The organism is Paenibacillus hemerocallicola (assembly GCF_006265175.1).
Taxonomy (GTDB): Bacteria; Bacillota; Bacilli; order Paenibacillales; family NBRC-103111; genus Paenibacillus_AB; species Paenibacillus_AB hemerocallicola.
This window is the reverse complement of record NZ_VDCQ01000017.1, coordinates 1-115,343: the sequence shown is the minus strand read 5'-3', so window position 1 is coordinate 115,343 and position 115,343 is coordinate 1. Positions and strand designations below refer to the sequence as shown.

Annotated in this window: 91 protein-coding genes and 2 pseudogenes (1 of these 93 running past the window's edge); 72 read left to right on the top strand and 21 right to left on the bottom strand. The window is 57.1% G+C overall.

Annotated features, from left to right (window positions below; genetic code table 11):
* The 16 genes from FE784_RS14535 to FE784_RS14460 form a co-directional block, all read left to right on the top strand.
* Positions 1-619, top strand: partial view of a DUF5696 domain-containing protein gene (locus FE784_RS14535; protein WP_139602928.1) — the end only. The gene continues 1,670 nt to the left of window position 1, outside the view; the window shows 619 of its 2,289 coding nt (coding positions 1,671-2,289); the start codon falls outside the window, past its left edge; it ends in the stop codon at positions 617-619.
* Entirely contained in the window at positions 616-1,494 is an 879-nt protein-coding gene (locus FE784_RS14530) for a carbohydrate ABC transporter permease (protein ID WP_139602927.1), read from the top strand. Before FE784_RS14535 ends, FE784_RS14530 begins: the two co-directional genes overlap by 4 nt.
* A gap of 6 nt (positions 1,495-1,500) precedes the next feature.
* A complete protein-coding gene (locus FE784_RS14525; RefSeq protein WP_139602926.1) occupies positions 1,501-2,487 on the top strand; it encodes a carbohydrate ABC transporter permease in 987 nt (328 codons plus the stop codon).
* Positions 2,488-2,686: 199 nt separating this feature from the next.
* Positions 2,687-4,030 (top strand): ABC transporter substrate-binding protein, encoded by a 1,344-nt coding sequence (locus FE784_RS14520; protein WP_176706219.1) that lies wholly within the window; start codon positions 2,687-2,689, stop codon positions 4,028-4,030.
* Positions 4,031-4,060: 30 nt separating this feature from the next.
* Positions 4,061-5,395: an ABC transporter substrate-binding protein gene (locus FE784_RS14515; RefSeq protein WP_139602924.1), complete on the top strand. Its 1,335-nt coding sequence runs from the start codon at positions 4,061-4,063 to the stop codon at positions 5,393-5,395.
* A 52-nt stretch (positions 5,396-5,447) separates the two neighbouring features.
* The gene (locus FE784_RS14510; protein WP_246132024.1) at positions 5,448-6,485 is read left to right on the top strand and encodes a Gfo/Idh/MocA family protein; all 1,038 of its coding nucleotides are present in this window, start codon (positions 5,448-5,450) and stop codon (positions 6,483-6,485) included.
* Positions 6,485-7,090: a histidine phosphatase family protein gene (locus tag FE784_RS14505; protein WP_139602922.1), complete on the top strand. Its 606-nt coding sequence runs from the start codon at positions 6,485-6,487 to the stop codon at positions 7,088-7,090. The genes FE784_RS14510 and FE784_RS14505 overlap by 1 nt, the downstream gene beginning before the upstream one ends.
* Before the next feature lie 29 nt (positions 7,091-7,119).
* Entirely contained in the window at positions 7,120-7,725 is a 606-nt protein-coding gene (locus FE784_RS14500; protein WP_139602921.1) for a histidine phosphatase family protein, read from the top strand.
* 67 nt (positions 7,726-7,792) lie between these two features.
* A complete protein-coding gene (locus tag FE784_RS14495; protein WP_139602920.1) occupies positions 7,793-9,982 on the top strand; it encodes a ligand-binding sensor domain-containing protein in 2,190 nt (729 codons plus the stop codon).
* A 76-nt stretch (positions 9,983-10,058) separates the two neighbouring features.
* On the top strand, positions 10,059-10,919 hold the full coding sequence (locus tag FE784_RS14490; RefSeq protein WP_139602919.1) for a phytanoyl-CoA dioxygenase family protein: 861 nt from the start codon (positions 10,059-10,061) through the stop codon (positions 10,917-10,919).
* A gap of 271 nt (positions 10,920-11,190) precedes the next feature.
* The gene (locus FE784_RS14485) at positions 11,191-12,192 is read left to right on the top strand and encodes a metallophosphoesterase family protein (protein ID WP_139602918.1); all 1,002 of its coding nucleotides are present in this window, start codon (positions 11,191-11,193) and stop codon (positions 12,190-12,192) included.
* A gap of 132 nt (positions 12,193-12,324) precedes the next feature.
* Positions 12,325-13,323, top strand: a complete 999-nt coding sequence (locus FE784_RS14480; RefSeq protein WP_139602917.1) for a metallophosphoesterase family protein — start codon at positions 12,325-12,327, stop codon at positions 13,321-13,323.
* Between the two features lie 36 nt (positions 13,324-13,359).
* Entirely contained in the window at positions 13,360-14,217 is an 858-nt protein-coding gene (locus tag FE784_RS14475) for an endonuclease/exonuclease/phosphatase family protein (RefSeq protein WP_139602916.1), read from the top strand.
* Entirely contained in the window at positions 14,214-15,086 is an 873-nt protein-coding gene (locus FE784_RS14470) for a sugar phosphate isomerase/epimerase family protein (RefSeq protein ID WP_342779104.1), read from the top strand. The genes FE784_RS14475 and FE784_RS14470 overlap by 4 nt, the downstream gene beginning before the upstream one ends.
* Positions 15,087-15,156: 70 nt before the next feature.
* Positions 15,157-16,527 carry a polysaccharide deacetylase family protein gene (locus tag FE784_RS14465; protein WP_139602915.1) on the top strand — a complete coding sequence of 457 codons (1,371 nt, stop codon included), beginning with the start codon at positions 15,157-15,159 and terminating at the stop codon, positions 16,525-16,527.
* Positions 16,528-16,554: 27 nt separating this feature from the next.
* Complete coding sequence (locus FE784_RS14460) at positions 16,555-17,178, top strand: histidine phosphatase family protein (RefSeq protein WP_139602914.1); 624 nt, start codon at positions 16,555-16,557, stop codon at positions 17,176-17,178.
* Between the two features lie 94 nt (positions 17,179-17,272).
* Here the strand turns inward: FE784_RS14460 and FE784_RS14455 are convergent, their stop codons facing one another.
* The 4 genes from FE784_RS14455 to FE784_RS14440 all read right to left on the bottom strand — a co-directional run bounded on the left by FE784_RS14455 (position 17,273) and on the right by FE784_RS14440 (position 22,112).
* Positions 17,273-17,680 carry an ArsR/SmtB family transcription factor gene (locus FE784_RS14455; RefSeq protein ID WP_139602913.1) on the bottom strand — a complete coding sequence of 136 codons (408 nt, stop codon included), beginning with the start codon at positions 17,678-17,680 and terminating at the stop codon, positions 17,273-17,275.
* The gene (locus tag FE784_RS14450; RefSeq protein WP_139602912.1) at positions 17,667-18,092 is read right to left on the bottom strand and encodes an SRPBCC family protein; all 426 of its coding nucleotides are present in this window, start codon (positions 18,090-18,092) and stop codon (positions 17,667-17,669) included. Before FE784_RS14450 ends, FE784_RS14455 begins: the two co-directional genes overlap by 14 nt.
* A 46-nt stretch (positions 18,093-18,138) precedes the next feature.
* Entirely contained in the window at positions 18,139-18,534 is a 396-nt protein-coding gene (locus FE784_RS14445; RefSeq protein WP_139602911.1) for a hypothetical protein, read from the bottom strand.
* A gap of 923 nt (positions 18,535-19,457) precedes the next feature.
* On the bottom strand, positions 19,458-22,112 hold the full coding sequence (locus FE784_RS14440) for a CehA/McbA family metallohydrolase (RefSeq protein ID WP_139602910.1): 2,655 nt from the start codon (positions 22,110-22,112) through the stop codon (positions 19,458-19,460).
* A 478-nt stretch (positions 22,113-22,590) separates the two neighbouring features.
* Here FE784_RS14440 and FE784_RS14435 point away from each other — a divergent pair, with 478 nt between their 5' ends.
* The 19 genes from FE784_RS14435 (at position 22,591) to FE784_RS14345 (ending at position 44,684) form a co-directional block, all read left to right on the top strand.
* Complete coding sequence (locus FE784_RS14435) at positions 22,591-23,754, top strand: alcohol dehydrogenase catalytic domain-containing protein (RefSeq protein ID WP_139602909.1); 1,164 nt, start codon at positions 22,591-22,593, stop codon at positions 23,752-23,754.
* A gap of 47 nt (positions 23,755-23,801) precedes the next feature.
* The gene (locus tag FE784_RS14430) at positions 23,802-24,446 is read left to right on the top strand and encodes a D-sedoheptulose-7-phosphate isomerase (RefSeq protein WP_139602908.1); all 645 of its coding nucleotides are present in this window, start codon (positions 23,802-23,804) and stop codon (positions 24,444-24,446) included.
* 286 nt (positions 24,447-24,732) lie between these two features.
* On the top strand, positions 24,733-25,872 hold the full coding sequence (locus FE784_RS14425; protein WP_139602907.1) for an ROK family transcriptional regulator: 1,140 nt from the start codon (positions 24,733-24,735) through the stop codon (positions 25,870-25,872).
* Between the two features lie 204 nt (positions 25,873-26,076).
* Positions 26,077-27,063, top strand: a complete 987-nt coding sequence (locus FE784_RS14420) for a DUF4432 family protein (protein ID WP_176706218.1) — start codon at positions 26,077-26,079, stop codon at positions 27,061-27,063.
* A 49-nt stretch (positions 27,064-27,112) separates the two neighbouring features.
* On the top strand, positions 27,113-29,200 hold the full coding sequence (locus FE784_RS40865; RefSeq protein ID WP_176706217.1) for a GSU2086 family protein: 2,088 nt from the start codon (positions 27,113-27,115) through the stop codon (positions 29,198-29,200).
* Positions 29,201-29,215: 15 nt separating this feature from the next.
* Positions 29,216-30,031, top strand: coding sequence for an HAD family hydrolase (locus FE784_RS14410; protein WP_139602905.1), 816 nt, complete (start codon positions 29,216-29,218; stop codon positions 30,029-30,031).
* Positions 30,028-32,433: an alpha-glucuronidase family glycosyl hydrolase gene (locus FE784_RS14405; protein WP_176706216.1), complete on the top strand. Its 2,406-nt coding sequence runs from the start codon at positions 30,028-30,030 to the stop codon at positions 32,431-32,433. The genes FE784_RS14410 and FE784_RS14405 overlap by 4 nt, the downstream gene beginning before the upstream one ends.
* Positions 32,434-32,435: 2 nt before the next feature.
* A complete protein-coding gene (locus tag FE784_RS14400) occupies positions 32,436-33,452 on the top strand; it encodes a sialidase family protein (protein ID WP_139602903.1) in 1,017 nt (338 codons plus the stop codon).
* 120 nt (positions 33,453-33,572) lie between these two features.
* On the top strand, positions 33,573-34,313 hold the full coding sequence (locus tag FE784_RS14395; RefSeq protein ID WP_139602902.1) for a ThuA domain-containing protein: 741 nt from the start codon (positions 33,573-33,575) through the stop codon (positions 34,311-34,313).
* A gap of 34 nt (positions 34,314-34,347) precedes the next feature.
* Positions 34,348-35,409 carry a Gfo/Idh/MocA family protein gene (locus FE784_RS14390; protein ID WP_139602901.1) on the top strand — a complete coding sequence of 354 codons (1,062 nt, stop codon included), beginning with the start codon at positions 34,348-34,350 and terminating at the stop codon, positions 35,407-35,409.
* 42 nt (positions 35,410-35,451) lie between these two features.
* A complete protein-coding gene (locus FE784_RS14385) occupies positions 35,452-35,973 on the top strand; it encodes a NanQ anomerase/TabA/YiaL family protein (protein ID WP_176706215.1) in 522 nt (173 codons plus the stop codon).
* 90 nt (positions 35,974-36,063) lie between these two features.
* Positions 36,064-37,047 carry a Gfo/Idh/MocA family protein gene (locus FE784_RS14380; RefSeq protein ID WP_139602899.1) on the top strand — a complete coding sequence of 328 codons (984 nt, stop codon included), beginning with the start codon at positions 36,064-36,066 and terminating at the stop codon, positions 37,045-37,047.
* A 201-nt stretch (positions 37,048-37,248) separates the two neighbouring features.
* Positions 37,249-37,800, top strand: coding sequence for a class IV adenylate cyclase (locus FE784_RS14375; protein WP_176706214.1), 552 nt, complete (start codon positions 37,249-37,251; stop codon positions 37,798-37,800).
* The gene (locus FE784_RS14370; RefSeq protein ID WP_139602897.1) at positions 37,775-38,380 is read left to right on the top strand and encodes a nucleotidyltransferase family protein; all 606 of its coding nucleotides are present in this window, start codon (positions 37,775-37,777) and stop codon (positions 38,378-38,380) included. The genes FE784_RS14375 and FE784_RS14370 overlap by 26 nt, the downstream gene beginning before the upstream one ends.
* A gap of 73 nt (positions 38,381-38,453) precedes the next feature.
* Positions 38,454-38,735, top strand: coding sequence for a hypothetical protein (locus tag FE784_RS14365; RefSeq protein WP_139602896.1), 282 nt, complete (start codon positions 38,454-38,456; stop codon positions 38,733-38,735).
* A gap of 758 nt (positions 38,736-39,493) precedes the next feature.
* Positions 39,494-40,699: an MFS transporter gene (locus FE784_RS14360; RefSeq protein ID WP_139602895.1), complete on the top strand. Its 1,206-nt coding sequence runs from the start codon at positions 39,494-39,496 to the stop codon at positions 40,697-40,699.
* A gap of 281 nt (positions 40,700-40,980) precedes the next feature.
* On the top strand, positions 40,981-42,696 hold the full coding sequence (locus tag FE784_RS14355; RefSeq protein WP_139602894.1) for an ABC transporter ATP-binding protein: 1,716 nt from the start codon (positions 40,981-40,983) through the stop codon (positions 42,694-42,696).
* Positions 42,697-43,316: 620 nt separating this feature from the next.
* Positions 43,317-43,751, top strand: coding sequence for an NfeD family protein (locus FE784_RS14350; protein ID WP_139602893.1), 435 nt, complete (start codon positions 43,317-43,319; stop codon positions 43,749-43,751).
* A complete protein-coding gene (locus FE784_RS14345) occupies positions 43,752-44,684 on the top strand; it encodes an SPFH domain-containing protein (protein WP_139602892.1) in 933 nt (310 codons plus the stop codon).
* 94 nt (positions 44,685-44,778) lie between these two features.
* Here the strand turns inward: FE784_RS14345 and FE784_RS14340 are convergent, their stop codons facing one another.
* Complete coding sequence (locus tag FE784_RS14340; protein WP_139602891.1) at positions 44,779-46,761, bottom strand: beta-galactosidase trimerization domain-containing protein; 1,983 nt, start codon at positions 46,759-46,761, stop codon at positions 44,779-44,781.
* Between the two features lie 192 nt (positions 46,762-46,953).
* On the opposite strand from FE784_RS14340, the gene FE784_RS14335 reads away from it, so the two are divergent.
* The 3 genes from FE784_RS14335 to FE784_RS14325 all read left to right on the top strand — a co-directional run bounded on the left by FE784_RS14335 (position 46,954) and on the right by FE784_RS14325 (position 50,842).
* Positions 46,954-47,829 (top strand): AraC family transcriptional regulator, encoded by an 876-nt coding sequence (locus FE784_RS14335; RefSeq protein WP_139602890.1) that lies wholly within the window; start codon positions 46,954-46,956, stop codon positions 47,827-47,829.
* Positions 47,830-47,901: 72 nt separating this feature from the next.
* A complete protein-coding gene (locus FE784_RS14330; RefSeq protein ID WP_139602889.1) occupies positions 47,902-48,738 on the top strand; it encodes an SDR family oxidoreductase in 837 nt (278 codons plus the stop codon).
* Between the two features lie 286 nt (positions 48,739-49,024).
* Positions 49,025-50,842 (top strand): MHYT domain-containing protein, encoded by a 1,818-nt coding sequence (locus tag FE784_RS14325; protein ID WP_176706213.1) that lies wholly within the window; start codon positions 49,025-49,027, stop codon positions 50,840-50,842.
* A 114-nt stretch (positions 50,843-50,956) separates the two neighbouring features.
* Here the strand turns inward: FE784_RS14325 and FE784_RS14320 are convergent, their stop codons facing one another.
* Positions 50,957-52,093 (bottom strand): Gfo/Idh/MocA family protein, encoded by a 1,137-nt coding sequence (locus FE784_RS14320; RefSeq protein ID WP_139602887.1) that lies wholly within the window; start codon positions 52,091-52,093, stop codon positions 50,957-50,959.
* 239 nt (positions 52,094-52,332) lie between these two features.
* Between FE784_RS14320 and FE784_RS14315 the strand changes: the two genes are divergently transcribed.
* The 8 genes from FE784_RS14315 to FE784_RS14280 all read left to right on the top strand — a co-directional run bounded on the left by FE784_RS14315 (position 52,333) and on the right by FE784_RS14280 (position 61,049).
* Complete coding sequence (locus FE784_RS14315; protein WP_139602886.1) at positions 52,333-53,313, top strand: AraC family transcriptional regulator; 981 nt, start codon at positions 52,333-52,335, stop codon at positions 53,311-53,313.
* A gap of 25 nt (positions 53,314-53,338) precedes the next feature.
* Entirely contained in the window at positions 53,339-54,091 is a 753-nt protein-coding gene (locus FE784_RS14310; RefSeq protein ID WP_139602885.1) for an SDR family NAD(P)-dependent oxidoreductase, read from the top strand.
* Between the two features lie 38 nt (positions 54,092-54,129).
* On the top strand, positions 54,130-55,227 hold the full coding sequence (locus FE784_RS14305; RefSeq protein ID WP_139602884.1) for an alanine racemase: 1,098 nt from the start codon (positions 54,130-54,132) through the stop codon (positions 55,225-55,227).
* A 24-nt stretch (positions 55,228-55,251) separates the two neighbouring features.
* Positions 55,252-56,835 (top strand): N-acyl-D-amino-acid deacylase family protein, encoded by a 1,584-nt coding sequence (locus tag FE784_RS14300; protein ID WP_139602883.1) that lies wholly within the window; start codon positions 55,252-55,254, stop codon positions 56,833-56,835.
* A 26-nt stretch (positions 56,836-56,861) separates the two neighbouring features.
* Positions 56,862-57,335, top strand: a complete 474-nt coding sequence (locus FE784_RS14295; protein WP_139602882.1) for a RidA family protein — start codon at positions 56,862-56,864, stop codon at positions 57,333-57,335.
* 1 nt (position 57,336) lies between these two features.
* A complete protein-coding gene (locus tag FE784_RS14290) occupies positions 57,337-57,606 on the top strand; it encodes a DUF1294 domain-containing protein (RefSeq protein WP_139602881.1) in 270 nt (89 codons plus the stop codon).
* A 452-nt stretch (positions 57,607-58,058) separates the two neighbouring features.
* Positions 58,059-60,071, top strand: coding sequence for a methyl-accepting chemotaxis protein (locus FE784_RS14285; RefSeq protein WP_139602880.1), 2,013 nt, complete (start codon positions 58,059-58,061; stop codon positions 60,069-60,071).
* Between the two features lie 156 nt (positions 60,072-60,227).
* The gene (locus FE784_RS14280; RefSeq protein WP_139602879.1) at positions 60,228-61,049 is read left to right on the top strand and encodes an AraC family transcriptional regulator; all 822 of its coding nucleotides are present in this window, start codon (positions 60,228-60,230) and stop codon (positions 61,047-61,049) included.
* A gap of 114 nt (positions 61,050-61,163) precedes the next feature.
* On the opposite strand, the gene FE784_RS14275 is transcribed toward FE784_RS14280, so the two are convergent.
* The gene (locus FE784_RS14275) at positions 61,164-62,351 is read right to left on the bottom strand and encodes an AraC family transcriptional regulator (protein ID WP_139602878.1); all 1,188 of its coding nucleotides are present in this window, start codon (positions 62,349-62,351) and stop codon (positions 61,164-61,166) included.
* Positions 62,352-62,507: 156 nt separating this feature from the next.
* Here FE784_RS14275 and FE784_RS14270 point away from each other — a divergent pair, with 156 nt between their 5' ends.
* From FE784_RS14270 to FE784_RS14230, 9 genes are all read left to right on the top strand, one after another.
* Positions 62,508-63,650 (top strand): Gfo/Idh/MocA family protein, encoded by a 1,143-nt coding sequence (locus FE784_RS14270; RefSeq protein WP_139602877.1) that lies wholly within the window; start codon positions 62,508-62,510, stop codon positions 63,648-63,650.
* On the top strand, positions 63,635-64,474 hold the full coding sequence (locus FE784_RS14265) for a DUF6807 domain-containing protein (RefSeq protein ID WP_176706212.1): 840 nt from the start codon (positions 63,635-63,637) through the stop codon (positions 64,472-64,474). Before FE784_RS14270 ends, FE784_RS14265 begins: the two co-directional genes overlap by 16 nt.
* A gap of 1 nt (position 64,475) precedes the next feature.
* A complete protein-coding gene (locus FE784_RS14260) occupies positions 64,476-65,465 on the top strand; it encodes an NAD(P)-dependent oxidoreductase (protein ID WP_218103775.1) in 990 nt (329 codons plus the stop codon).
* Positions 65,466-66,344: 879 nt separating this feature from the next.
* The gene (locus tag FE784_RS14255; RefSeq protein WP_139602875.1) at positions 66,345-67,634 is read left to right on the top strand and encodes an ABC transporter substrate-binding protein; all 1,290 of its coding nucleotides are present in this window, start codon (positions 66,345-66,347) and stop codon (positions 67,632-67,634) included.
* A 91-nt stretch (positions 67,635-67,725) separates the two neighbouring features.
* On the top strand, positions 67,726-69,483 hold the full coding sequence (locus FE784_RS14250) for a hypothetical protein (RefSeq protein ID WP_139602874.1): 1,758 nt from the start codon (positions 67,726-67,728) through the stop codon (positions 69,481-69,483).
* 151 nt (positions 69,484-69,634) lie between these two features.
* Positions 69,635-70,468, top strand: a complete 834-nt coding sequence (locus FE784_RS14245; RefSeq protein WP_139602873.1) for a helix-turn-helix transcriptional regulator — start codon at positions 69,635-69,637, stop codon at positions 70,466-70,468.
* 549 nt (positions 70,469-71,017) lie between these two features.
* The gene (locus tag FE784_RS14240) at positions 71,018-72,346 is read left to right on the top strand and encodes an ABC transporter substrate-binding protein (RefSeq protein WP_176706211.1); all 1,329 of its coding nucleotides are present in this window, start codon (positions 71,018-71,020) and stop codon (positions 72,344-72,346) included.
* A 108-nt stretch (positions 72,347-72,454) separates the two neighbouring features.
* Positions 72,455-74,941 carry a tail fiber domain-containing protein gene (locus FE784_RS14235; protein ID WP_139602871.1) on the top strand — a complete coding sequence of 829 codons (2,487 nt, stop codon included), beginning with the start codon at positions 72,455-72,457 and terminating at the stop codon, positions 74,939-74,941.
* Positions 74,942-75,113: 172 nt separating this feature from the next.
* Complete coding sequence (locus FE784_RS14230) at positions 75,114-77,171, top strand: hypothetical protein (RefSeq protein ID WP_139602870.1); 2,058 nt, start codon at positions 75,114-75,116, stop codon at positions 77,169-77,171.
* Positions 77,172-77,234: 63 nt separating this feature from the next.
* Here FE784_RS14230 and FE784_RS14225 read toward each other — a convergent pair whose 3' ends face one another.
* The 4 genes from FE784_RS14225 to FE784_RS14210 form a co-directional block, all read right to left on the bottom strand.
* Positions 77,235-77,960, bottom strand: a complete 726-nt coding sequence (locus tag FE784_RS14225; RefSeq protein ID WP_139602869.1) for an SGNH/GDSL hydrolase family protein — start codon at positions 77,958-77,960, stop codon at positions 77,235-77,237.
* Positions 77,961-78,063: 103 nt separating this feature from the next.
* Complete coding sequence (locus FE784_RS14220) at positions 78,064-79,401, bottom strand: ABC transporter substrate-binding protein (RefSeq protein WP_139602868.1); 1,338 nt, start codon at positions 79,399-79,401, stop codon at positions 78,064-78,066.
* Between the two features lie 27 nt (positions 79,402-79,428).
* Positions 79,429-81,090: a hypothetical protein gene (locus FE784_RS14215; protein WP_139602867.1), complete on the bottom strand. Its 1,662-nt coding sequence runs from the start codon at positions 81,088-81,090 to the stop codon at positions 79,429-79,431.
* 236 nt (positions 81,091-81,326) lie between these two features.
* Positions 81,327-82,214 (bottom strand): AraC family transcriptional regulator, encoded by an 888-nt coding sequence (locus FE784_RS14210; protein ID WP_139602866.1) that lies wholly within the window; start codon positions 82,212-82,214, stop codon positions 81,327-81,329.
* A 223-nt stretch (positions 82,215-82,437) separates the two neighbouring features.
* On the opposite strand from FE784_RS14210, the gene FE784_RS14205 reads away from it, so the two are divergent.
* A complete protein-coding gene (locus FE784_RS14205; RefSeq protein WP_246132026.1) occupies positions 82,438-83,403 on the top strand; it encodes a zinc-dependent alcohol dehydrogenase in 966 nt (321 codons plus the stop codon).
* A gap of 40 nt (positions 83,404-83,443) precedes the next feature.
* On the top strand, positions 83,444-84,430 hold the full coding sequence (locus FE784_RS14200) for an alcohol dehydrogenase catalytic domain-containing protein (RefSeq protein ID WP_139602864.1): 987 nt from the start codon (positions 83,444-83,446) through the stop codon (positions 84,428-84,430).
* A gap of 25 nt (positions 84,431-84,455) precedes the next feature.
* Here the strand turns inward: FE784_RS14200 and FE784_RS14195 are convergent, their stop codons facing one another.
* Complete coding sequence (locus tag FE784_RS14195; RefSeq protein ID WP_139602863.1) at positions 84,456-85,736, bottom strand: sialidase family protein; 1,281 nt, start codon at positions 85,734-85,736, stop codon at positions 84,456-84,458.
* Positions 85,737-86,175: 439 nt separating this feature from the next.
* On the opposite strand from FE784_RS14195, the pseudogene FE784_RS14190 reads away from it, so the two are divergent.
* The 3 genes and pseudogenes from FE784_RS14190 to FE784_RS14180 all read left to right on the top strand — a co-directional run.
* Positions 86,176-86,440: pseudogene (locus tag FE784_RS14190) on the top strand (ABC transporter substrate-binding protein); the annotation flags it as partial.
* 169 nt (positions 86,441-86,609) lie between these two features.
* On the top strand, positions 86,610-88,358 hold the full coding sequence (locus tag FE784_RS14185) for an ABC transporter ATP-binding protein (RefSeq protein WP_139602862.1): 1,749 nt from the start codon (positions 86,610-86,612) through the stop codon (positions 88,356-88,358).
* A gap of 43 nt (positions 88,359-88,401) precedes the next feature.
* Entirely contained in the window at positions 88,402-90,240 is a 1,839-nt protein-coding gene (locus FE784_RS14180) for an ABC transporter ATP-binding protein (RefSeq protein WP_246132025.1), read from the top strand.
* Here FE784_RS14180 and FE784_RS14175 read toward each other — a convergent pair.
* Together FE784_RS14175 and FE784_RS14170 are read right to left on the bottom strand one after the other, a co-directional pair.
* Entirely contained in the window at positions 90,230-91,102 is an 873-nt protein-coding gene (locus FE784_RS14175; RefSeq protein WP_246132023.1) for a tetratricopeptide repeat protein, read from the bottom strand. The two genes, FE784_RS14180 and FE784_RS14175, sit on opposite strands and share 11 nt — an antisense overlap.
* 4 nt (positions 91,103-91,106) lie before the next feature.
* Positions 91,107-92,066 (bottom strand): ATP-binding protein, encoded by a 960-nt coding sequence (locus tag FE784_RS14170; protein ID WP_139602947.1) that lies wholly within the window; start codon positions 92,064-92,066, stop codon positions 91,107-91,109.
* A 181-nt stretch (positions 92,067-92,247) separates the two neighbouring features.
* Here FE784_RS14170 and FE784_RS14165 point away from each other — a divergent pair, with 181 nt between their 5' ends.
* Together FE784_RS14165 and FE784_RS14160 are read left to right on the top strand one after the other, a co-directional pair.
* Entirely contained in the window at positions 92,248-93,768 is a 1,521-nt protein-coding gene (locus FE784_RS14165; RefSeq protein WP_139602860.1) for a sensor histidine kinase, read from the top strand.
* Positions 93,769-93,784: 16 nt separating this feature from the next.
* Positions 93,785-94,480, top strand: coding sequence for a response regulator transcription factor (locus FE784_RS14160; protein WP_139602859.1), 696 nt, complete (start codon positions 93,785-93,787; stop codon positions 94,478-94,480).
* A gap of 244 nt (positions 94,481-94,724) precedes the next feature.
* Here FE784_RS14160 and FE784_RS14155 read toward each other — a convergent pair whose 3' ends face one another.
* The 4 genes from FE784_RS14155 to FE784_RS14140 are packed head-to-tail and all read right to left on the bottom strand — an operon-like array spanning position 94,725 to position 98,892.
* Positions 94,725-95,798, bottom strand: coding sequence for an ABC transporter substrate-binding protein (locus FE784_RS14155; protein ID WP_139602858.1), 1,074 nt, complete (start codon positions 95,796-95,798; stop codon positions 94,725-94,727).
* A 36-nt stretch (positions 95,799-95,834) separates the two neighbouring features.
* Positions 95,835-96,668: an ABC transporter ATP-binding protein gene (locus FE784_RS14150; RefSeq protein WP_139602857.1), complete on the bottom strand. Its 834-nt coding sequence runs from the start codon at positions 96,666-96,668 to the stop codon at positions 95,835-95,837.
* Positions 96,644-97,405 carry an ABC transporter permease gene (locus FE784_RS14145; protein WP_139602856.1) on the bottom strand — a complete coding sequence of 254 codons (762 nt, stop codon included), beginning with the start codon at positions 97,403-97,405 and terminating at the stop codon, positions 96,644-96,646. Before FE784_RS14145 ends, FE784_RS14150 begins: the two co-directional genes overlap by 25 nt.
* 32 nt (positions 97,406-97,437) lie before the next feature.
* Entirely contained in the window at positions 97,438-98,892 is a 1,455-nt protein-coding gene (locus tag FE784_RS14140; RefSeq protein ID WP_139602855.1) for a sulfatase family protein, read from the bottom strand.
* Between the two features lie 241 nt (positions 98,893-99,133).
* On the opposite strand from FE784_RS14140, the gene FE784_RS14135 reads away from it, so the two are divergent.
* The 5 genes from FE784_RS14135 to FE784_RS14115 all read left to right on the top strand — a co-directional run bounded on the left by FE784_RS14135 (position 99,134) and on the right by FE784_RS14115 (position 105,297).
* Positions 99,134-99,859, top strand: coding sequence for an ABC transporter ATP-binding protein (locus FE784_RS14135; protein ID WP_139602854.1), 726 nt, complete (start codon positions 99,134-99,136; stop codon positions 99,857-99,859).
* A complete protein-coding gene (locus FE784_RS14130; RefSeq protein WP_139602853.1) occupies positions 99,852-101,513 on the top strand; it encodes a putative ABC transporter permease subunit in 1,662 nt (553 codons plus the stop codon). The genes FE784_RS14135 and FE784_RS14130 overlap by 8 nt, the downstream gene beginning before the upstream one ends.
* Positions 101,514-101,963: 450 nt before the next feature.
* Positions 101,964-102,344 (top strand): hypothetical protein, encoded by a 381-nt coding sequence (locus FE784_RS14125; RefSeq protein ID WP_139602852.1) that lies wholly within the window; start codon positions 101,964-101,966, stop codon positions 102,342-102,344.
* Positions 102,345-102,611: 267 nt separating this feature from the next.
* Positions 102,612-103,475 (top strand): sugar phosphate isomerase/epimerase family protein, encoded by an 864-nt coding sequence (locus FE784_RS14120; RefSeq protein ID WP_139602851.1) that lies wholly within the window; start codon positions 102,612-102,614, stop codon positions 103,473-103,475.
* Between the two features lie 73 nt (positions 103,476-103,548).
* Positions 103,549-105,297, top strand: coding sequence for an amylo-alpha-1,6-glucosidase (locus FE784_RS14115; protein ID WP_176706209.1), 1,749 nt, complete (start codon positions 103,549-103,551; stop codon positions 105,295-105,297).
* Here FE784_RS14115 and FE784_RS14110 read toward each other — a convergent pair.
* A complete protein-coding gene (locus FE784_RS14110) occupies positions 105,254-106,138 on the bottom strand; it encodes an AraC family transcriptional regulator (protein WP_139602849.1) in 885 nt (294 codons plus the stop codon). The genes FE784_RS14115 and FE784_RS14110 overlap by 44 nt on opposite strands.
* Before the next feature lie 215 nt (positions 106,139-106,353).
* Here FE784_RS14110 and FE784_RS14105 point away from each other — a divergent pair, with 215 nt between their 5' ends.
* The 4 genes and pseudogenes from FE784_RS14105 to FE784_RS14090 all read left to right on the top strand — a co-directional run.
* Positions 106,354-107,673, top strand: a complete 1,320-nt coding sequence (locus FE784_RS14105) for an ABC transporter substrate-binding protein (RefSeq protein WP_176706208.1) — start codon at positions 106,354-106,356, stop codon at positions 107,671-107,673.
* A gap of 125 nt (positions 107,674-107,798) precedes the next feature.
* Positions 107,799-110,006, top strand: coding sequence for a right-handed parallel beta-helix repeat-containing protein (locus tag FE784_RS14100; protein ID WP_139602847.1), 2,208 nt, complete (start codon positions 107,799-107,801; stop codon positions 110,004-110,006).
* Between the two features lie 633 nt (positions 110,007-110,639).
* Complete coding sequence (locus tag FE784_RS14095) at positions 110,640-111,974, top strand: FAD-dependent oxidoreductase (protein WP_139602846.1); 1,335 nt, start codon at positions 110,640-110,642, stop codon at positions 111,972-111,974.
* A 222-nt stretch (positions 111,975-112,196) separates the two neighbouring features.
* A pseudogene (locus tag FE784_RS14090) lies at positions 112,197-112,532 on the top strand (helix-turn-helix transcriptional regulator); the annotation flags it as partial.
* A gap of 106 nt (positions 112,533-112,638) precedes the next feature.
* On the opposite strand, the gene FE784_RS14085 reads toward FE784_RS14090, so the two are convergent.
* Positions 112,639-113,052: a VOC family protein gene (locus FE784_RS14085; RefSeq protein WP_139602845.1), complete on the bottom strand. Its 414-nt coding sequence runs from the start codon at positions 113,050-113,052 to the stop codon at positions 112,639-112,641.
* Between the two features lie 170 nt (positions 113,053-113,222).
* Positions 113,223-113,675, bottom strand: coding sequence for an SRPBCC family protein (locus FE784_RS14080; protein ID WP_139602946.1), 453 nt, complete (start codon positions 113,673-113,675; stop codon positions 113,223-113,225).
* Positions 113,676-113,920: 245 nt separating this feature from the next.
* Between FE784_RS14080 and FE784_RS14075 the strand changes: the two genes are divergently transcribed.
* A complete protein-coding gene (locus tag FE784_RS14075) occupies positions 113,921-114,733 on the top strand; it encodes a helix-turn-helix domain-containing protein (RefSeq protein ID WP_139602844.1) in 813 nt (270 codons plus the stop codon).
* The last annotated feature ends 610 nt before the right edge of the window (positions 114,734-115,343 follow it).

Below are 115,343 nucleotides of genomic sequence, written 5' to 3'. Positions count from 1 at the left end.
TTCCGATCAGGATGTATCCGCCCCATACAGCCGCGGTCAGACGATCGGAAGCTGGACTGCCGCGCTCGATGCGGTGCGCAAGCAGGTCGGGGGCACGGCCGTCCAATACGGCTTCGCCTATACGCTCGGCCATACGAACCGGATTGACAACGCGCCGCTCGATTCGAGCCATTTCATCTTCGAGGACGAGACGGTGCCGTTCTATCAGGCGGTCGTGCGCGGTCTGCTGCCGTATACCGGCAATCCGGGCAATCTGCGCGACGACGGGAGCAAATCGTTTCTGCGCATGATCGAATACGGCGCGATGCCGAGCTACCGGCTCTCCTACGCCAATTCGTCGGAGCTGGCGCGTACGCCGCTCGACAACGTGGTCAGCTCCGATTACCGCGACTGGCTCGCCCCGGCGGCCGAGGAGTACCGCAAAGCGGCGGAAGCGCTCGGCCAGGTGGCGAACCAGCCGATCGTGGAGCATGAGCGGATCGACAGCGACCTGTACCGGACGAAGTACGGCAACGGCGTCGACATTTACGTCAATTACGGAACGGGCGCCAAGCAGGCCGGCGGCGTCCGGATCGAGGCGGGCGGCTTCGCCGTCCGGAAGGGAGGGGCCGGGAAATGAAAGGAAAGCTCCGCTTGACGCTGCGAGGCAGGCATATGTTGGAGGGCTACTCGTTCGTGGCGCTTTGGACGATCGGATTTTGCGTCTTCATGGCGATCCCGCTCCTCCGCTCGCTCGTCTATTCGTTCCAGGATTTGAAAGTGAGCTCGGGCCGGCTGCAGGCGACCTGGATCGGCTTGCAAAACTACCGGCAGGCTCTTACGGTAGACGTCGAATTCATGCCGATTCTTACCGGTACGATGCTGCAGACGGTGTTTACCGTACCGCTGATCCTCATCTTCGCGATGTTCAGCGCACTGCTGCTGAACCGGCCGATGAAGGGGCGCGTCTTCTTCCGCGGCGTTTTCTTCCTGCCGGTCATTATCGCAGCCGGGGAAACGCTGCAGAAGCTGACGGCGCAAGGGGCGGCCACGCTGCCGATTTTCCAGCAGTACGATTTGAAGAGCGTGCTGCAGGATTACATTCCGCTGGAGCTGCTCGCTCCGCTGCTCGCGATGATGGATTCGCTGACGCTCGTCATGTGGGGAGCCGGCGTACCGATTCTTATTCTGCTGGCCGGCCTGCAGACGATCTCGCCGTCCTTGTACGAAGCGGCCAAGTGCGACGGCGCGACGCCGTGGGAAAATTTTTGGAAAATCACGTTTCCGATGATCATGCCGATGCTGCTCGTAAGCACCTTGTTCTGCATCGTCGATTCGTTCACCTCGGTCATGAACAAAATGATGAAATTCATTTATACGCTCGTGTTCAACAAATTCAGCTACGGGTACGCTTCGGCAATCGGATGGATTTATTTCATCTTTATTTTCCTCGTCATCGGCGTCGTGTTCTTCTTGTTCCGGAATACGACCGCCATGGCCCGGGACAGGAGGTAACGCCACATGAAAGAAAGCCGGTATATGCTCCATTACCGACGCAATCCGTCCGGCTGGCCGGGCTCCGCTTCCGGGTTCGTCCGCTCGTCGGGGGCGAGAAAGCTGCAGCATGCGGCCGGAGCGGCGATCCATTACGTGACGATCTCCAGCCTGTCGTTTGTATTCCTTTATCCGATGCTCTACATGGTCAGCCAATCGTTCATGACCGGTCAGGACGTTGCCGACGCGCTGGTGCAGTGGATACCGAAGTCGCTCAATTTCGAGAACTTCGCCTTCGCGTTCAAAACGTTGAATTACATGAGGCATTTCGCGAATAGCGCGATCGTCTCGCTCGGCGGCGCGGTGTTTCAGCTGATCGGCTGCGCGATCGCCGGCTACGGCTTTGCCCGCTACCGGTTTCCGGGCTATACGCTGCTGATGATCATGCTGCTGTTCACGTTTCTGGTACCGCCGCAATCGATCGTCGTGCCGTTGTTTCTGCTGTTCAGCGATCTGAAAATGACCAACACGTACTTGCCGATGCTTGTGCCGAATTTGTTCGGACACGGCTTGCGGGGCGCTTTGTTCGTGCTCGTCTACATGCAGTTTTTCCGCGGGCTGCCCCATCAGATGGAGGAAGCCGCCAAGATCGACGGCGCGGGGCCGCTGCGGACGTTCGTCTCGATCATGATGCCGATGGCCAAACCGGCCGTTCTCGTCGTATTCCTGTTCTCGATCGTCTGGCATTGGAACGATTCCTTCTTCCCGAATCTGTACTTGAACAAAGGCGACAGCTACACGCTGAACCAGAAGCTCGGGACGATGGTCGTGACGAAGGAGAAGGACGATACCGGCATCAGCGATCCGGGCGATGCGATCGGCCAGCTTCCCACGAACCACGAGAAGCTGATGGCAGGCTCGTTCCTGGCGATACTGCCGATTTTGCTGCTGTATTTGTTTACCCAACGATACTTCGTCGAGAGCGTCGAGCGAACGGGGATTGCCGGAGAGTAACCGGCCCCGTGAAAGGGGGGATGCCCGCAAATCAGGCGTTGCGTCGAGCGTTTGCATTGGCGCAATGGCCGCATGGGAAGGCGATCGCACGATCGCGCAACGAACGGCAGGTCCAAGCGGGTCAAGAAGTTCAAGTCGTTCCGGCCGCATCTCGGGCGGGACGGGAAGCGAAACCATTTTGCGGGGAGAGAAGAACGCGATGAGAAAAATGTCACTCTCGTTAATAGCCATCATCATGATGCTCGCCTTCGTGCTGAGCGCTTGCGGAACCGACAAGCCGGAGGACGGCGGCAAGTCCGCCGCGACGGGCACGGATGCCGGAGGCACGAAGAAGCCGGAAGACTTTAGAGGCGAAATTACGGTTTGGAAAGGCTACAACGACGTTTCCGAGCTGTTTATGAAAAAATACCCGAACGTCAAAGTAAAGATGGATACGCCGGAGAAGCCGGAAGACAAATTTACGACCGCGCTCGCTACCGGAACCGGAGCCCCGGACGTCATCGACTTGTCGCAAGCCCACTTCTTCAAATACAAGGCGATGGACGGACTCGAAAATTTGCTGGATGCGCCTTATAATGCGGGCTTTATGAAGAAGGATTTCCTCGATTTGGCCTGGAATATGTCGACCTCGCTGGACGGCAAGAGGCTGTTCGGCATCCCGTGGCGCATTACGCCGTACGTCATGTTCTACCGTGCGGACATTTTCGAGGAGAACGGCTATCCGTCCGATCCGGACGCGGTAGGCAAGCTCGTGGCCGATCCGAACAAATTTTTCGAAATGGCCCAGAAGCTGCGTGCCAAAGGCCACTACTTCTTCCGCAAAGCCGAAGAGGTGACGGACGTCGCTTCCCCGGGAGTAGGCTACTATGACGGCAACCTGACTTACTTGCGCAACACGGACTCGTACGCCAGCGCGATCGATTATGCGAAGCGGGCCGCCCAGCTCGACCTCATCTTCCCGGGAGAGAAGGAAGAGCAGGACCGGGCGCTCAACAGCGGCAAGCTCGTCACGTACTTCGGCGGCGTATACCGGTTAAGCACGTTCCAAATCGACGAGAAGGGCAACAAGGGCTCGCTCTCGGAAAACCAAGGAAAATGGCGGATGACCTCGCTGCCGTTCGGTCAAACTCCGGGCCTCGGCTTCGGCACCTACGTCATCCCGTCGCAGAGCAAGAACAAGGAAATCGCCTGGGAGTATATCAAGTTCGCGGTTACCGATCCGGAGGCGCAGGCGATCTTCATGAAGACGGCCGACCTGAGCCCGTACAGACCGGCGCGCAGCCTGCCGATGGTCGCGAATACGGCGGAGAAGGCGATGGGCGGACAAAAAGTGTTGCAGTACGGCTTCCAGCTCATGGACAAAATGGTGTACACGAGCGGCAATCCGCTCGACGAAAAAGCGTCCTCCGTCTGGACCAAACTGCTCAATGAAGGTCTTACGAAAAATCAGGATTCCCGCGCCGTGCTGAAGACGATTATGGACGAGACGGAAAAATCGGTGTCGGTCGAGAAAGAGGCTTTGAAGAAAAAACTCGGCAAATAGGCGAAGTGAGACTGGGGAGGTTATGAGACCATGAAACGTTCTCGAATGACCCTGGCCGTTGTATACACCATGTCGCTTTTGCTTGCCGCATGCACCGGTCAAACCGATGGCAATAAGGCGGCGCCCGCCGCGAACGGCACGGCCGTCCCGACGAAGACGCAGGAGAAGAAGCCGGAAGAATTCAAGGGCGAAATTACGGTATGGAGAGCTTATAAAGATGTCGATGAGCTGTTCATGAAAAAATATCCGAATGTAAAGGTCGTTAACACTACGCCTTCGGATGCCGAAGACAAGTTCGTCACCGCTCTTGCGTCGGGTACGGGGGCGCCTGACGTCATGCACCTGCATGAAGCCCACTATTGGAAAGTAAAAGCGACCGACGGCTTGGAAAACTTCCTGGACGCTCCCTATAGCGCGTTGCAATACAGGAACGATTTCGTGAAGGCGGCATGGGAGATGTCCATGTCGCTCGACGGGAAGCGGCTTTACGGAATCCCGTTTCAGCTTACGCCTTACGTCATGTTTTACCGGGCGGATATTTTCGAGGAAAACGGCTTTCCGAGCGATCCCGCGGAGGTAGGCAAACTGGTCGCCGATCCGGAGAAGTTTTTCGATATGGCCCAAAAGCTGCGCAGCCGCGGACACTATTTCTTCCGTCGGACGTCGGAAGTGACCGACATCGCATCGCCGCATCTCGGCTACTTCGACAAGGAGATGAATTTTGCGCGGAATACGGACGCGTTCGCCAAGGCGATCGATTACGCGAAGCGGGCCGCCCAGCTCGATCTGATCTATGAGAAGACGAAGGAAGAGACGGACCGCGCGGTCAACAACGGCGGACTCGTCACCTACTTCGGCGGCACCTCGCGGATCAGCAGCTTCCTGCCCGGCGGCACGCTGTCGCAAAATCAGGGCAAATGGCGGGTGACGACATTGCCGTTCGGGCAAACTCCCGGGCTCGTGTACGGGACGTTCCTCATTCCGTCGCAAAGCAAGAACAAGGAGCTTGCCTGGGAATATATCAAGTTTGCCGCGATGTCCGAGGAAGCCCAGAAGGTGTATATGAATTTCGCGGAAATATCGCCTTATTTGCCTCACCGCAATTTGCCGACGGCAAAAGAGTACGGCGAACCGGCAATAGGCGGGCAAAAGCTGCTTCAGCTGGGCTTCTCCATCCAGGACCGCATTCCGTACCAGTCGAACGTTCCGCTCGACGCGAAGGCGAAAGAAATTTGGAGCAAAAGCTTGGCCGAAGCGCTGACGAAAAACCAGGATTCGCGAGCGGTGCTGAAGGCGATCATGGACGAGACGGAAAAAGCGGTTGCGGTCGACAAGGCGAAGCTTAAGCAGGCGGCGGGCAAATAAAAGCCCGACGCATGGCATGCATGACAGGCAATCGGACGGGGGGCGATCAAGTTTGGCCAAATTGAAAATCGGCGTCGTCGGAGGCGGAGGCATCGCCCAGGCGGCCCATATTAACAACTATAAGAAGCACGCGGACCGGGTGGAGCTTGTGGCGATCGCCGACGTGAACGAAGCGACGGTGCGCCGGAATATCGAGGAGCACGGCTTTGCGTATGGCTTCGCCGATTTCAACGAGATGTTCGAGAATGCGGAGCTTGACGCGGTGAGCGTATGTACGCCCAACAAGTTCCACGCTCCCGCGACGCTGGCCGCGCTGAAGGCGGGCTGTCACGTGCTTTGCGAGAAGCCGCCGGCGATGACTTCGGCGGAAGCGATGGAGATGGAAGCGGCGGCAGCCGCTTCCGGCACGATCCTCGCCTACGGCTTCTGCAACCGGTACAGGGCGCGGGCGCAATATTTGAAGCGGGCGATCGAAGCGGGCGAGCTCGGGCACATCTATGCCGGACGGATTGCGGCGATGCGCCGCAACGGAATTCCCGGCGGCGTGTTCGTGAACAAGGAGCTGCAGGGAGGCGGCCCGCTGATCGATATCGGCGTGCACATGCTGGACCTCGCCCTATGGTTCATGGATTTTCCGAAGCCTGTGCAAGTAATGGGCGCGGCTTACCGCGAGCTCGGCACGAAGCCGTACGATTCGGTGCCGACGCCTTGGGATTACGCCAACTACACGGTGGAGGACTTGGCGATGGGGATGATCCGCTTCGAGAACGGAGCGACGCTGCTGCTGGAAACGAGCTTTATCGTCCACGCGCCGGAAGGCAACAACAACACGGTCCGGCTGCACGGCACGAAGGGCGGTCTCGACTACAAGACGGCCGGCATTCATCAGCTTCGACAAGGCATTCCGGTCGATATCGTCGCTCCGAAAATTCCCGATCCGGATATGCATCAGGTGCAGCTGGAGGCGTTCATCGACGCGCTGGAAGGAAAGGGCCGGATGCTGTCCACGCCGGGACAGGGCGTCGTCGTCCAGCAAATTATCGAGGCGCTCTACCGTTCGGCGGAGACCGGGGAAGCGGTGGTGCCGTAATGGAGCTGTTCATCATCCGTCACGGCCAGTCGGTCGGCAATACGGTCAAGGAGGATATGCCGGACTGCGAGCTTACCGAGCTTGGCCGCAGCCAGGCGGAGACGGTCGCGATATGCATGGAAGGCGCCGGACTGACGCATATCGTGTCGAGTCCGCTGATCCGGGCGATCGAGACGGCTCAGCCGCTGTCTCGGGCGACCGGCTTGCCGGTCCGCGTCTGGCTCGACGCTTACGAAATCCGCAATCGGGGTCCTTACCGGGGACCGACCGGGCAGGCGCTGGCGCAGAAGTACGGCGGGATCGTAGTAGAGGACGATTTCGGGGACGACGGCTGGTTTTGCGCCGGCGACGAATCCGATGAGATGGGTCATGAAAGGGCGACGCGGGTGCTCGAACGGCTGCGTCGGGAGTTTCCCGGCGACGAGAGGGTAGCGCTGTTCGCACATGGCGGCTTTAACCGGTTTTTGCTGCGCGCGGCGATCGGACTCGGTCCCGGCAGCGGCGTGAAGTTTTCGGAAGCGAACGGCAGCATCTACTGGATCCGATTCGAGGAGCGGGGCGTCGTCGTGGAATACGCCGGAGCCCCGCGCCCGTTGTTCGCATAACGGCGTAAAAGACTCAAGGAGGCAAGCGCATGGATTTATTTCTGATTCGTCATGGACAATCGATCGGCAATACGGTGACTTACGATATGGCGGACGGAGAGCTGACCGAGCTCGGCCGCAGCCAGGCCGGTAAAGTACTGGCCGGGATGAAGGATGCGGGAGTGACGCATATCGTGTCGAGTCCGCTTCAGCGGGCGATCGAGACGGCTCAGCCGCTGGCTCGGGCGACGGGCTTGCCGATCCGCGTCTGGACCGAGACGTTCGAGGTGCGCAGCAAGGGAGCGTACCGCGGTCCGACCGGGCCGGAGATGCGCAAGGCGTACCCGGAGATCGGCTTCGAGGACGAGATCGAGCCGGAGGGCTGGTATTGCTCCGGCGACGAGGACGAGGAGAAGGCTCACGGGCGCGCGCTGCGGGTGCTCGAACGGCTGCGCCGCGAATTTCCCGGCGACGAGCGGGTGGCGCTGTTCTCGCACAGCGGCTTCAACCGTCGTCTGCTGCTGGCCGCTCTCGGCCTGGATCATCGCAGCGGAGTCCGTTTTTTGCAAAGCAACGGAACGATGTTCTGGCTTCATATCGGCGGCGAAGGAGTCGACCTGCGATACATAGGCGATTTCGGCCCGCTGTTCGGATGAATGGAACAGGAGCATGCGAGGACATTAGCGAAATGATCCGTATAGCTTCGGGAGGAGGCGTAACCTATTGAAAATGCCCGGATCTACGCTTGTGCTGGGACGGTTCCCGCAGCTTGAACGGACTTTCTATACGACGCGGGATGGGCTCCCATCCGATGATGTGACTGCATTGGCGATCGCGGGCGGCACGGTATGGGTCGGCACGCGGTCGGGCTTGGCCCGGCGGGTCGGAGAGCGATTCGAGCTTGTCGCGGGCTGCGGGGAGTCCTGTCCCGCTGCGGAGTCGATCACGATGCTGCACGCGGACCGGCTGGGTCGGTTATGGGTATCGGCGGGCGGCGGTATGTACCGGCTGCAGGAGGGCGAGTGGAGCAAGGACCCGTTCGGCCAGCCGGCCTTGGCGATGGCCGAGGATGATGACGGCACGCTGTGGGCCGCGTCCCCGGAGGCGCTGTACCGTCATGCGCGCGATCGGTGGGAACGGGTGGCCGTATTCGGGCGGGCAAGCGTCCGCTCCTTGGCCGCCATCGGATCGGCGGAAGTATACGCCGCTACGGACGCGGGTTTGCTCGCGCTGTCGGGCAAGCGGCCGCATTGGTTCAAAATTACCGCCCGCGACAGCGGCTTGGCGAGCGATGACCTGCGGGGCATGGCGTCGGACCGCTGGGCTCATATATGGATCGCCGCCGATAAAGGGGTGTACATCCATGACGGCACCGATCAATTTTATTTGCTCGACGGTACGAAAGGAATCGCTTGCGAAGATGTCCGGACGGTAACGATTGGTGTCGACGGGACACGCTGGTTCGGAACGGCGCGAGGGGCGATTCGGCTGCGCGACGGTCAGACCCGGTATTTCGCCTCCAAGCGGTGGCTGCCCCATGACGAGGTGCGGGCGCTGGCGGCGGAGCCGGACGGCACGGCGTGGATCGGCACCGCCGCAGGAATCGGCAGGCTTGCCGAACGGCCGATGACGCTGGAGGAGAAGGCCGACCATTTCGACCGGATGGTCGAGAAGTATGAGACGCGTTACGGCTACGTGACACGCCGGGGGCTGACGGAAGAAGGGAGTATCGACAGCGGCAGCGTCCGAATCTCCGACAACGACGGTTTATGGACGTCCGATTATATCGCCGCCCAATGCTACCGCTTCGCGGTCACCGGTGACGAGCGGGCCAAAGAGAAGGCGAAGCGTTCGATGCATGCGGTCATGCGTCTGCTCGAGGTGACCGGCCGGCCGGGCTTTTTCGCGCGTTCGGTGTGCCACCGTACCGAGCCGCTGTTCGGCCGCAGCGGGCGCAATCCGGAATGGCGCGTTTCCGGCGACGGCGAATGGGAGTGGAAGGGCGACACGTCAAGCGACGAGCTGACCGGCCATTTTTACGCTTATTCGATTTATTACGATCTAGTTGCGGACGAAGAAGACAAGGAAAGCGTGCGGTCGTGCGTGCGTTCCATCATGGATCACGTCATCGGCCACGATTACTGCCTGACGGATACGGACGGCTTGCCGACGACATGGGGGGTATGGACTCCCCGGAAGCTGAACGCCGACGCGAAATGGTCCGAACAGCGCGGGATCAACTCTTTGCAAATGCTGTCATTTCTGAAGACGGCCGGCCATATTACCGGAGACGACAAGTACGGGCGGGAATACCGGGAGCTGGTCACCCGGTTCCATTACGGACTGAACACGCTGGAGCAGAAGCGGACGTTCCTCGGCGAAGCGAGCGGCATCGACGACAATCTCGGCTTTCATGCTTACGTTCCGCTACTGCTGTACGAGACCGATCCGGATTTGCGCGCGCTGTATATGATGAGCCTCGAGCACCATTGGCAGTTCGAGAGACGCGAGCGCTCGCCGTTATGGAACGCGATCTATGGGGCTTTGACGGGGCGGTTGTGCGACGTGGAGGCGGCCGTCCGGACGCTTGCCGAGATGCCCCTCGACTTTATCCATTGGAAAATCGTCAACGGCGATCGGGCGGATGTGAGCTTCCATCCCGAGCTGGTCCGGCACGGCTACCGGCTGCTCGAAGAGCCGCTGCCCTATGAAGAGAGGCCGATGCACCGGTGGGATAAAACGCCCTATATTTGCGACGGCGGGGACGGGCTGCTGCTGGAGGACGGCACGGTGTACCTGCACCCGTACTGGCTCGCCCGGTACTGGAAATTGATCGACGAGGCCGATGCCCGGATGATAAACCAACCGGCGGCAGAGCGGGCGGGCGGACGGCAGTCGCCGATCCGGGCGTGACGATGGCTCCCGCGCGATTCGGAATACCGGGAGCGCGGGCAGACGCTTGTCCATACGTTGAAAGGATGTGGGGAGAATGGGAGAGGTTGTTACTTCGGAGATGCGCGATTTTTTCCATACGAACGGATATGTTCTCGTAAAGGGAGTCGTGCCGAAGTCCAATTGCGATCCTGTCATCGACGCGATTTGGGCGTTTACCGGGCAGAGCCCGGACGATCCGGAGAGCTGGTACCGTCCGGCCGCCGGCATGGACGATATGTGGAAGCATCAGAGCGAGGGCATGATTCCGCTGTTCCATCATCAGACGATGTGGGATAACCGGCAGCATCCGCGGCTGTATCAAGCGTTCGCCGAGCTTCTCGGGGAGGAGAAGCTGTGGGTAAGCATCGACCGGGTCAATATGAAGCCCCCTCGCCGCGACGATATGACGAAATTCAATACCGGCTTCATTCATTGGGACACGAATACGTCCAATTTGACGTTTCCGCTGCCGAGGCCGCCGCGCGTGCAGGGCGTGCTGTATTTGGCCGATACGTCGGCGGATCAGGGCGGCTTTCAAGGCGTACCGAGCCTGTACCGCGACTTCGAGCGATGGATCGGGACGCAGCCGGCCGATCGGCATCCGACGATACCGGACGTTTCCGGCCACGACATCGTGCCGATCCCCGGGGAAGCCGGCGATTTGCTGATCTGGGACGTCCTGCTCGCCCACGGCAACGGGCAAAATTACACGAAGCTGCCGCGCTTCGCGCAATATATTACGATGTTCCCGGCTGCGCCCGGAGTGCGTCGGGAAGAAGCCGTCGCAAGCTGGCGCGACCGGGTCGGACCCGCGTACGCCACCGAGGATCCGCGGGGGCTGGAGCGTCTTCCGGGTACGGAACCGGCGCGTCTGACGGAGCTGGGGCGGAAGCTGCTTGGCGACGTTCCGTGGTAGCCAGCCGCGGTGAGGCAGGCTCAAGTCAATACTGAACCTGAAGGATACTGCTAAGGTTGATTTACTACCCTGGAAATAGCTTGAACCGAGCGGTTGCGAAGCTTTCCATCATCATTCAGCGGGGCCTCGTCAGAGGCATGAGTGTCTATTGCTGAACATAAGGTCACCAATAGTAAAATCGGGTTCACCAATTTGCCGGCGGGCGGGGCGAGTTCGTCGAATAGGCTTCGAACCGAAACGAACCTTTCTCATCGGGACGGAGGCTGAGACTATGAAGCTTCGCGTGGAGACAGCGTCGGAGCGGGCTGATGAAGCCGGCTTGTCCGTCCAAAAACGCAGCTTGCGTTTTCGGTCCGACGGGACGTTTACGATCGCGCAGTTTGCCGACGTGCATAACGGGGGAGACGCGCCGGAGGACCGTCTTTCCTTGGCTTTGATCGAACGGGTGCTGGAGCTCGAACGGCCGGATTTGGCCGTCTTTACCGGCGATCTCATACGCCGGGGGCCGGATGCGAGGGCCCAGTTCGCCGAGGTGACGGCTTGCGCCGCAGATGCCGGCATTCCGTATGCGTTCGTATTCGGCAACCACGATTCGCGCAAGGATGCGACTCGGGCCGAGCTGATGGAGCAGGAGAGGCGGCAGCCGTATTGCGTGGCCGAAGCGGGACCGGAGTCGCTCGGCGGGGTAGGCAACTATACGATCCCGATCGAGGGCTCGCGGCCTGCGGATGCGCCTGCGGCAGCGCTATATTTTTTCGACAGCGAGTGCAACGCTCCGGACTGGGCGTGCATCGACGGGCGAGGGGAATGGATCGGGAGCGACAAGGCGGACTGGTATGCGGCCGAATCCGCACGGCTGACGGAGCGGAGCGGCGGACCGCTGCCGGCGCTCGCTTTTTTCCATATTCCATTGCCGGAATACGAGGAAGTGTGGCAGTCGCGCGTATGTTACGGCTCCAAGTACGCCGAAGTACGCTGTCCTGCGCTGAATGTCGGTCTGTTTGCGGCTATGGTCGAGGGAGGGGACGTAATGGGAACGTTCGTCGGCCACGATCATTCCAACGATTACTGGGGCGAGCTCGCCGGCATCCGTCTGTGCTACGGGCGCGCCAGCGGCTTCAATGGAACGGTCGTGGGAGGCTTGCAAAGAGGGTCGCGCCTCATCCGGCTGCGCGAAGGGGAACGCGGCTTTCAAACTTGGATCAGGCTGGCGGACGGAACGGCGGAGCCGAGCCAGCCGGAGCATTTGCCGGAACAGTCGTCGCATTCGTAAGCGGAGACGGCAAATATCGCGGCCATGCTGGAGGGCTTCGAAGCATGGCGTGCGACTCCCTGCAACCCCGCTGCGCCGGACGACGGTTAGTCCCGCCGCATGCGGCGAACGGAGACAGGAGGCATATTCCCGATGGTAAAGCAAAGCAATCTTAGATTTCGCGGAGACGGCACGTTCACGATCGTGCAGATTGCCGATCTGCACTATGCGGGCGGAACGGCGGAGGACGAGGCAACGATGGCCGTCATGGAATCGATACTGAAGCGGGAACGGCCGGATCTCGTCGTTTTTACGGGGGATGCGGTCAAAGGAAACAGCTGTCCCCACCAGCTGGAGCAGCTGCTGGAAGTATTGGCCGTGCCGGAACGGCTGGAACTGCCGTATGCGTTCGTGTTCGGCAACCATGACTCCGAGCATGACATATGCACCCGTGAGGAAATGATGGAGGCGATCGAGGGCCGCAAGCTATGCTTGGCCGAAGCGGGTCCCGACCATGTGTCGGGAGTAGGGAATTATGCGCTGACTGTTGCAGGGGCGGATACGGATAATGACTCCGCGAAGGCGGCGTTCTACTTTTTCGACACCGGCTGCAGCGCTCCGAGGTCTGTTCTCAAAAGCTATGCTTGGCTCGAACGCGATCAGATCGATTGGTATGTCGGGCAGTCGGAGGCGTTCCGCGCGGGCAATGGCGGCGAACCGCTGCCGGCATTGGCTTTTTTCCACATTCCGTTCCCCGAATATAACGATGTGTGGGATATGCATACGTGTTATGGCGTCAAGCATGAGAATGTTGGCTGTCCCCGCTTGAACACCGGCATGTTCGCGGCGATGAAGCAGATGGGCGACGTGATGGGGACGTTCGTCGGCCACGATCATACGAACGACTTCTGGGGCGATTTATACGGCATCCGTCTGTGCTACGGTCGTGCGGGCGGTTGCAACACCATTGGCGATGAACCGTTCCGGCGCGGTGCGCGGATTATCCGGCTTCGCGAAGGGGAGAGCGGCTTCGATACCTGGATCCGGCTTGCCGACGACTCGCTCGTCGCGGAGCAGCCCGAGCACGAGCCTATCGGACGGGTGCCGCCGCCGCCGAAGCTGGTCGCCGCCGAGCCGGCCCAGTCTTCGTAGGCGACAGGCCCAAACAATGATGGAGGGAACAAAACGATGAACGTATCGGTAATGACATTCAATCTCCGCTTCAACAACCCGGGGGACGGTGGGAACAGCTGGGAGCATCGCAAGGGGGCGGCCGCGGAAATGTTCTCCCTCTACCGGCCGGCGATCGTCGGAACACAGGAAGGATTGTACGGCATGCTGACCGATCTGGAGCTTGCCTTGCCCGAATACGGCTGGGTCGGAGAAGGAAGAAACGGCGGCCGCGAGAATGAATTCAATGCGATCTTTTACCGGAAGGACGAGGTCGAGCCGCTCGACCGGGGGCAGTTTTGGCTGTCCGAGCAGCCGGACGGACCGAAGGAAAAAAGCTGGGGCGCGTCGCACTTCCGAATATGCACATGGGTATTGTTCCGGTCCAGAACAGAGTCGGGGAAATCGTTTCTGCACTATAACACCCATCTGGACCACAGCAGCCAGCATGCCAGGGAAAAAGGAAGCCGCCTGCTGTGGACGAGACTGGCCGAGCATCGGGAGCGCACCGGCTTGCCGGCGTTTTTGACCGGGGATATGAATGCCGAGCCGGACAATCCGGCTATCGCTTTTTTGCGCGGAAAGCTCGAAGTGGACGGCGCACTCAGTTCGCTTTGCGATGCCTATGAGTCCGCGGGCAAAGATCCGGGGCTTTCGTTCCACGGCTTCGCGGGCGGGGATGAGGGGAGGCCGATCGATTACGTCTTCGCCTCGCCGGAAATCCGCTTTCTGGGTGTCGGCATTATACGCGACCGGATCGGCGGCTTGTACCCATCCGACCATTACCCGGTACTGGCCCGTGCAATCGTACAAGAGCCGGACGGATCCGGACGCTCGACGCGATCCAATAAAACCGAAGGAAGCGTGCGGATATGATGAAACTGGGAATAAGCAGCTACAGCTTGCACGCCCTGATCGACTCGGGCGATATGGATATTTTCCGGGCGATTCGCTGGATTGCCGAGCAGGGAGCGGCGCATGTGGAAATCGTGCCTTTGTCGGGCATGAGGGAGCAGATCAAGGAGGAGCGGTTCGTGGAGCGGATTCGGCAAACGGCCGAGGAAAACGGGCTTGCGATATCGAATTATGCCGTAGGCGGAAATTTCGTGAACAAGGACGAGGCCGCGCTTGCCGCCGAGATTGCCAGAATCAAAGGCCAGGTCGATATCGCACACGCGCTCGGCGCGAAGCTGATGCGCCATGACGTAGCGAAGAGGCCGATCGGCGAATGCTCCATCGACCGGTTCGAAGCCGACTTGCCGTCCATCGTTCAAGCGTGCCGGGAAATTGCCGACTATGCCGCGGGCTTGGGCATTGCGACCAGCTTGGAAAACCACGGCTATTACGTCCAGTCGAGCGACCGCGTCCTGCGCGTGCTGCAAAGCGTCGGCCGGTCCAACTACAAGACAACGGTCGACGTGGGCAATTTCATGGTCGCCGACGAAGATCCGCATATCGCCGTTGCGAAGCTGATTCCGTACGCTTCGATGGTGCACGTCAAAGATTTCTACAGCCGCAAGCGGTGCAGTCATCCCGGAGAGGGCTGGTTCGCCACGGTCGGCGGCAATTATTTGCGCGGAGCGATCGCCGGATGCGGCTCGCTCGATATGCATCATTTGTTGTCCACGATCAAGGCGTCCGGCTACGACGGGTATTTGTCGATCGAATTCGAAGGAATGGAGCCTGCGCTGACCGGGGCCCGAATTGCCTTCGACAATGTGCGGCGGATTTGGGAGGAAGTGTAGCTGCCGGTACAGATGCCGGAATTATACGTCGATATAATACGGTAAAATGCGACCGAAAGGAGTCGGACATATGGCAAACATCAAAGTGCTGCTTTGGTTCGATGTGGAGGATTACATTACCCCGGAGGCGCAGGATGCATGGTCGGGAGCGCTGCAAGTGCTGAAGGAGAAGGGGATTCCCGGCATTTTCAAAATCGTCGGCGAGAAGGCGCGTCTGACGAGCGCCCAGCAGCGGCAAGATATTCTGAACGGGCTGTCCGGCCACGAAATCGGCTATCATAGCGACTTGCACAGCCAGCATCCGGTGAGCACCGAATATTTGGAGCACCTCGGCTTCCGCGAAGGCGCCATGGAGTTTGAGACGCGGGAGCGCGCAGGGCTCGAAGACGTTCAACGCATAACACGCTCGCCCGTTGTCTGTTACGGGCAGGCCGGCTATTCCTGGGCGCCGCAAACGTTCGCCGCGCTGCGCAAATGGGGTGTTCCCGTCTATTTGGACGATCACGATCAAATCATGCTGGAAGGTCGGCCGTTCTGGTACGGCGGCCTGTTGAATTTTACGAGCTTGACGGCGACGATCAAGCTATCTTTCAAGGAGGGCGGCATGGAGCGGGCGATTGCCGAGTTCGACCGGTACTGCGAGCAGTCGGCCCACGAATCGGTCGGCTTCATCAGCATCTACTGCCACGAATGCGATTTCGTCTGCGAAGGCTTCTGGGATGCGGTCAACTTCGCGCGCGGACGGCAAACTCCCCGCGAGGAGTGGCGTCCGGCCCCGCTCAAGCCGGACGGGGAGATGGAGCACTGGCTCGCCAAGCTCGGCGAATTTATCGACTATACGCTGTCCAAAGGGCAGATCGAATATATAACGGCAGAGCGGGCGCTGAGTCTGGAACGTTCGCAGCCCGGAACGTTGACGGAGTCCGAGGTGCGCGAGCTTGCCGCAACGGTAGACCGCGAATTGGGCTTCCGCGAGCTCGGCGGCAAAAGCTATTCGGCATCCGAATTGCATTCGCTGTTTGCCGGCCTGCTACTCGGCCGCGAGCTTACGCCGCAGCTCGCCTACGGTCCGGAACATGAAGCCGTTAGCGAGGCAAGAGGGGAGGCGCTGCGTGTCGCGGACATCAAGAAAGCGCTGGAGGCGGCCGAAGAGCCGCACGTTCTCGGCTTCAGGCAGCTGCCGGACTGCTACGAGGCGGCCGGGCGGAAGGTGAGCGTGCTCGATCTGACCTGTACGATGGCCCGGATCATTCGATTGGGATTGCGGGATGACGATACGGTTGCGCTTGTCGAAGGGATATTGGAGACGGAGCGGTACGCTGCGGACAACGACCTGTGGGGACCGAAATGGCGTATTTTTCCCGAAAATTTCCGAGCGCCGAACACGGTGCGGATGTCCAAGCTGCAGACGTGGACGCTGAAGCCCGCTTTGTTCGCATAATTCCATTTCAACAGGAGGTACATACGGATGGAACTATTCATTATCCGCCACGGCGAATCCGTTACGAATACGTCCGAGACGCTGCTCGCGGACGGAGGTCTGACCGAGCGCGGCCGCGGGCAAGCGGCGGTCATGGCGGCCTGCATGGCGGAGGCGAAGCTTGACCGCATCTTTTGCAGCCCGCTCATGAGGGCCGTTGAAACCGCGCAGCCGCTCGCCCGCGCGACGGGCTTGCCGGTCGAGGTATGGCTGGACGCCCACGAAGTATGGACCGGCGACGGCTATCGCGGACCTACGATGGAACGGCTGACCGAGCTGTACCCGGAAATCCGCTTTCCCGGCGTGGGGGTTGCCGACCCGTTAGGCTGGCATTGTCCCGGCGGCGAAACGTCGCAGAGCGGCTTCGAGCGGGCGCGGCTGCTGCTCGGGCGATTGCGCGAGCAGGGCGGAGAAGACGGGCGCGTCGCGCTGGTCGCCCACGGCGCGCTGAACCGCCGTCTGATGCTGGCCGTCCTCGGATTGGACTACTCCAGCCAAGTAAGGCCGTATGGCGACAACTGCAGCATATGGTGGCTCGGACTGGAGGGAAACCGCACATCCGTCCGTTATGTCGGACCGGCGATTCCGCAATTGTTTCAGGTCGTCAAGTGACGGCCGTGAAGTCATGGGTAAAGCCAAGAACCTCCAAAGCCACGCATAGGACGGGATGGAGGTTCTTTATTTTGTGTGATTTTGTTGTCGCTCCTTACGTTTCGTCGTCAGCGCTTAGTGGAGCGATTTTAAGCTGCGGGAATCCGGTGTCGCCGACCGGATCTTCGGCTTCGACGTACCGTTTGAGCGCGGCCATCTTGTTTTCCCAATAGCGCTCGAAATAGGCGAGCCAGCGCTTCAATTCGAGCAGCGGCTCGGGCTCCATCCGGTATCGGGTTTCCCGGCCGACCTTGCGTTCCTTGACCAATCCGGCGTCCGCCAAAATGCGCAAATGTTTGGAAACCGCCGTACGGCTCATCGGAAAGTGGCCGCTGATGACCGTGACCGGCATCTCCTGTCCGTCGAGCAGAAGCAGCAGCTTGCGACGGGTCGGATCGGCAATCGCTTGAAACACGTCGTGCTTCGCCGCTGCGCCGCCCGCAGCCGTCTTAGCCTTCGACATGGGACGAGAGCTTCTGCACAATACCGATCCAGCCTTGCGACATCCGTTCGCGCACGACGCGGTGGGTTTCGCCGAATTCGGTCACGATATCCGGACTCCAGCCGCCGTGGATCAAGGTGAACTCGGTTTTGCCGTCCTGCTCCGCCAGCTCGAACGTAAGGGTCCAATCTTTGGCCCACGTGAACGACAGGCGGCGGGGAGGATCCAGCTCGGTTACTTTGCAGGGCGAGTCACCGAACGGCCCCGCGTGCAGCTGGAATTCATAGCCGAGCTCCGGCTTGAAATCGTTCGGCATGAACCAGGCGGCGATTCCTTCCGAGGTGGCGACGGCGTCCCATACTTTTTGAATAGGCGCGTTTAAGAGCACCGTTTGACGAATGTCCGGCAGCGTGTCCGACGTATTGTTGTTCATGGATTAGTCCTCCTGTTTTTTCGGATATTTGCGTTGCTTGGTCTAGTTACGTGCGCTTGCCGGTCTTGACCTTGTCTTGGGGGCGGAAGCGGAGAGCCGACCATTTTTCGTCGATGGCGACGTTGCTGACGGCTCTGTAGGGCGTATGCTCTTGCACCCACGCGGCCAAAATATCCCGGTTGATGTCCGGCTTCTCCTTCGCCTTGGGACCTTGCTTCGGATAGGATACCCAAAATAAGGCATCCTCTTTCAAGTCCGGTATGACCTTCGGCACCCACTGTTCGGCCTCGCTGAAGTTGTTGACGTAGAGCAGCGCGAAATCGTACGCGCCCTCAGTCCGTTCCGCTGGACTGCCGATTCCGAGATCGTACCCTTCAGGCGCGTTCCAGACCGCGGCGGCGCCCTCCTTGTAGCGCAGCTTGCCTAACAATTGTTCGTTCATTTGTCGAATGCCTCCGAATAGGAATCCATTTGGTTTCGCTTTTTTATAATATGACACCTTTTGGTTTCGTGTCAAGCGGTCTGTTTGTTGCAAAGGAAAATCGGCGATGCACCTTAGAGCGGCAGAGTGCTAGTAGCCAACCTCATGGATGCTCGCCGAAATCGGCGAAGAAAGGAGTGGAAGCTGAAGCTGCCGAGTCGGGCAAATTGCCGGCTGACGGCTAAGAATGGGCGGTAAAATGCCACTGGTTCGGGATGAACGGGGGAATAGAGCTGAAACCAACCTTATTTCGCGGAAGTAGCAGTCAGTGTGCTCGAATAGCGCTGAAATCAGCATTATGTACCCGACTTCGACAGGTAAGAGTGGCCGAATCGGGGTGAACGGGGAAAATAAGGTTGAAACCAACCTTATTTGGCGGAAGTAGCAGTCAGCGAGCGACAATAGCGCTGAAATCAGCACTACAAAACTAGATGCGGCAGGTAAGAGTCGCCCTATCGGAGTGAATGGATGCAACATCAAAGTTTCATCGCACATCGCGGCGGAAATAATGAACCCAACTTCATTATTAGTGAACTTCATTACTTCATTGCTCTAATCGCTTGCCGGATGCACGAATTCGGCGATTAGTGAACCGCATTTTATTGTTAGTGAACTTGAGTTCAGCAATAGTTACTTATGGTTCACTATTTCTCGATTTGCCTTGCCAACGACCCGAACAGCGCAGTGAGGTTCAATAATAAGCAGGTTCGGCTCACTAATCGCCGGACAGCCGATCGATAGCACGAAACCGACATCCGCTTCCATGCCGCATTCCCATTAACAGGACGGCCGTTCTGCGGATCATACATGGCGCAGCCAAACAAGCCGTAACGGTCGCGTCTTTCGGCAGGACCGCACGGCTTGCTTCTATTTCCCAAATTGCGTTAGTCGTGCTTGTGGTCAAGGTTGTGACTATGACCGTGTCCATGCTTGTGGCCGGAACCATGCCGGTGATCATGATCGTGATCGTGATGCTCGTGCCGGTCTGGAGCGGAGTGATGATGCATGACGCCATGCCTATGCATCCGGTTGTGCAGCGCCCTTTGGGCGCTCGTCAAGGTCAGGAGCAGCCGCTTGTACGTCTGCTCGTCGGCTTTGGTCGCGAGCGTTTTGATATAGGCGGTGGAGCCTTCGATCTGCTCCAGTATGGTAACGGCATCGGTCGCATTGAAGCACGACTTCCCGTCGACGATAACGGTGACGGCGCTGGAATGGGCCGCGATCATCTCCGACTGGTCGTGGTACTTGCCTCGGATACGCAGGGCGATCCAGCAGCTATCCTTGACGGGAACGGACCAATGACCCGCGTAATGGCCGACCTCCGGATCGACGGCGACGCTCTCGCGAAGCAGCCCGTCTACGACTAGCTCGATTTTCGTGACCGGCACCGTAACGGACGATACTTGCCAGACGACGTCCAGCGTACCGCCCGAAGCAGGCAGCTGCATCAGCGAGCCCATCTCGCAATCGCCGACGCGGAAGTCGAGCAGCGGCCCGAGCGTAGCGAACGTATGCCCCCGGCGAACGGAATCCATCCACGATTCGTAGGTAAAGGGCTCGTTGCGGATAAGCGAATAGGTGCGGATCGTGCCGACTGCGGTTTGCTGCGACATTTTGTCGGTGCCGCCGACGGCAGGGGCTTTGTAGCCGCAGTTCAAATACCGGTACCAGTCGGACAGCGAATACGGATTGATCCCGATATTTTCGAAGGAGCACATCTCCACCGCATCGATTTCCCCCAGCACGAGCGCGGCGGCGCCTTCGGCCCGCGGGTTCGGCAGGTGGGGCATGACGACTATGCCGTTCTGTTCGCGGCATTGCTTGGCCCATTCCGTAACCGTCGCTTCCAGCGGATCGCCCAGTCCCGATTCGTCGGGCCCGCCGGTGCATAGCGGAACGATCATTTTCCCTTCGTAGCCGATCAGCGAAATATGTCCGAGCACATGCTGGCGGTTTTCCGTTCCGACGCGAACCAAATATTCGCCGGAGCCGCCGTTTTCTTTGCTCCCGATCGTCGTCTTGCCGTCGAAGTCGCCAAGGTTGCTGAACATTTCGCCCCACTGGCTCGTCAGCAGATTGACTACGTTGACGCCCTCGGCGTCTCCCTCCAGCAGCGCAGTCTGGGGCGAGAGGAAGTGAACGTGCGTATCCGCCGTTACCCAGCCCTTCTGCCTCCAGTCCAACACGCGATCAAGCTCGATGGCGATCAGATTCGTTTCCGCCGCAATCGTGAAGCGCTTGCGCACCGGTTTGAGCTCGAAGCCTTTCGTCACTTCGATGTATACGTCCCCGAGCGGAAGCTTGTACTCGGCTTCGCCGTCAATGTAAGCGCTGTAATGAAAATCCTGTACGTATTCCGCGCCGTAATCCTCGAACCAGTGCGCATTCGGGATTCGATGCCCGTTGACGGGGGCTATATAGTCGCCGAATGCCCCGTGCACATGAATTTTGGCCGCTACCTTGCGGCCTCCGGCACGCTCCGTGATGCGTACGGTTACTTTGCGCAGCGCATTCTCCGATAACGACCATTCGGGGCGGGCGGGCAATTCGCGCAGAGGAATTGTTGCCGTCGATTCGTTATGAATGCGAATAAGGGCATCCGGGTGGGCGGTATATTCCACGATCCATTCGTTCGGCTTCGGCGAAGGCAGACGCGGATTCGGATTGTTCAGCCATCCGGTGTGATCGTATTCGAGTGCGGGCGTTACGGAGATGACCTCGCCCAGATCGATGCCGATATTGGCGCTTTCTCCGAACGGCTGCGGCACGAAGCCGGGAGCGGATACGAATCGGGCCTTGCGTCGGGCGTCCCAGCGAAACGGGTTCGTTGCGAGATTCGTTCGGGTTATGCCGAAAATGAATGCCGTACCGTCGCACGGCTGCATGACGAGCCGAACAAGCTCCTTGTCCGGATGCGGATTTTGCAGCGCGTACAGCCAGTGGTGCATGACGCTGCCGAAGCCGGGGAACGTCGTGCGGAGCTGGCTTTGTCCCCAAGGAATCGTCGGCGCTTCCTTATGCAGCAGGTCGGTGTTGGTGGCCATCGTACGAGGCTTGACGTGCTTGAACGACTCGAAGCTGTTTTCTCCCCATTTGACCTGAAATTCGCTGATCTGGTACCGGCGACGGATCGGAAACGCAACCGCGGAGCCGTCCGAATAGTGCAGCACGTATTCGCACACGGTTTCGCCGAGACGCGGGTTGCCCATCATCGGGCTGATGATGCCGTCGGGAGAGGCGTCGCTTTCCTTGAAGTCGGCGGCATGCACGAACAGCAGCTGGCGGTCGTGAAGCGAGTGCGGAAAGTCTAGCTCGACCTCGCGGTCCTTCAATACGATCACATTGCTTGCGCCGTCCGGCAGGCCGAGCGAAAACGGCACTCCCCATAGCTGTTGCCGGCCGGTAAGCAGCTTATCTTTATTTGCGAGTACCGTATCGGAGCAGTCACCGGGCTGCAATCCCGAGATGGAGCGGTTATACGCCGATTGCAAGGATACGGGTACGAACCGGGGATCCCCGTTCGTCGAATTCGGTTGCATGGTGGGCAAACCTCCTAATAGCTCTACAGAGTAAAGCCGGCATCGTAAGCACTAGCTGAGCCGCGCGAAGCGTAAAATACGATTGATGGAAGGAACAAAGCAAGACTCGCATGTACGTTGATGTCAACCGGCAAGTTGGCGAAGCCGCGATTACATGAGGGAAGCGATTCCCTCCACAAAAAACGCATTACACGACATGCCGAAATTTCGTCCGGCGCTCCCGCTTCCAATGCCATTGCCCGGAAACTTGTGCTGAAAGCTGTTTACAAGAGTTCGGCTATAGCCTTATAATACATTTAATTAATGATTAAGTAAATTGCCCGCGCTAATACTTTTACGGCTGTGGAACCAGGATACAAAGTGTTCGCATGCCAGCTTGTTTGCCTATCCGATACGTGATCCGATATTTGCTTGTCCAGCCGATAGACGTGCTGCAACTACGCGTCGGGCGAACGGGAAACAAGGAAGGAGACGCTTTATGAAAGCGGTTGTAATCCGAAATGGCGCAGATCGCCAATACGTAACCGTAGCCGAGCTGTCGAAGCCGCAGCCGATCCGGCCGGATGATGTGCTGATCCGGGTGCTCGCCGTCGGACTGGACGGCACGGACCGGGAAATCGTGCAGGACCGGTATGGCGTGCTCCCGAAAGGCTCGGAGCAGATGATCATCGGCCACGAGCTGCTGGGCACGGTCGAGCAGGCGGGTCCGGAGTCGGACTTATCGCCGGGCGAGCTAGTGACCGTCCTGGTACGCAGACCGTGCGGCGATGCCACTTGTACGGCTTGCCGTCACGGGCAGCAGGACTACTGCCAGTCGGGCACGTATACGGAACGGGGAATACGCGGCGCGGACGGGTTTTTATGCGAATATGTCGTCGAGCGGTCGCGCTATGTCGTGCCGATTCCCGCTGACAGCGTCTCTTACGGCGTACTCGTCGAGCCGCAGAGCATCGTGGAGAAGGTGTGCAGCCAAATCGCGATCATCCAGCAGCGCGTGCGCTGGGAGCCCAAGACGGCGCTCATTACCGGCTCGGGTCCGCTGGGCGTATTGACGGCGCTCACCTGCCGCACGATGGGTTTGGATACGCACGTATGGTCCCTTTCCGCGAAGGACAGCATCAATGCCCGCCTAATTCGCCGCTGCGGCTCATTTTACCATGAGGCCGGGACAGCCGTGACCGGGGAAGCGGATGCGGACGCGGATTCGGACGCGGGCGCGGCGGTGCAGACGGACCGACCGTTCGCTTCCGGACTCGACGAGTTTGCGGCGAGCCGCGGCATTCGCCCGGACATGATCTGGGAATGCAGCGGCCATACGCCGCTCGCCTTCGAATCGATGAAGCTGCTGAATCCGAACGGCGTGCTCGCCATCCTCGGCGTCACCTCCGGAAGCAGGCGGCTGGACATTCCGATCGATTTGCTGAATCAGGAAATGGTGCTCAAAAACAAATGCGTAATCGGCTCGGTCAACGCCTCGCGGGCCGATTTCGAGAACGGAATCCGTCGGCTGCAGGAAATGGAGCGGATGTTTCCCGGACTGCTGGGCGAGCTGATGACCGACCGCCTGACGATGGAACAAGTGCCCGGGCTCGATTTTTCCGACGTTGCGGTAAAGGCGGTTGTCGATTTGACGGGCCGATAACGATTCCGGAATCGCTAAACAAACCGAGAAAGCGGGGATAATCCGGCATGAATGAAACTTTGCAAGCTTGCATCGCCAAATATCCGGAGCTGTCCGCATGCAGGGAAGATATCGAACGCGCGTTTCAGGCGATGAGAGACTGCTACGCGGATGGCGGCAAGCTGCTGCTGGCCGGCAACGGCGGCAGCGCGGCGGATTGCGAGCATATCGTCGGGGAACTGATGAAGGGCTTCATGTCGAAGCGGCCGATTCCGCCGCAAATGAGAGAGAAGCTGAGCCAGTTCGGCGAGGCGGAAGGCGGCTACATGGCCGACAGGCTGCAGGGGGCGCTTCCGGCGATATCGCTCGTCAGCCATACGGCGATCGCGACCGCCTATGCGAACGATGTGGCGGCGGATATGGTGTTCGCCCAGCAAGTATACGGCTACGGAAAGCCCGGGGACGTGCTGATCGGTCTGAGCACCTCCGGCAATTCGCGCAATGTCATCCGGGCGCTGCAGGTAGCGCGCGCGCTCGGCATGCGGACCATCGGCATGACCGGAAGCGACGGAGGAGAGATGAAGCGGTATTGCGACGTGACGATCCGCGCCCCTTATGAGGTTACCCCGGATATTCAGGAACGGCATTTGCCGATTTATCATGCGTTATGCGTCATGCTGGAAAGGCACTTTTTCGGCGAGAAGGCCGGCTGAGCGATAGGAAAAGACTGTCGGCATCCCCGATTCGCGAGAAAGAAAGACCGGAATAGCGTACAGCCGTCCCAGTTTCATGTTGAGCTGTGAACGGCCCCGTGGTAATCTTGAAGGAGAGACGGACGTATTGCCGGTCAGAAAACCCGGGATTGGCTGCGTCGTGCAACTGTGAAAATCAAGCAACCGAGCAGGAATATAGAAGCGTACCGATTATGTTCGGGTCAGGAGGAGACAGGCAATACAGCCTAATAAAATCGCTTATTTGAAGCAAGTGAAGCAGAGCAACATGTCCGAAGTGCTGGAACGGATCTGGCAGCACCAGCAAATTTCCCGCGTAGAGCTGGTCGAGCATACGGGGCTTACTTCCGGTACGATTACGAATTTGACGCACGAGCTGATCGAATTGAAGCTGATCCGCGAATTCGAAGCGGTATCCGGCAACGTCGGACGAAGAAGGGTGATGCTGGGCTTCGATCCGAGCCTGTACCGGATTATCGGCCTGGATATCGGGCGCGCTACGCTGGAGATCGTCGTCGTCGATCTGAACGGCAAAATCATCAAGACGATCGAACGCGATATGAGCGACCGCAAAGGCCCGGACGACTATTTCGAAGTGATCGATCCGCTTATGAACGAGTTGAAGCGCGAGATCGAGACGGCCGGCCATTCCATTCTCGGTCTGGGAGCCGGGGTGCCGGGACCGATGGATTACAGCGCGGGCAGCTTGCTCGATCCGCCCAATTTCCCCGGCTGGAAGGGCTTCCCGCTGCAGCGTACGCTGGAGGAGAAGTTCGGCCTAGTGACGCTGATCGAGGATGACGCGCGGACGTCGGCCATGGCCGAGCGCTGGTACGGACTGGGGCGCAGCGTGCAGGATCTCGTCTTTATTACGATGGGAATCGGGATCGGCGGCGGCGTCGTCCACGGCGGGAAAATTGTCCGGGGAACGAACGGCTTGTGCGGTCAGGTCGGCCATATGACCATTTTGCTGGACGGCAAAATTTGCGACTGCGGCAACCGCGGCTGCTGGGAGACGGTCGGCTCGATTCCGGGCATACTTAGCCGCTGGTCGGGCGGGAACACGATGGAGCAGCTGAAGGAAGCGATCCGGCAAGGAGACGCCGAAGCGCTCGAATGCATGGAGAATACGCTCGGTTATTTGGAGACCGCTCTGATCAACGTGTACAACATGTACGATCCCGAGCTGGTCGTATTGGGCGGACGCTTGTATCCGTATTTGGCGGATTATTTGCTGCCCGTGCAAAATCATTTGCGCTCCAGACTGTACGCCTTCGCCAAAGATCGGCTGCGCATCGAGCCGTCGACGTTCGGAACTTCGCAAAGCGCGGTAGGAGCGGCAGCGCTGCTGTTCGGTTTTTTGCTGTCCGAGCCGGTTAGATTGCTGGCTTTGAACGATGGAGCTTGACATTCAGATTGACCGTTTGTCCGAAATGGATAGGAATGCCGGCAGTTAAGCGCAATGGGCCCGGTTTCGGTTTTGAAGCAGCTACAGGTCCCGTCGGCCTGAACCGAGTCGTCATCGTTTGCGCGAGAGTGCCGTCATTTTGCGGCAAATAAACTTAAAGATTAAGTAAATTAAAGCTGCCAAACCGGAAGGAGGCTATCGATCGTGGGCGAATTGTACCGACCGCTTCGCAATGCAGGTTGCCGGATTACCGACGACCTCGTGTTCAAAGGCTACCGATCGCTTGTGCTGGAAAATGAAAAGCTGCTCATCCATCTGCTGCTCGACAAAGGGGCGGAGCCGATCCGCTGGCTGCATAAGCCGACCGATACCGACATGATCTGGATTTCGCACAATGGCTTGGGTGCCCCGCATGCGATGTATGCCGACTACCAGATCAGCTACATCGGAGGCTGGCAGGAGATGTTTCCGGAGGTCAGCTACACGTCGGAATACCGCGGAGGCACGGTGCATCGCGGGGAAACGGCGATTACGCCGTGGGATTACAGGATCGTCAAGGACGAGCCGGACGAAATCCGGGTGCTGCTCGTCAATCAAATCCGTTCGATGCCGTTCCGCCTCGAGAAGCTGATCATACTCGGCACGGGCAGCGAGACGGTGCGGATCGAAGAAACCGTTCGCAACTTGTCGCCATCGACGGCGCTGGAGGCGAACTGGGGACACCATCTGGCTTACGGTCCGCCGTTCTTGGGCGAGGACTCGATCATAAGCTTGTCCGAAGGGGCGAAAATATGCAATCCCGTCACGGGCGAGAGCTGGGATTGGCCGCTTATGCGTCGGGCGGGAACGGATACCGACCTGTCGGTCATGCCCGAGCCGGGAACGGAGCGCGAGCTGCTGTATATAGCCACGCCCGATTCGGCGTACAGGCTGACGAGTCCGAGCAGGGGGGTGTCGCTCGATGTTCGCTGGGACGGGAGCGTGTGGCCTTATTTATGGTATTGGCAAAATTTCCGGGCGGACATGAACGCCCCGTTTTTCGGCTGCGACTACAACATCGGGCTGGAAATGTTCAACGTTCCGCCGAAGCTGACTTTGGGCGAAGCGGTCGAGCAGGGACGGGCGCTCGTCGTACCGCCGCTCGGCAGCGTCTCCTCGTGGCTGGAGCTGAAGGCGTTCGGCTTCGTGTAGGAGCCGTTCTGGCGTCGGACGGATGAGAAGGAGAGGGAGGATTTGCGCGATGACTAACGCGAAACGATTGTCTTTTGCCGGTATCCGGACGAACTCCGTCCATGAGCGGACCAATCTGGTGACGATTCGAAACATGGCCCGTCCCTACGAGCCCGATCCGCATGCCGAACCGTGGCGGGGGGCTTCAAGCGAGCCGTTCGTCCGGCTCGTCGAGACGATCCTGTCCGCTCGGCTCTCCGGCAAGCCGGTCGTCTGGTCGATGGGGGCGCACGTGATCAAAAACGGAATGTCCCGATACGTGATCGAGCTCGTGCGGCACGGATTTTTGACCCACGTCTCCGGCAACGGGGCGACGAGCATCCACGATTTCGAGCTTGCCTATATGGGCGAGACGTCCGAGGACGTGGCCCGCTCGATCGAGGACGGCTCGTTCGGCATGTGGGAGGAAACGGGCCGTTACATGAACGAGGCGATTCAGCAGGGGGCCGCGCTCGGCTTGGGCTACGGGCCGAGTCTATATCGGTACTTGTCGGCCCATCCGGAACGGTTCCCGCATTATGACGACTGCGTGTTCGTGCAGTGCCAGCGTTACGGGGTGCCTTATACTTGCCATATTTCGATCGGCACCGATATTATCCATCAGCATCCGATCGTCGATTTTCACGCGCTCGGGGCGGCGTCCGGGGAAGATTTCCGCACGATGTGCCGTTCGGTTGCGGAGATGCGGAACGGCGGCGTTTTTCTGAATTTCGGCTCGGCGATTTCCGGACCGGAAATTTTTCTGCGGGCCTTGTCGTTGGCCCGCAACAAAGGGCTGTCGATGCGGGACATCGTCGCCGCCAATTTCGATATCGTGCCGGTGACCGCGGACTCCCGCCCGCCCGAGTCGGACCCGGACTACCATTATAGACCGCGGCGCGTGCTGATCGATCGGCTGGAGGAAATCGGCGGAAGCGGCTTCCTGTTCCATGGGCTGCACCAATATACGATACCCGCGTTGTTCGACCGGCTGCTGCAGCGGAAGCGCGAGCTGGGCGTGGAGTTCCCGACGGCTGCCACGGCAAGCGAACAGTCGGAGGCAGGGACGATACCACGGGCGAAGGAGCCGGCGGCGAGGATGTATCCGATTCGCTCGAGGCGGAGCAGGCTGTTCCTGCATCAACCGAAAGCTTCCGCCCCGCTGGGGGAGCTAAACGAGCCGACCGATTCGAAGCCTCGAATCGCTTATGTTCCCGGTCAAGCGCCGTTTCCGGAGCGGTGGAGCGACCCGCAGCTCGACGATTTCATCGTCAGACTGAGGGAGGCCAAGGAGCGGGGCAACCGCATTCTCGTATCGCTCGGCAGCCACGTGATCGGGGCGGGCGTTCACCGCTACTTGATCGACATGATCCGCTCCGGCTGCGTGTCGCACTTGGCGCTGACGGGAGCGGCCTGCATGCAGGATGTCGAGCTGGCGGCATTCGGCGAGGCGGAGGCGTCGGAGCCGGGGACGCTGGCCGAGGGCAAGCTCGGCATGTGGCAAGAAACCGGCGACATCGTGCATCGGGCGCTGGCCGACGGCTACGTCAACGATTTAGGCTATGGAGAAAGCCTGATCCATTACGCCAAAAGCAACCCGGAGCGATTCCCGTACATCGAGGACAGTTTGATCGGCGCTTGCATCCGGGCGGATATCCCGTACACGTGCCACATTACGATCGGTCCCGACGACGTGCAGCTTCATCCGCTGAGCGATTTCGCCGTACAGGGGCAAGCGAGCGGCTTCGATTTTCAGTCCTATTGCCTGACGGTGGCGAAATTGGAGGGCGGCGTATTCGTAAATTTCGGCTCGAGCGTGACCGGGCCGGAGGTGTTTCTGAAGGCGCTGTCGATCTCGCGAAATTTGCAATATCCCGTCCATCATATTACGACCGCCAATTTCGATATCGTAAGGCTGGGCGATTATCACAAGAAGGTCGGCTACGAGGACTGGGACTACTACTATCGTCCGCGCAAAAATATCGTTCACCGGCCGACAAGCCTCGGCGGGAAAGGCTTTCACTTCGAAGGGCTGCACGAGAGGACGATTCCGGCCATATGGGAAGCGCTGCAGCTTCACGGAGGCGGCGAAGAGCGGGCAATTACTACGATCAGTTAAGGGAGGCTGCATGGGATGACATCCAGCAATTCGCGGCGCAAGGAGCCGATCAAGGCCGTGCTGTTCGATTTCGACGGTACGCTGTCGACGCTTCGGGCGGGATGGGAAGAAACGATGGCCCCGATGATGAAGGAAGCGATCGCCGGACCGAGGGCGCTGACCCCGGAGGACTCGAAATCGTTGGACGACGAAATAGCGGCTTACATCGATCAGTCTACCGGCATCCAGACGATATTCCAAATGAGGTGGCTGGCGGAGAAAGTCGCCGAGAAAGGCTGGAATCCGCACATACTCGGGGAGTGGGAATACAAGGCGGAATACAACCGGCGTTTGCTGCAAAGCGTGAATGGCCGCATCGCCGACCTGGAGGCCGGGCGTCTTGAGGCGACGGACTTTTTGATGAAAGGCTCGGAGGCGTTTCTCGAGCTTCTGCGCGAGCGGGGCGTCGACATGTATGTAGCAAGCGGAACCGACCATCCCGACGTGGTCCATGAAGCGAAGGTGCTGGGCGTGCAGCGGTATTTCCGCGAAATAGCCGGAGCTCCGGTCGGACGCGCCGATTGCTCGAAGGAAAAGGTCATCGCCGACCTGCTGAAGGAAAAAGGATTTCGCGGCCAAGAGCTGGCGATTATCGGCGACGGCAAGGTGGAAATTCGTCTGGCCCGCGAGAACGGGGCGCTCGCGCTCGGCATAGCAAGCGACGAGAACCGACGGGAGGGCGTAAACCCGGTGAAGCGGGAGCGGCTGCTCGCGGCGGGCGCCGAGCGCATCGCCGGAGATTTCGCCAATGCCGGCGAATGGCTCGAGTGGCTGGGGCTCGAAAGCCGATGAGCCGCACGATCGATTTAAGCCGAGCCGTTGTCGTGAGCGCCCCCGGATTGGCCGGACCGGAAGCGAAAGCGATCGCGGCGCTTATCGATGAGGTTGCCAAGCGCAGCGGTATCGTCTGGAGCAACAAGCATGAATGCACGGAGCCGGACGTTCCCGTCATCGCGGTCGGTACGACCGAATCGTTGAGGGAGGTCGACGGCTTGGAGCTGCCCGGCGGGTTGGCGCAGCTGAAGCCCGAAGGGTATATTCTGCGAGCCTCGAGCGGGGCCGCACAGCCTGCCGTCATAGTGGCCGGAGCCGATGCGCGGGGCGTGCTGTACGGGGTCGGCAAACTGCTGCGGCAGCTGCGCTGGAGCGAAGGAACGGTCCGGCTGGACGGCGAGCTTGACATCGTCACGTCCCCATCATCCGCTTTGCGCGGACATCAGCTCGGCTACAGGCCGAAAAACAACGCCTTCGACGCCTGGAGCATCGGGCAATTCGATCAATACATTCGCGAGCTGGCCTTTTTTGGGGCGAACAGCATCGAAATATTGCCGCCGAGAACCGACGATCGTCCGAGCGGTCCGCTGATGAAGGTCGAGCCGCTGGAGATGATGATCGGCATTGCGCGCGTTATCGACAGCTACGGGCTGGATACTTGGATTTGGTACCCGAACATGGGCGACGACTATTCGGATCCAGAGGCGGTGCGGGCGGAGCTGGCCGAGCGGGAGGACATATTCGCCAAGCTGCCGCGCATTGCCGCTCTGTTCATTCCCGGCAGCGATCCGGGGAAGCTGGATCCCGATCCTTTGTTCGCATGGTCGGAGAAGGTCGCCCTGCTGCTGAGGCGCTACCACCCGGAGGCGAAAATATGGCTGTCGCCGCAAATTATGCGTTACGATTCGGCCGCTTGGATGGAGGCGTTTTACCGGCAGGTGAGCCTGGAGCCGGAATGGCTGGGCGGAATCGTATTCGGCCCGCATGTCGACGTGCCCCTGCCCGAGCTCAGGCGGCTTATCCCCGATCGGTATCCGATCCGACGCTACGAGGATATCACGCACAATTATCATTGCCAGTACCCGGTGGTCGACTGGGATTCGGCTTACGCCCTCACCCTGGGAAGGGAAAGCTGCAATCCCCGGCCGGTCGCGCACAAGCATATCCATAACGTGCTGGCTCCTTACGCGATCGGCAATATTTGCTACTCCGAAGGGATCAATGACGACGTGAACAAATTCGTCTGGTCCGATCAGGATTGGGACCCGGCGACGCCGGTTATCGATACGATTACCGATTACGCCAAATTGTTCATCGACAGCGACCGTGCGGAAGCGATCGCCCGGGGCTTGCTGGCGCTGGAGGACAATTGGGTCGGTCCGCTGGCGGCAAACGCCGGCGTCGAGGTGACGCTGGCGCAATGGCGGCAGCTGGAGCGGGAGTCGTCCGGGCGGGTGCTCGCCTGCTATCGGTTCCAGATGCATCTGCTCCGCGCCTACTTCGACGCATATACGAAACGGCGGCTCGCCTACGAGACGGAGCTCGAATACGCGGCTAGGGAAGCGCTTCGGGAGGCGCCGGCGACGGGGAGCCTTATGGCGATCGAACGGGCGGAACGGCTGCTCGGGCGGGCGAAGACGGAGCCGGTCTCTGCCGATTACAGGCTTCGGTGCGAGCAATTGGCCGACGACTTGTTCGCCGGTATAGGCTACCAGCTGACCGTCACCCGCCATTATGCCAGATCTCAGGGGCGTGGCGCCTTCATGGATGCCATCGACGCGCCGCTGAACGATGTCCGCTGGCTGCGCGCGCAGTTCGCCGCCATACGGCGAGAGCGGGAGGAGCGGGATCGGCTTGCCGCGCTCGAGCGCGCGCTCGATCGGACGAATCCCGGTCCGGGCGGGTATTACGACCATCTCGGCTCGGAGCGCGGCTTCCGCCGCGTCGACAGAGGGGAAGGCTGGGAAGCCGATCCGGGCTACTTGCGTTCCCCGAGAATCGCGCACGCGATGCACCTTCTGTCGATGTCCGAGGAACGGCAAAACGAGCTCGGCGGCATTCCGCTCGCCTGGGTCGCCCATGCGAACGCTCTGCTCGATACGCCGATCGTCGTTCGATACGACAGGCTCGATCCGGCCGCCGGCTATACGGTGAAGGCCGTCTATGTAGGGGAAACGAGCGGCAATACGCCGCGGGACTGCTGGGTCCGTATGACCGCGAACGACCAGTTCGTGCTGGACGAGGCGGCCGCCGTGAAGGCCGGGTCCGTTACGATCCGCGAATGCGCCGTGCCTGCGGAGGCTTATCGCGACGGCAAGCTCGCTTTGACCTTTGCCCGCATCCGCGGGTTCAAGCGGCTGAATGTGGCGGAAGTATCGCTTATCGCCAACGGCCAATCCGATGCAAAGGGTGGGAATTAGCCATGTTAATCGTTTCGGCTGCAAAAGAGTATATATTCGAGGACGATCGTCCTTTTGAGTCATGCCATGCCTCTACCTTGATCTCGCTTGGCGGAGATGAAATTTTGGCAGCCTGGTTCGGCGGTACGGCCGAAGGCAAGCCGGATGTCGATATTTGGGCGGCGGAGCGGTCGGGAGCCGGCTGGAGCGAGCCGAGGCGGATCGCGGCTAGCGAAGAGCCGCTGTGGAATCCGGTGCTGTTTCGCGACGAGGACGGACTCATAACGCTGTATTATAAAACCGGACATACGATCCCGGGCTGGCGCACGATGGTGACTCGATCGAACGACCGGGGCGGCAGCTGGACGACGCCGAAGGAGCTTGTCGAGGGGGACGAGGGCGGAAGAGGACCGGTCAAAAACAAACCGATCCGTCTAAGCAGCGGCGTACTGGCCGCTCCCGCCTCGATCGAGACGAAGGCGCGTTGGGACGCTTTCGTCGATCTTTCCTCGGATAACGGGGCAAGCTGGACACGGACGGAGCTCGTACCTCTGCGCAGAGCCGAGCCGGCTGCACCGGGCGAGGAAGCCCGAGAAGCCCCGCCTCCTGGGACGGTCGTCAACAAAGGCGTCATCCAGCCCACATTGTGGGAATCCGCTCCCGGACAAGTGCACATGCTGCTGCGCAGCACCGACGACTATATGTTCCGCAGCGATTCCGCCGATGGCGGCGAAACTTGGGGAGAAGCTTATGCGATCGGCTTGCCGAACAACAATAGCGGAATCGACCTCGCGCGGATGGACGACGGCTTGCTCGCCCTCGCGTACAACCCGGTGGCCGGCAGAAGGGGCGCCAGAACGCCGCTTGTCGTGCGATTCTCGATAGATAACGGCGCCAATTGGGACGCGGAGTTCGTACTGGAAGACGAACCCGGCGAATATTCGTACCCGGCCATCGTCGCCAGCGGAGACGAGCTGCACATCGCGTATACGTGGAAAAGGGAGCGAATCGCTTACTGGAAGCTGGTAGTCGGGAAGTAGTCGCCAGCCTCTACGCCGTATGCCCGACGCTGACGGAGGTCAAGCAACCGGCGGAACGCGATTTTCGCAATCGGGACTATGCTATGGAAAAGATGAAAAGCGGCGAGGGGAGCGTTTGACATGATTCGCGTGACGATATGGAACGAGTACAGCCACGAGCTGCGCAAGGAAAAAGTGGCCGCGATTTACCCGAAAGGGATACACGGAGCGATTGCCGAGGGCATCGGCTGCGACGATTACGCCATCCGCACGGCGACGCTCGCCGAGCCCGAGCACGGGCTGACGGATGACGTTCTGCGCGAGACGGATGTGCTCGTCTGGTGGGGACACCGCGCCCATGACGAAGTGGACGATGCGGTCGTCGACAAGGTGTGCGCCAGAGTGCTGGACGGAATGGGCTTTATCGCGCTTCATTCGACGCATTACTCGAAAGTGTTCCGCAAGCTGATGGGAACGACGTGCTCGCTCCTATGGAGGGTGGCCGACGAGAAGGAGCGGCTGTGGGTCGTCAATCCGTCCCACCCGATCGCCCAAGGAGTGGACCGCTTCTTCGAGCTGGAGCAGGAGGAGATGTACGGGGAGTTTTTCGATATTCCCGAGCCTGAGGAGCTCGTATTCCTGAGCTGGTTCCAGGGGGGCGAGGTGTTCCGCAGCGGCTGTACGTTCAAACGGGGCCGGGGCAAAATTTTTTACTTCCGCCCGGGGCACGAAACGTACCCGACCTTCCATCATCCGACCGTGCTGCGCGTCATCTCCAACGGAGTACGTTGGGCCGCGCCCGAGCCGGAGCTCAAGGAGTTTACCGAGCGGCCGGGACCCGCGCCAGCCTTGGAGCCGGTCCCGAACGAGAAGAAGGCTTGATATCCATATACGCGAGAAAGAGAAGGTGAACGTTATGGCAGCACTTAGAGTAGGAGCGGTCGGAACGGGCGGCATGTTCCGCGGAGCCCACTTGCCCGCTTGGCTGGCCAATCCCGATACGGAAGTCGTCGCCCTGTGCGACGCGAACGAGGAAGCGGCGCAAAAAATCGCCGACGAGCACGGCATACCCGCCGTTTACACGGATTACAACGAAATGCTGGCACGCGAGAATTTGGATATCGTGAACGTCTGTACGCCGAATTTGTTCCATTCCGAAGTAGCGGTGGCGGCGCTGAAGGCCGGCAAGCACGTGTTTTGCGAGAAGCCGGACGCGGTCAGTCCGGAGGAAGCGGCGAAGATGGCCGCAGCCGCCGAGGAAAGCGGCAAGGTGCTCATGGTGATGCGCAACAACCGTTTCCGGACGGTCGCGCAATTTTTGAAGGCGTATGTGCAGAACGGTCACATGGGCGAAATCTATACGGGCCGCTGCGGCTGGATTCGCAGACGGGGCATCCCGGGCAAGGGCGGCTGGTTTACGACGAAGGAGCTGTCGGGCGGCGGTCCGCTGATCGATCTCGGCGTCCATATGATCGACCTGGCGTTATGGTTTATGGGCAACCCGAAGCCGGTTGCGGTCAGCGGCTCGACGTATACGAAGTTCGCGGAAACGGAGCTTGCCGATTCGGAGCATAGCGCGTTCGGCTCGAAGCAGGCGGGCGGCGTGTTCGACGTGGAGGATTTGGCGACCGGTTTTATCCGCTTCGCCAACGGGGCTACGCTTGCGCTCGAATTCAGCTGGGCGTCCAATATCGAGCAGGAGACGCGCTTCGTCGAGCTGCGCGGGACGAAGTCGGGCTTTAGCCTGAACAACGAGGACTTGAAGCTGTTTACGGAAATCGAAGGGACGCTGTGCAACGTTCAACCGCAGATTGCCAAGAAAGGCAACGGCCACGGGGACAATATCCATCATTTCGTCGACGTCGTGCTGGGCCGCGCGGAGCCGGTGTTCAAGCCCGAGCAGGGCGTGGACATGATCAACATTTTGAGCGCGATATACGAATCGGCCAAGCTGGGACGGGAAGTCAGGCTGGATTAGCGGAGAGACGCCGGCATTCATGGATGCAAAGGAGGACGCGCCTTGTTCTGGGGACATCTCGATAATTGGGATAAGGAAAAATACGCTTATCCGAATGCGGTCCGCCTCGTGATGGAGCATATCCGCTCGCTCGATTTCTCGCGGGTCGCCGACGGAAAATACGAGCTGGAGGACGGCCTTATCCGGGTCGCAATCAAAGAAACGACAACGAAGCCGAAAGAAGCGCAAAAGGCGGAGACGCATCGGACGTACACGGACGTGCAGTTCGTAATCAGCGGCGAGGAGAAAATCGGCGTAGCTCCATGGTCTTCCTCGCAAACGATAGTCAAGGACGAATTGGACACGAGAGACGTGGCCTTCTATGAGCCCGTTCTGAACGAAATCGAGCTTATACAGCGGCCCGGCATGTTTGCCGTCTTTTTTCCGACGGATATTCATCGACCATGCTGCAATGTCGCGCAAGAAACGAACGTCCGCCGAATGGTCGCCAAAATCGACGAGAAGCTGTTCGGAGGCAGTGCGCCCGCCGGAAGCGTGTCGTTGAATGTGAACCATTCGGATTAGTAGAGGGCTCGGCATAACTTGATGAAGGATTCAATAGGGTATATATAGAACCAGTAAATGGAGGGGAAACCAGGAGAGGGAGTTGGCGGAATGGACAAATTGCGATTCGGCATGATCGGTACGGGCGGCATCTCGAATTGGCACGGCGAGCAGCTCGGCGCGCTGGCCGACGAGGTGGAGCTGGCGGCGCTGGCCGATCCGAACGCGGAGAGCCGGGAACGATTCGCCCGGAAGTTCGGATTGTCTGCCGCAAGGCAGCATGACGATTACCGAAGCATGCTCGAGGAAGGCGGACTGGATGCGGTCGTCATCTGCTCCCCGCATACGCTGCATTACGAACAGGCGTCGGATGCGCTTCAGGCCGGCTGCCACGTCCTGATCGAGAAGCCGATGACTTGCTCGTCCCGGCAGGCGGAGATGCTCATAGCCGCGGCGGACGCTGCCGGCAAGCTGCTGCAGGTTTCGTATCAGCGCCATTTTCAACCGGAGTTTCTGTATATCCGTCAGGCGATCCTCGACGGCAGCATCGGCAAGCTCACCTCGGTTACCGCTTCGCTGTATCAGGATTGGAGGCAGTTGACCGAAGGCACGTGGCGAATGAAGCCGGAGCTGTCCGGAGGCGGGATGCTGATGGATTCGGGCAGCCATCTGGTCGATGTGCTGCTGTGGACGACGGGGCTGACGCCGGCGGAGGTCCGATCGTTCGTGCAACGGCACGGGGCACCGGTCGAAATCGACTCCTTCACGTCGATCCGCTTTGCGGAAGGACCCGTTGCCGGCCTGAACGTAATAGGCTATGCCCAAGGCTGGCATGAAACGTACATGTTCTGCGGGGAAACAGGAGCGATCCACTACGAAAACGGGCGCATCACGATCCGCAGGCTGAAGCAGGAGCCCGAGCATCCCGTCCTTCCGGCGCGGACAAGCAATCAGGATAAAAGCTTCGTCGATGCGATTTTGGGACGGCACGAGGTGCTCGTACCGGGACAATTCGCGCTTAAGGTCGTCAAGCTGACCGAGATGATCTATGAGGCTGCCGGGTACGATCCGCTTGGCAGGCTTAACGACGGATAGCCGGGCGCCGCACCGCAATTCTACCGCAAGGTGACCGATAGGAAGGCCGACTTGATTCGTACCGGCCCGGGTATCGGTCATTTTTTGTTGCGGGGATTTATAGAACCGTTTCGTACATAAATAGATTGATGTGGGAACAAGTGTTTGCTATGCTGAAATAGCATATCGTTGTGAAGGATGGACCAGGGAGGCGATTTCGCCATGAAGGTCGCGCTCCGTCGCGAAGCCAAATATTTTTGCAACGATTTCCCGGCCGTCCGGATCATTTTGGCGGAGCTTGGGGCCGAGTACGTTGCCGTCAAGAAGCAAACCGATACGGTTTTCACGCGATACGATAGTTCGGGCCGTACTACATCCGGCAGAATCAAGGCCAGAACCGAGGAGGACGGCCGTTGTCTCGTGTACGTCTATGACAGGAGCAGCAATGAAAGTACGGTCGAATTCGAATATTACGAATTTCGGGACGAGCAGATCGTTTCCATGCTCCAATCCCTGCTCGGTGAACCGGTAATCGTAGTCAAGGAGAGGGAAATATGGACTCTGCACCATTTGATCTTCCATTTGGACACGGTGGAAGAGATCGGAACCCTTTTCGAAGTCGAAGCGATCGGGCATGCGGACATGGTGGATTGGAATGCATGCATGGATCGGATTCAACCGTATTTAACAGGCAAAATCGAAGGCTCCAACGAAGATTTGGTCAGAGCGGGAAGGGTGGAATATGACGATGGAGACGCGTCGCGACGCGCATAACCGGGATATCCGGTATCAATCGGAGGCGGTTGCCGAAATACTTGAGTCCAATCCCGTAACGGAAACGTTGCTCCGGGACATGCGGTTGCTGCGGCTCGATCATTGCTATATAGGAGCCGGCTGCGTTGCCCAGACGATATGGAATCATGCGAGCGGGATGCCCTTGAATTACGGCATCACCGATATCGATCTCGTTTACTTTGACGCCGATTTGTCGCCGGATAAAGAAAACTCGCTGATCGAAGACGCCCGACGTCTCTTCGGCCATTTGCCGATCAGGCTGGACGTGAAAAACCAGGCGAGGGTCCATTTATGGTACGAACGCCATTTCGGGTATCCCATTCGTCCATATGCTTCTCTGGAGGATGCGATCAACAGCTGGCCTACGACGGCAACCGCCATAGGGGTGCGCAGAGACGAACACGGCGTGTGGCGCGTATATGCCCCTTACGGGTTAAACGATTTATTCGGGTTGATCGTACGGCCGAACAAAGTTCAAATTACCCAAGAAATCTATGAGAAGAAGACAAGCAGATGGGCCGCGCTGTGGCCCCGATTGAAGATCCTCCCTTGGACCTGATTCCCGCGGCACTTTAGCCAAGCAGCCTCTCATATACATACAATACGACACCACGATGAGAGGAAGATGCAGGATGGCCGCATGTCCGCCCTTCAAGTACAGGAACGTGACGCCCGCCGTATTTCGCGCGCTGCAGACGCTTGGGAAGAAAAAAGGAATCGATATACCGAGTGCGCCGTCGGGAAACATCTCGATTACGGTTGCCGGACTGAAGGTCAATTTCCAATATGCCTGGGACGGCAGGAGCGGGCAGCTGCTGCTCACCTGCGTCTCGAAGCCGCCGCTGCTCGGCTGCTCGACGATCAAAAGCTTTGCCGACAAAATCGTGACCGAGAGCGGCGGTAAAACGGCTTAACGAATCGGGGCGGTAGCCGGGCGTGCCGGCGTAGGAGTTTGTACGATAGGGCAGGAACGGCGGTCGCAGCGATCGCCGTTTTCTTCTGCAACAGCAGAATCCGCGTACAACCTGGACCTGGAGGGCTGCTGGGGAGGCGGTAGCAACATGTGCAGTAAATAGAGGAACCGTTTTCCGTTATTGCCCCGTATTTCTTTGATCACATTAATATAACGGCACAGGCTTCCGTTAATTCGATCTTACGGGGTGAAAATGATTGTGAACAGCGGAATAGAGGAGCGGTTTTCCGTTATTTTACAATCGAGACGAAAAGTCGGGTCAATAAGATACGACAGTTCCGCTATTGTATGGAATCGCTGTTTCCCAAGCCCCGTCAAAGGCGGAATGCCTTTCCCGAACATGCGATGGACGAACTTCCGTACGCGAATAAAGCCGCCGCAGTTTTTCATTGGCAAGCATCGGTAGTGAAGCAGCCAGAATACGACGTGCCGAACTTCTCCGCGCGCCCCTCCCCGGCTGCGCCCCTCCCCGGCTGCGATTACGCGCCCCTCCCTGGCTGCGATTACGCGCCCCTCCCTGGCTGAGAATACGCGCCTGCAATCCGATGGCGCTCATCCGTAAAGCGCGTCGGCGTACGGTTCTCAACTTTTTTCGTTCCCCCCCGCTGTCAAAATCGTCATTCGGTAGTATACTTAGCTGGGGCCCGCGAACAACATCGATGACGGAGCCGGACGAGAACTGCGGAAAGAGGAACCAACATGTCGCACGCGCTGAGAAAATGGCTCGTCATGAACTTGATGAGCTACACCATTTTCGTGTATGTCGGGATTTTCGTCAACCTGTTTATTTGGGAGAAAAACCGTCTCATCTCCGAGGTGGCCTGGTACAATTTACTCGTCTATTTTTCATGGTCGTTCGCGTTCGCCGCGGCGGCTTATTTGCTTACGAAATCTACTGTCCGGCTGCTGCTGGGCATTTCCGCTTTTTCCGGGGGAAGCGCTTTTCTGCTGCTGTCCTTCGTGGAGCTGGACAACCGGATGCTGTGGATCGCGATGATCGGAGTGGCGGTCGGCGTCATGTACGGCTTCTTCAGCGCGGCGCAAAATTTGAGCGTATCGATGAGCGGCACGAGCGCCGAGCTCGGCCGCTACTTCTCCGCCGCCGCCAGCATCCAGCAGGCCGTCACTTTGGCGGTCCCGCTCTTGTCCGCAGCGATTATTATTTATTTCGGCTACTCGGGCACGTTTGCCCTGATGCTCGTATTCCTCGTCGTCATGCTGGCCTTCTCGTTCGCGATGCCCGGTAAGTCCATGCGGTCCGGGACGGGGCCGTCGACCGCCCGCTGGCTGTGGCAAGAGCTGCTGCGCAAGCCGGGGCTTCGCTGGTTTTCCGCGTCCAACTTGGCGGCCGGCGTGTTCCTGCAGTTCCAACAGCTGTTTTTGCTGCTGTTCACGTTTAGCGTGACGGAGAACAAGCTGTGGATCGCTGCGCTTAACGGCTTGTATACGCTCGCGACGTTGGGCGGCTTGTTCGTATACCGCAAGTTCTCATTGAAGGACAGCACGTTTTTGACGATGGGCTGCCTGCTGATCGCCAGCGGGTTCCTGATCGTGCTCGTTCCCGCGAAGCCCGTGCTCATCGTGTCCAATTTGCTGACCGCGGTAGGCATGTTCTGCTTCGGCGCAGCCTGGAATACGCTGCAATTCAAATGGATCAAGCCTTATCCGGAGGCGGGACAGGCGAAGCTGCTCGTCTGGAGGGAAACGTTGATATGCGTAACCCGGATCGGCACCTTATTGCTCGTCATGTCCGTCGACAATTTCCGGAGCCCTTTGTTCGTCGCGCTGATCGGCGTGTCCGTACTGTGTCTGCTGGCCGTTCCCTACTTCGAATACCGGGCCAAGAAAACGTTGGAGCCGGACGCCCCGAAGGTCGGCATTCCACCCGGCCTGGAACCGGAGTGAACGGTTTGCTCCTTCCTCCATGTTGAATAAGCATCGTTGTCGGAATTGGTTTGGTCCGTTCCGTTAGCGGTGATGCTTTTACTTACCCGTTTGCGTCACGAATGATCAGCAATTCTCCCCCCGATGTTGTCCGTCCAGGCGTCAGTCTTTTGCGTTTCGAACATTTTGTGCAAAAAAAACCTCGCGTTTGTCCATTGCCTTTATCCCTTTCGTTGGCTACAATAGTGATATTAGTGAAAATGATAATCAATATCACACAATGCATAGAGGGGAGCACTGGCATGCTGCGTCGTTTTTTTGCTTATTACCAGCCCTATAAAGGGCTGTTCGTGCTGGATTTCTCCTGCGCGGTGATCGCCGCGTTGCTGGAGCTCGCGTTCCCGCTAGCCGTGAACCGGGTAGTGGACGACTTGCTGCCGAGCGGAAATTGGCAGTGGATCGTATGGGCGTGCATCGGCTTGCTCGGCATTTATCTTGTAAGCGCGGTACTGCATTACGTCGTTACATATTGGGGGCATATGCTGGGCATCAACATCGAGACGGACATGCGCAAAAAGCTGTTCGATCACGTGCAGAAGCTGTCCTTCCGTTTTTTCGACAACAACAAGACGGGACACCTCGTATCCCGGATGACCAACGATTTGATGGATATCGGCGAAATCGCCCACCACGGTCCCGAGGATTTGTTCATTGCGATCATGACGCTGATCGGCGCCTTCGGAATTATGCTCGGCATCAACTGGCAGCTGGCCGTGCTGACGTTCGTCATTATTCCGCTGATGATTTATTTGTCCTTGTACTTCAGCCGCAAAATGTCGCGCGCCTTCAAGCGCATGTTCTCCGATATCGCCGATTTCAACGCCCGGGTGGAAAACAACGTCAGCGGCATCCGGGTCGTGCAGGCTTTCTCCAACGAGAAGCACGAAATCGCGCAGTTTGCGGTGAACAACGGCCGTTTCCGCCAAACGAAGCTGCTCGCCTACCGGATCATGGCCTGGAATTCGTCGCTCAGCTTTATCCTGATGAGACTGATCTCTTTGTTCGTGCTGCTGTGCGGCACATGGTTCGTCATTCAGGACCGTATGACTTACGGGGAATTTATCGCCTTCGTCATGCTGTCGAACGTCTTTCTCGGACCGATCAAGCAGATCAACTCCGTCATCGAGACGTATCCGAAAGGCATCGCCGGGTTCCGGCGCTATCTCGAGCTGTTGGAGACCGCTCCCGACGTGGCGGACGCGCCGGATGCGATCAAGGTGGAGCACTTGAAGGGAGATATCCGATACAGCAACGTATCGTTCGGATACGAGGGCAAGGAGAACGTGCTGCAGCATATCGACCTGACGATCCGCGCGGGTGAAACGGTGGCGCTCGTAGGGCCTTCCGGCGCGGGGAAAACGACGGTTTGCAGCCTGCTGCCCCGGTTTTACGATCACAGCGCGGGCACGATTACGATTGACGGAATCGATATTCGCCGCATGACGCTGGAATCGCTGCGCAGCCAGATCGGGATCGTACAGCAGGACGTGTTCCTGTTCGACGGGACGATCCGGGAAAATATCGCCTACGGCAAGCTGGATGCGACCGAGGAGGAAATATGGGAGGCTGCCCGCCGGGCGCAGCTGGAGTCGATCATCCTGTCGCAGCCGGAGGGTCTGGATACGCTCATCGGCGAGCGGGGCGTGAAGCTGTCCGGAGGCCAGAAGCAGCGGCTCTCGATTGCGCGGATGTTTTTGAAAAACCCGCCGATTCTCATCCTCGACGAGGCTACATCGGCGCTGGATACCGAGACGGAAGCGGCGATCCAGAAGGCCTTGTCCGAATTGTCGCAAGGCCGCACGACGCTCGTCATCGCCCACCGGCTGGCGACGATCCGCAATGCGGACCGGATCGTCGTGGTGGCCGAGCAGGGCATAACCGAGCAGGGAGACCACGACCAGTTAATCGCCGCCGGCGGCATATATAGCCGTCTCCATCAGGCACAGTTCGGGGCTTGACCCCGGATCGACGGGAGCGGGTTACGCAATCCATGGTTCGAAGCGAAAATGCAAAGAACACTGGAAGACCAAGCAGGAAGACCAAGCAGGAAGACCAAGCTGCGCGCTCGGAAAGTCCGGGCAGGGCAGCTTGGTTTTTCTCGTTTTTGCGAAGGCCATGCACAGCTTCGCTGGTTGTCCCAACATGTACTTAGCACGGTGCGCGTTGCTGCGCCAGTCTGGCTGAGGTTCTGAATCCAGGTTCAAGTTCAGTCATTATCGAGAAATGGGCGGAAGGCGCAAAATAGCGAAATGAAGTTCAGTCATAGTCAAATATGTTTCATTAATTAGTTCGTTGAGGATTGAGGATGAGGGAGAGGACAGCAGAGAGGACAGCGGAGAGGACAAGATCGAGCAAATTGCTGCGAATGCATAGGGGGAAAGTAACGTCCAAAGTTTAAAGTTGAAATATCGGACCAATTGTCGAAATTGCGCGAAAAAAAAGAGGGAATACAGGGGCGGCTACAGAATATATAATATAGTAGACAAGAACAGCCCTGCGATGAGGAGCCACCGCTTCGAAGCGCTTTCCAATTTCTTTGCGGGGGCCTCCTGCTACGTATGAGAAAGGGTGTGGCAAAATGGAGCTTTGGGCGATATGGCTCATCCTGGCCGGCGTTTTGCTGGTCGTCGAAATGATGACGCTGACGTTTTATTTGTTATGGATCGGCATCGGCGCCGTAGTGGCGGCCGCCGTCGCGCTGTTCGTCCCCGATTCCTTCGTATGGCAGGTGCTGGCGGGCAGCGTGGTCGTACTCGTGCTCACGGCGTTTACGAAGCCGCTTACCCGACGTTTCCGTACATCCAGAGGGTTTACGGATGCGGTCGACGAGCTGATCGGCAAGCAAGGAACCGTAGTGGAGAGCATACGGGAAGGCAAGCCGGGTATTGTCAAGGTGGGCAGCGAAACGTGGAGCGCGGTATCGGACGAACAGTTGGCCAAGGGCGACGCCGTAATCGTGGTGGAGAGGGGAAGCGCTTTGCTGAAGGTCAAGAAATGGAGAGGAGATGTTTAAGTGGGCGTTGTGCTATCTCTGGTCATTGTATTCATCGTAATCGTCATAGCGGCATTATCGATCAAAATCGTACCGCAGCAAAGAGTGGGGGTCGTGGAGCGGCTCGGAAAGTTTAACCGGCTGCTGACACCCGGCGTCAACATTCTCGTTCCGATTATCGACCATGTGCGGAAATATCACGATTTGCGCATCCAGCAGGCGAACGTGCCGCCGCAGACGGTCATCACGAAAGATAACGTGCAGGTGCAGATCGACACGATCATCTTCTATCAGGTCACCGGGCCGGAGCAGGCTACGTACGGCATTTCCGATTACGTGTACGGGGTGCGGAACATCTCGACGGCGACGATGCGGCAAATTATCGGCAAGATGGAGCTGGACGAGACGCTGTCCGGCCGGGAGAAAATATCGACCGATATCCGCGTAGCGCTGGACGAAGCGACGGAGAAGTGGGGCGTGCGGATCGAGCGCGTCGAGGTGATCGACATCCAGCCGCCGGTCGATATCCAAGAGGCGATGGATAAGCAAATGAAGGCGGAGCGCAGCAAGCGCGCCATCGTCCTGGAAGCGGAAGCGGCCAAGCAGGATATGATTTTGCGCGCGGAAGGCGACAAGCAGAGCAAAATATTGAAGGCCGAGGGAGACAAGGAAGCGCGCATACGCGAAGCCGAAGGATTTCGGCAGGCACAGGAGCTGGAGGCGCTCGGGCAGGCGAAGGCGATCCAGGCGGTAGCCGAAGCGGAGAAGCGGCGCATCGAGCTGCTGCGCGAAGCCGGACTCGACGAGAACGTGCTCACCTATCGTTCGCTCGAGGCTTTGACCGACATATCGAACGGGGCCGCGAACAAAGTATTCATTCCGACCAAAGCGGTGGAAACGCTCGGCAGCATCGGGGCGATCGCGGAAATGCTGAAATCGTCCAAGGGCGACTAAGCGAAACGAATTTGGAGAAACGCGCTCGGAACCGGGCAAGCGTAAATCACACAAAAAGACGGAGCAACGCGATGACGCGGGCTCCGTCTTTCTTTTAGCCAAACTGCAGCACGACCATTTGATGGCATTCCAGCTTCGGCACCGTGTAGGAGACGACGCCGTTGTCGAATTCGAAGGCGATGTCCGTCATCTGGGGAGCCAAGTACACGTTTTGCACCGGACGGTCCGTCTTCACCCTTGCCGATATTTGATGGAGCGGCACGATGTCTTCGATAATTTCCACCGATTGCCCGCGACGCACCGGAGAGGCGTACAGCAGGTGGTGCACCCAGCGGTTCTCGCCCGGCTGTTCTTGAATCGTCGTGATACCTTGCGCCGGCAGCGAGACGACCAACGTCCGCCGAGCGCCGAGCAGACGGCCGAGCGCATACGAGACGGTTTCGCGCAGGAATAGGCTGCCCTTCTCCGCGTAGTCCTCGAATATGTCCCATGCGATATAAATGCCCGCCGCTCCTTCTGCCATCCCCGGTCCACCAGACTGTTTGCTGTTAGGCGTGTGGCGGTGCGAACAGAAATGGAACACGTCCCGGTTGAAGTACGGATTCTCTCGGCGGCCCAGCACCGTCGCTCCGGCCGCTTCGATCTGCTGCCCTTCCGCATAAACGACGTAGCCGGTACCGGCGGACAGCACGGAGCCCGCGGCCGAGTCATGCTCCGGCACCCAATAGTCGGGCCGGTAAGGATTCGTTCCGACCCAGCGGACGCCGAAATCGAGGGCGAACCCGGAGTCGTCGTTGCGCAAGCCGGACTGTCCCGTTGCCAGCAAACGTCCGCCTTGACCGACGTAATCCGCCAGCCTGCTCTCGAGGGCGGCGTCGATGCGTATACGGTCCGGCAAAATCAACACGGCGTACCGGTTCCAGTCCGAGGCCAGATCGACGACGTCGAACAGCCAATTGCCTTCAAGCAGCATGCGGACGGCGCCCTGATCGGGCTTCGGGCATCTGCGCTCGTCTTCCTTGGCGAAGCCGGCCGCTTCGACGGTCAGCAGCGCGATATCGGCGATGTTGGACGTCTCTGCGCACCACGCTTCCTTCGCCTCCACCTCGCGATACGCCTCCCCGATCAGCCGGTACGTGGCTTCATCCATAAGCCCGTCCGGATGAAGCTGGTCCCCGATCGAGCAGCGGGCTCCGTTGGCGAGACTGAGGGCCGTCTCGTAACGAAGCGCGTTCGGATGCTTGTAGCCGCCGAATTCGCCCCAGGACGTATGGAACTTGCCGGTCATGCCCAGTACGGGCATACCCAGTCCTTGCGCATAACGCGCGGAGAGCGGGAAATGGTCGTAGCCCCAGCCGCCCGTCGGCAGCGACTCCAGCTCCAGATGCGTATTGCGGCCGGCCAGGTCCCGTCTCCCCTGAGGAATGTGACCGCCGTTGTGGAATACCGGCAGTCCCGGTTTGTGCTTATGAACGGCTTCGTTCGTCCGTTCGGTGTAGCGGACGTATGTCTCTTCCCACAGGGGCAGCATCGCCGCCTTGTCCCGCGGATCGATTCCCCGTTCTCTTGCGGATCGGATGCAATGATGGCAATAGCATTCCCGGATCCCCACGATATCCAGGAAAATGCCGTCGGCGTCATAGCCGGTCACGACCTCCTCGATCTGACTGACGAGCACGTCCAGATACGGAGAATTCATACAGAACGGATGCCACCCCGGGGTCATAAAATCGGGCGCCCCGGCCGTCTGCTCGTTGCGCCGGCGAATCAGCCATTCCGGGCGCTCGCGTGTAAGCTTCTCGTCCAAGCCGGCGGACAAATAGACCGGCGTCTTGACCCCGATCTCATGCGCGGCCTCGATCTGGGCGCCCAGCAGGTCGAAGGTCAAATACGGATGGATCCGGTTCGCCTTGCTCGGATGATAGGCCCAGCCGTGATGGCATTTGGAGAACACGGTAATCGAGTCTACGCGGCCGAGCTGGAGCATTTGCTGAAATTGCTGCTTCGAGTAGCCGGCTCCTATGCCGGGGATCGCTTCGGAAGTATGGAAATCGAGATGCACCTGGCGAAATCTCATTGGGTTGGCCTCCTGAACGTGGAAACGGATATTTATTCTAAGTGTAGCGCTTCCTCAGCCCGTCACAAAGTGACGGTACCGACCGAAGTTAGCACAATTCCGACTTTTCAGCCATTGCGATTTGAGATACGATGAATGCGGGAACAATTGCGGTCAGGAAATATTCATATGTAGTAACGGGGTGTTGCCGACATGGAATGCATGGAATGGTCCGTTTCTCCGCTGCCGCAGCTCGTAACGGTCGGATACGGCGTATGGAAGCCGGGAATGAGGCATTTTTCGCGAAATTTCGGGCTGTATGACGTTTTGTTTGTCCGGACTGGCTGTATCTATATGGCCGAGGACGAGAAGGAATATGAAGTGCGTGCAGGTCATATGCTCGCGCTCGAGCCCGGCAAGACGCATGTCGGGTATCGGGACAGCACGGAGGAGACGGAGCTATACTGGATTCATATCAAGCACGATTCCGCGCAAAGCCGGATATCCGCTGAGCACATTCCCTGGTCGCTCGTACTGCGGAAAGGGAACGATTCGGACCTTGCGCCGGCGAACCGCCCGATTTATATGCCCAAGTACGGCTATCTCGAGCTGGGGGAGGCATGGGGCATTTTGGAGGAAATGGTGCAGCTGCACAATCGGCTCAGCGTGGAAACGGTACTTAAGCTGCAAGCGCGGTTCGTCCAATTGCTTGCCAAGCTGCAGGAGCTCGTGCGGACTTCCGAAGCGGACAGCAGGTCGGGAAGACTGGCCGGAGCCGTCGCCGCCTACTTGCGCAGACACGAGAGCTTGCCGTTTCATACCGGACAGTTGGAGAACGAATTCCATTATCATGTCGACTACGTATCGCGATGCTTGAAACGCCACACGGGAATGAGCCCGCTCGAATATTTGCGACACGTGCGGATGGAGAAGGCTCGGCGGCTGCTGGAGCAATCGGCGGAGCTGACGGTCAAGCAAATAGCGGAGATGGTATGCATGGCCGACGCCAACTATTTTTCCCGGATGTTTCGTAAAGAGACGGGCATGTCCCCTGCGGCATATCGCAAGAAAAGGCTTGGTTACAGTTGAAGGCTCACGGACAGGAATGCGCCCGGAGCTTGGCGAATGTATAGGGAGTTGAGTTCGATTGCGGAGGGATTCATGATGGAACGTATCGCCTTGGTTACCGGAACGTCCAGTGGTTTCGGGCTGCTTACCGCGGTGAAGCTCGCCCGGCTCGGGTATCGGGTTATAGCGACGATGCGCAACACGGGAAGTATGGGACCGCTCATGGATGCGGCCGCCCGCGACGGCGTCGCTCCTCTTGTAGAGGTGATGAGACTCGATGTAACGGATTACGAATCGATCGGAATCGTTGTTTCCGATGTGCTGGACCGATACGGGACTATCGATGTGCTGGTCAACAATGCGGGATTCGCCTTGGGCGGATTTGTCGAAGAGCTGACGATGGACGATTGGCGTATGCAGATGGAAACGAATTTCTTCGGGCTCGTCGCCGTAACGAAGGCGGTGCTGCCGGCCATGCGCTCCCGACGAAGCGGTACGATCGTCAATATCGGGAGCGTCAGCGGGAGAATCGGCTTTCCGGGATATGCTCCGTACGCCGCCTCCAAATTCGCGGTCGAAGGATTCAGCGAAAGTCTCCGTCACGAAATGGCCCCGATGGGCGTTAAGGTAGTCATCGTGGAGCCGGGTGCGTACCGCACCCCGATATGGAGCAAAGGGTTGGCGCACATTCGCACAAGCCCCGACTCTCCTTACGGGAAGAGGCTGCAAGCCGTGTTGAAGTATTCGGAACGGGCCGCGGCTACCGCGCCCGATCCGCAAGAGGTCGCCGATCTTGTCGGCCGCCTCGTCCTGTCCGCCTCGCCCCGCTTGCGTTACACGCTGGGCAAAGGCTCGCGTCTGACGCTGTGGGGGAAAGCGCTGCTCCCATGGAGGTGGTTCGAAGGAGCGATTCGGCAGGCGCTTCGTTAGCGGGGAATAGCCGTTCCATAATAGAGACCGTCCATTTGGAGGAAGGTCTCTTTATTGTGAAAAAATGTATTTATAGCAAGTAAAATGTTGATATACTGGGACTATTTCGGAAATTGGCTTCCCATTCCGTCATCCCTCGTGGCATATTAATAGGAGGCATCCATCTTGGCTTGACGCGACAGGGCATCTGGAAGGAGGCGATAGTTACATCCTCTACATAACCGGAATGAGACCCGGAACTTGGGCGCCGGGTTTACAATAATGCCATTTATACTGGAGGGATATGATGGAACATGCGGGTGGGAGCTATAACATTTCACTTGTCATATTATCGGTTACGATGGCTGTTATAGCATCCTACGCATCTTTGGATATGACGAGCCGCGCGCGGAAATCGGTCATTCGCCGCAATCGGTCGTTCTGGTTGTCCGCCAGCGCCGTTACGATGGGCCTCGGGATATGGTCGATGCATTTCATCGGAATGCTCGCGCTTCGGCTGCCATTTTCGACAACCTATCATTTGCTTTTGACGTTCGTATCGCTGCTTATCGCCGTTTGCTCTTCTTTCCTTGCGATCTTTCTGGTTAGCCGAAATCGGGTAAGCTCCTATCGCTTTATATTCGCCGGGATGTTTATGGGCGGGGGCATATCATCCATGCATTTTCTCGGCATGGCGGCGATCGAGAGCGCGTATACGATCCACTATAAGCTGTTTCCGTTTATCGTATCGATACTGATCTCCATCGTCGTGTCGTACTGTGCGCTGTACTTGACGTTCCGTCTGCAAAAAAAAGATTGGCTCCTGCATAGCGACCCCGGAAAAATGCCGGGAGCGGTGCTGCTCGGCATCGCCGTATCGGGCATGCATTATGTCGGCATGAAATCGACCCATTTCGTCGAAGCGCCGCATCAGGCTCCGGTTCCGCAAGCTTCATTATCCGACAATTTGATGCTGCTTGACGTGACATTGGAGCCAAGCTCGCTGTCTCTATGGGTAGGCGTCACCATCTTTATCCTGATCGCGATATTGATCGCGGGAGCTTTTATCGACCGCAGGCTGGCTTTGGAATCGGCGCAGCTAAGCTCGCTTCAGTTCGACGCTTTATGCAACGGCAATCCCGATCTCGTATGCACGCTGGACTTGGACGGAAAAATAATTCAGATGAACCGCGCGACCGAGCTGATTACCGGATACGCGCAGGAAGAGCTGCTGTTCCGTCCCGGACGGTCGCTTCTGCCTCCCGGACGGCTGGAGGAATCGGATGTTCGCTTCGAGAAGGTGAAGCAGGGCTTTCCGCAAACGTTCGAAATGGAGCTGTCCCATAAGAACGGCCATTTGGTGAGCTTAAGCGTTACGACGATTCCGGTCATGCATGCACGGCAAGTGGCCGCGGTCATGGTCATCGGCAAAGATATTACGCTGCAGAAGCAAAACGAGGAAATCATGCGCAAATCGGACAAGCTCAGCATGGCCGGCCAGCTCGCCGCGGGAGTGGCGCACGAAATCCGCAACCCGCTTACGTCGATCAAAGGCTTTCTGCACCTTGTGCGCAAAGGCTTGGGAAGGGAAGACATCTACGAGGTGATCGATTCGGAGATCGACCAGATCGACAATATCATTACGGAATTTTTGCTGCTCGCGAACCACCAGCCCGTCCAGTACAAACGGATCAACTTGACGGAGCTGATCGGCCATGTGCTGAACTTGCTGCATGCCCAGGCGAATATGAACAATATCGCGATCGAGACGCGCTTCGCGCCGAATATCCCGTACATACTATGCGATGAGAATAAGATCAAGCAGGTTTTCGTCAATATGATCAAAAATGCGATCGAATCGATGGCGGACCGAGGAACCGTCAAGCTGGAATTGACGAGAAAAGGAGACAAGGAGGTGTTGATCCGCATCATGGACGAGGGCAGCGGCATATCCGACGAGCTAAGGTCCAGGCTGGGGGAACCTTATTACAGCACAAGGGAGAAAGGGACCGGAATCGGTCTTATGGTCAGCTTCAAAATTATTAACGAGCATAAAGGCACAATCCAGTATAAGCAAGAGGAAGGTACGGGCACGACGGTGGAGGTTACTTTGCCGATCAATTGAGAGTTATGGAGAGCAAGCTTTCCTCTACGGAGGTAATCGAATACCCCTGTCCAAGCGCAGAAGCCGAAAGTCCGTCAGAGGAATTTCGGCTTCTGCGCTTGTATATCCTTACGCTCAAGTCCCGTTATCGCCGCTCCATACTCTAGAATCCGGCACGTCCAGCCATTGGCCGCCGCGTTCGACCGACAATTGGCTGATCAGGCCGGGCAGCGTCATATCGAGTGCCCGATGGATCGAAATCGGAGAAGGCTTGCCGTCCGTCATGGCGTTCAGGAAGTCGGTCATCATCACGAAGTCGCTGCCTCCGTGACCGCTCGCGCCAAGCATCTGCTCGGGAACCCGCTGCCAAATATCCGGAACGTACTGTTTTCCCGCGGCCGCCAGATCGATCCATTCGGGCTTGTCCTCGCCCTCTGTCTTCAAGTACACCTTGCCCGCGCCCAGCAGCTCGTGGCGGATGCTCTCATAGCAGCCACGCGTCCCTTGAAGGGAATAATTGAGCGCGGTAGGCCGGTCGGACAGCAAATCGAGCCGAACCCGGATGAGTTTGCCTCGTTCTGTCTGGCCCATCATCAGACAAGTATCCTCCTGCTCGTACGCTCTTCCTTGGCCGTCCGCATGATGGCGTCCGCTGCCGATGCAGCTGACCCGCGCGATCCGGTCGCCTTCCATCCAGTCGAGAATCGGCCCGAGGCTATGCGTTCCGTACGTGATGCCGTTTACCCCGGTTTGCCACGCCCGACGCCAAGGCGTCGATACGCATAATGGCTTGGCATCGTGCAAATATTCGCCTTCGGCGTAATACAGTTCACCGAACAGGCCGCTGCGAACCATATTGGAAATGACCATGTGCGGCTTCATGTAGTTGCAGTTCTCCGCCATGATATACTGCCCCTTGGAACGCGCCGCCGTCTCGGTCAGCCGTCTGCATTCCCCGATGTCGATGCCGGCGGGAACTTCGCTGATCACATGCAGATTGCGCTCCAGGGCTAGCAGCGCCTGCTCGACGTGAAATTGCATCGGGGTCCCGATAATGACCGCGTCCAGATCGGCGCTCTCCAGCATGCTCTCGAAGGAAAGATAGGCGGGATACTGTCCGAAATAGGCTTTGGCCATATCCAGCCGCTCCTCCGAAATTTCGCACAGCGCGGCAATCGCGGCCCGCGGATGAGCATGAATCGCATCCCTGAATATTCTCGGCCGGCCGGCCGCTCCTACGATGCCGACATTCAGTTTCCCGTTCCGGTCCATTCGTATCGCTCCTTATCGCACTTGAATCGTGCCGATTCGCCAATCTCGCGTTCAGGACGGTGCGTAAATGCTTACATCTTGCATTATAAGACGATCGAAAGCGATGTTGCTTTGTCTGAAATCGCATTTTTTTTGTTCTTTTTCGCCAAATGCGCGACAGGCGGGGGGAGGGGGCATGTATAATGGAGGAAAGCGGGCATGAATGACGACAGGCTGTCCGGCCGGGAAGGAGGCTATCTTTGAATTACACCGGCATCCGGCTGCGGAATTATATTAACGTCGATCAACTGTTCTCGTTCCATTACTTCGAATTTACGAAAGACTACGTGTTCCACGGCGAGAAGCACGATTTCTGGGAGCTGTTCTACGTCGACAAGGGCGAGGTGATCGTCCACGTCGACGATGTGCAGTACGAGCTGAAGCAGGGAGACGTGATGCTGTATAAGCCGAACGCGTATCATCGGCTGTCCGCCAACCGGGTTACCGCCTCCAATCTGTTCGATATCGCATTCGAAAGCGGTTCCCCGGTGCTGGAGCATTTGGCGAACCGTCATTTCCGTTTGAACGAGAGCGAGCGGGGCATGCTCGCGCAAATCGTCAAGGAAGGCTTCCGGGCATTCGCGCCGCCTTACCACGTACCGGACGCGCATACGATCGAGCGCCAGTCCGGCGCCCCGGAAGGCTGCGAGCAATTGCTGCGGAGCTACCTGGAAATATTGCTGATCCATCTCATCCGCCGCGCACATGGCGGGCAGGAGCCGGGGGAGAAGCTGCTGTTCGTGCCGAAGGAAAAGCGCGAGCGCGACCTCGTTCGGAGCGTGACCGCGTTTTTGCGAGACAGGCTGGACCAGGATCTGTCCTTGGACGCGATATGCGAATCGTTCAATGTAGGCAAGACGCACATTACCCGGCTGTTCAAGAAACGAACAGGCTACCCGCTGATGGAATATTTCAAACGTCTCAAGGTGGAACAGGCCAAAATGCTCGTCCGCGAGGAGCAGCACAATTTCACGGAAATCGCCCGTCTGCTCGGCTACGGCAGCATCCACCATTTTTCCAAAGCGTTCAAGAAGTACGGAGGCATGACTCCGTCCGAGTATGCGAAGTCCGTTCAGGCCCGGGCCGGCGAATCCCGCGCCGGGGACGATCGGGGGCAGCCGTACTGGACGGATACGCTCGCGTTCGGCGCCAAGACGGGCGATACGAAACAAGGAAATTAGTTTGAGAAAGCGGTGAATACAGGAAATGGGGAACCGGCTGTCGAATAAAATATGCGTTGTGACGGGTGCGGCTTCGGGGATCGGAGCCGGAATCGCCAAACGTTTCGCCCGCGAAGGGGCGTTGGTCGTCTTGGCAGACGTGAACGAGGGGGCTTCCCGCGAGATCGAAGAGGAGATCCGCCGTACCGGAGGCAAGTGCGAGACATGCCGGACGGATGTCGGTTCGGAGCGGGAAATCGCCGAACTGTTCCGTCAAGTCGGCGAGCGGCACGGAGGATTGCACATCCTCAGCACGAACGCGTATTGGGCGGCTCCCAAAAACGCCGAGGAGACGACGCTCGAAGAGTGGAACCGGTGCATGGCGGTTACGTTGACGGCCCCGTATCTATGCAGCAAGCATGCCATCCCGCTCATGAAGAAGACGGGTGGCGGCTCGATCGTCCACACCTCCTCCGTAGGCGGTGTCGTCGCCTTTTACAACAACGCGTCCTATATGACGGCCAAGGCCGGCGTCATTCAGCTGTGCAAATCGATCGCGGTCGATTTCGCGCCGGACGGCATCCGCTGCAACGCCATTTGCCCGGGCATCATCGACACGCCCTCGACCCGCTCCGACGACACCGAGGAGCTGCGTCGGCTGCGCATGGCCAAGACGCTTGCCGGGCGTTACGGAACGCCCGACGACATCGCTTCCGCGGCCGTCTATTTGGCCGGCGACGAGTCCGGCTTCGTTACGGGGACAGCGCTGATGGTCGATTCGGGCTGGTCGATCATCTAATGTTTCGATGGATAATCAATCGATAGGGAGCCGATAGGATGATTAACGAACAGTTCGAATTGTTGTCGGATACGCCGTTCCTTGCTTTGGATCTCGAAGTGCTGGAGCGCAATTTGCAAAACATGGCGGCTCTGGCCAAAGCGGCGGGCGTCAAGCTGCGTCCCCATACGAAGACGCATAAGAGCCCTTACATCGCGAAGAAGCAGCTCGAATACGGCGCTGCCGGCATAACGGTAGCCAAGCTGGGTGAGGCCGAGGTGATGGCCGAGCACGGTATCGACGATATCCTCATCGCATTTCCGCTCGTCGGGAGGAACAAGCTGAAGCGGTTCAGCGACCTGCTCGGCCGGGCGAAGCTGACCGTCGGCTTGGACGACATTGCCGTCGCCAAGGGGATCAACGATGTCGGGGAGGCGCACAAGCGGCGAATCCCGATCTATGCGGACGTCGACACCGGCCTGCACCGGATGGGCAGAGAGGTCTCGGAAAGCATAGGGCCGATTCTCGAAATCGCCAAGCTGCCCTATTTGGAACTGCGCGGACTGATGAGCCACACCGGACACGCATATGCGAAACCGACGGAGGAAGAGATTAAGGCGATTGCGATCGAAGATGCGGAGCTGATGAACGAGGCGCGTCTGCAGTTGGCCAAGCAAGGTGTGGAAGTGCCGGAAATCAGCGTCGGCGCGAGCGCGACGGCCCGCTTTATCCGCGATATTCCGCATGCGACGGAAATGCGTCCGGGCATGTACGCGTTCAACGACCGGTTCGTGATGGCCGCCGGCGGAGCGGAGGTCGAGGATTGCGCCGTGACGGTCGTGGCTACCGTGGTGGCGCGACCGACGCCGAACCGGATCATTATCGATGCCGGAAGCAAAACGTTTGCGGCTGACGCTTTCAAGCATGGAGGCCACGGGCATGTGATCGGGCATCCGAATGTGACGCTGAGGTCGTTGTCCGAGGAGCACGGGACGATCGAAGTGACGGGAGACTCCGACCTGCGGATCGGCGACGTGCTGAGAATCATTCCGAATCATATATGCCCGTCGATCAATTTGGCCGATGAGCTGTTCGGCTTCCGGAACGGCGAGCTGGAGACCGTCATTCCCGTTCTGGGCAGAGGAAAGAACCGGTAATTAATCGGAGGAGGCGCGAGTCGGATGGCATTTGACAAGCTGATTAAAAATGGCTGGATCGTAGACGGCACGGGAGCGTCGCGGGTGAAAGGAGATATCGGCATCGTCGGGGACGAGATCGCCGCCATCGGCAATCTGGACGGCGCGGAAGCCGGGGAAATCGTCGATGCGGAAGGTTTGGTCGTATGTCCCGGCTTTATCGACGTCCATGTGCATTCGGAGCTGGCTCTGCTCGGCGGACCGGATCGATACGCTCCGCTGCGGATGGGCGTGACGACGCAGCTCGCCTCGCCCGACGGGTTTTCCTGGGCGCCGCTGAACGGGGAGCAGCTGAAGGAAATGAAGGATTACTTGGCGACGTTTTACGAGGACGATTGCATCGACGCGTCGAGGGCGATGTCTATCGACGATTTGCTGGCCCTGTTCCGCGGCAGCATCCCGTCCAATCTCGTGCTGCAGGTGCCTCACGGCTCGATCCGGCAGGCCGTCCTGAATTGGGAGACGCGGCCCGCGAGCGATGCGGAGATCGCCACAATGTCGACTATTACCCGGGAATGGATGGAGCGCGGGGCGAAGGCGTTCGCCACCGGGCTCGAATACGAGCCGATGCGGAGAGCCGATCTTCGCGAGCTGGTCGCGCTGTCGAGAACCGTGGCCGAATACGGCGGCATTTACGTCGCTCATCAACGGGGTTATGCCGACAATATCCGGACAGGCTGCGAGGAGACGTTCGCCATCGGCGTACAAGCGGGCATCCCCGTCCATATTTCCCATCTGACGATCGATCCGATGGCGGCGTCCGAGCTGGAGCGGGGTGCGGCTCAAGGCGCGGACATTACGTTCGACATGTATCCTTATCCGGCGGGGAGCACGCATTTGCTGCTCAATTTGCCTCCCTACGCCCAGGAGGGGAATCCCCGGGAAGTGCGGGAGCGGTTGTCCGGCAAAAGCTTCCGGGAAAGGATCGCCGGCCACGTCGAGCAAGCTTTCCCGCTGGACCGGGTCCGCTTTGCGTCGGTCGGCAGGCCGCGGGCCGAAGAGAACGGCTCCGTCCCGGCGCCGGACTGGATCGCCTCAATCCGGGATTGGGAAGGGAAGCTGATCGGCGAAGTCCGCGAGCAGCTCGGCATCGGGTTGACCGACCTTGTATGCGATCTGATCGTCCATACCGAGTATCCGTCGCTCATGATTTTCCATTGGCCCGAGGAGCGGTATGGTTATTTGGAAGATTCGTTCAAGCATCCGCTTCATATGGTCAGCACGGACGGCATCTATGCCGGGGTTAGTCCGCATCCGCGAGGCTTCGGCACATACCCGAAAATATTCCGCGAATTCGTATACGACCGCGGTTGGTTGTCGCTGGAGCAGGCCGTCCGGAAAATGACCGCATACCCGGCCGAACGGTTCCGCATCGATCGCCGGGGCAAGCTGGCGAAAGGCTACTACGCCGATATCGCAATATTCGACCCGTCGCGGATACGCGACCGGGCTACGTTCTCCGAACCGCGCTTGCAGCCGGAGGGAGTCGAGCACGTGCTGGTCAACGGCCGGTTTGCCGTCAAGGGCGGCGAAATCGTGCCTGGCAACTTCGGACGCATAGTCCAATAATCGATCAAACTAGAGGAGGCCATAAAATGGCAAACGTTTCTGAACGATTCGAGCAAGTCGGATTATCTCTCGGGTGGAAGGAGTCGCCTGCAGTCAAGGAGCCGAAGCTCGTATTGCCGGTGCGGGTGGATGGCCGTTACGCATACGTATCCGGCAATGTTCCGTTCTCGGCGGGCGAGTTGAAGTTCAAGGGCCGCATCGGCGCGGATGTGTCGATCGAGGAGGGCAAGCTGTCAGCGGCCTTCTCCGTGCTGAACTGCCTGAAGGCGCTGGACCGCGAAGTCGGGCTCGACTCGGTCGAGCAGATTGTCAAAGTAACGGGATATTTGAGCTGCACCGAGGAAGTAACCGAGCATCCGGACATTATGAACGCGGGCAGCCAAGTGCTCGTCGACGTGTTCGGAGATGCGGGCAAGCATGCCCGGGCCGCGCTCGGCATTCATACGCTGCCGCTCGGCTCCTCTACCGAGGTAGAAATCGTCGTGGCATTGAAAGCGTAACATGGCCGTTATTTTGCTCTATTGGCTTGCCATCAATATCGTCGGCTTTTTCCTGTTCGGGTTCGACAAGCTGAAGGCCGTGCGCAAGGAGCGGCGGGTGCCGGAGAAGCGCTTGTTTCTGATCGCCGCGCTCGGCGGCGCGGCGGGCGCCTGGATCGGAATGAGGAAATTCCGGCACAAGACGAAGCACGCCTCGTTCACGTTCGGCATTCCGGCGCTTCTGCTGCTCAATATCGTATGCGTGAGCTTGTTGATCAAAACGTTCGGATAGAGGAACCGGATATCCGGTATCGTGTGCACAATGGAGCCGCTCCCTGGAGAGCGGCTCTTTTTGCGATCGTTTGAACAGCTGGGTGGTTCGCTATCGGCTGCATTCGCCTCATCCAGCAAGCATAAGCGCAAAGTTGGTTCATTCCTTCATTGCGGAACCAGAAGAACAAGGCAGCAGGATATCGGAGTACCCAGTCACGGTGGAATAAATGGCTGAACTAATGCGTATACCATTTGTCCGGTTCAATTGGTAACTGTCCGTTTGCGAATTGCTTATATGCGCTAATGATACTAGGACGTATATCTCCAAATAGGTTTTTGCGATCATCGTACTAACCGGGACACTAGTTTTAGCAAAAATATAGGAGATTTTTAACAAAAACCATCTACAAAATTCGACATATTATGATATGATCATACACGAACCTACATTGGATTTCGGAGGAAGCGATCATGTCAGCCAAGCAATTGTCCAAATGGAGCTTAAGGAATATGTCCATCCGCAGAAAGTACTCGATCGTCATGCTAGTCATTGCCATCGTTCCGCTGCTAGCCTCTACCTTGTTTTTCATCAACTATTTCGGAAACGCAACCAGAACGGAAAATGAAAAAGTCGTCAGCAGCGTGCTGAATTCCAACGTCGATCGTTTGGTTGAATGGATGCACGGCAAAATCAATTTCATGGAGTCGCTCATCAAGCAGCGCAACGAGTTCAGGACGGCGGATCCGGCCATCATTATTCCCGTACTGAAGGTGCTGGACGAAAGCGACGAGCAGGTAACTTCTTTTAACATAATCAACGCGAGCGGGGACGGCGTCGATACGAGCAACGTCCCGATCAATATCGCCGACCGCGATCATTTCAAGAAGACGAAAGAAACGAAGCAGCCGGTCATCGCCGACATGGTGGTCAGCAAGAAGACGAACAAATACGTGCTGCCGATCGACGTCCCGATCTTAAACGAGTCCGGCGCATTCATGGGCCTGCTGTCCGCCTCGGTATCGCCGGATACGTTCGCGGCGCTGACGTCCACGATCAAGGTCGCCGACACCGGATACGGCTACATCATATCGGGCGCCGGAGAATATTACACCCATCCCGATGCGGCCCGAATCGGCAAAACGGTCGAGGAATTCGAGACGACCGACGGAGCCAAGGACGCTTTCAAGCAAGTACTGGGCAGTCCGAGCGGTAGCGTTACTTATACGGGCGTCGACGGCAAAGAAGTCATTACTCACTACGATACGATCCCGGATACGTCATGGAGATTGATCGTAACGGTTCCGACAAGCGAAGTGTATGCCAAAGTAAAAGAAGTGCAAAATATCGCGATTTGGTTTCTGCTGCTCGTCGTTGTCGTCGTTACGGCCATTTCCTTGATCATGACGCGTTACATAGCGAAGCCGATCGTTACCATTTCGAATTTCATGAAAAAGGTGGCGAATAACGAACTGAACGAAAGATTGGTTGTCCGGTCCGAGGACGAAATCGGTCAAATGAGTCGCAATATCAATGCGATGGTCGATTCGACGGCGGATATCGTACGCAAAATCAACGGCACGATCGCGCATGTCGCCTCAGCTTCCAAAGAGCTGCTGGAATCGGCGGAGCAATCCACTCAGGCAAGCGTCCAAATCGCCTCGGCGATCCAGGAGGTGGCGAGCGGAGCGGAAAGCCAGCTGCAAGGAGCGGAGCAGTCGGCCAGAGCGATGGAGGAGACGGCGACGGGCGTGCAAAAAATCGCCGAGTCGTCCGGGATCGTAGCGGATCAGACCGGAATCGTATCTTCCGAGGTCGAGAACGGTTATGTGGACATTCAGGCGGCGATCGGGCAGATGAACGTGATCGCGACGTCGGCGAACGACGCTTCGACGGTAATCGGCCGGCTCTACAAGCATTCCGACGAGATCGGGCAAATCGTCGATGTCATCTCGAACATTTCGAGCCAAACCGCGCTGCTTTCCTTGAACGCTTCTATCGAAGCGGCCAGAGCGGGAGAGCAGGGCCGCGGCTTTGCCGTCGTCGCGAATGAAGTGAAGAAGCTGGCGGAGCAGACGACGCAATCGGTAGCCAGCATCGTCGGGCTCGTCCAATTGATTCAGCAGTCGGCCAACGGGGCCGTGGAATCGATGCAAAGAAACGTATCGGAGATCAACGGAGGCATAAGCAAAATGCAGCAAATCGGGGAATCGTTTGCGAACATCCGCACGTCCATCCGCGACGTTTCCGCGCAAATCCAGGAAGTTTCCGCCACAACGGAGCAAATATCGGCCGGTACCGAACAAATAACCGCATCGATCGTAGAGATGGTGAGCGTCTCCAAGCTGTCGGCGGACAACTCCCAATCCGTCGCGGCCTCGACGGAGGAGCAAAGCGCCATCATGGAGGGCATCGCTTCCTCCGCACAATCGCTGGACAAGCTGATGGGCGAATTGAACGATTTGATCAAAGTATTCAAATTGTAGGCTGCGACAAGACGTCGAAACGGCAAGGAGCTCCGACTTCTTGCCGTTTTGCTCTTTGTTGCCGATTGACCGCTTGCGGTCGGAAATCTATAATGCTTGTAAGAAGCCCGCAGCACAGGGCGAACGGATAAGAACCATCGTTCCGGGGGGAGCGCCATGCAGATCAGAACGTTCAATCACCATACGTTTCACTCCGGCTACAAAGGGAAAAGCGGGGGGATTCACCCATACTTCGAAATCTTGTACGTGACGCAAGGAAAGGCGACATTGGAATGGATGGGGAGCGAATACGAAGTCCCGTCGCCGAGCCTGTACGTCTTGACGCCGAATACGCCCCATCGAATCGTCCGGTTTCAGACGCCGTTCAGCTTCTGGTATATCGAGCTGGATATCGGGGATGAGGATGCTTTTCCCGCGAGCGAGCAGGCGATTCACTGGAATCGCTTACAAAAAGAGGCCGATTACGAATCGGACGAGCTGCGCCCAATCAAGCAGACGCTTGACGCCTTGAGCATGGCGCTGGAGCTCAAGCATCGGGGCGATAAACGATACGACGAGGAGATCGTCATGCTCGACATCAGAAAGACGGTACGCCTAATTCAAAACGATCTCCGCAACCGCCTTCAGACCGTTAACGAGGCAAGCGACAAGTCGAGCCGGGATTTTATCCAGACGCTGATGAGACATATGGAAACGAGCTACTACGAACCGATCGATTTGACCCGGTTGTCGAACCGGGTACATCTGAACTCCTCCTATCTCGTACGGGCATTCAAGCACGAGACCGGGGTCACGCCGATGCAATATTTGAACAAGCTGCGGCTGAGCGCGGCGATCAGCTATTTGGTCAATACCGAGATGGGCGTGCAGCAGATCGCGGAGGCGACCGGCTTCAACAGCATCCACTATTTTTCCCGGCTGTTCAAGCGCAAGTACGGGATCAGTCCCCAGCAATGGCGGCTCGCGAACAGGAAGTAGCGCCAACGGGGTTCGCACCCGGCCTGATTGCGCAGCAGGTTGCTGCTGGATACGACATCCATGTCCATGTGCGAAAAAGGCTGTAGCCTGTGCACCTAACGGCCGCGGGCTGTCTTAACGTGTTCCGGAATGCTTCTCTCTGTAAGCTCCAGGCGATAGCCCGGCGAATTTCTTGAAAGCTACCCCCATGTACTCGGCATGCTTGAAGCTTAGTCGCTCGGCGATGACGGACAAGGTCCAGTCCGTTTCGGTAAGCAGGCGTTTCAAGAGCTTCATCCTTACCTGGACGATTTCCTCATGAGCGGTTCGACCCAAAGCTTGCCGAAAACGATGATCCAGAGACCGGCGGGATAGCGGAATAGCGCGCAGCACGTCCTCCACCTTCAGATCCTCGTAGGCATGCTCGCGAATGAACTGGACGGCCGCCGATACGTAAGGATCATCGACTGCGACGACATCCGTGGACAAGCGCGTAACCACCTCGAGAGGCGGGATGGACCATACCTGAGGGTCGATTCGTTCGCCCGCCATCATGCGGTCCAGCAGCGATGCCGCCATGTATCCGGTTTTCATCGTATCCGTTCTGATGCTGGATAACGGCGGGGAAGAGAGGTTGCAAAGCAAATCGTCGTTGTCCACTCCCAGAATGGCGACCTGGTCGGGAACAGCCACACCGGCAATCCGGCATGCCTCCAGCAGCGAATGGGCCATAATATCGTAGCAGGCCATGATGCCGATCGGCTTGGGCAGCTGCCCGACCCACCGGGCCATCGCCATCCTTTCCTCCATTACCGTCGATTTGGATTCGTGCTGAAAGCGGTGGATCGTGTGGCCGTTACGGCGAACAATCCGTTCAAAGTGCCTCTCCCGTTGAACGGACCAGGGGAATGAGGGATCCCCGCAATACGCATAGTGCCGCAAGCCCCGGCCGGCAAAATGTTCCGCCGCCCAATCCGCTATCGTTTCATCGTCAGTCTCTACGCAAGGCAATGCAGGGATCAAGCGCGACGCGCTCAGATCGACGGTCGGCACATTCAGAAGCCGGACATACTCGGCTATCTCCTTATTCTCGATACGGGCCAGAATACCGTCGCCTCGCCAGTCGTTCAACCAGGACAAGTCCGTGCCGAGCCGGCTATGCTCCCCCAGATAGATCGACCATGGGCGGTGCGTCCTAATGTACGATTTGATTCCGGCGAGCAGTCCGCGCGCATATTCGTTGGAGGTTTCGATCAACAGAGCGACATGCTTCTGCGGCTTCTCTTCTTGCCGATGCGGATCATCTGCTGTAAAATTCCTCATTCTATACTCCTCTTATCTGTCTATATGGTTTATCGTATAATAATTTTCGCAAATATTAAATGTAAAAAATCAAAGGATTTGTACGAAAATTCTCATCGACCTTCCCGTCGCCGGTGGATATAGTATAAGTATTGTTGGGGAGGGAGGAGCTTTCGGTTGAAAAAATTAAAAATCGGCATCGCGGGTTTAGGGTTTGGCGCGGAATTCATTCCGATCTATCAGCTGCATCCTCATGCCGAACTGATGGCGGTATGCCAACGTTCGGCGGAGAAGCTGGGACGGATAGCCGACCATTTCGGCATACCGAAACGATACAGCCGATACGAGGATATGCTGCTGGATCCGGATATCGACGCCATTCATATCAATACGCCGATTCCCGACCACGCGGAGCAGAGCATTGCGGCGCTGCGGGCAGGCAAGCATGTCGCCTGCACGGTTCCTATGGCGACCTCGATAGAAGACTGCCATCGAATCGTCGAAGCCCAGCAGCAGTCGGGGAAACAGTACATGATGATGGAAACGGCCGTATATACGAGAGAGTTTTTCTACGTTAAGGAATTGCTGGATCAAGGGAAGCTCGGTCGCATTCAATTTCTGCGGGGCGCACATCAGCAAGAGATGGCCGGGTGGCCGGGGTATTGGGAAGGATTGCCGCCCATGCACTATGCGACGCATGCGGTCAGTCCGCTGCTTGCGCTGGCCTGCCGGGAGGCGGATAGCGTCAACTGCCTGGGCTCGGGCAGGATCGGGACGAGGTTGGCCGAGAAATACGGCTCGCCGTTCGCGGTAGAATCCGCGCTGTTCCGGTTGCGCGATTCGGAGCTGGCCATGGAGGTTACACGCTCCCTTTTTGAAACTTCCAGAGAATATGTGGAGAGCTTTAACGTGTACGGAGACCGGATGAGCTTCGAATGGCAGCAGCTGGAGCGGGAAGCGCCGGTCTTGTTTGCCGGCGAGACCGGTGAGCGCGTGCGGATTCCGGATTACGCCGACAGACTGCCGAAAGAAATTCGTAAATTCACCATGCAAGGGGTTTACGACGCGTCGGAGAACCGACATCTTTCCTTCACTCAGGGAAGCGGACACGGAGGCTCTCACCCTCATCTGGCTCATGAGTTCGTAATGAGCATCATCGAGGAACGGAGGCCGTTTCCCGATGTCTATACTTCCGCGAATTGGACAAGCGCCGGCTTATGCGCGCACGAATCGGCCATGAACCGGGGCGTTACGGTCCAACTGCCTCATTTCGGAACAACAGGCCAAATCGAGGAGCGAGCGCGATGTCCAATACGCTGAGAATGGAATCCTTGCCCGGCAGCTTGCGGATATACCGGGAAGATCAATCCGAACCTTTAATGGTTCAGCATGCGGAGAGCAATAAGCGACCCCATATTCATCCGATCTCGGCCCCGGACGGGAAAGGCGTTCTGACCGAGGACGCGCCGTCTCACCATCCTTGGCAGCATGGTCTTTACGTTGGCTTGAACGCGGTTAACGGCATCGGGTTTTGGAGCGAGGGGCTCGGCGGAAATCAAGATCGCGACGGCTCGTTTCACCCTCTCCCGATCGAACATGTCCGGACCGCCGGCAATCAGGCGTCCTGGACGGTTCAAGCGGAATGGCGCGACCCTTCCGGGTCTCCGATGCTGCTGGAGGAGCAGGCATGGTCCTTTATAGACCTTGGCGATCGTTATGAAATGGATCTGAATTGGCGGCTATCCGCGGAAATCGATTTGACCTTCGGGCAATCTCCCTATGGAGGCTTGTTTCTTCGAATGCCGTATCGCAACGAAGCAGGCGGCGAAGTATACAGCAGCGAAGGGTTGCGAAATGCCGAAGCGGAAGGGCGGCGGGCTCGCTGGGTTGCCGTGAGCATGCCGATCGAGGGGCGGGAAGGTCCGGCGGGAATCGCGATCATGGATCATGTCGCCAATCCGGAGCATCCGGTTCCTTGGCGCGTGGACGGGCAGCTGGGGATTTGCCCAAGCTGCTGCATCGCCGGAGAATGGAAGCTGGCGCAGGGCCGAAGCCGTTCGTTCAAGTTTCGCTTGCTTGTATTTTGCGGACAACTCGAGGCTTCCGTTATCGAACGATCGTGGAAGTCATTTTGCGGGAGGTAACATGACTATTCAAAATGTGATTGTCGTCCATCCGGACTTCGAGCAGGTGTGGCCTTATACGGCGGAGAGCTTGCGGCAGCTTCTTGGAAGGGCGGGGGAATTCGAGCTGATTCGATTGGCTCCGGGCTGGGCCGGCAAGCTTTCCGAGGCGATTGCGGCTCCCGAGAAAGTAGTCCGCCTCGTATCGTTGGCGGTTCCGGTGACGGCCTCGTGCATGGACAGATTCCCTAACCTTCGGGAGGCCTATATCGGCACCGGCAATTATGCCGTCCGGATACCCGAGGAAGCGTATTCGCGTCTGAAGGACAGAGGCGTAAGCGTGTACGCCCAGCCTTCCGAAGGATACTGGGGACAATCGGTCTCGGAATTTGCCCTCGGGCTGACGATATGCGCGTTAAGACGGATTCCGCAAATGCACCGCGAGATGATCGAGAGTCTTGAGCCATGGAAGTATGAGGCTCAGCAGTTCGGGGACGATCCCCGCTTCGTCAACGGCACCGTGGAAGGCAAGCGGGTGCGCATCGTAGGTGCGGGAAATATCGCCAGCCGATATGCGAGCTTCGTCAGCATGCTGGGAGCCGATGTCGCCGTCTGGGATCCGTATGCCGCGGAGCCGGCCTTTCACCGTGCGGGCAGCCGGAAGGAGTGGTACCTGGAGAGACTGGTGCGGGACGCCGAAATTTTCGTCCCGATGGTACCGCTGATAGAGGGAACGAAGGGACTCGTGACCGCAGAGCTTATCCGGATGTTGCCGCAAGGCTGTATCGTAGTGCTGGCGACGCGCGCCGGAATATGCGATATGGAGGCGATCAGGAGGAGGGTGCTCGCCGACGAGATCAGCCTCGCCGCGGATGTATTCGACATAGAGCCCTTGCCGATGGACGACCCGCTTATCGGGCGGCATAATGTCATTCATACGCCGCATAATGCGGGAAGAACGAAGGAAGCGAATTTCAAATGGGCGGAGATGCTCGCAGCCCAGTTTCAATAAGGACTCAAGCAGCTGTCATCGGCGAAAGCTCGCCGTGGCGGCTGTTTTTTTTGATATCGTCCGGGGTTAAATCGATTGAACTGTATTACATGCAGTTATTCCCCGTGGAAGGTTCCCTGCTGCGGTAGTTAACTGGAAAACGTACAGTTATTTTAGCTTGTTTTTGCCATTTATCGATTTGGCGGAGATTTAGCTACAGGTTTTCCATTTATTTTGGTGAAGTTTGCTTTATTTCTAATTTTAACTGCATATTTTCCGGTTGTTGAAAAAGTCAAAAAGAGAGATTTGAAATACAAAAAAAGAGATGGGGGATATGTGCGGAAAGCGAAGCGGTTGACTTTAAAATCGTGTTGCAACCGCTAAAATCTTAAAAACAACACGATGTTAACGGATGTAGAGCGCACTCCCCCACCTCTTGTCTCCGACGCTTCCTCTCTTTGTCAGACTTTTTCAACAGCCCCATCGTACATTTGGTTTGCGATGGGGTCAACTGTTCGGCGCCACTCTTCAGTCTCCGCAGGAAGCTTCGCAGACGGGAGTCCGAATAACAGCCCCAAACCGCTCTTACTCGAGACTTTCTCCTGCTTCATCCTGCGAATATGACAAAGAAGGTTTAAACGTTCATGCAATATGCGCGGTTAGCGATTAAAATCCGCCAGCTTGATCTCGGCGCAATTATCGGCCGTTGTCTGTTCGGCTAGGGCCGGCCCCCCTGGTCGGACGCTCATGTCAGTTTTGTGCAAACGGGGTCGATTGACGATATGCGGAAAGCGGTTTCCCGGAATTGGCACAGTAGACGATAGGTGCGGATCATCTAAAGACCTCGCGGCGGCGTTTCATTATGATTAAGGTGTAGCGATTAACCAAGGGGGAATCACAATGAAACGTTTATGGACGTTAGCGGCGCTCGCGACGGCGCTGGTCGCGACGACGGGCTGCGGCCAGGGAAGCGCGGGAGAGTCGAAAGGGCAGGAGACGGCGAATGGCGGCAAGAGCACGCAGCCCGCTCCGGAGCCGGTCACGCTTACGCTGTACATGCAGAACGCTTTTCCGATCCAGGATCTGATCGTAGAGGCGGTGCGCAAAAAATATCCGCACATTACGCTGCAGCCGCTGCTCAGGCAAAAGGGACAGCTGCCGGAGGATCTCGTGGCGGCGGGTACGTTCCCGGACCTGATCTACAACAGTACGCCGTGGTATGCGGAATATATCAACCTGAACGTGCTCCAGGACTTGAACGAGCTCGTAAAGAAAAACGGCTTCGACGTATCGAAGCTCGACCCGCTCGCCATCGAGGCGATCAAGATGTGGGGAGACAAGGGCGAGCTGTACGCCTTGCCGATCTATCGCAACTTCGCGGTCCTGTATTACAACAAGGACTTGTTCGACAAGTTCGGGGTCGCTTACCCGAAGGACGGCATGACCTGGAAGCAGGCGGGGGAGCTGGCGGCCAAAGTAACGCGGACGGACGGCGGCGTCCAATACAAGGGACTGGACGCGAGCGATTCGTACTCGGCCGTCTCGCAATTGACGACCCCGTTCGTGAAGGCCGACGGCAAAGCGAATCTGGAGGCGGAGCGGTTCGCGCTGGCGCTGGACAACCTGAGGACGATCTACGGCATACCGGGCAACAGCCGGGGCAACAACATGCAGGATTTCTACAAAGGAACGGTGGCGATGTCGGCTTTCTGGAACGTTCTCGGCAATTTCGAGGACAATTACAAGAAAGGCGTCAATCAGAACTGGGACATGGTCACGATGCCGACCTACGAGCAGGTGCCGGGCAAGTCGTTCCAGGTCGACTCGCACAATTTGAGCATCTCTTCGCTAAGCAAGCATAAGGAGGCGGCGTTCCAAGTCATTACCTATATGACCTCCAAGGAACTGCAGATGGACATCAGCCGCAGCGGCTACGTATCCAGTCTCGTCGATCTCGAGCCGCAGAAAGTGTTCGGAGCGAACCTCCAGTCGCTGAAGGGCAAAAATACGGATGCGATCTTCAAGCTGCCGTCGGCGCCGTTGTACAAGGTCCATGCCTACGATTCGCTCGTCAGGGCCGAGCTGGCCAAAGCGCTGACTGAAGTATTGGCAGGCAAGGACATCAATTCGGCACTCAGGGACGCGAACGACAGGGCGGACAAACTGCTGGAGCAGCAGAAGAAAAAATGATCGCATGCATGACAATCCGATCTTTCCAAAATTTCGGCGGATAAGGGAATGCCCGATCCGAACGTAGAGATTAAGGAGCGTGACGCGAAGCATGAAGACGAACCCGGAAAACAACCTATTGCCGCAACACCCCGCCAGCGAACAGGGAAGCCGCACGATTAGCCGGAGGGAGGTACTGGCCGCCCTCTCGGTCGCGGGAGCCGCCGCGGCAGCAGGCATGATGCTCGGGGAGCGAAGCGGATTTGCGGCAGCGGCGGACTCGTCTCCGCCCGTCCATTCCGTCATGAACGCCGTATATGGCCAAAATCCGGACGACTGCTGTTCGCCGCTCGCCGGCTTCGACCATGTGGCGGAGATGAAGCTGGCGGATCTTCCGGCCGGAAAGCTGGCCAGCACCGTCTCCTATTATGCCGGCTGGGCGGCTTCGCCGCTCGGTCCGCTCGGCGGAGCGTTGTACGACATCGTCGCTCCGGGAGATTTTGCCGGTACGCCGGACGGCTACGGCGATCATGTATTGGTCAACGGCAACATCGCCGTCATCCGCAAGACGGGAGGACTCCTCGCTACCCGATATGGAGCGAAAGGAGACGACGGCGCGACCGACTCGTATCCGCAGCTGCAGGCGATGGCGCTCCAGCTCAAGAAGCAGGGGGGCGGAACGGCGGTGCTGGATTGGGCCGGCGGCGCATACGGCATCGGGGAGACGATTACGCTGTGGAACAATACGACCTTCGGAGGACCGAATTGGTTGAAAATCATCGCGCAAACAACTTATGATTGCGCGGTTACCGGCGTACCCGGAGCCAAAAACGTGCATATCACCGAGCTGAAGGTGGACGGCGGACTCATCCCGGCCCAGGGCGGGCTCTACTTGCGCAGAAACAATACGGAATGGCATGCGGGCAGCATTACGGTCAAAAATGCGGCGCACAGCAAGTCGCGCAAAGGGGGCAGAGCCGTAACGTGCGAGGCCGGCGTCAATCCGGGCCTGTACGGAGGAAGGAAAGCGGTCATCGGAAGCATCATCGCCATCGATTGCTATATGGCGCTCTGTCTCGCCGGGGGAACGAATCAGGAGGATACGGGAGTCGTCGTGAACAGCCTCGTGGCCGAACGCTGCGAGACGGTGATCGGACTGTTCGGGAACTCGGCCGGCTACCCTCATCCCGGGGTGAACATGCAGCACGTGGTCGGCGGAGTGGCCGCCCGCAATTGCGGAAAGGCGGTCACGTACGCCCGTCCGCACGGCGCGTTCGTATCCGATCGCGGCTCGAATGTGCGGATCGGCAGCCTGTCGCTGCATAATGACCCCGCATACGGGACGATCGGCTCCCTGTTCATGGGCGACTGGTCCAACGTCGCGGTCGACGGCGCAACGTTTATCGGAGATTGCGGCAGCCTGCTCTCGTTTACCCGCTTCTTCGAAGCCGACACGATCGCCGACGACGTCTTCGCCACGTTGAACTGCGCATTCAAAGGAATCAAGCATGTAGGAACGTGCGCGAATACGGTGACGACCAGCAAGGCGGACGATCTGAAAGTTCGCGATACGGAGCTCGGTCTGGCTACGGACACAGTTACCTCCGGTCTCGTGCTGACGCCGGCCATGGCGGCGAAGACGACCGTATATTGCAGCATCCAAAACCGGCAGCATCATACGCGGATCGAAGGGTTCGCGAGTGCGATCGGCTCCTCCGCGCTGCTGTCCGATTACTCAGGCGCCTCCGTCCATTACGGCCTGACGGCTCATGTACCGGCTTATCCGGACGACGCTTCGGCGGGAACGGGAGGCTTGAGCGGAGGCAGACTTTACAAGACGTCTGCTGGAGACGCGAGAATAAAGCTATAGCCGGCAGCTTGCCGGAACGGCCGGTTTGTCCGACCGCCTGGTCGGAAGCCGCATATCGCGCCGGAAACGGGCTTGAGAACGGGCGCGATTGACCCGCGTACTCCGGTAACCGTATAATTCCCGTATACGGCGATTGACGGGAGGGAGCCACTTGCGAATCAGAACGTTCAACTACTACGACCGGATTCTCGATCGATCGGGAAGAAGCGGCGGCATACACCCTTATTGCGAGATGCTGTACTTTACGCAAGGAGAGACGACGGTGCTGGAGTGGATGGGACTCGAATATGAGGTTCCTTCGCCGAGTCTGTTTCTGCTTACGCCGAACACGCCCCATTTGCTGCGATTTCCGTCTCCGCTAAGCTTCTGGTTTCTCGAGCTGGATATCGGGGAATCCGATCCGTTCGTGACGGTCGAGCAGGCGATCGAATGGAATCGCTTACAGCGGTCGGCGGACTACGATTGCGCGGAGCTGCGGCTCATCAAGCAGACGCTCGATACGCTGACATCGTCCTTGTTAAGCCGCAAAAGCGATGCTTCGTTCTATGAGGAAATCGCCCTGCTGGATATAAGGAAAACGCTGCTCTTAATCCGCCATCATTTTCGGGGGCGTATCGACGCCTCCGAGGAGCAGGACCAGACGACAAGACAATCGATCCAATGGCTCATCCGGCAAATGGAAACGAATTATTACGATCCGCTCGATTTGACGGCGCTGGCCAAGCAAGTGCATCTGAATCCGTCGTATCTCGTCCGGGCTTTCAAGAACGAGGCGGGCGTTACGCCGATGCATTATTTGAACAAGCTGAGGCTGAGCGCCGCAGTCAGTTATTTGGCCAACACCGATATGGGGATTCAGCAAATAGCCGAATCGACGGGGTTCAACAGCATCCACTACTTCTCGCGGCTGTTCAAGCAAAAGTTCGGCAGCAGTCCCCGTGAGTGGCGGGAAGCGCAGAAAAACGGTCGCGGCGGCGCCAAGTAGCGGCTATCGCCGAAAAAGGCGCAATCCGATAAGCGAGTACCGCTCCGATGAAGTCCATACCTCCACAACCGCTTGCTCGAAAGCGGGGTGGAGGTTTTATTTTGTCTGGCGCGGCTTTGCGGAATCGGGTGTCCGGGCTTCCGGTTTTGCGAAAGAAGTCAATAAAATGCAAACGCGCCGTGCAAACGGGGTGGAGAAAGCGGTTACTTGAACGACGATTCCGGCAACTTGTGAGATATTCTCTAAAGACCCGCGGCGGCCCGGTTTCTTATAATGGGATCAGTTGGCGGCAAGCGTATCAGCCATACGGACCTGGGGGAAGCAGGAAGTAGAAAAAGGCTGCGACCGGAAGCTCTTGGAACAAAATCGGCGAAAGGAGTGGATGGGAGGTACAGGACGGCCATCGACGGAGCTTTCGAGCTTCACAATGCCAACTATGGAGCGAGTCATCGCGCGATATTCCGAAAGGCTGATGCGCGGCAGCTCCGGACCCGTGTTTCACCAAAATCCGAACTTCCGCCTGTCGGCGGAGCAAAAGGGGACATTCGAATGAAAGCGAGAACGATCGGAATCGGCGCCGCAGTGCTTGCGCTAGGACTGTTTGCGGCAGGCTGCGGCTCCCAAGAGAAAGAGAACGGCGCGGAAGACGGGAAAGATCCGAAGGCGGGAACCAATGCGCAGACGAAGCCGGTGGAGCCGGTAACGCTGAAGTTTTACGCGCATACGGTGCTGGACGATTTCGAGAAATACATCAACCAATTCGTCAAGAAGAAATTTCCTCACGTCACGCTGCAACTGGTCAAAAACGAAAAAGGAACGACGATCGAAGAGCTGCTCGCGGCCGGGGATGTCCCCGATATCATTTGGGAAGGGCTGACCAATATCCATCTGCTCACCCCGCTCAAGGTGCCGATAGATTTGACGCCGCTCGCCAAAAAGCACGGCTTCGATTTCGGCAAATACGATCCCAAATTGGTCGACAGCATCAAGTCGTATTCGGATCAGGGACACCTGTATTATTTGCCCTATAACGTTCTCGCCTTCGCGCTTCAATACAACAAAGACATTTTCGACAAGTTCGGGGTCACATATCCGAAAGACAATATGACATGGGACGAGGTTATCGAGCTCGGCAAGAAGCTGACCCGGCCGGACAACGGCGTGAACTATATAGGCTTCCGCCCGCCGGGTGCGCTGAATCGTTTGCAAATGCAGATGGGTCTTCCGTATCTCGACGCCAAGACGGGGAAAGCGGCAGTGGCGACCGACGGCTGGAAATCGTTGTTCGAGCTTATGCAGCGGACGTACCCCGAGCCGATGCCGCAAGCTCAACGAAATATAAGTACGCGGGACGAGTTTCTGAAGACGCGGAACGTGGCGATGATCGCGGAAATCCTGTATTTGCAAAATTCCGACATGGTCGGCGCGGAGAAGGACGGCTTCCGCTGGGATCTGGTCACGTATCCGACTCTCAAGGATAAGCCAAACGTCAATACGGGATTGTTCTCCGACGGCTTCGTCCTGCCGCAAGGCGGCAAGCATGCCGACCTGGCCTTCCAGATCATTTCGTATTTGAGCACGGACCCCGAGGTGCAGCTGGAGGCGACCAAGAACGGACGGGTTACCGGACTGAAGGATAAGGCGATTTTGGAGCATGCGTTCGAGAACAACCCGGCAGCCAAAGGGAAAAACGTGAAAAGTCTGTTCAACCAAACGTACCCGAATATTCCGCCGGTTACGATCTATGACCGGGAAGCGATGACGATCGTGCAAAACCAGCTGATGGAAGTATTGAAGGGGAATACCGATGTCAACAGCGGACTGAAAAGGGCGGAAGAGGAAGTGGACAAAAAGTTGGCCGAGCTCAAAGCCAGATAGCCGACTGCGGGCCATCATGCCAGGAATTGCGTTTGACAGCCGACGTGCTTTGAAATCGGAAGTAGTTGGCATTGCCTCGGGCGTACCGAGATAGGAGACCCCGGGGCAATGCGCGTACGGCAAAAACGTATCGATGCGGGAGGAATGGGAATGCGGGATAACAAGCCGGATCATGACCTCGTCGACGGGGCGAGGTTCACGGAACGGGAAGGGGAAGCCAATAGCGGACTGAGCAGAAGAAAGCTGCTCGCTTCGCTCGGAGCGGCAGGAGCGACGGTTGCGGCGGCCGAGATGCCGGGGATGAGGGATGTCGTATTCGGGAAAAGCGGAACCGTCTCGGGACACGTATACAACAACGGCAACAACGGCAACAACGGCAACAACGGCAACAACGAGCTTGACGCTTGCTGCGATCTTGCATGCATTGCGCGTGTTCATTCCGTACCGGTTAGCCAGGTCGCTTATCTGGTCGCGGGTACGGTGGCGGGAGTCAGCTACTTCTATAACTCGACTACCGAAAGGACCTATCAGTCGCTGTCGCCGGTAACGGGTGGAATTACCGCCATAGGCGGAGATATGAATGGAGTCGTCGCGATTACGGTGAACGGAACAGCCGTTGATGTGACGTTCGTGTCCGGCGTTCGCGAGAATAAAGTGGCCGAGGAAATGAGCCGGGGAATTATATTCCCGTCCAATTCCGATGCCATGGTAAAGGTCGGCAACCCGATTCCTGCGGGTGTCAGCCGGTTGCGTTCGGAATACGGCCTTCTCTATCTATGGGAGAAGAGCGGCAATTTCGCGGCCAACACCCACAGCGTCGTGTCGATCGCCCCTAACCCATTCTCGGGTTATGACGTCGTAACCGACAAAGGCACTTACGAGTTTCTGCCGTCAGATAGGCACGAGGCGAGGGAGATAGGCAACGTATACGGCTGGGGCGCGATTCTCGATGGTGCGACTGACGATGTGCTGCAGGTGCAAAAAGCGATAGATTCTTTTTCCATGGGTGCCGGCAACTCTTCATCCTCGCCAAACCGGAACTACGCCTCGTATACCGTAACGACGGGCGGCAAAGTAGCGGCGGTGTCTTCATCCGTCGTATTAAAAAACAATGTAAGCGTGGATGCCTTTTACGTTCGCGCTATCGGCACATGGACCGGCGGGGCCGTATTGAAAACGAACGGCAGTTACTTCGTCGGCAACGCCAAAGACATAGTGGTTGACGGAAACAACCTCAATTGCAAAGGGATCGAGATCAGCCATATTTACGGTGCGGTATGGGACACCGTCTATGTATACAACACGAAGAAGGATTGCTTTACGAACAACGCGCCCGGATACGAGCTGTTTCTAAACAATTTCCGCTTGGTTTCTTCGGCCAATTGCGACGAGAACGCCAAAGGGCTCGTTGTCAATGCCGGCGATGGGCACTATACGAACGGCGTTACGATTTTTAACCCTATCGGTACGGAAGTCAACGGGGGCTCCAACCATTTGTCCTTTATTCACGGGTGGTCCGGTTATTACGCGAACGGCAAGGATCCCGGCACGTCAGGCGGCAGGGAGCAACGGATCGGATTTCTCGTAAACGCTTCCAATAATCACGTCAACATGTGCCAATCCGATTCGCCGTCCAGAAAGGATTATACGCAAGCCGGCGAAATTTTGCTTGCCGACGGACTTCCTAACGGCGGAATAGGATTTTTCTGCGGCGATTCCGCCTTCAGAGTGAAGACGGAGAGCTGCGCGCTGGTCATCAACTCGACCCTGTACCAGAATGCCGCGAATGTCGACGGAAGACCGACAACGGCCGTAATCGCTCCTTTCTACATTGGCGGTCGCGACTGCTCGGTTCTGAATTTCCGGCAAGAAAACAAAACCGTCCTTGCGCCGCCCCTTTTCCGCAACGATTCCATAAGAGGCACCAGCACGGTCGCAGGCTGTGACTTATACCCGAACATTCTACACTCAAGGACAGTCAATCCGGCGCTGGAGCTAAACACTCAATCCGGTTCATCTGTTTTGAAAGCCAAGATCGACGGCGTTGAGGTCGGCGGAATCAAGACGCCCAATACGTACACCATGTCCGTGCATGCCGCAGATCAGCTGCACTTGGATACGGGAACGGCGACCGGGTGGCGGCTGTATGCCGGCGGCGGAACGGTAAGGCTGGAGCCGAGAGCCGACGGCGGGTCCAATCTGGGCTCGTCGGGAACGAGAATTTCCAATTTTTATATCGTGAACGCTCCCATCGTCGGATCCGACGCCAGAATCAAAAAGGATTGGGGCAGTATCCCGCAGCCGCTTTGCGATTTCGTGCTGAACACAGAGATCGTCCAGTACAAATTGATCAAGAACGAATCCGACCGCTATCATTATGGGATCGTCATTACGGAGCGGTTTCTCACTGAACTGGGAAAAGTGACGTCCATCGACCATTGCGGCGCTTTGTGCCGCGACATCTTTACCGACGACAGCGGGAAGCCGATCGACATGAACGTCGGCGGGGCGAATCTCGGCGATCTGTGGCGGGTTCGGTACGACGAATGGCAAAATATACTGCTGGAAGCGATTAGGAGGAAATTTGTGCAATAGCAAACGCTCATTCCTTGCTTCTCGCTAGGGTTCCGGTGCGGGATAATTTAGCTAAGCTTCAGTACCGGGAAAAGAAAGCGATTGCAATTGTCGGGGTAAATGGCGAGAGACGGAAGGCGGCATCAGGAGAGTTATTCGTAACGCAATTCTAGCTCACTAAGGAGAGTGACTCATGACGGATCGTAACCATGAAAACGGGAATGTCGTGGAAGCAGAGACGGGAGCGGAACAAGCAAATTGGAGCGGGGAGCAGTCGTTGAGCCGAAGAAGGCTGCTGCAGACGATCGGTACGGCGGGGATTGCGGCGGCGGCCTGCGGCGCAGGCTTCGGGACGCTGTATCCCGTCCAGGGGAGCGCGCTGACGGTATCGGGATCGGTGTATGCAGCCGCTTACGGCGAGTCGGCGCTTTATATGGCCGATTTGCTGACCCTGCCTTACGAGCACGGAAAGGTAGCAGGATTGGCAGGTTATCATGCCGGGAGCGTCATTGGCGGGGAGATCTTCGTATACGACGAGACGATTGGCCGAACGCTGCATAACGGCGGAAGCATCGTCGATCCGTCGGCGCCATTTCCGTCCGACTGGTCGTCCCAGACTCAGAGACAGGCGTGGTACGCCCATTCCGGCACGGGCAGCGGCTGCTGGCTAAGATGCAGGGGAGGAGGCACGGTGCCGTATACCGCGGACGATTTCGGGGCGAAGCCTTACGAGCCGGCGACAGTCGATACGGAAGCGATCCAAGCCTGCATCGATTCGTCCGATCCGGATTCGACCCTCCGGCTAGGCGACGGAACGTACAAGTTTAATGTACTGCTTCCCGGCGGCCTGCAGGGCAACGGCTACGGTACCGTTATTACTCCGGCGGTCACCTCGATCCCGGCCATTACTTTGAACAGGCGGATTCCGACGGGGGACTGGCGCTGGCGGTTCGTGGGGGACTTTCGCTACGACGGCATCAATCGCGGCGCCGCGGCGATCTCTTACCCGACCTTGGCCGATTCCCCCGCGGACGGCCGATTCGTAGGCCGGTACGAATTCGCGCGCATTTTGTTCGCCAACTGCCTGGCGGCCGTCCGCAAGCCTCAAGGCAATATCGGCAACGTATTCCGCGAGCTGACCGTAATCGCATCCGATTATGGCGTATGGTCGACCGCGGTCAATGCCGATCCGTCGATGCACGAAGGGAACGACCACTACATCCGCTGCCACATGGGGCCGAACATAGCCAAAGCGTGTTACCGCTACGATATGTCCACCCGCTCCGGCTCCTCTCTGGATCTTGTCTTCGACGGCTGTTTGACCGAATATGTAAACGGTTTCGGCATGCTTACTACCGGCGGCAATACGAACGGCATCGCGACGGGCAGTATCGATTTTCGCGGAGGCTGGTTCGAGCGGGTGGCGGGAACGACGACTCCGGGGGCTCCGGTAAATATCGACGGGACGATGCGCGTTCCGTATGAAATCAGTTTGACCAATGTCCGCAATGCGACGCTGTCCGGGCTTTTGATGGAATCGATCGAACTGATCAACTCCTCCTTGAAAATGTCGGAATGCCAGCTATCCGATATTACCGGGGTGACCCGGCTGCGCGTATCCGTAGACGCGGACAGCGTGCTGATGTCGGAGCGGGACAATTCCCAATACGGCCGCCCGCAAAATATGCTCGTCACCTCGATCGGAGCGCCGCATAAAACCGCCCGGGGCGGGGCTTGGACGCCGCTGCGCGTCGCGGCGTCACGCCAGGATTTCGGAGCCGACGCGCAGCACCGGTCGTTCGGCGGAACCGCGTCCATCCCTAGCGCATCGCACCCGTCCATTACGTCGACGCAAGTCGCAGACGGCGTTGTGGCCGCTTCGTGCGCCGAATATACGATTCCCGCCGCAACTACCGTAACGATGACCTCTCCATACACGTTGACGCCCGGGAAATATATCGTCGCGAGCGTTCATGTCAAGAACGTATCCGGCGATGTGAAGACGGCTTTCAAGCAATCGGGCGGAATTCTGCTGACCAACGACTTCGGAGCGGATATCCAGGCGCGTTGGCGCTGCATATCGACGCTTGCGAAAGTGGTGGCGAACGGCACGAACCGGATCGCGCTGACGTTCTCGGCCGCGACCGCGGCTTCCGTCGTACGCGTGGCCGACTGGCAGGCGGTCCAGTTCGATCGGCTGGAAGACGCGCAAGCTTATCATAACGGTCTCCTATGTTTGGCCGACGCTTGACAACGGTACGCAAAAGGACGGCCGTGCCGGTCATTCCGGCTCGGTCGCCCTTTTGCTCCGACGTTATGAATCGGATCGAGTCGCTCCCGCGAACAGCGCTTCCTCCAGCGCTTCGGCGAATTGCTCGTGAAACAGTCGGTCGGGATGGTTGATGCCGTTGGACAGACGGGTGTGTATATCCACGCCGTCCGCCTCCATCTTCTCCCACATGGCGTAGACGTCGAGCAGCGGCAGACCGCTCGCCGAAGCGAATGCCCGCAACGCTTCGACATACCGGAGCAGGTGACCGGCTTCGTACAAGGCCTTGAAAGTCGGAATGTGATGCTCGTGGCCGGGCGATATGAGCCCGTTCTCCCGCTTCATCATCATGCTTGGGGTAATGAGGAGGATGTCGGCTTCCGTCTCTTCCTTGACGAGTCGGACGAGGTCGCGGATGGCGCCGATATACGCTTCGATTCCCTTTACTCCGCCATGGGCGTCATTCAGGCCGAACTTGATCGTCACCAGGTCGGGATTGTAGCACAGGACGTCCCGCTGCCACCTTCCTCTGGACCGGGAGACGCTGTCCCCGGATACTCCCGAGTTGATCACGTTGAAGATGCTGGAAGGATATCGCTTGGCCACGCGCAGCCTTAACAACTGGTGGTATACTTGCTCGTGCTCGACTACGCCGTCTTCCATACAGCCCTGCGTGACGCTGTCTCCGATCGCTACATAAATAACCGGTCGGGCGGCGGGGTTATCCGCTTTTTCCTGCAGCCGGCCGTATAGTCTCGTAAACTCGTACATGCGCTTGTTCCTCCCATTCGCTTATGCTACGTTCACTTCATCATTTTAACCTAAGGGAAGGTCCTTGTCGTTGCACGCTATTGACTTTACCTGCTGTTCCGCCCTACTTATTCTTGCTCTGCTTCTCGTCGGCAACGGCTTTGTCGGCCTTCTCCGCCGTCTCGCGCAGAGCGGTATTCAAGTCCGTCTTGCCCGTCACGATGTCCATAACGGCCGCGCCGTACAAGTTCTCGACCTTCGTCTCGTAAGGGGATTTATACGAGATGGGAGCGATTTTGTTGTAGTATACCGCTTTCCAGTTCTTTCCCTTGTTCGGGCTGTCCTGGGCGAACGCATTCTTGATCGCTTCGTCAGTCCGGGCGGACATGACGCCTTTCTTCGATATTTCCATCTGGTATTCCGCCGACGTCAAATATTTGATGACTTCCATGGCCGCATCTTTGTTTTTGGCGATCGAGGTGATGCCGACGCTGACCGAGGCGGATTGCGAACCGATGCCGGGCTGTTCCTTGAACGTCGGCAGCGATACCAGGTCCCAGTCGATTTTCTCCAAATCTTTCGGCACTGCCAGCGGAAATCCGTACTGGAACGCAAACATGGCGATCTCCTGCGTATTCGTAAAGTCCAGCCGGTTGGGCATCCGCTTCAACTCGGCAATCCGCTCGGCATAACCTTGACTTTTCGCCGGATCGAGGAAGAGCGTCTGAATGAGCTTCTTCCACGATTCCCGCTCGAACGTCGATTTGCCCGTCTTCGGATCGAGATAAGGCTCGGACAACTGGTTCGTCTTGAACATGATGGCGGGGGAGGCGTTAAAGATGCCCAAATATTGCTTGTCTCCTTCTCTGCGCGTCAATTTCTTGGCCACTTCATTCGCCTCGTCCCAGGTCATCCCGTCTTTCGGATAAGGAACGCCGAACTTGTCGAAAATGCCTTTGTTGTAAAACAACACGAGAACCTGATTTTCCGTCGGGAGCATATAAAGCTTGCCGCCGCTCGAATTACGGATCGCATTGATGACCGCAGGCTCGAATACCGACAAGTCGACCTGGTGCTTCTTGGCAAGATCGGTCATGTCATACTGCAAATTGTATTCGATCAAAGGCTGCAAGGCGGCATCGAGCACATTGTACAAAATATCGACCCGCTGGTTCGTGGCTATCAAGTCGGGGAGCGTGGTGCCTTTGGCGTCGGGGATATATTTGATCGTATAATTCGGAAACTTCTTCCGCAGATCGTTCCCGTATTTGCTGTCGAACTGCTCCACGTTTCCTCCGTTGTTGGAATGGAAGATCAGTTCGACCGGTTCGTCGGTCTGCGGCTTGACGTCAGCCTTGCCGTCCGTGTCTTGTCCCGTTCCGGCGCTGCCGCTTCCTCCACTGCTGCAGCCGATTAAAGACGATAGTGCCAGTATTGCGGCGATTATGCTTTTCTTTGACATAGGCGATCCTCCATCGCAATCGTAATATCAATACGCTTTCCAATCTGTATTCAGCGCATTTCCCGTTCCGTTCGTCAGCCTTCTCCAGTATGAAACATCGGGATCGGCCCCGTCATTCCAAATCAGGTCGCCCTGCTTAAATTGCTCGAAAGCCGGCAGTGCCGTCAAGTGAGTCAAATTCCGGCAATTGATTTTGCGGACGGAGCCTTGGAAGCCTCCTCCGTACAAGCGCTGGTTGTTGCCCCATCCCGTAAAATCGACGTTTTCGAGTGTCCAATTCACCACATTCGCGGGAACGTCGCCGATGATCATCGCTTTGAGCCCCGTGCCCCGCTTTGAGAAGTTGCCGGTAATGTAAATATTGTCGCATACTCCGCCGCCCGCGGGCTTGTTCAGCATGAAACGCTCGGCTCCGACGCTGTCGATATCAATGTCCAGCTTCACATTTTTCGCGGTTCCCATAAAGATTCCGTCGTGCTTGCAATTTCTGAGGGTCGCCCGAATATGAACATCTTCGACCGCATTCGAGCCGAAGCCGACTTGAATGCCGCGGTAACAGCCTTCGCCGTAAGCCTCGTGAATCGTTATCCCTCTGGGCGTCAGTCCTTGTTTGCTCAAGGTAAGGAACGAAATGTTATGAGCCGTTTTATTGATGACGCTCAATTGACCGATATGGACGTTGGAGGCGGATATGTAGACGCTTGTAATCTCGGATGGAGGCTGAACGACGTTCGTGCGAACGAGATTGACCTTGCCGAGAAACACGTTTTCTACCAAGGCGTTGTTCGTGCCCAACACAGAGCAGGGGTTCGTGCCGCCGCTCGTAATGTTCATACAATTTACGAAAACGTTGCGTACCGTTTCGGTAGAAGCGTTAGGCTCGATATCGAACCCTCCCGGCATATCGTAATGACCGATGTTGTCGCTGTACAAATAGTCTATCCATATATTTTGGGCGTTAATGATCGACACGAGGTTTCGGCCGATTTGCGCATCCGCTGTTCCCGTGACCGTATTCAGCTTCAAATTTTTGGAGCCACCCGAAATATAGATGCCGTCCCCGCAAGGGTTCGCACAATGGAACCGATCGATCGAGACGTCCTGACAGTTCAGCAGGACGAGGCAATGCTTCTGTTCCTGATTGACGGTATAAGCGACATTCTCGATACATCCGTTATTCAAGCCGTTTCCGTCGAAACGGATTTCGGGCATGTACACACCGGCACATGAATCCAGCTTCAATAAGGAGCCGATCGTGGGGGAACTGTCCAATCTTCGTATCCAGCCTTCGCATCGAATGCCGAAATTTTGTTTGCCTGCAATCGTGATCGTATCAACGCTTACGGTCATCCATCTCGGAATGAGCAGTGTCAAATGGCGGTCGGCCGCATATTGGATAGCGGATCGCAATGCGGCGGTTTCGTCCGTGCCGTCTCCTTTCACTCCCAGCTTCGCGGCATTCACTCCGTGCAGTTCCAGCTCCTCGGATGCTTGCTGGTCATATTCCTGCACGACTTCTTCCGCAATCCGCCGCATATCCGCTTCGCTGCCGTAGACATTGTCCGTCACGCCGTATCCGAACGAAACGTCCCTGCCGAGCAAACTTCCCGTAACCGCAGCGGCACCTGCAGCACCAAAGGTAAGTACGGCTCTCCTGCTCATCTTGCGGTCATGATTCTCTTTCTCCATCGGACAATCCCTCCTTATAATAGACAGCGCTTTCAAGGCATTGGGCAGCCACATAGAGGTACGTTTTCTATATCGGGCCGTTCCGGCTCGGATGATGGCATCCCCTCCTCGTTCGTATCTAACATTAAGATACATGCGGTGGCTTCGAATATAAATGGCGTATGTTCTCGCATAAATGGTGAATATTATCCTGAAAAACGAAAGCCCCCGAACCGTAGGATCGGGGACGGACTGCGTTAAGTAGTTTCTTCCATTCGTTTCCGGTATTCGCTCGGTGTCATGCCGACCCGCTTCGTAAACGCTGTGTAGAAAGATTTATAGTCGGCGAACCCGGTTTCCATGGAAATTTCCGTGATGTACTTATTGGGGTTCTCCATCATTTTGCACGCTTCCTCGATCCGAAGCTTCTGCACGTACTCCGTAACCGTCATACCCGCCGTTTCTTTGAAGAGCCTGCAAAAGTAGTTTTTGCTGAAAAACGATTTGGACGCAAGGCTCCCCAAGCTGAATGAGCTGGTATAATTTTCCCGCAAATAATCCATCGCCGCGTAGATGACATCCAGTCTTCTGCTCATCTCCCGGTTGTCGGGGTACCGGTCGAAGCAGCGCATCATATGAATAATGAGCTCGATTACATAGGCACGAACGATCGAGATGTAACCGGACCGTCGTTCGTTGTATTCGGCATATATTTTTTCGATCAAAGATTCGAACTCTTGTATCTCGTCGAAAGATAGCGCCAGGTTCGGATGGAACGGCTTCTCCAGTAGGCCGTTGAACAAATACGATAACGACAAGCTGTTGAAATCGTTGAAATCGATCAAAGATTCGTCTACAAATCCGGGCTTGAACAAAATGTTGTAGATGATGAGACTTGCGTTGTCCTCGCGGTAGAAGGCGTGGGAGACATCGTAATTGATAATGAACAGATTCCCCCGGGTGACGCGGTGCACCTCGCCGTCCAGTATGTGATATCCGTTGCCGCTCGCCACATAACAAATCTCGACAAAATCATGGGAGTGGTACTTGCGGTGTTCTTTACTCGGTTCGTGAAAACGGATAATGCTGAACAGTTCTCCGGCTCGAAAATAGTTGTCGCTCCGGTACACGAGCGGTTGATTCATCCCGGTTCCCTCCGTTCCTATTTACATCTTACGGTATAGGGTGGCGCCCGATATGTCAATAATGTGCAAACGTTCCGGGAGAACGTTGCGAAGCCGAACGGATTCCCGGCCATCGGACGAATGACTATTGGAATAGATTCTCTAAAGACCGTGCCGTCGTCATTCATTATGATTAGATGGAACGCTGGAATAACAATCCAAAACGGCGGTGACTAGAGTGAGTATGAACAAAACGATGAAAACATTGCAAATTATCCGCGCCGAGCATACCGAACTGATCGACGCCCCGATCCCGGAGCCGGGGCCCGGCGAAGCGCTGGTCCGGGTCGCGGAAGTAGCGACATGCCCCCAATGGGATTTGCACATTTATTACGGCAAGCCGATGTTCGCGCACGAGCAAGCCGTTCCGTTCCCTTATTCCCCGGGCCAGCCCGGACACGAAATGGCGGGAATCGTGGAGAAAGCGGGGCCGGACTGCACGCTGAAGGCGGGGCAGAAAGTAGCCGCCTGGCGGGATGCCGGGCATCATAGACCGGGCTGCTATGCCCAGTACGTGGTCATGAAGGAAGAGCATCTGCTGCCGATTCCCGAGGAGCTGCCGTTCCGCAAGGCGGTTTCGCTCGAGCTCGGCATGTGCGTCGCCGCAAGCGTCATGAAGCTGAAGCAGTCCGAAGGGATTCGCGGGCAGCGCTGCGGCGTAAACGGTCTGGGGCCGGCCGGTCTGATCGCGGTGCAGATGCTGCTTGCCGAAGGCGCCCGGGAAGTAATCGGTCTCGATCCGAACCCGCAGCGCAGGGAGTTGGCGCTGAAGCTCGGAGCCTCCTTCTGCTGCGAGCCGGATTCCGGGGAAATCGCGAGCCGGGGCAAGCCGGGAGCGCTCGATATCGCGATCGATTGCGTCGGATACCCGCAGGCGGTGCGCAATATTATGGACCGCACGAACAAGGCGGTAGCGCTGTTCGCCGTCCAACGCGACGATTATACGCTTCGTCATCAAGGGTTAAGCGTTATCGGATATCCCGGCCACTTCCGGGAAGCGGCGGAGTATGCCCTGGATATGGTCATCGCCGGAAAGCTCGATTTCGAGCCGCTTATCAGCCGCGTGCTGCCGCTGGCCGAGTACAGCCAAGGCGTACAATTGCTGAAGAAGCAAGAGGCGATCAAAATTTGCTTCATTCCGGGAGAGTAGACGGCTTGCCGTCCTCGTCCCGATCGATTCGGAGGATGCGATGAAAGCTCACGCAGTAGTGTTTACGGACAAGGAGCAGGTCGAATACAGGGAGATTCAAGTTCCGGAGCCGGGAGAGAACGATGTCGTCGTCGATGTCGAGTATTCGTGGATCAGCATCGGCACGGAATCATCCTATTTGCGCGCCGAACGGATAGGCGGCGAGGTGCCTTACAAGGAAGGGGACCGTTGGCCGTTCCCGATCGTTGCCGGCTACCAGAAGGTAGGCATCGTCAGGCATGTCGGCTCGGCCGTTCGCGGGATTGAAGTCGGGGAGCGCGTCTTCGCGGCGCTCGGCAAAGTATCGGGGATGTTCGAGCCGCACGGCGGCCACGTCAATCCGTCGGTCACGCCGGCTCATCAAATCTGGAAGCTGCCCGAGGGCGCCTCCCCGCTCGATTATTGCGGGCTTGTGCTCGCGCAAGTGGGCTACAATTGCGGAATCCGGCCGGCAGTGGAAGCGGGGGATCGGGCGGTCGTTGTCGGCGACGGCCTTGTCGGACAATGGGCGGCGCAAACGCTGCTGCACAGAGGGGCGGACGTTGCGGTCCTGGGCCGACACGACGGCAGGTTAAGCTTGCTGCCGGAGTCGATTCGAGGTATCCATACTCGCCGGACGGAGCTGGCGGCGTTCCTGGAAACGTTCGGCAAAGTGGCGATAGTGATCGATTCGGTCGGCGACATGGCCGCTTTTCGCACGATACAGCCCTTCATGCAGCGGGACAGCCATTTCGTGTCGGCCGGTTTTCTCGGCGATACCGGCACGATCGACATTCAGAAGCTCCGAGGGCAGGAAATAACGCTGCACACTCCTTCCGGATGGTCGGGACCGCGCATGGATGCGACGATAGCGGCCATATCGGAAGGATGGCTCCATACGTCTCCGTTGATTACCCATCGATTCCGGGCCGAAGAGGCCGCCGAAGCGTGGAGTTTTATACGCGACAACAAATCCGGCTGCCTGGGCGTCGTGCTGGAGTGGCGGTAAGCGAGACTCCGGTCGAGGCTCCCGCTTAATACACGAGCTCGCGGAAACGTTCGATTCGATGGAACGTAATGATATTCCCGTCATGCGGGTTATTCGCCCGTTCGTCGCCGGACCGGCTCAAAATGAGCAAATCCTCGCCGGAAATGGCCATACTGGCATAATGGCGCGCCTGGTTCGGCTTGACGGACTTGGCGACGAGACCGGCGAAGCACCAATCGACGCAATTGGTCGAGAAATGCAGCTGCAGACGCTGGCGCTCGTTGTTCGGATTTCCGCTTCGTTCCGGCGGGAGTTTGTCGGCGCGCGTCATGCTGTCCGTAGCTTGACTGCTGAGCAGCCAGTACAAGGCCGTCGCTTCGTCGTACAATATATGAAACTTCATCTGTCCGCCCGGACAGGGCACGTACAGCAGCGTTTTGCCCGACGGAACCTGCTCGAGCATCGTAAGGATGCTGCCGTCTTCCTGCTCGACCGCTTTGGCAATCGCGGCAAAGCCGGTGCCTCCGGTCGACGCTCGCATCCATAGATGGAAGGTGAGTCCGTTCGGGTCGAATAAATAGTGGCGATCGTCGACGATTTGCACGACGTTCGTCTCCAGCCAGCCCCGGGGATACATCTCCTTTTGCTTGGGCGTTGACGGGGGCGGACCGTCCGGCTGCTTCTCCGGAAAAAAAGGAACGCCGAACAGATCGCATTCCTTGTCGGACAACGCCTCCCGCATCGTCAATTCGGAGGCGAACGTCCACGATTCCCTTCGGGTCAAATCCTCCGACACGTTTCCCCTCATCAGAACGGGCGCCATCTTATGCGTACGCAGCTCCTTTACCCCTGGATGCGTAATCCGTTCCATGACCAGGTATACGTTTCCTTTGGCATAATGAACATTGCAGGGGGCTTGATGCCACACTTGCCCGTCGGTCAGCGGAAACGGTTCTCCCCAGCTCTCTCCGCCATCGTCGGACCTCATAATGAACAAATCGTTGCAATGGCCGATTACGTACAAACGATTGCCGGCGACGAAAGGTCTCGCGTGCATAAACGGAAAATCGGTCTTATGGTTCCACGTCCGTCCCCCGTCATCGGAGGCGAACACTTTGCCGAACCAAAGCCGCCCCCATTCGATAACGCGCTTCGGTCCCGGCAAACCGTCTATACCCGGTCCGCTCAAATCGAGCGTAGCGATAATTCGACCGCCCGGCAGCACGGCGATCCCGGGACTGTAAGCATAAATATGCTCGGGGTCGGGCGATTCATATACTTTCATATAGTCCGGTGCCAGCTCCCGGATTGTGTGCTTGGGATACATTCGACAAGCTCCCTTCCTCATCCTTCCGTACAGACTCGTGCGTTACGGTCAATTAACTTATTCATTGAGTTTATGTTAGTCGAACCGTAAACCCTTGTCAACGAGCATTATACTCTTTTGGGGCGAATCGACGGGAAAAGTGCACGCAAAGCGGTCTTTGTAACGAAAGTCGTAGCTTGCTGCGATTTCCAAGTTTGACATTGAGAATGATTATCATATAAAATTTGAGTCATTCCTATTATTCGGGCAAGGACGTGAACAGCCGTGATACCCTTCGATCGCTATCGGGGAATGACTTTGCAATATGTCGGAACGGAGGAGCTGAAGCTGAACAGCGGGGGCAGCATGGAAATTTCGGACCATCGGTACCCGATCTTCGGCTTCGCTCTGAAAGGGAACGCCAAAGCAACGCTGCGGAGAGACAATCGAAGCCGGTCGCGATCCGAAAATCCAGGTGACGACACACGGACAAAGCGTAACGTTCGAATATATCGCCGAGAAAAACCCCGACTACTTGTTCGTAGTCGACCGGGGAGCCGCCGTCGGCTGCAAAGAAAACGATCGAGAACGAGCTGGTCAAGAAAACGAAGGCGTTCAAGGACGGCAACATCGTGTACCTCGATCAAAACTACTGGTATTTGTCGGGCGGCGGACTGATCTCCGTCTCCGAAATGATCAAGGAAATCGAGAAAAGCGTAAAATAAGGGAAGGCCGCAGCCGGGTAAAAACGGAGGCGGCCTTTTGCCGTTAATCCGGGGTATGGGGGCTTTATGTCCGGCCGTACGCTCCCGATATTCCCGTAAACGGAAAATTCAGTTTTTCCGCTTCCGGATGTATAATAACGGTATCGCCATAAACGAAGGAGAGAACGGGATGCACTTTTTACTTCCTTACGTCCGGAAGCATTGGAAGCTGTTTTGCGTGGCGGTAGCGTTCTTGACGGTCGAAGCGGCTTGCGACCTGATGCAGCCGACCATCATGGCCAAAATCATCGATGTCGGCATCGCCGAGAATCGCATGGATTATGTGCTGAGCATGGGAGGACTGATGCTGCTCATTACGGCGGTAGGCGCGCTGGGCGCTTCGACGCGCAATATTATTTCGAGCCGCGTATCGCAGAAATTCGGGACGGAGCTGCGGAGCGATCTGTTTCGCAAAATTCAGACGCTGTCCTTCGTCAACATCGACAAGTATGAAAGGGCTTCCTTGGTGACGCGGCTGACGAATGACGTCACCCAGGTGCAAAACTTCGTCAACGGACTGATGCGCATTTTCGTCAAAGCGCCGCTGCTGTGCATCGGGAGTTTGATTATGGCCGCGCGGCTGGATATTCATCTGTCCGTCGTGCTGGCCATCGTCGTGCCCCTCGTCGCCCTGCTGGTCGTGCTCAACATGAAGATAGGCTTTCCGCGATTTATGTTCGTCCAGAAAGCGCTTGACCGGGTAAACGGGGTTATCCGCGAATATTTGTCGGGAGTCCGGGTCGTGAAGGCGTTCAACCGGTTCGATTACGAGACCGACAAATTCAACCTGGCGAATGCGGAATACCGCGACCGCTCGGTTACGGTCATGCGCGCCATGTCCGTCTTCAATCCGGCGATTATGCTTACGGTGAACTTCGGCATAATCGCGGTCATCTGGATGGGCGGCATTCGCGTCGACAACGGCCAGATGCAGCTCGGCAGCATCATCGCCTTCATCAATTACATGACGCAAATTTTGATGTCGCTCATGACGATCTCGATGGTGTTCAATATGTTCGTGAGAGCGAAGGCGTCCTCGGTGCGGATCGGGGAAGTGTTCTCGGAGACGAACGCCATGACGTGGAGCGACGAGGCGCCGAAGCCGACTTTCGGCAAGAAGGGCCGGGTCGATTTCGAAAACGTTTCCTTTTCCTACGAGGGTCCCGGGGGAGAACCCGCGATCAAGCGGATTACGTTCAGCTGTCTGCCGGGAGAAACCATCGGCATTATCGGCTCCACCGGCTCCGGGAAGAGCAGCCTGGTCAGCCTCATACCGCGGTTTTACGATGCCGATTCGGGCGCCGTCAAGGTGAATGGGGAGGACGTGAAGAACGTCGATCCGCAGCGGCTAAGGGAGAGCATAGCCGTCGTTCCGCAAAAAACCGTCCTGTTCACGGGAGCTATCGCCGACAATATCCGCTGGGGCAAAGACGACGCCACTCAGCAAGAGGTCGAGGAAGCGGCGAAGCTGGCGGAAGCGCACGAGTTCATCTCCACTTACCCGGAACAGTACGAGACGCGCCTCGGCCAGCGCGGGGTGAACTTGTCCGGAGGGCAGAAGCAGCGCCTGTCGATCGCGAGAGCGCTCATCCGCAAGCCGGACATTTTGATACTCGACGACTGCACGAGCGCGGTGGATGTCGCGACCGAAGCGAGGATCAAGCAATCGTTGAAGACGTACGCCAAAGGGCTTACATGCCTGCTTATCGCCCAGCGCATCACGTCCGTGATGGATGCGGACAAGATTGTCGTGCTCGATCAAGGGGAAATTGTCGGTATAGGCACTCACGATACGCTTATGCACAGCTGCGGCGTATACCGGGAAATTTATCAGTCGCAGATCGGAAAGGAGTTGCAGGCGGATGCCAAAGCCGAATGAGCAAAATAGCGGAACGCAGGGCGGCGGAACCGATATTCCGCCGATGATCGGTCCGGGAGGCCCCGGAAGGCATCCGGGAGCGGGAGGCTTCGGGGCGCGCGGCAGAGGGCCGGTAGCGAAACCGAAAAACTTTCGCAAAACGATGGGCAAGCTGTGGCGCTATTTGGGCAAGGAAAGGAAAATGCTTGCGCTCATTTTCGCCTTTCTGCTGATCGATGCGGCTATTATGCTGACCGGGCCTTACTTGATCGGGGTCGCCATAGACGCCCTGACGGCTTCGGGCGGCAAAGTCGATTTCCGTCTGCTGGAGGTGACGCTGTTCGCGCTGACGGCGGCCTACGTATCGGACGGCGTCCTTACGTTTGTGCAAGGATGGCTGATGGCCGGCGTTTCGCAGCGGGTCGTCATGAGCTTGCGCAGCACGATGTTCGAGAAGCTGCAGAAGCTGCCGATCTCGTTTTTCGATGCCCGTCCTCACGGCGAAGTGATGAGCCGGATGTCGAACGACATCGACAACGTCAGCACGACGATCTCGCAATCGACCGTGCAATTGATGTCCGGGATTATCGCAATCGTCGGATCGCTTGTGATGATGCTCGTCTTAAGTCCGATATTGACTTTGGCGAGTTTGATCACGGTGCCGCTCGTTTACGTTCTCGCGCGGACGATTACGAAGAAGACGAGCGTCATGTTCAAGGAACAGCAGGCGCAGCTCGGCCAACTGAACGGTCATATCGAAGAGACGATATCCGGCATCCAGGTCGTCAAGGCGTTCAACCGCGAGGAAAAGTCGATCGAGGAGTTCGATGCCGTCAATGCCAGACTGTACGAGGTCGGCCTGAAGGCGCAAATATGGTCCGGGTTCATGATGCCTCTGCTCAGCGTCATCAGCAATATCGGCTTCGCGGCGGTAGCGATCGTCGGCGGTATATTGGCGGTCAAAGGAAACATTACGGTCGGGGTGATCGCCAGCTTCATCAGCTACTCCCGCCAGTTCGTCCGGCCGCTCAACGAGCTCGCGAACATATACAACGTGCTGCAGTCCGGCGTGGCCGGAGCGGAGCGGGCATTCGAGGTGCTGGAGGAAAAGGAGGAGCCGGAGGATCCGCCGAACGCGATCGTGCTGAAAAATCCGAAGGGCCATGTCGTCTTCGACCGGGTAAGCTTCGGGTACCGTCCGGATGTCCCTATCCTGAAGGAGGTCGGGTTCGAATCGCCGCAAGGAAGCTCGACGGCGCTTGTCGGTCCGACGGGCGCGGGCAAGACGACCGTGGTCAATCTCGTCACCCGGTTTTACGACGTTACCGACGGAACGATCTATTTGGACGGCCGGGACATCCGAGAGTATACGCGGGACAGCTTGAGGCGATGCTTCGGCATCGTGCTGCAGGATACTTATTTGTTCTCCGGTACGATCAGGGACAATATCAAGTACGGCAAGCCGGACGCGACCGACGGGGAAATGCGCAAAGCAGCGGCTATGGCGAACGCCGACGCCTTCATTCAGCGCCTGCCGGGCAAGTACGATACGCAGTTGACGGAAAACGGCGGCAACCTGAGTCAAGGGCAGCGGCAGCTGCTGGCGATCGCGCGCGTCATTCTCGCCGATCCTTCCATATTGATTCTCGACGAGGCGACCAGCAGCATCGACACCCGGACGGAGCTGCATATCCAGGATGCGCTGCTTCAGCTTATGAAGGGACGCACGAGCTTCATTATCGCGCACAGGCTGAACACGATCCGAGACGCCGATACGATCATGGTCGTCGACCGCGGCGAAATCGTCGAGAAGGGAAGCCACGAAGCGCTGATCGCCCAGAAAGGAACGTATTTCCGGATGTTCCACAACCAGTTCAAAAATATCGAGGGCGCTACTTCCTGAACGTCCAGCCGAATACTTTGACATGCACGAGCAGCTTCGTCATCCAGTGCGACAAAATGTACAACCCGATAAAGACGAGCACGAGCGTCTTGAACACGATCCACGCGACGATCCATGCGAGCAGCAGCTGCCAGGGCTTCCACCGTTTGAGCAGCTTGGCGGGGTATAGAAAGAAGCGGTAAAGCTTATAGTTTTTTTGCAGCGCTTCGAGATACTCGGTACGGATCTGTCCATTGACGGGGTCGAGCCGGATCGCGTTTTTCAAAAAGTTCGTCTGGGCTTCGTATTCGTCTCTGCGGCCCGCGGCCCAGGCGAGATACAAAAATACGTGAGGAGATTCCGAGTCAAGGCGGAGCGCCTCTTGCTCGAATATCCTGGAGGCGTCATAATGCTTCAGCAGCGCTTCGATATAACCAAGCACGGCCAAATAGAGCGCGTTCTCCGGCTGCAGCTCCAGCGCCGTTTCAATGTGGGCCTTCGCTTCCGCGAAACGGCCCTTTTTGTTGCAAAGATTGGCCTTCAGGAACGAATAATGCGATTCATAAGGATCGATTCGCAACGCTTCCCGCAGCGCTTCCTCCAGCGGCTTGTCATTGTCCGTCTCGTAATAGACGGATACCCGGACGAACCAGGCGACCCGGTTCTCGGGATCGCGCTTCAGCGCTTCTCCGCTCCAATGCAGCGCTTTGTCGTGCTGATCCATCTTCAGATGAATGTCGCTCGCCAGCGCGTAAACATCGGCATCGTCGGGATTTTCCCGGATAAGCTCTCCGGCCTCCTTTAACGCCTCCGCGTGCCGCTTCCACTCCATCAATTGATACGCTTTGCGAAAGCGGGTCGTGTAAGCTGTCGTCTCCATCATCGCCTTATTTCATCCCATTCGCCTTCATATAGTCCAGCACATGCTTGTAGTCTTGATTGACATCGCTGAAGGTGGCATAATTTTTGGCCGTGGCGAACCATTCCAGCGTAGTCGGTTTTCTTCCATTGCACGCCCGGCTCATGTCGTCCCGGGTGATCGGCTCGATCGATCCGCTCTCCATCGACCGCTCCAATGCGCACTCGACTGCGTCCTTCACGACCTGCTGCAGATCCGCGCCGGAAAAATGCTTCGTCTCTCTGGCTATTTTGGCCAAGTCTATTTGTCCGACCGGCTTGCCCGCCAGCTTCAGCTTAAGGATCGTCTCGCGCTCGGGCTCCTCCGGAGGCGGAACGAATACGAGATGGTTGAATCTTCCCGGTCTGCGCAGTGCCGGGTCCAAATACCAAGGCGTATTGGTAGCCCCGATGACGAACACGTTGCCGTTGGAAGCCTGAAGGCCGTCCAGCTCCAGCAGCAGCTGGTTGACAAGCATTCGGTCGTGGTGCTGTCTCATCTGGTGACGGTTGCCGCCCAAAGCATCCAGCTCGTCTATGAAAATGACGCAAGGCTTGTTGTTCCTTGCCTTCTCGAAAAAATCGTGCAGGTTGTGCTCGCTTTGCCCGACGTACATCGACAAGATCGCCTGGAGCTCGATATGCATGAAGTGAGCGTCGATTTCGCCTGCGACCGCGCGGGCCAAAAACGTTTTGCCGCAGCCGGGAGGTCCATAGAGCAGCAGGCTCCCGCCGGCCTCTTTGCCATAGGCGGCAAACAGCTCGGGCTGCTTCAGCGGAAAGATGAAGTTCATGCGGATTTTTTTCTTGACCTCGTCCAATCCGCCGACGTCCTCGAATGTTTCTTGCGGCTTTTCGGTTTCCACCAGCTTATTTTCATTCTCGTCGAACCGCAGCAGCTTCAGCTTTTTGCGGCGGTGCTCCGATAAATCGTCGCGATGATCCGTCATCATTATCGTCTCCTTTGCCTATACCTTGCCTGTCATAAATGGACACGCTGCCCGCTTCTCTTCATGATAGCAAGAGAGGGATATGTTGGGAAGCGTCTCGATCCGGGTCCGTGAGCTCTATTTATTGAAATATCCGACATTATGTTAAAATAGGGGTACATTCGAACGGTAGGGTGACACGATGACGATCCTGCTCATTTTCCTGATGACGGCGGCCATAATCCTGTTTATTTCCAAGGCGCGCAATCCGTCCGCCTACTGGATGGGCAGCATGCTGATCGGCTGGTTTCTCAGCATGGCCGGCTTGATCCTGTTTATCGCCAAGTACGGAGGCTTCTATTACAAGGTCAATACGGTGCTGTTCTTCAACGACGAGATCCGCAACCTCCTGCTCCATTCTCCGATCAAAATAGGGGGCGTCAGCCGGATGATTACGGTCGGTCGTTCGCTGTTCATTTTCAGCCTGATCGGATTGTCCGTTTCGCTGCTGTACTATAGGCCGTTCAAGAGCATGTGGAAAATATATGCGCTCAATCTGATTTTGCCGATCGCGAACATTTTGTTTTACGAACCGGCTATTTACAAAATGGCGCTAGTCGTCCTGGAACGCAAATATACGTATATGATCGGTTGGGTCACGCGCGGCTGGATCGTCGTATCCGCGGTCGTCGCCATCTCCATGATGATATGGAAGTACCGGAAAGTAACCGTTCCGTGGGTGAAGAAGCAAGGAAAGTTCATTTTGCTCGGCGTGTTTACGCTCGTGCTGTTTTACTTTTATTTGGGCTTTATGGGACCGCTGCAAGTATTTGACGTTCGCACCTATTACGTGCTGTATTCCGATTTCTCCAATTTCAATCCGCCGCTTACGGTGACCCAGTGGTATTTGAGCATCGTCTTCACGGGCGTGCTGTCGCTCGTCAGCCTTTTGTCGATATGGCGCTATGCCGAGGTCGAGATGAAGATGGGGAAGGCGGACATGCAGCTCGAGCGGAAGCTGAAGACGGCGAACATGGGGGCGCGGGTGTTTACCCATGCGATCAAAAACCAGTTGATCATGATTCAGCTGCTGATTCGTCAAGCGGCCGAGCAGAGGAAGGAAGCGGAGCATGGAGGCCTCTTGACGGATCGTGCCGGACAAGCGGGAGGCCCGCTGGCGCAAGCCGAGGATATCGTCGGCCATACGCTGCAGCGGCTGGACAGACTGTACCAATCGTTCAAGACGAACCATTTGCATCTAAAGCCATGCGCCGTCGCCGATCTGATTCAGGAAACGGTGCAGCGGCTTGCCTACGTGCCGGACAATATCCGGATCGATTGCACGCTGCCCGACCGGAGCGTCATGGTGCTCGTTGACGCGGAGCATATGACGGAAGCGATCCACAACGTGCTGACCAACGCGATCGAAGCGATCGGCTCGAGTCCGGACGGCGTAATAAGCGTGCTGTCCTACCGGGAAGAAAAGTGGGTTATTATCCACATTGCCGACAACGGACCGGGTATACCGGAGCATTTGCAGGAAACGGTGTTCGATCCGTTCTATACGAGCAAAAACACGACGAAAAACTGGGGCGTCGGGCTGTCTTACGTCAAGCATGTCGTGCTGGGCCATTACGGGCGCATCCATTTGTCCAGCAAGCCTGACGCGGGCAGCACGTTCCAGCTTATTATTCCGCTGTACGTATTGAAAGAGGAGCTTTGATGGGGGACTGCAGCTTATGACAGAGCCGATACGAATAATCGTAGCCGAAGATTTGAAGGTGCTCCGGGAGCATTTTTGCGATTGCATTGCCAAGGAGCCGGACATGCGGGTAGTCGGCCAAGCGGCCAGCGGCCGTGAGGTGATGGAGCTTGTCGGGAAGCAGCCGGTCGATATGATCCTGATGGATATCGAGATGGATTTCAAGCACGACGGAATCGCCACGGCGATTCAGGTTCTGGCGGAATATCCGGATATGAAAATCATTTTCCTTACCGTCCACGAGGACGACGAGACGGTATTCGGCGCTTTCGAGACGGGGGCGGTCGACTATTTGCTGAAGACGAGTCCGGTGACGGAAATTATCGGCAGCATCCGCAAAGCTCATGAAGGAATCGTGCAGGTGCGTCCCGAGGTCGCCTACAAAATCAAAAACGAGTTCACGCGCATCAGGCGCAACGAAGAAAGCTTCATGCAGGCCGCGGTCATCGTATCCCAGCTGACGCCCTCCGAGCTCGCCATTCTCGACCTGCTGCAGAAGGACATGAAAATAGCGGAGATCGCCAAAGACCGCCAAGTGGAGCTGTCGACGATCAAATCGCAAATCAATGTCATCCTGAAAAAGTTCAACAAAAAAAGAACGAAAGAAGTGATGGCGCTTCTGCGCGACCTCAATCTTCTGCCGTTCATCCAGAAAGTGAGAGGGGGCCGTTAAGGCCCCTTTTTAGTTTGCCCAGAAAGTCAAAAAGAGAGAGTTGAACTTCCGAAAGGGATGGGGGAGATGTACGGAAAGCGAAGCGGCTGACTTTTAAATCGAGTTGTAACCGCTATATTTCAAACCAAACAACTCGATTTTAACGGAAGTGGAGTGCATTCCCCATCTCTTGCCCTCACCGCTTCCTCTCTTTGCAGACTTTCTTGACAGAGAAGGGGCCCCTTATAGGCCCCTTCTGCGTTGATTATTTGGCGCCGAGCGCCTCGACGGCTTTGATGATCGGCTCTTTCGCGAGGAACGTATCGGAAGGAACCGCCTTCTCCATTTTGCCGTTTTTTACGAACAGCTGCTGCAAATTGTCGTACCATTTCACGGCCGTGCCGTCCTTGAACGCCTGCGCGACCTTCTCGTTCGTCTGCCATTCGAGCGTCGTCATTTCCTGACGCAGATTTTCCTCGGGAATTTGCGTATATTGCGAAGTCAGCTTGATCGCTTCGTCCACGTTTTTGATTTTGTAATCGGTCGTCTTGGCGATCGCCTGCATGAACTTGTTGACGACGTCCGGTTTTTCTTTCAGAAACTTCGGATTGACGACCCAACTCGAAGGGAAAATATATTCCGGATAAAAATTGCTGTTGTCGCCCAGCTTGACGAAGTTATCTTTCCCGACCTGTTTCTCGATTTCGGCCGAGTAAGGGTTCCAGATCGCGACCGCGTCGACTTTGCCCGCTACGAAAGCGCTGACCGCGCCGGCCACGTCCATGTTGAGAATGTTGACGTCGCTCGGCTTCAAGCCGGCTTTCTCGATGCCGAGGTTCAACACCATTTCGCCGGAGGTGCCCTTAGGCACGCCGACCGTTTTGCCTTTCAAGCCGGCCCAATCGGTGATGCCGGATTTTTTCGTCGCCAGCACCATGTCGGCGTTGCCGAGGCTCACGATGCCGAGAATGTTGCCTTGGCCTTGGGCGGCCAGGAAGGTGGCGCCGGGTCCGATATAAGCGATGTCGATATCGCCGGAAGCCATCGCCTGAAATTCGGGAGGTCCGCTCAAAAATTTGACGGCATTCAAGTTGATGCCCGCTTCCTTGAAGAAGCCTTTCTCCAGTCCGACGGCGACGGGAGTGGCTCCGCCCATATCGGGCATATAGGCGAAATTAACCGTTTCCAATTTCGCGCCAGAGCCTTGCCCTTCCGAGCCGGAGGCGGGAGCGCCCGATTGCGTATTGCCGCCTGCGCCGCAGGCGCTGACCAGCAGCGCCAGAAGGAGTAGGATTGCCGTAACGGAAAGCTTGGATAACCGATTGCTTGTACGGAACATGGTGTGACCTCCCAATAATAGTTTGTTTTGTCGAGCTTATTTCGATACTTCCAAATATTCCTTGTACACCTTGGACCATATTTCGTTTTTGATCTCCACGAAGCGGCTGTCCAGCTTCGTAGCCTGATCCCGCGGATAAGGAATGTCCACGTCGATCATTTCCTTGATGCGTCCCGGCCGCGCGCTCATAATGATGACGCGTTGGGCGAGAATGACCGCTTCTTCCACATCGTGGGTAATGAAGAAGCAAGTCTTTTTCTCTTTTTGCCAAGTCCGGAGCAAATCCTCCTGCAACTGCGCCCGCGTCTGGGCGTCCAGGGCGCCGAACGGCTCGTCCATAAGCAGAACCTCCGGCTGAACCGCATAAGCTCTGGCAATGGCGACGCGCTGCTTCATGCCGCCGGACAGTTCCTTCGGATACGAATGGGCGAAATCTTTCAGTCCGACCATTTCCAGATAGCTTTCCGCCTTTTCCTTGCGCTCCTGCTTGCCGAGTCCGCGCAGCTTCAAGCCGAACTCGACGTTTTTCAATACCGTTTTCCAAGGGAACAAGGCGTATTGCTGGAATACGACGCCGCGCTCCTTGCCGGGGCCGGTTACTTCTTTGCCGTCGACCTTGACGCTGCCGGACGAAGCTTTCTCCAGGCCCCCGATAATGTTCAGCAATGTCGTTTTGCCGCAGCCGCTCGGTCCTACGACGCAAACGAACTCGTTTTGCCGGATCGTCAAGTCGGTGTTTTGCAGCGCCACGACGTCCCCGTTGCGGCCCTTGAAAATTTTCGACAGTCCGGCGATTTCGATTTTCGCCGGAGCGGCCTCCTGCTGTCCGCGTTCTGTGCCATTGTTTAAGATGGACGCACTTCCTGCCATCCCGTCAGCCTCCTTTCCAGAAACAACACGAATTTATCCATGGCAAGACCGATCATGCCGATTACGATCACGCCGAGAATAACGACATCCATACGGAAGTACAGGCTCGCTTCCATGATCATATTGCCAAGCCCTTTGCTCGCTCCCGTCAATTCCGCCGCCACGAGCGTCGTCCAGGCAGCCGCCAGGCCGAGCCGGACCCCTACGAGAATGTAAGGGAAGGAGGCGGGCACGACGACTTCGAAAAAAATGTCTTTATCTTTCGCGCCCAGCACCCGGGCCGCGCGCAGCAGCGTCGAGTCCACATTGCGCACGCCTTGGAAAATCGAGATGACCATGACCAGAAACGTCGCTACGAAAATAATCGAGATTTTGGCGGATTCCCCGACCCCTTGGGAGACGATAACGATAGGCGTCAGCGCGATCGGCGGAATCGTGCGGAAAAACTGGATCCAAGGATCGACGACGGCGCGGACGATCGAATACCAGGCCATCAGAAACGCCACCGGAATGGCGACGAGCAAGCCGAGCGAAAACCCGCCTATGACGCGGAACAGGCTCGCCCATATGTTCGTCCACAGCCGACCGCTTTCCAGTTCGGTGAAAAACGTCTTCGCCACGTTAAACGGATTATTGATGATGGCCCCGATCGCCGGAACTTTGGACAGCACGTACCAGAGTGCGATCCCGAGCACAACCGAAAGGAGAGTTAGCGCTTTGTTGGAAAGTTTTTTCATGCAAACGACCTCTTTTTCTGGGATGATGGGTATCAATAGGCGGGTCGCAACGCTTCCCGGGAATAGACGGAGCGCAGCCGGTCGGCCTCTTCGCGCCGACCCTTGTGCTCCAATCGGCGCACCCAGTCTTCCACTTTCAAATATTTGAACGGCCCGGTTTCGATGACCTTCTGCATCGGGTCGGCGCGATATCCCGGCTTGCGGGCTTGCTCATGCAGCCATTGCGACAAACGGTGGTCCATCTCCATGACGACGTCCGGATATTGATCGGCGACGTTGCGCGTTTGGTTCGGGTCGTTCGCCATGTCGTACAAAATGACTTCGTCAAAATGAGTGTACAAGCCGGGATGATACGTCCGGATGAAGTACCATTTGTCGTCGCGGACGGCTCGTTGGCAAACGTACAGCGCGTGGTCCAAGACGAGATAGTCGCGTCCTTGCCAATGCCCGCCCTGCAACGCCGGGAGGAACGATTGGCCGTCCCAGCCGGACGGGACTTCGAGGCCGACGAGCTCGGTAATGGTGGCGATAACGTCTACGTTGTAGACGAGTCCGTCGATCGCCTTGCCCGGCTCGTCCATCCCCGGTACCGTAATAATCAACGGGATGTGGTGCACCGCCTCGGTAGCGCTTGCATGCTCGATGTAGATACCCTGCTCGCCCATCGATTCCGCATGGTCGGCGCTGATGATGAAGCATACTTCGTCTTCGATGCCGAGCTCTCGAAGCGTGTCCAGCAGCTCGCCGACCGCCTTGTCCATATAGCTGATGCCGCCGTCATAGCCGTCGATCGCATGCTTGAAGTCGTCGCGGTTGCGGATTTTCTCCGGCATCGTGGCGGGGAATTCGTCTCCCCAATGCAGAAACTGCGCCGAACGCGGGAAGCTTTGCGACTGCTGCGAGGCGATCGTCGCTTCGTCGGGGAAAGCTTTGAGGGGAGCGTCCTTCCATTGCTCCATATATTCGACCGGATATGTGTAGAACGTGTGCGGGTCCCAATATTGGATGTGCAGGAAATAGTCGTCTTCTTTGCCGTGCGCCTTCAGCCAAGGGATGACGGCGGCGTTCACCTCGTCCGCGTTCTCGTTGCCTTCCTTCAATGTATGCGTATGCAATTCGTTCCAGCCGGCGAAGTACCACCAGGCGTGATGGCGATCCCCGAACGAGGAGAACGTGACCGTTTTGTAGCCGGCTTTGCGCATATAGCGGGTGAAAAACGGGATTTCCTCGCTGTGTCCGTCTCCTTCCGGATATTGAAACTCGCCTCCCGGTCCCCAATGGGTCAAGGCGCCGTGGTTGATGCCGAACCGACCCGACATAAAGCTCGCCCTCGAAGGGACGCAAGGGGAGGATGCCGTATAGCAGCTGTTGAAGCGCACGCCTCTTGCGGCGATCGTATCGATGTTCGGCGTCGTTTTCCGGTCGTAGCCGTAGCAGCTCATATGGTCCGGGCGCAACGAATCGATATCGAGATAGATAATTCTCATGATGGATGACCTCCTTAGCAGTTGCATATGGCGGAGCAAAACTTGCGAGCAGATGTTTTCGTCTTACCCCAATTATAGGTTTGATCGAATACGGGGATAAGGTTGAACTATTTTCGAACCTTTTCGGACCGGGGAAGGGGAATGCCTTTTTGGCGTTATGGATAAGGCTGACAAGAGAAGGAGGCATTTGTGCTATAATAAGCATGGCAAACTTAACATGCGGTGTGAAAGGAGCATAAACTTGATCGAACTCATGTATGTGAACAAAAGCTACAACAACAAGACGAAAGCGGTCGACAATTTGACGCTGACCGTGCAGGGGGGCGAAATATTCGGCTTCCTCGGCCCGAACGGCGCGGGCAAAACGACGACGATCAAGATGATAACCGGCATCACGAAGCCAGATAAAGGTACGATCAAGATAAACGGACACGACGTAGCGAATACTCCGATCGAGGCGAAAAAGCAATTCGGTTACGTTCCGGACAGCCCGGATTTGTTCCTGCGGCTGAAAGGGCTGGAATATTTGAACTTCATGGCGGACATGTACGACGTTCCGAAGGAAGTCCGCAAGCAGCGGATCGAAGCGCTGGCGGGCCGGTTCGATTTGGCCCAGGCGTTGTCCGACCCGATCCAGAGCTACTCCCACGGGATGAGGCAAAAGATCGTCATCATGGGCGTGCTCATTCACGACCCCGCGGTATGGATATTGGACGAGCCGCTTACCGGCCTCGATCCGAAATCGTCCTATACGCTGAAGGAAATGATGCGGGAGCATGCGGACAGCGGCAAGACGGTGTTTTTCTCCACCCACGTGCTCGAGGTGGCCGAGAAGCTGTGCGACCGGGTGGCGATTATCAACAGAGGGGAAATTTTGTTCTGCGGGACGTTCAAGGACATGCAGGAGCGTTTCCAGTCCGATCTGTCGCTCGAGAAACTGTTCCTGGAGCTGACCGGCGATGAATAAGACGCTCGCGCTGACACGCATGCTGCTCAAAAACGGAACAGGACAGCTGTCCAAGCGGGGGAAGCCGATCAAGCAATTTCTCGTCCCCGCGCTGCTGCTCGTCGCGCTTCTCCCTTTGACGATCGCGATCGGCAACCTGGTGTCGATGTTTTACGATGCGCTGGAGTCGATCGGACAGGGGGGAGTCGTCCTCGGACTCGGGCTCGCGCTGGCCAGCCTTGTCGTGTTCATGTTCGGCATCTTTTACGTGATCACGGTGTTTTATTTCGCCCAGGACGTGGAGCATTTGCTGCCGCTGCCGCTGAGGCCGGGACAAATTGTAACCGCCAAATTTCTGACCGTGCTGCTGTATGAATATTTGACCTTGCTTGTGCTGCTTGTTCCCCTGCTGATCGTATTCGGAGTCAAAATAAACGGCGGAGTGCTGTACTATTTGTATGCGGTGCTCGTGTACCTGGCATTGCCCGTCGTCCCGCTTGTCTTGGCGTCGGTGATCGCGATGGCGATCATGAGCTTTGCCGGAGTGGCGCGAAACAAAGACCGTTTCCGGATGTACGGGGGGATCGCGGCCGTGCTGGCCTCGTTCGGATTGAATATGTTCATCCAACGGTCTCTCAATAAAGCGATGAAGCCCGAGCAATTGCAAGAGATGCTGCTCGGTGGCAACAATACGTTCGTCGACTTCGCCACCCGTTCGTTTCCGAGCGTCAAGCTGGCCGCGAATGCGCTGCTGAGAGAGTCGCAGCTTGCCGGGGCGGCATGGCTCGTCTTGTTCGTCGGGCTGACCGCGCTGTTTTATTTAGTCTTCGTCCTGCTGGCCCAACGGTTTTATTTCAAAGGCGTCATGGGCATTTCGGAGACGGGAGCCCGCCGCATCCGTCTGAGCGGCAGCCAGCTCGACAAGCAGACTTTGCAGCAGTCGGCGCTGAAGGCGCTGGTGACGAAGGAGCTGCGCATGTTGATGCGGACCCCTCCGTTTTTTCTCAACTGCGTGCTCATGTCGTTCCTGTGGCCGGTGCTCATGCTCATTCCGATCATGACGCAGCCGGACTTCAAGGATATGATCGGCATGGTCAGGACCTTGTTCGATTCCGCGACATCGTCGGCGATCGTGCCAGCGATCGGTCTGGCGATTCTGCTGTTCGTGTCCGGAGCGAACGCCACGTCGTCCACCGCGATATCGCGGGAAGGGGCCGGGTTTTTCGTATCGAAATATATACCCGTGCCGTACGCCAGCATTATCGCCGCCAAAGTCGTATCCGGCTGGCTCATTACGATGATCGGAGCCGTGCTTATCCTCGCGGTGGCGCTGTTCCTGCTGCAGCTGCCGGTATCGTTCATTTTGATCTTGCTCGCGATCGCTGTCGCGGCCACGCTGTTTACGTGCCTGACCGGCATCATGATCGATCTGTGGCTGCCGAAGCTGGTATGGGACAACGAGCAAAAGGCGGTCAAGCAAAATATGAACGGCTTGTTCAATATGCTGGTCAGCATCGCCTTCGCCGCCGCCCTGTTTTTCCTAGTCAATTGGGTCGGGCTCGGCTTGTGGGCGGCCGCGTTCACCTTGCTCGTTGCGGTGATCGTCGCGGACTTGCTGCTCGTTCGACTGCTGCGGGCGAAGGGGGAGACTTGGTTCGGCAAGATCGAGGCTTGATATGGAGTTGGTTAAGGAAAGCGGCCGTTGCAGGCCGCTTTTTTTACAATAAATCGAAATTATCAATTGATTAAACCAGAGGCGGGTGAAATTCGGGAATTCAAATCCGATAATCGAATTACATAGCGGTAAGGTATCATAGTTCTTTCGTAATTAATAATGGGGTGCAGAATGAGAACACAGCTATTATTAGTACTGTATATGATAGTCACCATTATTTTATGGATTTTTGTTACTATGGATGCGTCCTGGAATTTCGGCACCACGCTAATGTTTTTACTATTATGCACTATCGTATTATGGGTAGGAATCCGAGTGCATAAAAAAAGTAAATTTTTGAAGCATTTGAAGATGGCATGGATTGCTATACTTTTCAGTACCCTGTATATACCGCTATGTTTCCTGGGGAATAGCCTAAGTATTCGGGAATACCATGAGATAGATGTAATAATGCAAGAACAATTGCAAAAAAGAGTCTATGACCTATTAAAATACAAAAACAATAACCCTGCTGAAAAAGTTGTAATGAATTTTGGAACGATGACCGATTTTACATGGGATAAAATGTACATTATCGGCTCATACAGTAGTGGATTGGAAGCAAACAAAAAACTGGGATTTCGTTGGTCCAACAAAGATGGATTGTTAACAACAGACTTTCAAAACTTATTTGTTTTTGTCACAGGACAGAGAGTAGTACAAGTAGTAAATTATACGGGATTTTTGGATCTCCAAGGGAGAAGTTATTTTACCTCAACTAACTCTAAGTTCGAGGTACTGGAACAAGATAATGATCGAATGAACAAGCTGATACACTTCCTGGACGAATAAGACGTATGGATAGGAATCCCTCCACAAACATAGGGCTCCCGAGGTGCCCCCCTCTCTTGTCTTCATACTCCAAGTCGACATGACGCAGGTACATCTTTTTTATTACGTCTAAAATCTTATCCATTCAATTTTCAGCACAAAATCGAGTTGTAGGCCAAAAAATTATAACTTCTTCCCGGAATGTTGCATAGAACGGAATCGCCGTATTTCCTATGATGGAAATGAGAACGGAGAGTAACGAGCAATCCGGAAAGGAGTGGAGAACCGTTGAAGCTTGGCTTAAGCTCTTACAGTCTCGTCCGGGCGCTGCGCTCCGGAGAGATGACGATCGAGGACGCCATTCAGTGGACGGCGGACCAAGGCGGAGCGCATATCGAAATCGTGCCGGTCGGTTTTGCGGCTGACGGCGACTTCGACTGGATCGAAACGGTTCGAGCAAAAGCCGAAAAGGCCGGAATCGCGATTTCGAGCTATACGATCGGCGCCGACTTCATCACGGACAGTCGGGAGCAGTACGAGGCGGAGATCGAGCGGGTATGTCGGCAGGTGGACCGGGCCTATCGTCTCGGTACGAAGCGGATGAGGCACGACGCGGCCAAGCGGCCGATGGAGCAGACCGGGCCGGACCGCTTCCGGGAAGATTTACCGAGGCTGGCCGAGGCTTGCGCGAGAATTGCCGATTATGCGGCCCGATTCGGCATTGTGACGAGCGTGGAAAATCACGGTTACCATCTTCAGGCGAGCGAGCGGGTGTTGACGCTGCTGCAGGCCGTGAATCGGGAAAATTTCAAAACGACGCTGGATGTAGGCAATTTTTTGTGCGTCGACGAATCCCCCGCAGCCGCTGTGAAACGGATGATCGGACATGCTTCGATGATCCATCTGAAAGATTTTTATGTCAGGCCGTCTAGGATGGACCCGGGGCCGGGCTGGAGACGGAGCGCATCGGGCAACTATTTGCGCGGCGCTATATTCGGCCACGGAGACGTGGATGTGCGCGAGGTGCTGCGGATCATCAAGCAGTCCGGCTATGCCGGGTACGTCTCGCTCGAATTCGAGGGCATGGAGGAATGCCGGAGCGGGTCGAGGATCGGCTTGGCCAACGCCAAACGGCTATGGGAAGAAGCGTGAATGCGCGTGCGGGCGGCAGCTCCGCGCAAGCGGGAAAAGCGGAAAAACATTTGACGAATTGGAGCGGAAGCGGTTGGAACAAATTGCGATTTTACCAAATATTATCGGCGAAGGAGGGTTGTTCGCTTTCTCGGGTATGGATGGGGAAACTCGTACGATTACCGGGTTTGTCGCGTCATGGGGGGCGGCTCCTTATTCCCTGCTGGTTCATACGAAAAGACGGCGGGTATTGAGCCTCGGCGCGACGAGAGAAAAGACGGAAACCATGTTCGTTACGGGAGACGCCTGCAAGCTGCGGTCGCCCGGGGGCGGGCTGGAGCTTGCTTACTCCGACTGGCATTCGTTGACCGGCTACAGTCAAATCGGGACGCAGCCGACGCTGGAATGGGAAGACGGTGCGGAGGCGGAGCCATGGTCACCGGAGGTTTGGATGACACGAGACGAGGCGGGCGGCGACTATATCGCTTTGGCCGTGCGCGGCGCCCGGTTCGGCGTCAGTTACGGCAAGTCGGCAGAGGAAGCGGCGGACCGGGCGACAGTGGCCATGACGATCGATACGGCAAGCGAAACAGAGCGAAGACTGCGATTGTATCGCCAGGTGCCGGCAATACCCGACACGGCTGATGCCCGTTTGCTGGGCAAATGCATAAGCGTCATGAAAGTGAACACGCTGTCGCCGGAAGGCGTATTCAAGCAAATGTGGTCCACGCCCGACCGGGTGCCGCACAAAGATATGTGGCTGTGGGATACCGTATTTCATTCGATCGCGATGAACGAGCTTGACGCCGGCGTGTCGTGGCAATGCTTGAAGACTATGCTCGATTCGGCGCGTTCCGACGGCATGATCGTCCATCAGGTATCGGCAGCGGGCAAATACAGCTCCATTACGCAGCCGCCGATTTTGGCATGGGGAGTATGGGCCAATTATTCGAGCGAGCCCGACCAAGACAAGCTGCGATTCGCCCTGCCGATTTTGGAGCGGTATTTGGAGTGGGATTTGAACAATAGGGACGCCAACGGCAACGATTTGCTGGAATGGGCGATCGAAGGGAACGTCAAATGCCGGTCCGGAGAATCCGGCATGGACAATTCATCCCGGTTCGACGAGGCGCTGAAGCTGGACGCCGTCGATTTCTCCACTTTTGCCGCTCTGGACATGGAGTATACCGCGAAGATTGCGGCCGAGCTTGGTATGGAGGAGAACGCCGAACGATGGCGCGCCAAAGCAAAAGCGTTGTCTGCCCGTATATTGGCGGAGCTGTGGGACGACGAAGACGGGTTCTTTTATGACAAACGGCTGGACGGACGGTTCACGAAAGTGAAGGCGGCGAGCGGGTTTCTCCCGCTGCTGCTGGAGGATACGCCGAAATCCCATGTCGACCGGCTCGTGGCCATGCTACGACATCCCGGACATTTCGGAACGGTCTATCCGGTTCCCAGCATAGCGGTGTCCGAACCGGCATGGGGAACGGACATGTGGAGGGGGCCTACGTGGATCAACTTGAACTATTTGATCGTCCAAGGATTGCGGCTGCATGGGCGGTACGACGAAGCTAAGGCACTGGCAGACCGGACGATCGAGCTCGTACGCCGCTACTACGAGCGGTATGGCGTTATATTCGAATATTTTGACTCCAAGGATGAACGACCTCCGGTCGAATGCGACCGTAAAGGACCGGGCAACGGCACGTACGATATCCGCGTCAAAACGGATTCGATCCGCGACTACCATTGGAGCGCGGCTTTGACGGCGTGTCTCATTCTCGACAAGTACGGCGTCAGGAAGTCGGAACGAACCGTTTCCGATATTCCATCGGCGTGAAGCCGCTCTGCTCTTTGAACACTTTATCGAAGTAGTTAATATTGCAAAAGCCGCTCCGTTCGGCAATCTCGGTAACCGGTATTTCCCGATCGACGAGCAAGCGTTTCGCCTGATCGACGCGAATGCGGGTCAAGTATTGGACGGGCGGGATGCCGAACGTTTTCTTGAACATGCTGGAGAAATGGTACGGGCTCATGTTGACGGTTTGACAGACGGACTCCATATATACTTTTCGGGCGTAATGGTTCTCCATATAGTCGAGCGCGGGCTTCAGTCTGCGGTAATAGGCGGCATGCTTGTCGGGATCGCCGCTTCGCGGGTTGTGTTGATGCAGACGAAGCAGAGGTGTCATCATCCGGTACAGGCACGACAATATGGCGAATTCGTAGGCCGGCTGCTGTCCCGTAAATTCGTCGTACGCCTTGTCCATAGCCCCGGCCAGTTCCTCCCAGTGCGGATCGTCGGGCGAATACCGGTTGCGGATCACGTTTGCGCCGTTGAATAGTGAAAACGTTTGACGCAATTGGAGATTGTCCGCCGCGAGGAACAGTATCGATTTGTCGAACACCATGCCCAGAATGACGCCATTTCCGTTTTCCCGCTCGTTCAGCCACGTCGTCGCGGAGTGGATCTGGTTGCTGTTGATGAAAAAAATGTCGCCCTTGCGCGCTTCGAACGTCTCGCTGTCGATATGAAGGGTGACCGGTTCCCGGATAATCCGGATGAACTCGAGGTGTTCGTGCCAATGGGCGCGCACCAGATGGGGCGTATGCTGTTGCATCCCGATTTTGAATGGAAAGCGCTTCCCTTCAAAGATTTCTTTTTTCTTCTTGATTTCCATAACAAACCGCCTCCCCGCCGACACTGACAGCCTTATTGTAGCATAGAGGGAGGAGGCGTTACGCGGAAATCGCAAAAATCTATAACTTTTTCATGGAAAGTTAAGGAGCAGCGATGTTCCGAGCAAACCTGATTCAAGCTTACGGAACCGTTTGGAACCATTCGGAACCGACTGCCGCTGCAAATGAGAGCGATTTCAAACAAGGGGGATTGACCATGTCTATTCATCGTTTGCGCTTGTCAGCCGTTACGCTCATTGCCGTTGCGATGGCGGGGTGCTCCGGGGGCGGAAGCCCGAAGCCGGCCTCTCCGGCCGCCGATACGCCACCCGCCAAAGCCGAGATTTCAACGGAGCCGGTTACATTGAATTTCTACACGGAAGGAAACTCGGCCGTGCTCGCGGATCAGATCGGAGGGCTGATAACGAAGAAGTTTCCCCACATCAAGCTGAATACGACGGTAGGTGGAGGCAACATCAAGATCGAGGATGTAGTCGGCGCGGGCCAGGTGCCGGATCTGATCTCGTATTCGCTCGGCGGCGTTACGAAGCTGAAGGAGCTGCAGCTTGTGTCGGATTTGACGCCGCTGATCAAGAAGCACGGCTTCGACCTGACGCGTTTTGCCGCAGGCGTGGAGGAGAACGTCCGGTCGTTCTCGGACAATGACGGCAGATTCATTCTGATGCCTTTCGAGCTGAACAACAACGCCCTGTTTTACAACAAAACGATATTCGACAAGTTCGGGGTCGCTTACCCGAAAGACGGCATGACATGGGAAGGATTGCTCGACGTAGCCAAGCAAGTGACACGGATGGACGGCGGCGTGCAGTACAAAGGCTTCCGCTTCGAAGAAACGAATCTAGTGTTCAAAAACCAGCTCGGCCTCTCCTTCGTCGACCCGAAAACGTTGAAGGCTTCACTCGGCAACGATGGTTGGAAACGCTGGCTCAGCACGATGACGGCATTCCATACGATTCCCGGCAACGATCTGGATACGAAGATTTCGGAGAAGGACGAATTCATGAAGGTGCAGACGCTGGCGATGCGGACGGGACCGAATTTTATGAGCGAGCTGCCGGCCGCGGTCGGCAAGGGAGGCTTCGATTGGGACGTAGTATCGCTGCCCGATTTCCAAGGCTTCGAGGGCAAGGGCTCGCAGTTCAATGCGCCGTATTTTGCGATTCCGCCTACAAGCAAATACAAAGACCAGGCGTTTCAGGTTATCGACTACATGATGTCCGACGAGGTGCAGACGATCATGTCCAAGCAGGGCCGACTGCCGATCGTCAAGAGCGACAAGGCGAAGAGCGAATTCGGCACCGGGATTGACGGCTTGAAGGGGAAAAACTTGCAAGCGTTCTTCAAGGATACGGTCGCCAAGCCCGCGCCGGCTACCATCTACGATACGATAGCCAAAACCTCGATGGTCAAAAAAGGAATACGCGGCATCGCCATAGACCGCAAGGATGTCAACACGGCACTACGGGAAACGGAAGAAGATATTAACAAGCAGATCGAGGCCGCCAAAGCGAAATAAGAGAGAAAAACCAATAATTTCTAATCAAGAGGAGCGGCGGATAACGGTAAGGACAACCGGCGGCGACCCGACGATAACGATGGACAGCACTAATGCGCTTGTTAAACAATGGGGAGGAATGATCAATGCCCGATAACAATTCCGATGCAAGGTGGAGCAGAAGAGCGCTGTTGACCAAGGTGGGGGCGGCGGGTGTCGCCGTGGCTTCGGCCGGCATTTTGGGGAACACGGGATGGGAGCGTGTAGCAGCGGATTCGTCGGTGTCGGATGCCGTATATAAGAAGAAGGACAAAGACAAGGACAAGGATGGGCCGTCGGAGACGGACGAGTGCTGCCGCAAAGTGACTCTCGCCGAACTGCGGGCGGAAACGGCTCCCGCCGCGGAGACGCTGTACTTCGTGACGGATTCGGGGCAAGAAGGCTGGTTCGTATTCGATACGGGCGATACGGTCTCGTCCGACAATACGGGGACGGTCGTCGTTTCAACGGACGGCAGCCGGTTCAAACGGTTGTACGACGATGCGCTTTCGGTAAAATGGTTCGGGGCAAAGGGAGACGGCGTCACGGAAGATACTGCCGCGTTCCAGGCGGCTCTGGATGCGGCGGCGGGTCGCAAGCTCTACGTGCCGAAGCAAAGCGGCAGCTATTATTTGAGCCATCAGTTGTTCATCAGGAGCCGCACAGCTGTCGAATTCGAGGCCGGCACGATTGTGCAAGCCGTAGATACGCTGAGCGTGACCGCCCCGTACGAGAAGCTGATCCGCATACTCGACACTAGCGACGTGCGGATTATCGGCAACGGGGCCGTGCTGCGGATGAACAAAACCGCCTATACGACCGGCGAGCATGCCCACATATTCGATATTAGCGGATCGTCGAACGTGACGATCGAGCATATGAACGCCAACGATTCGGGCGGCGACGGCTTCTATATCGGCGCATACCAGTCCGCGAACACGGTGTGCAGCAATATCGTGCTCAAAAATTGCCGGGCCGACAACAACAGGCGCCAGGGGATGTCGGTCATTTCCGTGGACGGTTTGCTTGCGGACAATTGCCGCTTTACGAACACGATCGGCACGGCGCCGCAAGCCGGCGTCGATATCGAGCCGAATCATCCGGGCGACCGGCTGCGCAATATCCGTTTTGTCAATTGCGTCGCCGAGGGGAACAAGGCCCGCGGTTTCATGACAATGATCAAGAAGCTGAGCCCCGCGAGCGAGCAGGTCGACATCGTATTCCAGAACTGCGTCAGCCGCAATAACGCCTTCGGGTTCGCGACCGTATACGGCAAGGACGGCTCGGTCGCCGCCAAGGGCGAAGTGAAATATATCGACTGTCGTGCCGAGTACGAGAAATGGTCGGGATTTTTCGAATTGTCGAGCTCGGCCGACAGCGTCCGCACAACTTATGTCCGTTGTACGGCGTATAATTGCAATGTCAACAACGGGACGGGCGCAGCCTATTCGTACGCGGCATCGTTCTTCCTCAGTTCGACGACGTCGGAGGCGAGAACGAGCGTGGGCAACTCTCATTTCATCGATTGCCGGTCCATCGACGACCGCAGCCCGTCGCTCATTCGCCGGGGGTTTGCCACTTACGGCTATGAGGGCTTTACGGTGCGGGATATATGGTTCCGCGACTGCGAATCGGTCGGACATACGGTCAGCCCGTTCCAGTTCGACACCGATACCCGCAACATTCTCGTCGAGAATGCGATTCCGTATGTATACGTCCAGCCGGTTGCCGGACCGGTCAGCCTGAACTGGATCGGAGGCATCGTGACGAACGCCGGAGCGACGGAGGATATCGCGCTGACGCTTCCTCCCGTGCAGGAGGGCTTCACCTTCACGTTCCGGGTCGAGTCCCCTCATAGGATCAAGCTGGTGCCGCAGAGCGGCGAGTCGATCTTGTCGTCGTTCGGCTCCGGCTGGGACGTACAGTCTGCCGATGTCGGAGACACGCTGACGATCGCGGGGAGCGGAGACGGCTATTGGCGAATCGCGAATTGCCGAGGAAGCTGGTTGCCCGATGCGGTGCGGCAAATCCGATCGCCTTACCGGACGGTCGCGGCCGACACGACGCTTGAGCGCGCGGACGGCCAGCTCATCGTCGACGCCTCCGCGTCGCCGATCGCCGTCACGCTGCCCCCGGCTTCCGATGCAGCCGGAATGAAGGTTGTCGTCAAAAAAATCGATTCGGGGACGAATGCGGTTCAGATCCAGACGAGCGGCTCGGAGCCGATTGACGGCGGCGGGTCGTCGATCACGCTGATGGCTGCGGGACAAAGCGCCGGGTTGTTCAGCATCGGGACCGGGTGGATTGTCCTGTAGGGCGTTCGGGCCGTGCGACTGTCGCCGCTCGAAGCTGCTTGGAGTGTCCGACGTACAAGTCAGTTTTTACTGGAAAACATGCGGTTATATGGAGAAGAAGCTCTTCTGATGGCGTGATGAAATGGAAAAGATCCAGTTATTTTCAATTGTTATCGCCCATTTTGGAGATTACCATCGATTTTACTGCATGTTTTCCAGTTATTTCGGCAAATATCGCTTTTTTTCTGAATATAACTGCATATTTTCTGGTTGTTGAAAAAGTCGAAAAGAGAGAGTTGGAATACAAAAGGTGGGGGAAATGTGGGGAAAGCGAAGCGGTTGACTAAATCGTGTTGTAACCGCTAAAATCTTAAAACAACACGATTTTGACGGATGTGGAGTGTTTTCCCGCACCTCTTGTCTCCGGCGCTTCCTCTCTTTGCAGACTTTTTCAACAGCCTCATATTTTCCAGTTATTTGCGGAAGCCCGAACTTCCATTCTCTTTAGTGGACAATTTGCAGTGTTAATCACCAATCTTCAATAGCTCGGCGACTAATTACCGCTTAATGGCCGAGAGCGTCAAACCCTCCCGCATTCCCGGACGAACTTGGAAAAGCTTGTACCGATTCAGATAAGTTAAAGGAGAGAGCATCATGACTGCAAAAGAAACGAAGTACGATATCGTCATAGTCGGAGCGGGGGTGGGCGGCATATGCGCCGCCCTGGCCGCCGCCCGGCTGCGCAGAAGCGTGCTGCTGGTCGAGGAGATGAAGGAAATTGGCGGGACGGGCGTCCATTCGGCCGTCTCGCTCATTTGCATGTTCCGGGACAAGAACGGCAGGCCGATCAATAACGGCATTCACCGCGAGCTGTTTCCGCAGGCGTATACGGTCGGCAAAGGATTGTTCGATGTCGAGGAGACTGTTCCGACCTACGACGAGAAGGAGCTGAAGGAAAAATATGAGGCTCTGCTGAAGGCGGAACCGTTAATTGCCGTCTGGACGGATTGCAAAGTAACGGGTGTCGTCACGGAAACGGATAAAATTGTGAGCATTACAGTCGCCCCGGGCGAAGGGGAGCCGGTGTCCGTCAACGGAGATTTCTTTCTCGACGCTACGGCTGACGGCAATTTGAGCGCCATGGCCGGAGCCGAATTCCAGATCGGACGGGAGGAGGACGGCAAGCTGCAGACGGCGACCGTTACGTTCAAAATGACCGGCTTCGATCCGTCCAAGCTGCAAAATTCCCGTATCGCGACATGGGGCGGCATTCGTTCGCTTAGACAGGAATTGACGGTGCATTACAAGCAGTTGAAGGAGGAAGGCGGAACCCGCAACCCGAGGCCGAGCGTGCTTTGCTTCCCGTATCCGGACGGTCGCGGCATTTTGTTCAATTCCACGGCCGTTACGGATGTCGATCCGACAAGCGCGGAATCGGTAGCCGCAGGTATGAGGGAAGGTACGGAGCAGGCGCTGCAGCTGGCGGAGGCGGTCAAGCGACACCCGGCTTTCGCCGAAGCCGAGGTCGAATTTGTCGCTCCGAAGCTTGGCGTCCGCGAAGGCAGGCGGGTAATAGGCGACTACGTGCTGACGGCGGACGACTGCCTGAACGCGCGCAAGTTCGACGACATGGTGGCCGCCTGCGCCTACAGCCTGGATATTCACGATCCGCTGGGCGGCGGGGCCAAGCTCGTGAAGATCGGCGACCCGGGCTATTACCATATCCCGTACCGCGCGCTGATCGCAAAGGGCCGCAAAAACCTGCTGCTCAGCTCCCGCTGCATCAGCGGCACGCATGAAGCTCACAGCTCGTACCGGGTCATGTCGGGCGTCAGCGCGATCGGCGAAGCGGCCGGAACGGCGGCGGCGTTAGCCGTCTGGTCGAAAGCGAACGACGCGCGGGACGTATCGGCGGCCCGTATCCGCTATGTGCTGCAGGCAGGTGGCCAGTTTGTCGAAGGCGACGTGGAGAAAGTGACGCTGAAGTAGCCGCTTAGGTGCCGTTTAGGTGCCGTTTTATGCGAAAGGAAGGGCTGCCCCGAAAGGATAGAGCCTGAGAGACGACCTCCAGACCCACTTGATGAAGTGGCGATGGAGGTTTATTTTTGAGTTGATGCACCATTTAAATCCTGACATCCAAGAAGTCAGGATTGATGCGTTATGCTTTCAAATAGATGACGCCGATAAGTTAGGAACGCGAGAAGCGGAAAGATGAAACTGGATCGCATGCTCGGCATTACGATGGAGCTGATGACGAGAAAAAGAGTGACGGCTACCGAATTGGCAGCCAGGTACGAGGTCTCCGTCCGAACCATCTATCGCGACGTGGAGCTGATTAATCAAGCGGGCATACCCATTGCTTCGTATACGGGCGCAGATGGCGGTTTTGAGCTGATGAACGGTTTCTTCTTGACGAAACAGCACATCTCCGTCGACGACTTTTCGGTGATCTACAATCTCTTAAAGGGCATGCAAGGGGCCATGGGAGGCAAATCCACTTCGTTAATGCACAAGCTTTCCAGTCTGCAGCCTGCTCTGTTGAACGGGGAAACTCTCTTTCTGTATCTGACTAAAAATAATCGCTGACGACCTGTTGGATAGCAAAAAGCCGACGGTATGGAACCGTCGGCTGGTGCCGTGTCCGGACGCGCTGCTACAGCTTGTCCTCGCCGATCGTGTGGAACAGCTCGATCAGCTCCCCGTCCGGACCTTTGAAGAAAGAAAGGCGGATCGCGTAGTCGCCGAGCTGCGCCGTTTTGGGCTCGACGGTTACTTCGCGTCCCGCTGCCCTCACGCGCTCGGTCACTTCATCGACATTCTCGCAGCGAAACGCCACGTGCAGCAAAGCGCCTTCCTCCTTCGGACCTTCCCGGCCTCCGGCGAACACCTCCAAATAGTTGCCGTCGCCCGTATCGAGCAGCGCCCCCCGTCGGTCTCCCTCTCCCCAGCGCGTCTTCTCGCGAAACCCGAGAACTTCGGTGTAGAAGCGGATCGTAGCTTCGAAATCGAATACGCGTATGGCGACGTGGTGAAACCCGCCGCCGCCGATTGTCTCGTTGTTCCCCATCCTGCTCGCTCCTTTTTATGTTGGAGTGCCTATCCCCCCAAGTATAGCCGCAACCGGATGAATGCTCAATACGTGGTTTTGCCGGGGAGGAGCGGTAAAAGTTGCAGCAAGCCATGCAAAAAAAACCTCCAAATCACCTATTAGTTGAGGTGAAGGAGGTTTATATTGCTTTACCAGCCCAAGTCCAAAGTCTTGCCGGTCTCTACGTAAGACTTGATGTTGCTCAAAATCATCGGCCAGCTCTGCTCGGTGCTGGCGCGGGAAGGATGATCGTCCGGCCAAAGATCGTTTACCAAAGTAAGCTTCGTACTCGTACCGACCGGTTCGAGCGTCATCGTGATTCTTGTCTCGAGCTCGGCATGCTTTTCATTGTAAGAAGGACCGGGGTGCTCCGTCACGCTCAAAACGCGGTTCGGTTCAAACGCCAGCACCTTGCCGTACACATGGACCGTTTCGTCTCCGTCATTGCCGGGACCTACATATTCCAGGGAAGAACCGATTTCGAACGTAGACCGGATGACGCTGCCGAAAAAAGTAGCTTTCGTGCCTTCGGGCGACAGCAGCGCTTGCCATACGTCTTCGGGCTTTGCCCCTATATAGATTACGTAGCTGAGATCGTTCATCATTGCAATGGCCTCCTGACGTTGTTAAAATCGTTGCAATATCGGCGTTCGCTTGCTAACCTAAATATAGGACAAGTCTTTCTGGCTGTATTGTAAAAACGCGACAAACCGGGGAGCGGGTTCAGGAACACCCTGCGGCCGCAACAGGCCGGGACCGAGCAGAAGGAAATCCGGGCAGCTTCGGACAAGCGATAAGGCGAACGTTTTGCGCATCGTTCAAGCTATACCCGTCAGGAGGAGAGTTTATGCATACAACTGTGGAGGCAAGCGGCAAAGGCATACTGAACCAGCAGGAAAGCATGCGGAAGTTTTCGCTTACCCGGCATTCCCCTTCGCCCGATCTGGACTGGCTTATCAAACGGTTCTGGGTCGTAAAATGGGATTTGCGCGGCCAACAACCTTTCGAACAAGTCGTGCTGTCCCACCCCAATGTCAATATGGTATTCGAGAAAGATTTGACGCGCATATACGGGATTACGAAGACGAGCGACATCCGCATCATCAAGAATGCAGGCCAAGTGCTGGGCGTAAAGTTCAAGCCCGGCGGCTTTTATCCTTTCTGGAAAAAGGACATCTCGGGACTGACCGGACGTTCCGTCAGCTTCCGGGAAGCGTTTGGCGAAGACGTCGGCGCGCTTGAAGCGGACATACTCGCTCAAGAAGACGAGAACAAGATGGTCGAGCTGGCCGAACGTTTTTTTCGCGAGAGACTGCCGGAGCGGGATGAGAACGTCGAAGAGGTTAATCGCATCGTAGTCGCTATCGAGCGGGATCGGGACATCACGAAGGTGGACGATCTCGCAAGCCGGTTCGGCATCAACAAACGCACGCTGCAGCGGCTGTTCGGCCGGTATGTCGGTATTAGCCCGAAGTGGGTCATCCAGCGCTATCGCCTGCACGAAGCGGCGGAAAAGCTGGAACGGGGCGAAGTATCGGACTGGCCGCAGCTGTCGCTTGATTTGGGCTACTACGATCAGGCCCATTTCATTAAAGATTTTAAGGCAATCATAGGCAGATCGCCGGAAGATTATATCAGGCGAATCGGAGTTCAGACCTGACGAAACCGTGTAGAGCGCAGGTGCATCCGAATGCAACGGATTCGTCGAAGGGCGACCTCTCTTCTACAAACGCAATCAGGCTGCAAAGCGTTGCCGGGTAAAGCAAGCCATAGGCGGGATAAAGCAAGCTGCGACTTGCTGTGCCAAGAAGAGCAACCTACTGAACACGAATCGAAGTCAAAGCATGGGGACAGACGGATGACGGACTGAATGATCAAGGTTATCCGTAAAAACATATCTTTGCTAATGCGATATAGCGAAGTACGACATTCTTTACCAAAAAGCTTCCGCTGAATCGTGATCGCCCTACCTTGAAATACGCCAAACAGAAGATTTCTTTTAACGATAGCTGTCCAAACAGCAGTGTACCTTTCGTCAAAATGCAATAGTGCATCTTGTTTTGCCATTTTAATCGAATATCTTTGATCTGCCTGCAAAACTGCAGCTAGATTTCGGGGATTCAGGCTAAACGGGCCTATAAGTGCAAAACTACTCAAAACTACATGCACTTATGCAGTTAGAGTGATACTAACGCCATTTTCCGCTGAATTTACATGCACTTTTGCATTTATATAAGTTGAACTAAAGGTTTTAACGTTCATTCCATTCC

Bases quoted from the DNA above. Each gene is read 5' to 3' on its own strand.
- FE784_RS14530 (WP_139602927.1), top strand. From the start codon at position 616: ATGAAAGGAAAGCTCCGCTTGACGCTGCGAGGCAGGCATATGTTGGAG.
- FE784_RS14525 (WP_139602926.1), top strand. From the start codon at position 1,501: ATGAAAGAAAGCCGGTATATGCTCCATTACCGACGCAATCCGTCCGGC.
- FE784_RS14520 (WP_176706219.1), top strand. From the start codon at position 2,687: ATGAGAAAAATGTCACTCTCGTTAATAGCCATCATCATGATGCTCGCC.
- FE784_RS14515 (WP_139602924.1), top strand. From the start codon at position 4,061: ATGAAACGTTCTCGAATGACCCTGGCCGTTGTATACACCATGTCGCTT.
- FE784_RS14505 (WP_139602922.1), top strand. From the start codon at position 6,485: ATGGAGCTGTTCATCATCCGTCACGGCCAGTCGGTCGGCAATACGGTC.
- FE784_RS14500 (WP_139602921.1), top strand. From the start codon at position 7,120: ATGGATTTATTTCTGATTCGTCATGGACAATCGATCGGCAATACGGTG.
- FE784_RS14490 (WP_139602919.1), top strand. From the start codon at position 10,059: ATGGGAGAGGTTGTTACTTCGGAGATGCGCGATTTTTTCCATACGAAC.
- FE784_RS14485 (WP_139602918.1), top strand. From the start codon at position 11,191: ATGAAGCTTCGCGTGGAGACAGCGTCGGAGCGGGCTGATGAAGCCGGC.
- FE784_RS14480 (WP_139602917.1), top strand. From the start codon at position 12,325: ATGGTAAAGCAAAGCAATCTTAGATTTCGCGGAGACGGCACGTTCACG.
- FE784_RS14475 (WP_139602916.1), top strand. From the start codon at position 13,360: ATGAACGTATCGGTAATGACATTCAATCTCCGCTTCAACAACCCGGGG.
- FE784_RS14470 (WP_342779104.1), top strand. From the start codon at position 14,214: ATGATGAAACTGGGAATAAGCAGCTACAGCTTGCACGCCCTGATCGAC.
- FE784_RS14465 (WP_139602915.1), top strand. From the start codon at position 15,157: ATGGCAAACATCAAAGTGCTGCTTTGGTTCGATGTGGAGGATTACATT.
- FE784_RS14460 (WP_139602914.1), top strand. From the start codon at position 16,555: ATGGAACTATTCATTATCCGCCACGGCGAATCCGTTACGAATACGTCC.
- FE784_RS14455 (WP_139602913.1), bottom strand. From the start codon at position 17,680: ATGTCGAAGGCTAAGACGGCTGCGGGCGGCGCAGCGGCGAAGCACGAC.
- FE784_RS14450 (WP_139602912.1), bottom strand. From the start codon at position 18,092: ATGAACAACAATACGTCGGACACGCTGCCGGACATTCGTCAAACGGTG.
- FE784_RS14445 (WP_139602911.1), bottom strand. From the start codon at position 18,534: ATGAACGAACAATTGTTAGGCAAGCTGCGCTACAAGGAGGGCGCCGCC.
- FE784_RS14440 (WP_139602910.1), bottom strand. From the start codon at position 22,112: ATGCAACCGAATTCGACGAACGGGGATCCCCGGTTCGTACCCGTATCC.
- FE784_RS14435 (WP_139602909.1), top strand. From the start codon at position 22,591: ATGAAAGCGGTTGTAATCCGAAATGGCGCAGATCGCCAATACGTAACC.
- FE784_RS14430 (WP_139602908.1), top strand. From the start codon at position 23,802: ATGAATGAAACTTTGCAAGCTTGCATCGCCAAATATCCGGAGCTGTCC.
- FE784_RS14425 (WP_139602907.1), top strand. From the start codon at position 24,733: ATGTCCGAAGTGCTGGAACGGATCTGGCAGCACCAGCAAATTTCCCGC.
- FE784_RS40865 (WP_176706217.1), top strand. From the start codon at position 27,113: ATGACTAACGCGAAACGATTGTCTTTTGCCGGTATCCGGACGAACTCC.
- FE784_RS14410 (WP_139602905.1), top strand. From the start codon at position 29,216: ATGACATCCAGCAATTCGCGGCGCAAGGAGCCGATCAAGGCCGTGCTG.
- FE784_RS14405 (WP_176706216.1), top strand. From the start codon at position 30,028: ATGAGCCGCACGATCGATTTAAGCCGAGCCGTTGTCGTGAGCGCCCCC.
- FE784_RS14400 (WP_139602903.1), top strand. From the start codon at position 32,436: ATGTTAATCGTTTCGGCTGCAAAAGAGTATATATTCGAGGACGATCGT.
- FE784_RS14395 (WP_139602902.1), top strand. From the start codon at position 33,573: ATGATTCGCGTGACGATATGGAACGAGTACAGCCACGAGCTGCGCAAG.
- FE784_RS14390 (WP_139602901.1), top strand. From the start codon at position 34,348: ATGGCAGCACTTAGAGTAGGAGCGGTCGGAACGGGCGGCATGTTCCGC.
- FE784_RS14380 (WP_139602899.1), top strand. From the start codon at position 36,064: ATGGACAAATTGCGATTCGGCATGATCGGTACGGGCGGCATCTCGAAT.
- FE784_RS14375 (WP_176706214.1), top strand. From the start codon at position 37,249: ATGAAGGTCGCGCTCCGTCGCGAAGCCAAATATTTTTGCAACGATTTC.
- FE784_RS14370 (WP_139602897.1), top strand. From the start codon at position 37,775: ATGGAGACGCGTCGCGACGCGCATAACCGGGATATCCGGTATCAATCG.
- FE784_RS14365 (WP_139602896.1), top strand. From the start codon at position 38,454: ATGGCCGCATGTCCGCCCTTCAAGTACAGGAACGTGACGCCCGCCGTA.
- FE784_RS14360 (WP_139602895.1), top strand. From the start codon at position 39,494: ATGTCGCACGCGCTGAGAAAATGGCTCGTCATGAACTTGATGAGCTAC.
- FE784_RS14355 (WP_139602894.1), top strand. From the start codon at position 40,981: ATGCTGCGTCGTTTTTTTGCTTATTACCAGCCCTATAAAGGGCTGTTC.
- FE784_RS14350 (WP_139602893.1), top strand. From the start codon at position 43,317: ATGGAGCTTTGGGCGATATGGCTCATCCTGGCCGGCGTTTTGCTGGTC.
- FE784_RS14340 (WP_139602891.1), bottom strand. From the start codon at position 46,761: ATGAGATTTCGCCAGGTGCATCTCGATTTCCATACTTCCGAAGCGATC.
- FE784_RS14335 (WP_139602890.1), top strand. From the start codon at position 46,954: ATGGAATGCATGGAATGGTCCGTTTCTCCGCTGCCGCAGCTCGTAACG.
- FE784_RS14330 (WP_139602889.1), top strand. From the start codon at position 47,902: ATGATGGAACGTATCGCCTTGGTTACCGGAACGTCCAGTGGTTTCGGG.
- FE784_RS14325 (WP_176706213.1), top strand. From the start codon at position 49,025: ATGGAACATGCGGGTGGGAGCTATAACATTTCACTTGTCATATTATCG.
- FE784_RS14320 (WP_139602887.1), bottom strand. From the start codon at position 52,093: ATGGACCGGAACGGGAAACTGAATGTCGGCATCGTAGGAGCGGCCGGC.
- FE784_RS14310 (WP_139602885.1), top strand. From the start codon at position 53,339: ATGGGGAACCGGCTGTCGAATAAAATATGCGTTGTGACGGGTGCGGCT.
- FE784_RS14305 (WP_139602884.1), top strand. From the start codon at position 54,130: ATGATTAACGAACAGTTCGAATTGTTGTCGGATACGCCGTTCCTTGCT.
- FE784_RS14300 (WP_139602883.1), top strand. From the start codon at position 55,252: ATGGCATTTGACAAGCTGATTAAAAATGGCTGGATCGTAGACGGCACG.
- FE784_RS14295 (WP_139602882.1), top strand. From the start codon at position 56,862: ATGGCAAACGTTTCTGAACGATTCGAGCAAGTCGGATTATCTCTCGGG.
- FE784_RS14290 (WP_139602881.1), top strand. From the start codon at position 57,337: ATGGCCGTTATTTTGCTCTATTGGCTTGCCATCAATATCGTCGGCTTT.
- FE784_RS14285 (WP_139602880.1), top strand. From the start codon at position 58,059: ATGTCAGCCAAGCAATTGTCCAAATGGAGCTTAAGGAATATGTCCATC.
- FE784_RS14280 (WP_139602879.1), top strand. From the start codon at position 60,228: ATGCAGATCAGAACGTTCAATCACCATACGTTTCACTCCGGCTACAAA.
- FE784_RS14275 (WP_139602878.1), bottom strand. From the start codon at position 62,351: ATGAGGAATTTTACAGCAGATGATCCGCATCGGCAAGAAGAGAAGCCG.
- FE784_RS14265 (WP_176706212.1), top strand. From the start codon at position 63,635: ATGTCCAATACGCTGAGAATGGAATCCTTGCCCGGCAGCTTGCGGATA.
- FE784_RS14260 (WP_218103775.1), top strand. From the start codon at position 64,476: ATGACTATTCAAAATGTGATTGTCGTCCATCCGGACTTCGAGCAGGTG.
- FE784_RS14255 (WP_139602875.1), top strand. From the start codon at position 66,345: ATGAAACGTTTATGGACGTTAGCGGCGCTCGCGACGGCGCTGGTCGCG.
- FE784_RS14250 (WP_139602874.1), top strand. From the start codon at position 67,726: ATGAAGACGAACCCGGAAAACAACCTATTGCCGCAACACCCCGCCAGC.
- FE784_RS14240 (WP_176706211.1), top strand. From the start codon at position 71,018: ATGAAAGCGAGAACGATCGGAATCGGCGCCGCAGTGCTTGCGCTAGGA.
- FE784_RS14235 (WP_139602871.1), top strand. From the start codon at position 72,455: ATGCGCGTACGGCAAAAACGTATCGATGCGGGAGGAATGGGAATGCGG.
- FE784_RS14230 (WP_139602870.1), top strand. From the start codon at position 75,114: ATGACGGATCGTAACCATGAAAACGGGAATGTCGTGGAAGCAGAGACG.
- FE784_RS14225 (WP_139602869.1), bottom strand. From the start codon at position 77,960: ATGTACGAGTTTACGAGACTATACGGCCGGCTGCAGGAAAAAGCGGAT.
- FE784_RS14220 (WP_139602868.1), bottom strand. From the start codon at position 79,401: ATGTCAAAGAAAAGCATAATCGCCGCAATACTGGCACTATCGTCTTTA.
- FE784_RS14215 (WP_139602867.1), bottom strand. From the start codon at position 81,090: ATGGAGAAAGAGAATCATGACCGCAAGATGAGCAGGAGAGCCGTACTT.
- FE784_RS14210 (WP_139602866.1), bottom strand. From the start codon at position 82,214: ATGAATCAACCGCTCGTGTACCGGAGCGACAACTATTTTCGAGCCGGA.
- FE784_RS14205 (WP_246132026.1), top strand. From the start codon at position 82,438: ATGAACAAAACGATGAAAACATTGCAAATTATCCGCGCCGAGCATACC.
- FE784_RS14200 (WP_139602864.1), top strand. From the start codon at position 83,444: ATGAAAGCTCACGCAGTAGTGTTTACGGACAAGGAGCAGGTCGAATAC.
- FE784_RS14195 (WP_139602863.1), bottom strand. From the start codon at position 85,736: ATGTATCCCAAGCACACAATCCGGGAGCTGGCACCGGACTATATGAAA.
- FE784_RS14185 (WP_139602862.1), top strand. From the start codon at position 86,610: ATGCACTTTTTACTTCCTTACGTCCGGAAGCATTGGAAGCTGTTTTGC.
- FE784_RS14180 (WP_246132025.1), top strand. From the start codon at position 88,402: ATGATCGGTCCGGGAGGCCCCGGAAGGCATCCGGGAGCGGGAGGCTTC.
- FE784_RS14175 (WP_246132023.1), bottom strand. From the start codon at position 91,102: ATGATGGAGACGACAGCTTACACGACCCGCTTTCGCAAAGCGTATCAA.
- FE784_RS14170 (WP_139602947.1), bottom strand. From the start codon at position 92,066: ATGACGGATCATCGCGACGATTTATCGGAGCACCGCCGCAAAAAGCTG.
- FE784_RS14165 (WP_139602860.1), top strand. From the start codon at position 92,248: ATGACGATCCTGCTCATTTTCCTGATGACGGCGGCCATAATCCTGTTT.
- FE784_RS14160 (WP_139602859.1), top strand. From the start codon at position 93,785: ATGACAGAGCCGATACGAATAATCGTAGCCGAAGATTTGAAGGTGCTC.
- FE784_RS14155 (WP_139602858.1), bottom strand. From the start codon at position 95,798: ATGTTCCGTACAAGCAATCGGTTATCCAAGCTTTCCGTTACGGCAATC.
- FE784_RS14150 (WP_139602857.1), bottom strand. From the start codon at position 96,668: ATGGCAGGAAGTGCGTCCATCTTAAACAATGGCACAGAACGCGGACAG.
- FE784_RS14145 (WP_139602856.1), bottom strand. From the start codon at position 97,405: ATGAAAAAACTTTCCAACAAAGCGCTAACTCTCCTTTCGGTTGTGCTC.
- FE784_RS14140 (WP_139602855.1), bottom strand. From the start codon at position 98,892: ATGAGAATTATCTATCTCGATATCGATTCGTTGCGCCCGGACCATATG.
- FE784_RS14130 (WP_139602853.1), top strand. From the start codon at position 99,852: ATGAATAAGACGCTCGCGCTGACACGCATGCTGCTCAAAAACGGAACA.
- FE784_RS14125 (WP_139602852.1), top strand. From the start codon at position 101,964: ATGCAAGAACAATTGCAAAAAAGAGTCTATGACCTATTAAAATACAAA.
- FE784_RS14110 (WP_139602849.1), bottom strand. From the start codon at position 106,138: ATGGAAATCAAGAAGAAAAAAGAAATCTTTGAAGGGAAGCGCTTTCCA.
- FE784_RS14105 (WP_176706208.1), top strand. From the start codon at position 106,354: ATGTCTATTCATCGTTTGCGCTTGTCAGCCGTTACGCTCATTGCCGTT.
- FE784_RS14100 (WP_139602847.1), top strand. From the start codon at position 107,799: ATGCCCGATAACAATTCCGATGCAAGGTGGAGCAGAAGAGCGCTGTTG.
- FE784_RS14095 (WP_139602846.1), top strand. From the start codon at position 110,640: ATGACTGCAAAAGAAACGAAGTACGATATCGTCATAGTCGGAGCGGGG.
- FE784_RS14085 (WP_139602845.1), bottom strand. From the start codon at position 113,052: ATGGGGAACAACGAGACAATCGGCGGCGGCGGGTTTCACCACGTCGCC.
- FE784_RS14080 (WP_139602946.1), bottom strand. From the start codon at position 113,675: ATGAACGATCTCAGCTACGTAATCTATATAGGGGCAAAGCCCGAAGAC.
- FE784_RS14075 (WP_139602844.1), top strand. From the start codon at position 113,921: ATGCATACAACTGTGGAGGCAAGCGGCAAAGGCATACTGAACCAGCAG.